Genomic DNA, 113411 nt, shown 5'->3' with positions numbered 1-113411 from the left:
CTCTCGTGCACGACGGCCAGCGCCTGCGGCACGCCGAGGTCGTCGTCCATCGCCTCGACGAAGGCGTCGGGCAGGCTCCGCGCGTCCTCGGCACCGATCTCCTCGCCGGCCGCGCGGAATGCGCGATCGAGGAAGGAGCGGATACGGCCGAGCGCCGCGTCCGCCTCCGCCCAGGACGATTCCGAGAGGTCGAGGCTCGACCGGTAGTGCGCAGCGGCGAGGGCGTAGCGCACGACCAGCGGGTCCCGCTCCGCGAGCACGTCCCGTGCGAGGGTGAAGTTGCCGAGGGATTTCGACATTTTCTGGCCGTCGACGGTCACGAGACCGTTGTGCACCCAGTAGCGGGCGAAGCCGTCACCCGCGGCCGTCGACTGCGCGAGCTCGTTCTCGTGATGGGGGAACCGCAGGTCGAGGCCGCCGCCGTGGATGTCGAACTCCGCACCGAGGTACCGCTTCGCCATGGCCGAGCACTCGATGTGCCAGCCCGGACGCCCCGGCCCCCACGGCGACGCCCAGGTCGCGTCGGCGGGCTCGTCGGGCTTGGCCCCCTTCCACAGGGCGAAGTCCTGGGGGTTGCGCTTGCCCCGCGGGTCGGCGTCCTGCGCCGCCTCCATCGCGTCCACCGACTGATGGGTGAGATCGCCGTAGGACGGCCAGGAGCGCACATCGAAGTACACGTCGCCCGACCCGTCGGGAGCGGGGTACGCGTGGCCCCGGTCGATGAGCAGCGCGATGAGTTCCTGCATCTGCGGGACGGAGGCCGTCGCCCGCGGCTCGTACGTGGGCGGCAGGATGCCGATGCCGGCGTAGGCCGCGGCGAACTCCTGCTCCATCCGGTAGGCGAGCGCCCACCACGGCTCGGCGTCCGTGGCGTTGGCGAGCACCTTGTCGTCGATGTCGGTGACGTTGCGCACGAAGGTCACGCGGCCGTAGCGGTGCGTCAGCCAGCGGCGCAGGAGATCGAAGCTCAGGGCCGCCCGGACGTGGCCGATGTGCGGGCCGGACTGCACGGTGGGTCCGCACACGTACATCGTGATGTTCTCGGGATCGAGAGGCACGAAGTCGCGCAGCAGCTGTGCGCGGGTGTCGTAGAGGCGGAGAGTCACCGCTCAAGCCTACTCGGCGGGCGCTGAGAGACTCCGCTCGGGTCGCGGGATGACGACCGCGACGGCCGTGACCGCGATCCCCTCGCCCCGTCCGGGGAAGCCGAGGCCGTCGGTCGTCGTGGCCGTCACGGCCACCGGAGCGCCCCCAAGCGCCGCCGACAGCGCCGCCTCGGCCTCCCCGCGTCGTCCGCTGAACCGCGGGCGATTGCCCTGGAACTGCACGGACACGTTGCCGATCATGAACCCGGCCTCCGCCAGGAGCTCCGCGGTGCGGGAGAGGAAGACATCGGCGTGCGCCCCCGCGTACTCCGGATGGGCGGTGCCGAAGTGCTCGCCGATGTCGCCGAGCCCGGCGGCGCCGAGCAGGGCGTCGACGATCGCGTGGGCGACCGCGTCTCCGTCCGAATGCCCGGAGAGCGCGGGCTCCCCCGGCCATTCCAGCCCGGCCAGCCACAGCGGCCCGTCGCCGCCGAAGGCGTGCACGTCCGTGCCGATGCCCACGCGGGGTGCGCTCACGGCGACAGCCGACGTGCGAGGCACGGAAGACGAGATGGGCGCGGACGCGACGAGGAGACGGGCGCGCTCGAGGTCGGCAGGAGTCGTGATCTTGAACGAACGCTCGGAGCCCGGCACCAGCCGTACCGCGTGTCCCGCTGCGGCGAAGAGCGCCGCGTCATCCGTGTACTCGATGCCCTGGGCGGTCGCCTCCGCGTAGGCCGCTTCCAGCGGGCCACGTGGGAATCCCTGCGGCGTCTGCGCGGCCGCGAGTTCCGCACGATCCACGGTGCCCACAACGAGGCCGTCCGCGACCCGCTTGAGCGTGTCCACGACCGGCAGGCTCGGTACGGCACCGGCGTCGGCGATTACGGCCGCCGCCACGGCGTCGATCACCTCGGGCGGGGTCAGCGCGCGCGCGGCGTCGTGCACGAGCACCGTGCTCACGTCCCCCCACAGCGCCGCGAGTCCGGCCGCGACGGATTCCTGCCGCGTCGCCCCACCGGTGACCACGCGGCCCAGGTCGGCACGATCGCCGGCAGCCGCGAGCAGCTCGGTCTGCGCGTCGCCCTCGTATCCCGCGGGGGCAACGACGACCACCTGCAGGGGCGCCGCCGCGAACACGCCATCGAGGGCGTGCCGCAGGATGGTACGGCCGTCGATGCCGACGAACGCCTTGGGCGCTCCGGCCTCGAGACGGGTGCCGGAGCCGGCGGCGACGACGATGATCGCGGTGTGCGGGACGGGGAGGATGCTCACAGCTTCACGTTACCGGCGGAGACGACGGAAGGCGGGTGCCGCAGCACCCGCCTTCCGTGAAGGACGTCTCAGGACGCGAGGACCTCGTCGAGCAGGGCGCCCGCCTTGTCCTCGTCGATCTTCTCGGCCAGCGCCAGCTCCGAGATGAGGATCTGCCGGGCCTTGGCCAGCATCCGCTTCTCACCCGCGGACAGGCCGCGGTCCTGGTCGCGGCGCCAGAGGTCGCGCACGACCTCGCTCACCTTGATGACATCGCCGGACGCGAGCTTCTCCAGGTTCGCCTTGTACCGGCGCGACCAGTTGGTGGGCTCCTCGGTGAACGGCGCGCGCAGCACCTCGAACACGTGGTCGAGGCCCTCCTTGCCGATCACGTCGCGGACGCCGACGAGGTCGACGTTCTCGGCCGGGACCTCGATGATGAGATCACCCTGCGTGACGTTGAGCTTCAGGTATTTCTTCGTCTCGCCCTTGATGACGCGTTCCTTGACCTCGATGATGGTCGCAGCGCCATGGTGCGGATAGACGACGGTCTCGCCAACCTCAAAAAGCATAAAAACATGTCCTTTCGGCAACCTCAAGGATACCACAGGGGATATGCGCTAAGGTTCGCGCTTCCTGTTCCCAGCGGCTCCTCGACTTACCCATAGAATGGGGAGGGATATCCCGTCGGACCTCAGGAGGACCCGTGAAATCGCGCCTTGTCGCGTCTGCCGCCATCAGCGCCCTCGTTCTGCTCGGCGCGACCGGGTGCACGTTCATCACGCCGCAGGCGACGAAGACCGAGTACGCCGCCTCGGACGGCGTGAACGTGTCGGACGAGGACGGCCCCATCGCCGTCCGGAATGCCCTCATCATCGCGAACGACGACGGCACGGCCGGGAACTTCGTGGGCGCGATCGTCAACCCGACGCAGGACCGCGCCACCCTGACGGTCTCCCTCGAGGGTGGCGAGCCGTTCGAGATCACGGTGCCCGCCGGCGGATCGATCAGCCTCGGCGCCGACCAGGAGCCGGTGGAGATCGTCGACCTCGACACCATGCCCGGCGCCACCGTCGCGATGCACTTCCAGTCCGGCGACTCGGCCGGTGTGACCACGCAGGTGCCCGTCCTCGACGGCACCCTGCCGTACTACTCGGACCTCGCTCCGAAGGACTGAGTCCGCAGACAGACACGAGAGGCCGGCACCCACGGGTGCCGGCCTCTCCTGTCTGTGGTCAGCCCTCGAAGCGATACCCCAGGCCGCGGACGGTCACGAGCATCACCGGTTCACTGGGGTTCTCCTCGATCCGCGAGCGGATGCGCTTGATGTGCACGTCGAGCGTCTTGGTATCGCCGAAGTAGTCGCTCCCCCACACGCGGTCGATGAGCTGGCCGCGCGTGAGCACCCGGCCGGAGTTGCGCATCAGCACCTCCAGCAGCTCGAACTCCTTCAGCGGCATGTTGATCTGCTCACCGGCCACCGCCACCGTGTGCCGATCGATGTCGAGCGAGACGCGCCCGCCCTCGAGCACCCGCTCGTCGAGCTCGGCCTCGGCCTGCACCACCCGCCGCAACACGGCACGCATCCGGGCGAGCAGCTCCCGCGACGAGTACGGCTTGGTGATGTAGTCGTCCGCGCCGAGCTCGAGCCCCACCACGATGTCGACCTCGGAGTCCTTCGCCGTCAGCATGATGATCGGCACGGCGGACGTGGAGCGTATCTGTCGGCACACCTCCGTGCCCGGCATCCCCGGGAGCATGAGGTCGAGCAACACGATGTCCGCGCCGCGCTCCCGGAACGCCGTCAGCGCACCAGGGCCGTCTTCGGCGATCTCCACCTCGTAGCCCTCGCGGCGCAGCAGATAGGCGAGCGGGTCGGCGAGGTCGGGCTCGTCTTCGACGAGAAGGATGCGGGTCATGCGGTCTCTCCGTTTCGGACGCGCGTCGCCCCGGTGGCGGGGACGGCCTTGCGCGCGCGCTTCTTCTTGCTCTTCTTGCCCTGCCCGGCGTTCGCCGGGGCGTCGATCCGGGGCAGGCGGATGGTGAACGTGGACCCGCGGCCCGGGCGCGACCAGAGCCGCACCTCTCCTCCGTGGCGCTGGGTGGCGTGCTTGACGATGGACAGCCCGAGGCCGGTGCCGCCGGTGCGCCGGGAGCGGGCCTCGTCCGCGCGGTAGAACCGCTCGAAGATGCGCTCGCGGTCGGCCTCGGCGATCCCGATGCCCTGGTCGGAGACGGCGATCTCCACGACGTCGTCGTCGGCCTTCACCCCGACGCCCACCCGGGAGCCGCGCGGCGAGTAGACGATGGCGTTGGCGATCAGGTTGCCGACCGCCTCGATGAGGATCTGCGCGTCGCCGCGCACCCAGACGCCGCGGTCTCCACCGCGGGCGAGCTCCACACCCGCGGAGTCGGCCTGCACGACGTGGGCTTCGATCGAGGAGGCGATGACCTCGTCGATCGAGACCGGGGCGACCTCGGTCAGCCCGTCCTCCGCCTGCAGCCGGGACAGACTCATGATGCGTCCGGTGAGCTGACCGAGACGGCCGGCCTCCGCCGAGATCCGGGACGCGAACGCCCGCACCTGGGCGGGGTCGTCGGCGGCGGACTCGATGGCCTCGGCGAGCAGGCTCACGGCCCCGACGGGCGTCTTGAGCTCGTGGCTCGTGTTGGCGACGAAGTCGCGACGCATCTGGTCGAGGCGTTCCTGCTCGGTCACGTCACGGATGATGAGGAGCACGAGGCGCGCCCCGATCGCACTCGCCCTGGCCGACACGAGACGCGGGTCGAGGCTGAGACCGCCGCGGGTGATCCGCATCGAGGCGGTCGCCGTCTCCCCCGTCGAGCGGACGCCCCGCACGAGCTGACGGAGCTCCGGATTGTCGAGCGTCGATCCGACCTCGATCCCGAACCGTGCGGCGGCCTTCGACGTGGCGAGCACGAGACCGGAGACGTCGACCACGCACGCGGCGTCGTCCATGCTGCGCAGCACGTCGGTGATCCCGGGCGGGATCGTCATCGACGTCTCCTCCTCCGCCCGCGCCCGCGCCCGATAGGCCCAGACGACGAGGAGCGAGAGGCCCACGCCGATCGCCAACCCGATGGCGAGGGAGGACAGCGCGAGCTGCGGCAGGGTCATGACTCCAGCGTAGAGCGCGTTCACCGTCGATCCGGCGGGTTTCCGCGTCATCCCGGGGAGCGGAGACGTACTATTCACTCGCTGGGCACCGTTCGTTAACCTTCGGAGCAGACAATCGCTTCAGGCCTGCGCGCGCGCAGTCCTCTCCCTGCGGACGCCCCGCCGCCCCGCGCTGGACCGTCAGCCGGGATCCGAATGAAAGGTTGCGCCCACCATGCGCGAAGTCTTCCACCAGTCCCTCGAGGACCTGCAGTCCCGCCTTGTCGAGATCGCCGAGCTCGTCACGGTGTCCATCGACAAGGCGACCCGCGCGTTCGCCACGAGCGACGTCGCGCTGGCCGAGGAGGTCATCGCCGACGACGCGAAGATCGACGAGCTCGCGGTCGCGCTGGACGAGCAGGCCATCGAGATCCTCGCCCGACAGCAGCCGGTCGCGCGCGACCTCCGGATCGTCGTCACGGCGCTCCGCGTCAGCGCGTCCCTGGAGCGGATGGGCGACATGTCCGAGCACATCGCCCAGCTCGCCCGCCTGCGCTTCCCGGAGCGCGCGATCCCGAAGGGCCTGAAGGGCACGTTCGTGAAGATGGGCGAGCTGGACGTGGAGATCTCCCGCACGCTCACGGAACTCCTCCGCACCCAGGATCTGAAGTTCGCCGACGCGATCCGCAACGCCGATGACGACGTCGACGAACTGCACGCCAGCGTCTTCGAGAAGGTGCTGAGCGACAACTGGAAGGGCGAGGCCGTCGCCACGGTCGACGCGACGCTCGCGAGCCGCTACCACGAGCGGTTCGCGGACCACGCGGTCGCCGTCGCCAAGAAGGTCGTCTACCTCGCGACGGGCGACTGGCACGTCGAGGAGGAGGACATCGCCCTCGCGGTGGAGCAGCAGGAGCAGCTCGGCCACGCCTGACGAGACCCCGCCTTATCGCCGAGACCCCCTGCTGCAGTCGCCTGCAGCAGGGGGTCTCGACGTGAAACCGGGGGCTCGGTTACTTCTTGCCTTGGGCGGCCACGGCCGCGGCACCGGCGGCGGCGGCCTCCGGGTCGAGGTACCGGCCGGGACCGGTCGGTGCGTTGTTCTCGTCGAGCTCGTACACCAGCGGAATGCCGGTCGGGATGTTCAGGCCGGCGATGTCGTCGTCGCTGATGCCCTCGAGGTGCTTGACGAGGCCGCGCAGCGAGTTGCCGTGCGCGGTCACGAGGACGGTCTTGCCGGCTTCCAGGTCGGGGACGATCTCCGCGTCCCAGTACGGCAGGAGGCGGTCGATGACGAGCTTGAGCGACTCCGTGCGCGGCACCTCGCCGTCGATGCCCTCGTAGCGGGCGTCGCCCACCTGGCTGAACTCGCTCGCGTCGTCCAGCGGGGGCGGCGGCACGTCGAACGAGCGGCGCCACAGCTGGAACTGCTCCGGACCGAACTCCTCGAGCGTCTGCGCCTTGTCCTTGCCCTGCAGCGCGCCGTAGTGACGCTCGTTGAGGCGCCACGACCGCTTCACCGGGATCCACAGCCGGTCGGCCGCGTCCAGCGCGATGTCGGCGGTCTGGATCGCGCGGCTCAGCAGCGACGTGTGCAGCACGTCGGGCAGGATCCCGGACTCGGCGAGCAGCTCACCGCCGCGACGGGCCTCGCCCTTGCCCTGCTCGGTGAGGCGGACGTCCACCCAGCCGGTGAAGAGGTTCAGTTCGTTCCACTCGCTCTGGCCGTGGCGGAGCAGGATCAGGGTGCGCTTCGCAGTCATGTCGCCAGTTTATCCGGGGGCGCGGAGCGGGCACAGCGGCGGAGGAGGGAGGATGGACGCATGGCGTCATCTCCCCTCGGTCGGCCGACCCGCGGCACGACAGGGACGAACCGGCTGCGTCGGAACGACCGGTGGATCGCCGCCTCCCCCGCCTTCCGACGCGCGCCCGACCCCCTCGTCGTCGACCTCGGTTTCGGGGCGAGCGGGGTGACCGCGTTCGAGCTGGCCGCCCGACTGCGACGCGTGCGGCCGGACGCGGAGGTGCGCGGTCTGGAGCTCGATCCGGACCGGGTGGCCACCGCGGAGCAGCAGCTCGCCGAGGTCCGGGCCGGCCGGACCCCCTTCCCCGCCGACCTCCGCGTCTCCTTCGCCCGCGGCGGGTTCGAGGTACCGCTCCCCGGCGGTCGGCGCCCCGCCGTCATCCGGGCGATGAATGTCCTGCGGCAGTATGACGAGACCGAGGTCGCCGCCGCCTGGCGGACGATGGCGCACCGCCTCGCGCCGGACGGGCTCCTGGTGGAGGGCACCTGCGACGAGATCGGGCGCGTGGCGAGCTGGGTCGATGTCGATCCCGGCGGCACGCCGCTCCGCTTCACCGTCTCCCTCCGCCTCCGCGGGCTCGAGGCCCCGAGCATCGTGGCGGAGCGGCTGCCCAAGGCCCTCATCCACCGCAACGTCCCCGGCGAGCGCATCCATGCGCTGCTCGTCGATCTGGACCGGGAGTGGGAGCGCGCTGCTCCCCTGTCGACCTTCGGGGCCACGCAGCGCTTCCTCGCCGCGGTGACCGCGCTGCGCGCCCAGGGCTGGCCTGTGCAGGGCGGGCGGAGCCGCTGGCGACTCGGCGAGCTCAGCCTGCCGTGGGACGCCGTCGCACCGGCCTGACGCACCCCGCGAGGACACAATCCTGCTGTATACCGGTGCGCACCTCACCCCGGGCCTGCGCACCGCTAGCGTCGTACGCGGCGGGCCGTACCGACGCGTGCGCCGACTCGATCGCCATGCGTTCCCAGGGCAGGAGAGGCGATGACGACCGACAGCGCGAAGGCGGAAGGATCCGCGGAGGCACAGGAGAACGACCGCGAGCGACTCGGCGACGTCCTGACGTCGGCGCAGGACTTCGCGCATGAGCAGTCCGGCTACCGGACGGCGTTGAAGGCACGGCACCTGCAGATGATCGCTCTCGGCGGCGCGATCGGCACCGGGCTGTTCATGGGGGCGGGCGGACGCCTGAACGCCGCGGGTCCCCTGTTGGCCGTCTCCTACCTGGTGTGCGGGGTGTTCGCCTTCTTCATCCTCCGCGCCCTCGGAGAGCTCGTCATCCACCGCCCCTCCTCCGGATCGTTCATCTCGTACGCGCGGGAGTTCTTCGGTGAGCGACTAGCCTTCGCCGCCGGCTGGCTGTATCTGCTGAACTGGGGCATGACGGCGATCGTCGACTCCACGGCCGTGGCGCTCTACGTCCACTACTGGTCGGCGTTCCGCGTCGTGCCCCAATGGCTGCTCGCGCTGATCGCCCTGATCGTGGTCGTCGGCCTCAACCTCGTCTCGGTCCGGCTGTTCGGCGAGATGGAGTTCTGGTTCTCGCTCGTGAAGGTCGCCGCGCTCGCCCTCTTCCTCGTGATCGGCGTGGTGTTCCTCGCGGCCGGCTGGCAGACCGATCAGGGACCGACGGGGATCCCCATGCTCGCGGCGCACGGAGGCTTCGCGCCGGAAGGCGTGCTCCCCGCCGTGATCGTGATGCAGGGGGTCGTCTTCGCCTACGCCTCCATCGAGCTGGTCGGCACCGCCGCGGGTGAGACCGCGGACCCGGAGAAGGTGATGCCCCGGGCCGTGAACTCGGTGATCCTGCGCATCGCCGTGTTCTAAGTCGGATCGGTGCTGCTCCTCGCCCTGCTGCTCCCGTACACGGTGTACCGCGCCGGGGAGAGCCCGTTCGTGACGTTCTTCTCGCACGTGGGAGGACCGGACGTGGGGACGGTGGCCGGCAGCGCCATGAACTTCATCGTGATCACCGCCGCGGTCTCCGGGCTGAACGCCGGGCTCTACTCGACGGGCCGGGTCTTCCGTTCGCTCGCGAGTTCGGGCGCCGCACCCCGCGCGACCGGTCGGATGAGCCGTCGCGGCGTGCCCGTCGTCGGCATCCTCGTCACGGCCGTGTTCGCCCTCGCCGGGGTGCTCCTGAACGCCGTGGTGCCGGGACAGGCCTTCGAGATCGTGCTCAACATGTCCGCGCTGGGGATCATCGCGGCCTGGGCGACCATCATCCTCTGCCAGCTCCGGCTGTACCGGCTGTCGCGACGCGGCCTCGTCGCGCGACCGTCGTTCCGTCTCTTCGGCGCACCGTACACCTCGTATCTGACGCTGGCGTTCCTCGCGTCCGTCGTCGTGCTCATGGCCTTCGACTATCCGACGGGCACGTGGACGGTCGCCAGCCTCGGCGTGCTGATCCCTGCCCTCATCGGCGGCTGGTTCCTCGCCCGGGGACGGATCGCGGAGATCGCCGCGCAGCGCTCGACGGCCGGTCCGGACGGCGAGGGCTGACCGGCGCCCGTCGGCTCAGACCCCGGCGTCGCGGGGATCGGGCGCCGTGGGCCGGCGGGACAGCCGCGTCAGGCGCGGGATGTCCGCGGTGGCGCCGGCGTCGGCCGGGACGATGATCTGCTGGGACGCGGCGATGTCGATCCCCTCGGCCCGGACGACGAGGTCGCCGACGGGAGCGCGGCGAGACAGGAGGGCGAGGGCGATCGGTCCGTCCTCGTGATGCCGCGCGGAGGAGGTGATGTGCCCGACCTCGTCATCACCCGCGAACACGGGGGCTCCGGGTTCCGGAAGCACGGCGTCGCTGCCGTCGAGCTGGAGCAGTGCGAGCCGCCGCGGCGGATGACCGAGGTTGTGCACCTTCGCGACGGTCTCCTGCCCGCGATAGCAGCCCTTGTTCAGGTGCACGGCGCTGCGGAGCCAGTCCGACTCGTGCGGCAGCGATCGCTCGTCCACCTCGGCCGCCCACCGCGGGCGCCAGGCGGCGATGCGCAGAGCGTCGGCGGCGAGGAGACCGGCGGCATCCTCCCGATCGAGCTCCGCGGCGAGCGCCCGCGCCGCCGTCTCGGGCACGATGCCGACCCGCCAGGCGAGGTCGGCTCCGGGGTGCGCGGCCACATCCGCGTACTGATGACCGCCGACGGCGACCTGCTGCCACGGGTCGGCCCAGATCCGCGCGTCGTCGAGGCCGCGCACGCGCTCGGCCGCGGGACCACCGTCGACGAAGCCGAGCAGCGCCAGGTCGGGGCGCAGCTCGACCGTGGCCTGGGTGCGGAACTTCATCCGCGTCAGCCAGGTCGCGAGCCCCTCGGCATCGCCGGCGTCCGCCAGGAGCCAGGTCGAGGTGCCGTCGTCGAGGACGCCGGCCGCGTGCTCCACCCGTCCCTGCGGATCGAGGACGAGGAGCTCGGTGCTCTCCCCCGCTCGCAGACGACCCACCGCCTGCGACGTGATGGAGTCGAGCCAGGGGAGGCGTTCGGGGCCGGACACCTCGATGACCGTCCGGTCGTCGAGGGGCGCGATCGCCGTTCCGGCCGCGAGGCGGCGCTGCTCCCGGAACGGATCGCCGAAGTGGGCGATCCCGCGCTCCCCCGCTGTCGCGGCGGGGACGCCGTCGAAGACGCTGGTGCTCACGGTGTGCTCCGTTCAGACGCGGGCGAGACGCGCCGAGGCGTGCGCCCGCAGAGGTGTGCCGAGGGCGGCGATGTCCCACGCCCACAGCAGGTGCCCGTCGACGAGTCCGTACATCCGCGAGGCGGAGCCGTAGTCCTTGGCACCGGCGCCGCGCACGATCGCGTCCGACGCGAGGTCGACCCGCGGTCCGTTGATCTCGCCGAGGTAGTACTCGAGCATGCCGTCCGAGCGCGCCAGCGACACCTCGAGCGGGAACGCGCCGTTGTCCGACCGCAGGGCCTCCACGTCGTCGACCGTGCGGGTGACGGGGGTCGCCGTCGGCGGCAGCAGCGCCGGTCCCGCGTCGGTCGCCGCGGCCGGACGCGCCAGACGCCAGAAACCGGACTCGGCGGTCAGCGGGACGGCGGGTGCACCCTCGTCACCGACGAAGGTCGCCGTGGCCGCGTAGTTGAGGAACGGTCCCCCGTCGTGGCTGAAGCTGACGCGATGCGTGAACTCGCCCTGCAGACGCTCCTCGCCGACCGGGTAGTCGATCACCCCGGAACCCTCCCACACGCCGATCAGCCACGCCAGGGGGGCGAGGTCGGCGGGAAGGTCGGTGGGGAGTTCGATCATGTCGTCAGCGCTGGCCGCGGAAGAGGTTGCGCAGCACCACGGCCGACACGAAAACGATCGCGAGGCTCGCCAGGCCGAGCAGGCCGATGAAGAAGATTTCGAGCGCCATGATGTCCATGACTTCCACCTTACCCCCGGCGATCCGGGTCAGGAGGGGATGAGGGCGGCCAGGCCGAAGCCGACCGAGATGATCCCCATCAGCAGCAGCGCACCGGTCACGCTGCTCGCGACGCGGAAGATGAAGCCCTGCGTGCGGCCGTACCAGAGCTGCACGGCGAAGGACAGCAGCACCACCGCCCCGAAGCCGACCAGCATCCAGGGGATGCGCCACTCCTCCGGAGCGAAGATCCCGATGACGATGCTGCCGACGAACGCGGTCGCCCAGACCGCGATGACGCCGGTGAAGGCGTTGCGGGGCGCGAGTGCCGGTTCTGACATGTCTCCATTCTTGCGCATCGGTGGCCGCTATCATGGCGGCACGGCGTCGATCCCCCCGCCGGTGAGGAGTGCGCGTGGCCCTGGTGCTGGTTCTGACCAATGCTCCGCTCTCGGAGCAGGTGCTGCCCGCCCTCGAGCTGCTGAGCCATCGCACGCGGCAGATCCCGGCGGAGCCGGCGCAGCTGATCAATGCCCCGGAGTACGACATCGTGATCGTCGACGGCCGTCACGACCTCGTCGGGGCGAAGTCGCTGTGCCGACTGCTGCGGGCCACCGGACAAGACGCGCCGCTCCTGCTCGTGGTGACCGAGGGCGGCATGAGCGCGCTGTCGGGCGAGTGGGGCATCGACGACGTCCTGCTGGCGACGGCCGGTCCGGCGGAGATCGACGCGCGCGTGCGTCTGGCGCTCGCGCGACGGGACGAGGTCGCCGAACCGGCGCGGGTGCAGGCCTCCGGGGTCACGATCGACGAGCAGTCCTACTCGGCCAAGCTCCACGGGCGGCCGCTGGACCTCACCTACAAGGAGTTCCAGCTCCTGCACTTCCTCGCCACCCACCCGTCCCGGGTGTTCACCCGCGAGCAGCTGCTCAGCGAGGTGTGGGGGTACGACTACTTCGGCGGCACCAGGACCGTCGACGTGCACGTGCGACGGCTCCGCGCCAAGCTCGGCGATCAGGAGCAGATCATCGGCACCGTGCGCAACGTCGGGTACCGCTTCAACGTCTACGAGGACGACAGCCTGGTCGGCTCGCGCTGACCCCCGTTCACACGCCCGACACCTGCCGGTGCTTAGATGTACCCCATGATCGATCCCGCACTCGCCGACGCCGGACTCGGTGACGCCGAAGACGACGACTTCGACGACGCCGTCGAGGCGCCGGACTCGCAGCTCCCCGACCATCGCTACCTGGACCGTGAGCTGAGCTGGCTCGCTTTCAACCAGCGGGTGCTCGAACTCGCGGAGGACCCGTCGCTGCCGGAGCTGGAGCGGGCGAACTTCCTGGCGATCTTCGCCAGCAACCTCGACGAGTTCTTCATGGTGCGCGTGGCCGGTCTCAAGCGGCGCATCATGACCGGTCTCGCCGTGCCGACCAACATCGGGCGCTCCCCCGTCGACGCCCTCGCCGACATCTCGCGGGAGGCGCACGCCCTCCAGCTCCGCCACGCGGACGCCTGGACGAAGCTCGTCCGCCCCGCCCTCGCCGACTCCGGCATCGAGATCACCGAGTGGTCGGATCTCACCGACGACGAGCGCAGCGCGCTGTCCGACTACTTCGGCGCGCAGGTCTTCCCGGTGCTGATGCCGCTGGCGGTCGACCCGGCGCACCCGTTCCCCTACATCTCCGGACTCTCCCTGAACCTCGCCATCCGCATCCGCAACGCGCGGACCGGCCGCCAGGAGTTCGCCCGCCTCAAGGTGCCGCCCATGCTGCCGCGCTTCGTCGAGGTGCCGTCCACCGGCGAGATCAAGCGCTTCCTCCGCCTCGAGGAGCTCATCGCCAACCACCTCGGCGACCTGTTCCCCGGCATGGAGGTGCTCGACCACCACGCGTTCCGCCTCACCCGCAACGAGGACGTGGAGATCGAGGAGGACGAGAGCGAGAACCTCATCCAGGCGCTGGAGGCCGAGCTGCTGCGCCGCCGGTTCGGGCCGCCGATCCGGCTCGAGATCACCGACGACATGGACGAGGTCACGATGGACCTCCTCGTGCGCGAGCTCGACATCACCGACCAGGAGGTCTACCGCCTCCCCGGGCCGCTCGATCTGCGCGGCCTCTTCGACCTGTCGCGCATCGATCGCCCGGATCTGCGGTACCCGCCGCACCTCCCCACCACCGCGCTGGCCTTCCAGCCGACGGGCTCCAACACCCGTGCGGACATCTTCAAGGCGATCCGGAAGTCCGACGTGCTCGTGCACCACCCGTACGAGTCCTTCACCACGAGCGTCCAGGCGTTCCTGGAGCAGGCCGCCCGCGACCCGCACGTGCTCGCCATCAAGCAGACCCTGTACCGGACGTCCGGCGACAGCCCCGTCGTGCAGGCCCTCATCGACGCCGCCGAGGCCGGCAAGCAGGTGCTCGCGCTCGTCGAGGTGAAGGCCCGCTTCGACGAGGCCAACAACATCGTGTGGGCGCGCAAGCTCGAGAAGGCCGGCGTGCACGTGGTGTACGGCCTCGTCGGGCTCAAGACCCACTGCAAGCTCGCCCTCGTGATCCGCGAGGAGGAGGGCAAGCTCCAGCACTACTCGCACGTCGGCACCGGCAACTACAACCCGAAGACGAGCCGCATCTACGAGGACTTCGGTCTGTTCACCGCCGATGCCCAGGTCGGCAAGGACCTCACCCGGCTGTTCAACGAGCTCAGCGGCTACGCGATCGAGAAGAAGTTCAAGCGTCTGCTCGTCGCCCCGCTCCACCTCCGCAAGGGCCTCGTGCGGCTGATCGACGCCGAGCGCCGGATCGCCGAGTCGGGCAAGCCCGCGCACATCCGCATCAAGGTCAACTCGATGGTCGACGAGGAGATCATCGACGCCCTCTACCGCGCCAGCGCCGCAGGGGTGAAGGTCGACGTGTGGGTGCGCGGAATCTGCAGCCTGCGGCCCGACCTCGACGGGATCAGCGACAACATCACCGTCCGCAGCATCCTCGGCCGCTACCTCGAGCACTCGCGCATCTTCACGTTCGAGAACGACGGCGACCCGCAGGTGTACATCGGCAGCGCCGACATGATGCACCGCAACCTCGACCGGCGCGTCGAGGCTCTGGTGCGGGTGACCGACCCGGCGCACCTCAAGGAGCTCACCGCCTTCTTCGACCTGGCGATGGACGACCGGACCTCGTCGTGGCACCTTGGCCGCGACGGCGTGTGGGAGCGCCACGCCGTGGATGCCGACGGCAAGCCGCTCACCGACCTGCAGGATAAGACCATGGGGATGATCCAGCGACGTCGTCGGGCGCGGGCGGTTCGATGACGGCGCGGCAGGTCCAGCTCCCGCCGTCCGCGGCCGACGCGAAGTGGGCGGACAAGGCCGTGTACGCGGCCGGCGCCGTCGTGTGGCGTCTGGTCGACGGCAAGCTGCGGATCCTGCTCATCCACCGCACGAAGTACCGCGACGTCACCCTGCCGAAGGGCAAGGTCGACCCGGGCGAGATGCTCGCGGAGACCGCTGTCCGCGAGGTGCACGAGGAGACCGGCATCCGCGTGGCCCTCGGCGTGCCGGTCGGGATCAGCCGCTACCACCTCGCGTCCCGCAAGCAGAAGGTCGTGCACTACTGGGCCGCCGAGGCGACGGACGCCGCGATCCGCGCCTCGACCTTCGTGCCCAACCGCGAGATCGCCGCGCTCGAGTGGGTCAGCGTGAAGAAGGCCCGTGCCGCGCTGAGCTACCCCGTCGACCTCGAGATCCTCGATGCGTTCGCGGCCCTCGTCGACGACGGCGTGCTGCGGACCTTCCCGGTGATCGCCCTCCGGCACGCGAAGGCCCTGCCCCGCTCGGAGTGGGACAAGGCCGACGCCGCGCGTCCCCTCACCGACCGGGGGAAGCGGCAGGCGAAGGCCATCGTCGGTCCGCTCCGCGCGTTCGGCGTGCGCAAGATCGTCACCAGCGACGCGGTGCGCTGCGTGCAGACCGTCACGCCGCTCGCGAAGGCCCTGGACCGCCAACCGGTACTCACCGAGAAGATCAGCCAGGACGCCTGGGAGGACGGCGTCGCCGATCTCCGCTCCGTCGTCGGCCGCCGCATCCGCGCCGGCAAGCCCGCCGTGCTCTGCAGCCACGGCCCGGTGCTGCCTGCGCTCCTCTCGGAGATCGCCCTCGCGACCGGCACCGTGCACGGCTCGTACGTCGGCAGCGCCGCCGACCTGGAGACCGGCGCGTTCTCCGTGGTGCACGTCTCGGCGACCAATCCCGGCTCCGGCATCATCTCGATCGAGACCCACGCGCCGAAGGTCTGACCCCCCTCGTTCGAATCGCGCACTTCGCTGCATCTCGGCCGGAAATGGCGCAAAGTGGGCGATTCGAAACGGAGGGGGCCGCGCGGTGACGGGGATCGGCTCCAGAGAGTCGCCGGTCGTTCACCTGCCGTTCACCTGCGCGGGAGAGTCTCGTTAACCGTCGCCCCTAGCGTCACTGTGTGCCCTGCACCGGGCCCCACCCCTCCAAGATCGAAGGATCCACAGTGAAGATCTCCCGAATCGCACGAATCGGCGCCATCGGCGCCGTCGCCGCTCTCGCCCTCGCCGGCTGTGCCGCGAACGAAGGCGGAGCCGGCGGCTCCAGCGAAGAGCCCTCGGAGTCCACGCTCTCCGGCACGATCGACGCGACCGGCGCGTCCTCGCAGACCGCAGCCCAGGAGGCCTGGGTCGCCGCCTTCCAGACCGCCAACCCCGACGTGACGGTCAACTACGAGCCCACCGGCTCCGGCACCGGCCGCGAGAACTTCCTCGAGGGCGGCAGCAACTTCATCGGCTCGGACCGCGCGTTCAACGACGAGGAGATCGCCGCAGGTGGCTTCGGCGCCTGCACCACCGACGACATCGTCGAGGTCCCCCTCTACATCTCCCCCGTCGCCGTCGCCTTCAACCTCGAGGGCATCGACACGCTGAACCTCGACGCCGCCACGATCGCGGGCATCTTCGCCGGCACGATCACCAACTGGAACGACGAGGCCATCGCCGCCCTGAACGACGGCGTCGAGCTCCCCGACCTGGCGATCTCGCCGGTGCACCGCTCCGACCCCTCGGGCACGCAGGAGACCTTCGCCAAGTACCTCAGCGCGACGGCCCCCGACGTCTGGACCTACGAGGTCTCCGACGAGTGGCCGATCCAGGGTGGCGAGGCCGCTCAGGGCACCTCGGGCGTGAAGCAGGCCCTCACCGCCGGCAACGGTGCGATCGGCTTCCTCGACGCCTCGCAGGCGGACGGCCTCGGCCAGGTCGCCGTGGGCGTCGGCGAGGACTTCGTCTCGTACTCGGCCGAGGCCGCCGCGAAGCTCGTCGAGGGCTCGCCCCTCGCCGAGGGTCGCGGCGAGGGCGACCTCGTCTTCGACGTCGACCCGGCCGCCGCCGCGGACGGCGCCTACCCGATCGCCCTGGTCAGCTACCTCATCGGCTGCGAGCAGTACGAGGACAGCAACGTCGCGGAGCTCGTGAAGGAGTACTTCACGTACATCGCGAGCGCCGAGGGCCAGGACGCCGCCGCCGAGAACGCCGGCAGCGCCCCGATCTCGGACGGCCTGCGCGAGCAGGTCCAGGCCGCGATCGACCTCATCCAGGTCGGCTGATCCTGCCGATCCACTGACGACGGTGCCCCCGCGTCCCCGAGCGGGCGCGGGGGCTCCGCCAGGTCAGCACCCGATCCATCTCCACCCGGCCCGAAACAGGGAGATCATGAGCACGACCGCGCAGGAGCCGACAACGGCACCGGCACCGACACCGGCGCCGCCCACACCGATCAAGGCCAAGCAGCGCCTCGGCGACCGGGTCTTCTCCGGCACCGCGCTGGCCGCCGGCATCATCATCCTGATCGTGCTGGCGCTCGTCGCCGCCTTCCTCATCATCCAGAGCCTGCCGGCGTTCCAGCTCGACACCACCGACAACCACATCCTCCGGGGCGAGTCGTTCTGGGTGTACGTCTGGCCGCTCGTCTTCGGCACCCTCTGGGCCTCGTTCATCGCCCTGCTGATCGCCGCCCCGATCGCCATCGGCATCGCGCTCTTCATCTCGCACTACGCCCACCGGCGGCTCGCGTCGTTCCTCGGCTACATCATCGACCTGCTCGCCGCCGTGCCCTCCGTGGTGTTCGGCCTCTGGGGCGGCCTCGTGCTCGCCCCCATGCTGCAGCCGATCTACGTGTGGCTCAACGAGAACGCCTCGTGGGTGCCGTTCTTCGGCGGCCAGGTCTCCGCGACGGGCAAGACGATCCTCACCGCCGCGCTCGTCCTCGCCGTGATGTGCATCCCGATCATGACCGCCATCTGCCGCGAGGTCTTCCTGCAGACCCCCAAGCTCCACGAGGAGGCGGCCCTCGCCCTCGGCTCCACGCGCTGGGAGATGGTCCGCATGGCCGTCCTCCCCTTCGCCCGCGGCGGCATGGTGTCGGCGGCGATGCTGGCCCTCGGCCGCGCGCTCGGCGAGACGATGGCCGTGACGATGGTGCTCTCCCCCTCGGCGGTCGTCAGCTTCCTCGTGCTCACCGCCACGAACCCCACGCCGATCCCCGCGAACATCGCCCTCGCCTTCCCGGAGGCGCACGGCACCGGCGTGAACACGCTGATCGCGACCGGCCTCATCCTCTTCGTCGTGACCTTCGCGGTCAACGCGCTGGCGCGCTGGATCGTCGCCCGCCGCGCCGAGTTCTCGGGAGCGAACTGACATGACCGCCCTCACCAGCGCTCCGCCCGCCGCGAGCACCACCGCCCTCACCTCCGGCCGCCTGCCGAAGTGGGCTCCGTGGGCCCTCCTCGGCGTCTCGTTCGTCGTGTCCGCCGCGGTGTTCGGTGTCGCCGCCGCCGGCTCGGACACCCCGCTCGCCGACTTCAACATCGCGGGCACCGTCGTCGTCGGCATCCTGCTCTACATGGTGATCATCACGGTGATCTCCTCCATCGCGGAGAGCCGTCGCAAGGCCGTCGACCGCCTGATGACGGCTCTCGTCGCCACGGCCTTCCTCATCGCCCTGCTGCCGCTGATCTCCCTGCTGTGGACCGTGGTGGCGAACGGCCTCGAGCGCTTCGATGCCGAGTTCTTCACCTACTCGATGCGCAACGTCGTCGGTGACGGCGGCGGTATCGTGCACGCCATCTGGGGCACGATCCTCATCACGCTGACGGCCACGATCATCTCCGTGCCGGTCGGTCTGATGACCTCGATCTACCTCGTCGAGTACGGCCGCGGCAAGATCGCCAAGGCCATCACGTTCTTCGTCGACGTGATGACGGGCATCCCCTCGATCGTCGCCGGTCTGTTCATCTACGCGGTGTTCGCCCTCCTGATCCGTCCCGGCATCTCGATGGGCTTCATGGGCGCTCTCGCCCTCGCCGTGCTGATGACGCCTGTCGTGGTGCGCGGCAGCGAGGAGCTGCTCCGGATCGTCCCGAACGAGCTGCGCGAGGCCTCCTACGCTCTGGGCGTGCCGAAGTGGCTCACGATCCTCAAGGTCGTCCTGCCCACCTCGATCGCCGGCATCATGACCTCGGTCATGCTCGCCATCTCCCGCGTGATCGGCGAGACCGCCCCGCTGCTGCTCACCGCCGGCTTCACGCAGAGCCTCAACACGAACATCTTCGACGGCCAGATGATGACCCTCCCGGTGTTCGCCTACAACCAGTACATGAACCAGGGCACGAGCCCGGACGCCGCCGTCGCGCGCGCCTGGGCCGCCGCCCTCACCCTCATCCTCATCGTCATGGTGCTGAACCTGCTCGCCCGCCTGATCGCGAAGCTGTTCGCCCCGAAGGTCAACGGCCGCTGAGCGCCCGACCACTCAGAATAGGAATCCACGTGTCCAAGAGCATCGAAGTCAACGACCTCAACGTCTACTACGGCAACTTCCTCGCGGTCGAAGGCGTCTCCCTCGACATCCAGCCGCGCAGCGTCACGGCCTTCATCGGCCCGTCGGGCTGCGGCAAGTCCACCTTCCTCCGCACTCTCAACCGCATGCACGAGGTGATCCCCGGCGCCCGCGTCGAGGGCGAGGTGCTGCTCGACGGCAAGGACCTCTACGGCGCCGGCGTCGACCCGGTGCTCGTGCGTCGCCAGGTCGGCATGGTGTTCCAGCGGCCGAACCCGTTCCCCACGATGTCGATCAAGGAGAACGTGCTCGCCGGGGTGAAGCTCAACAACAAGCGCATGTCGAAGAGCGAGCAGGACGACCTCGTCGAGAAGTCCCTCACCGGCGCGAACCTGTGGAACGAGGTCAAGGACCGCCTCGACCGTCCGGGCTCCGGCCTCTCGGGCGGCCAGCAGCAGCGTCTCTGCATCGCCCGCGCGATCGCCGTCTCCCCGGAGGTGCTGTTGATGGACGAGCCGTGCTCGGCCCTCGACCCCATCTCGACCTACGCGATCGAGGAGCTGATCGGCGAGCTCAAGAACGAGTTCACGATCGTCATCGTGACGCACAACATGCAGCAGGCGAGCCGGGTCTCCGACAAGACCGCGTTCTTCAACATCGCCGGCACCGGCAAGCCCGGCAAGCTCATCGAGTACGACGACACGACGAACATCTTCACGACCCCGTCCGTCCAGGCCACCGAGGACTACGTCTCCGGCCGTTTCGGCTGACCCGTCCCCATCCCCCGGCCCAGTCCCTCCTGCCCCCGGGCACAACTTCGGAGATGTTCGGCGACACGCCGTCGCCTGGCCTCCCGCCTCGGCGTGTCTCCTTCGATCTCCGAAGCTGCGCACGGGTCGTGACTCCTGCACGGATCGCGAGTGGCGAAGATCGTCCACAGACGGCGGGCTACCGAGTCGTGGCGCGGCCAGTGAGGGCGAGGCGGCGCGACCTCATCGCCTTCTCGCGGGCCGATGCCGACAGCGGCCTGGAATCCTTGGTGCGGCTGAGGATCCGACGCTACGGGTGGCGCGTGCGGACGCAGGTCGGCGTGGTCGGGACGGGCCGGGTCGACCTCCTCATCGAGGACTGGCTCATCATCGAGACGGACGGACGCGCCAACCACGAGGAGAGCTCTCTCCGGCACCGCGATCTGGTCCGCGATGCGACCGCCGCCGGCTGGGGCCACGCCACTCTCCGCTTCGACTACGCGATGGTCCTCCAGGACTGGCCCCTCGTCGAGCGCGCCATCGTCGAGACCATGCGTCGCCGCCCCTGATCCCGCCCCGTGCCGGCACAGCTTCGGAGATCGTCGACGACACGCCGGTGTCGGGGCGCGGCCCACGGCGTGTCGTCCGGCATCTCCGAAGTCGTGCCCGGGGACCCGGAGGACTCAGTCGCGCGGGGAGAGGAGGTAGGCGTTGAGGTCGTCCGTGAGGGCGGCGTCCACAGCGACCGGCGTACCGTCGACCGCAGTGATGGCGGTCGCGAGACGCACGCTCGACACGAGCCATGCGGCGTCGGCCCGCGTCAGATCGGCGGCGGGGATGCGGTCGTACCCGACCTCGAAGCCCCGCGCGAGAAGGTGGTCGTAGACGCTGAGCTGCGTGGTGCCGTGCAGGATCCCGCCGTTCGGGGCCGGGGTCGTGAAGCGGTCGCCGAAGCGCAGGATGAGGGAGGCCGTCGGAGCCTCCAGCACGAAGCCGTCGCTCGACAGGAAGATCGCGTCGTCGGCTCCGCGGCGCTTGGCCTCGCGCAGGGCCGCCATGTTCACGGCGTAGGACAGCGTCTTCGCTCCGAGCAGCAGCCAGGGCGCCCGTTCCGCGGCGCCGAGGTCGTATCCGCGGTCGAGGGTGACGACCTTGACGCCGTTCCGCCGTACCGCCGCGAAGTCCGCCGCCGGAGCCGCCGTGACCCAGGCCGTCGGCGTCGGCCCGTGCTCGACGCCGCGACTGAGGATCAGCTTGATGACCGACTCCCCCGCGCCGAGCTGTGCGGCGGCCTGCTGGATCGCCTGCCGCCACTGCTCCTGGTTCGGCACCGGGAGGTCGCAGAGTCGCGCCGAGTGCGCAAGGCGTTCCAGATGCGGGACGACCTCCTGCGCATGTCCGTCGATCACGCCGATGGACTCGAACACGCCGTCGCCCCGTTGCGTGCTCAGCTCGCCGACACTGAGGGCGGGGGCCGCGGCGTCCACCTGCGTGAACGTGTCGGCGTAGTCGGCACGCTGCTCGACGGCGGCGACGGGATCGATCATGAGGGCGAAGCGACGGGTCATGTCACCGAGCCTAGGCCGCCGGGAATACCCACCGCGTCCTCGCGTTACACTGGAGTGGCCGGGCCGCATAACCCCGGGCTCCAATTTTCGCCGCTGCGAGCGGCCTTCCGCCGAGAGGCGTTCTTGCGGCCCGGTCTTTCTCTGTCCGGACGCCGGCCCGCCCGCTCGGACTCAGGCCAGGGCGCCGGTGCGCCACAGGGCCGCCGAGGCCGCGAGGTCCTGGGCATAGCTGCTCAGCCGCAGCGCCCGCGTGGTGAGCTCGCTCGCCCGGGCGGGCTCCGTGGACTCGTAGTCGTCGGCGGTGTGCGTCGCGCCCGAGGCCTGGACGCGGCAGAACGCCGCGGCGCGCTCCAGTGCCACGGCGAAGTCGCCGCGGAAGGCGCCGCGCAGGATCGTGTCGATGAGAGCCACGAGCTCGTCCGGGCTCGCCGGCACGGGCGCCCCGGCGACCACGGCGTCGGCCGACGGCAGCTCGACCCGTCCCCGGTCGTAGAGCAGGGCCGCAGTGCGCGGATCGCCGTGGATCGCGAGCTGGAGCACGTACAGCCGCCATAGCGATCCGGGGAGGGTGCGCGACGGCGCTTTCGACCACAGCTCCGCGATCTCGTCGATCCCGTGCTCGCTCGTGAAGGCGATCAGCCGCTCGACGCTCGCCCCGCTCTCGTCCTCGCGCACGCGGGTCAGCAACGCGGAGGCGGTGGCGTGCGCGACGCGTGTCTCCTCGGCGGGATCATGGGCGCCGACGATGTTGTCGAAGGCGCTCGTCGGACGACGCACGGGGCGATGGTGCTGCTCGGGCATCCCTCCAGGGTACGCCCCGCCTCGGACGGTCAGGCCGTCGGGATGACGATCACCGGGTCGGTCGTGGGGAGCCCGGACGGCGATCCGCCCTCCTGCTCGACCGTCACCGCGATGGCGTCGCCGGCCTGCATCTCGCCCTCGAGGAGCGCGGTGGCCTCCCCGCCGTCGACGTCGAACACACCCGCGGCGATGGGATCCTCTCCGCGCACGAACCACAGCTCATAGGTCTTGCCGTCGGCCGCCTCGGGCAGCCCGTCCGTGACGAGCACGGCCTTGCCGACCGAGCCCGACCAGTGCGCCGTCGCCGTCGCGCCGTCGTCGAGCTCGACCGTCGCCTTCTGTGCGTCGCCCGCGGATTCGATCTCCTGCAGCGCGACGACACTCGCCGGGCGGTTCAGCTGCTCGTTCAGAGCGACTGCACCGATCCCGACGCCCACGAGGAGCGCGAGGCACGCGGCGAGCGCGAACGCGAGCCGGGTCCAGCGGCGAGCCGGGCCGGGAGAGGCGGCGCCGGAGGCAGGGCTCTCGTCCGCGGGTCCGTCGGGCTCACCCGAGTCGGACGCGGAGTCCGCGGCGGCGCCCTGCGGAGTCTGGGCGATCTGCGCGAGCAGAGCCGCACGGATGCCGGCGGGTGGGGCGACCGGAGTCGCGCCGTCCGCGAGGAGAGCGGCCGTCTCGGTGTCGGTGTCGTCCTGCGCCGCCCACTCCGGGTGCTCGGCGAGGGCACGGCGGTACCGGCGCTCGTCGTCCGCCGAGAGCGTGTGGAGCGCGGCACCTGCCGCGAGTTCCGCGAAGTCCTTCTCGTTCATGCCGTCACCCCCATCGCCGTGCGGAGCCGGGTCAGCCCGTCTCTCATCCGTGTCTTGATCGTGCCCAGCGGTGCTCCCACGAGCGCCGCGATCTCGTTCTGACTGTAACCGCCGTAGTAGGCGAGGACGAGCGCCTCCCGCTGCGCCTCCGGAAGCCCCGACAGCGCCGCGACGACCCGCTCTCCCTCGATCCCCAGCTCCACCCGTTCCGCCACGCTGTCGTGCGCGACGCCGAGGTCCTTGAAGCCCGCGCGCACGTCCCGGTCCGCACTCGACTGCGAAGCCCGCACCCGGTCCACGGCCCGGCGATGCGCGATGGTCATCACCCAGGTTCGTCCCTGTCCCTTGTTCGGAGCGAACCGGGAAGCGGATTGCCAGATCTCGAGGAACACCTCCTGCAGCACTTCCTCGCTCTGCGCGCGGTTCACGAGTACGCGGAGGATGAGGCCGAACACACGGGAGGAGAGGGAGTCGTACAGCGTGGCGAAGGCAGCCTGATCACCGGAGGCGACGCGGACGAGGAGGTCGGCGACAGCATCCTGCGGCGCCGTCCCGTCCTCGGGGACGTCCATCCCATCGATGACCATCTCCATAAGCATGCCGTATCTCCTCCCTCTTCCCGTGCAGACGTCACCCGAATGTGAACGAATACACCTCGACGCCGGTGGGAACCTCGAGCGTGAACGTGCCCTTCTCGATGTCGTCCTGCTCGAGCAGGCCGTAGGAGCGCGGCGTCCCGTCGATCCGGATCGTCTGCGCGTTCCCGTCGGCGTCGGTGACCACCACCTCGCCCGACCCCGCGACGACCATGCGCACCTCGGCCGCCCGATACTGCAGCCGGATCCGCGCGTCCTCAGCGGTCGGCGTGACGTACTGCGTGTCCACGGTCCAGTCGCCGTCCAGCGCGAAGCTGTCGTTGGGCTGGTCGTCCGGGAAGCGGAAGCTGCCGTCGCCGCGGCGGTACTCGTCGCCGCCGCCGTAGTTGACGTCCTTCGAGGAGCCGAGGAAGGTCTCCCGGGTCGTGGCTCCCACCTCGGGGGTCTCGTCCTTCACGTGCGTGGCTGCGGGGAGGTCGACGTCGGGGTCGGCGTCCTGCAGCAGCTCCCGGATCATCGCCTCCGTCGCGGCGTAGTTGCCCTCGCCGAAGGAGATGTGGCGGACGGTCCCCTCCGCGTCAATGAGGTAGTGCGCGGGCCAGTACCGGTTGCGGTAGTTGGTCCAGGTGGAGAGGGTGTTGTCGAGAGCGACCGGGTACTCGATGCCGAAGTCGCGCGCGCCCGCCGCGACGTTCCCCGGATCCTTCTCGAACGCGTACTCGGGCGAGTGGATGCCGATCACCTGCAGCCCCGCGTCCCGGTAGGCCTCGTCCCAGGCCACGACGTGCGGGATGGAGCGCTGGCAGTTGATGCAGGAGTACGCCCAGAAGTCGATGAGGACCACCTGTCCGCGCAGGTCCTTCAGGTCGATCGCCTCCCCGTCCGGGGTGTTGAGCCACTGCTGGATCCCCTTGATGGACGGCGCCGTCCCGCAGGACTCCAGCTCGGTCGCGCCGTTCGTGCACTTGTCGAGGTCCTTGTTCTCCTCGTTCACCAGGCCGCCGAGGTCGAGGGCGTCCTGCACCTGCTCAGAGTCGGCGATCTGCTCCTGCAGCGGTGCGGTGTAGTCCGGGAGCAGACGCTGCAGCGCCTGCGGCACGTTGAACACGAGCCCCACGGCGAGCGCGATCATCGCCACGCCGGCGGCGATCCGCAGCGCGCGCTCCTTCGTCCGGAAGGCCCGGATGCGCTCGATGACGCTGCGACCCGCGAGTGCGAAGACCAGCAGCGGCACCGCGACGCCGATCGCGAAGGAGACGGTGAGGAGCACGGTGCCCACGCCGATCTGCCCCGTGGAGCCGGCGACGATGATGGCCGCGAGGACCGGGCCCGCGCAGGGGACGAACACGGCCCCGAGAGCGAGGCCGACGCCGAAGCCGTTGCCGCGGTTCTTCACCTCGCGCTGTCCGAAGCGCTGGAACGGCCGCTCCAGGATGTGCTGGAACCGCGGCACGATGAGCCCCACCCCGATGACGACCAGCACGGCGATGCCGACCCAGCGGATGATGTCCTGCGGCAGGTTCAGCAGGCCCAGCAGGAGCGACCCGGCGAGCGTCACGAGCGTGAAGCTCAGCACGAGGCCGGCGATGACGAAGTAGGGGCGGCTGCGCTTCGCCGGCACCGCCTCCCCCTCGTAGGACGCCGACTGGGCACCGCCGGTGAGGAAGATCACCGGGAGCACGGGCAGGATGCACGGCGAGATGCCGGTGATGAGCCCGCCGAGCAGGCCGATGATGATCAGGTCCATGAGGTCCTCGTCTCTGTCGGGTGCTGTTCGCGCCGACCCCCCGGAGCGGATTGGATCGGATCCGATCTCGGGGAATCTCGAAATTCCTCCCATCCGATTCCGGAAGGCTTCCGAACAGCCCTCGACGCCACGGAGAGGCCGTGGCCGGAGTTTCGAAGGAGCTCGACATGTTCAGCACCAAGAAGAAGGTCACCGCAGCAGTCACCCTGGGTCTGGCGAGCGCATTCCTGCTCTCGGCATGTTCCATGGGCAGCGGAACCAGCACGGAGGAGTCGTCGGAGCCGACGACTCCGGAGACGTCGGAGTCGACGCCGATGGAGATGGACCCCGCGGCCAACCTGGTCGGCCCGGGCTGCGCGGCGTACGCGGAAGAGGTCCCGGACGGCGCCGGTTCCATCCAGGGCATGTCCCAGGACCCGGTGGCGGTCGCCGCCTCGAACAACCCCATGCTGACGACGCTCGTGTCGGCGGTGAGCGGTGAGCTGAACCCCGACGTGAACCTCGTCGACACGCTCAACGGCGACGAGTTCACCGTGTTCGCGCCGGTCGACGACGCCTTCGCGAAGATCGACCCCGCGACCATCGAGACGCTGAAGACCGACAGCGACCTGCTGACCTCAATCCTCACGTACCACGTGGTTCCGGGCCAGATCGAGCCGTCCGACATCGAGGGCATGCACACCACCGTCCAGGGTGCCGACCTCGAGGTGACCGGCAGCGGTGACGAGTGGATGGTCAACGACGCCAACGTCATCTGCGGCGGCGTGCAGACCGCGAACGCGACCGTGTACCTCATCGACTCGGTCCTGATGCCCCCGGCTGAGTAAGCCAGGGACGGTGCCGGCGACCCGACCGGCACACGGCCTCCCCTGTTGTCAGGAGGGACACGGGGCAGGTGAAGGGGCCGTCGGCGGCTGTGGCGCCGACGGCCCCTCGTCGTGCGCCCCCTAGACTGGGAGCACGGGCCTCTAGCTCAGTTGGCAGAGCATCGGACTTTTAATCCGCGGGTCGTGGGTTCGAGCCCCACGGGGCCCACCGCATCCTCAGTCGTCGCCGCCGAGGGGAGTCGCACCGTTCCCCGCACGGCGGCCCTGTATCACCGTCGTTCACGGCTGGCCACCCCCTGGTGAGGCCCGGCGACCCGCGAGAGGGTCGAGGAGTCCCCGGAACAGGGCGACTTCCCACCGAAAGGACGGACCATGACTCTCACCGGAAACCGCGTGGCATTCCTGGCGACGGACGGCTTCGAGGACAGCGAGCTCACGAGCCCCTGGGAGGCGGTGACGGCGGAGGGCGCGAGCGCCACACTCATCGCCCCGGACGGAGCGGCGATCACCGGCAAGAACGGTCACGAACAGGCCGTCGACCTGAAGGCCGCGGACGCCAGCGCCGACCAGTTCGACGCGCTCGTGCTGCCGGGCGGCGTGGTGAACGCCGACCACCTCCGCATGGATCAGGCCTCCATCGACCTGGCCCGCGCGTTCTTCGAGCAGCACAAGCCCGTGGGCGTGATCTGCCACGGCGCCTGGATCCTCATCGAGGCCGGCGTCGTCGACGGTCGGACCATCACGAGCTACCCGAGCCTGAAGACCGACCTCCGCAACGCCGGCGCGAGCTGGGTGGACGAGGAGGTCGTGGTCGACGAGGGTCTCGTGTCGAGCCGCACCCCCGATGACCTCCCGGCGTTCAACGCCAAGCTCGTCGAGGAGATCGGCGAGGGCAAGCACGCGGGGCAGACGGCCTGACCTCAGCTGACCCGCGCCCGATGGCGCCGCACGGCCGCCCGGTTCGCGCACCTCACGGAGCAGAACCGCTGGCGGCCGTTGCGCGTCACGTCCGCGACGACGTTGGTGCACGGCGGCGCGTCGCAGCGCCCAAGTCGGTTCATCCCTCGGGTCACGAGGTGCAGCGCCGTGCCGAGGTTGATGATCGCGCGCAGCACGAAGGGCAGCGAGCGCACGTCGTCCCGGTAGTGCAGGTGCCAGCCCTCGTCATCGTGATTGGTGAGCCGCGGATAGGCACCCGCGGTGGCGAGCTGATCGTTGAGCAGGGCGGCCCGCGCATCGGGGTCCGGCTCATCCACGATGGCCAGCCAGTCATCGATCACGGCGCGCACCTGCGCGTGGTCGTCCGGGGCCGGCGGAAACGTCTGCGTCATCCCGAGCGCGAGCGACCGCTCCTCGATGCCCGCGCGATCGGCCGGCCAGTCGTTCGCGAGGGAGGCCGCGAGGAGCACCGCGTACTCACCGTAAGGGTTGAGATGCATAAGACCATTACATCACGCTGGTCCCATGACCTCCTCCGACACCCTCCCGATCCCCCGGCTCGCCTCCGCCGCCGACACCCACGAGCACGCCTGGCTCGTGGAGTCGCGCCATCCCACCAGCGAGGGCGTCGTCGTCTACGTCCGGTGCGCGGGCTGCGACTCCCGCCGGGTCGACCTCGCCACGCATCCCCCGATGCCGCCGACCGCGCTGAGCCGGGCCGTGGTCACGCCGTCAGCGCGATGAGCTTCCGCACGGTGCGCAGGTTGCGCGCCGTGCCGGGTACCCCGAGCGCCCGGTCGAGCACGGCCTTCGTGAGCTTCGTCGTGTGCACCCCGCCGGGGGCGTAGTCGATCCACAGATCGTGTCCGACCAGGGCGAGACGCTCCCCCGGGACGAGGCGCTCGTGCAGCGCCTCGAGGGCGCCCGCGGCGGGAGCGCCCTCGAGAAACATCGCGTGCACGAGCTGCAGCTCCCCCTCCGGGAAAGGCTGGGCCGCTTCGGACTCGGCGAGCTCGGCGTGCGTGCGGTGGATCACCGGAGTGTCGACACCGAACTCCTCCGCGACGACTGCCCGGATCGTCGCGCAGGCCGCCGCGGGTTCCCGCGGCGTCCGGCAGAGGATGTTGCCGCTGGCGATGTAGGTGGAGACGTCCTCCAGGTCGGTGGCGGCGGCGAGAACCTCCCGCAGCCGGGCCATCGGCACGCTGTTGCGTCCGCTGAGGTTGACCGCACGGAGGAGGAGGACGCTGCGGCTCATGCCTCCGTGCTCTCGAGGAGCTCGGCACCGGCGTGCGCGAGTTCGGCGAGGGCCACGGCACTGGGCTCGGGCGCCACTCCGGCGACCAGGTCGGTGAGGACGCGGACGTGGACGCCGTGGGCGATCGCATCGAGTGCGGAGGCACGGACGCAGTGGTCTGTGGCGATGCCGACGACGTCGGCCGTCACGACGCCGGCCGCGCTCAGTACCGCGGCGACCGTCGCCCCGTCGTCGGTCACCCCCTCGAACATCGAGTAGGCCGGACGGCCCTGCCCCTTGCGCACGTGATGGGTGACGCCGTCGGTCACGAGCAGCGGGTCGTAGTCGGCTCCGGCCGTGCCGGCGACGCAGTGCACGGGCCAGGAGTCGGTGTAGTCCGGGGTCGTGGAGAAGTGGCCGCCGTTGTCGCCGTCGGGATCGTGCCAGTCCCGGGAGGCCACGACGACCTCGTAGTCGTCGGCGTGGGACGCGAGGTAGGCGGAGACGGCGGCGGCCACCGCATCACCGCCCGGAACCGCGAGGGCACCGCCCTCGGTGAAGTCGTTCTGCACGTCGACGATGAGAAGCGCTCTGCTCATGCTCCGAGCGTACGCCCCGCGGCCGGGCCCGGAGACGAGGAAACCCCCGGGACCACGAGGGTTCCGGGGGTTTTCCTGAGCCGCTTGTCAGAATCGAACTGACGACCTTTTCATTACGAGTGAAATGCTCTGCCGACTGAGCTAAAGCGGCGTGCGACGCGTGAGCGGCGCGATCACCGATATTACCCTGTCTCGCGCTCGCTCGCGAATCGAGGCTCTCTCACTCGCAACGCAGGCCGTCTTCCGGCACCACGTCGTCGAGGAGGAAGGCCTCCACCGCCTCGTCGACGCAGACGTTGCCCTTGTTGTAACCGGTGTGGCCCTCCCCCACGCGGGTGATGAGGACGCCCTCGGAGAGCTGGTCGGCGAGCGACTCCGACCACTCGTACGGGGTCGCCGGATCGTTGGTGGTACCGACGACGACGATGGGACCCGCGCCTTCCGCCGTGATCTTCTCGCGGGTGCCGGTGGGCGGATACGGCCACACCTCGCACGGGTCGGGGCCCGACCAGTACGGAGCGATGGTCGGCGCCCCCTCCGCGATCTTCTTCTCCGTGGCCGCCTCGGCCGCAGGGTCGTCCTCGACCGGGTAGTCCATACAGTTGTACGCGCGGAAGGCCTCGGTCGAGTTGTCGATGTAGGTGCCGTTCTCCCGGCCGTTGTAGAAGTCGGCGAGGCGGAAGGCCGTCGACGGGTCACCCTGCAGCGCCTCGTCCAGGGCCTGGGTGAGGATCTCCCAACTGTCCTCCGAGTACAGCGCCGCGATGATCGCCGTCATCAGGGCGTCGGCGCCCATGAACCGGCCGTCACCGTTCTTCAACGGCGTGCGGTCCGCACTCGCGAGCAGGGCGCCGAGATCGGCCATCGCCTCGTCGACCGTCCCGCTGAAGGGGCACGAGCCGGAGTCGAGGCAGTTCTGCATGTAGGCCCGCAGGGCCGACTCGAAGCCGAGCGCCTGCGTGGCACCGACCTCGAGACCGGGGACGGAGGGATCGATCGCCCCGTCGAGCACGAGCCGCCCGGCCTTCTCCGGGTAGAGCTTGGCGTAGGTCGCCCCGAGGAACGTGCCGTACGAGTACCCGAGGTAGTTGAGCTCCTTGTCGCCCAGGACGGCGCGGAGGAGATCCATGTCGCGGGCGGCGTTCACCGTCGTGATGTACGGGAGGATGCCCCCGCTATTGGCGTCGCACGCCTCTCCGAAGCCGCGCGCGGAATCGAGCAGCTCGGTCTCCCACTCCGGGGTGCCCCGCGGCGCGGAGGGGATGCCGTAGAGGTACTCGTCCATCTCCTTCGCGTCGTAGCAGGTGACGGCGGTGGAGGCGCCGACCCCGCGCGGGTCGAAGCCGATGACGTCGTAGTTCTCGATGAGCGCCGGACCCACCGCGTAGTCGAGGCTTCCCTGGATGAGGTCGACGCCGCTGGAACCGGGGCCACCGGGGTTCGTGAGCAGCGAGCCGATCGCCTCGCCCTCGGCGCGATGCCGCACGACGGCGAGCTCGATCTCTCCCGCTCCCGGGTCTTCCCAGTCGAGCGGCGCGGTGACGGTCGTGCAATCGAAGCCCGGACCGCACTCGGTCCAGTCCAGCTCCTGGGAGTAGAAGGGAAGCAGATTTTCCGCGACACCCTCGGTGTCCGGGGTCTTCTCCACGGCCGGCTTCGAGGACTGCTCCGGGATCATGGCGTAGAGGCACCCGGAGAGCACGACCGAGGCGGCGGCCAGACCGGCGATGAGCGCCGCGGAGCGACGGAGGCGGGGCAGGGATCGAGTCTTCACGGTTTCCTCCCGCTCGTGACGGTCACGAGCAAACTCTCGAGTGCGAGCAGCGGGGCGACGTTGCGCTCCAGCGCCTCTCGGGTCTCGGCCAGGTGGTCGAGCACGACGAGCGTACGCTCGACGCTCCAGGCGGCGGCGAGGGCGGCCAGCTCGGCGTGCAGCTCGCGATTGATGAGATCGTCACCGCGGCCGTACTGCAGCATCACGACATCGCGGAAGAGCGACTGCAGATCCGTGAGGACGCGGTCGATGCCGTCCCGCAGACTCCGCGTCGCCCGCTTCTTCTGTTCGTCCTCCAGCGCGGACACCTGGGCCCGCAGCGCCGGAGGCACGGCCTGCCCCTCGGCGACCCCGACGGTGCGCAGGAGCGCGGCACGTTCCGCCGCATCCCGCTCGGCCGTGAGTGCCTTGGCGTCTTCCGTCGCCGCCTGGATGATGCGCCCGGCGACCTCGACCGCGTCGTTGACCCCGCGCACGCCCATCACGGCGCGGAGCGTCTCGTCGCGGCGTCGCCGGGCGGCGTCGTCGGTGGCGAGTCGCTGGGCCATGCCGATGTGGCGCTGCGCGTGTCGGGCGGCCTGCTCGGCGACGGCCTCGTCCACCCCCGTGCGGAGGCTGATGAGGCGGGACACGTCCGCCACGTCGGGTTCGCGGAGTCGGAGCGACCGCACGCGTGACCGGATGGTCGGGAGGAGGTCGGCCTCACTCGGCGCGCAGAGGATCCAGACGGTCTGCTCCGGCGGCTCCTCCAGCGCCTTGAGCAGCACGTTCGAGGTGCGCTCCACCATCCGGTCGGCGTCTTCGACGACGATGACCCGATAGCGGCCGGCGGACGGGGCGAAGTAGGAGCGCTCGACGAGAGCGCGCGCCTCGGCGATGGTGATGATCACCTTGTCGGTGCGCAGCGCCGTCACATCGGGGTGGGCGCCGGCGAGGACCTGGCGCATCGTGGCCTCGTCGTCCGGCCCGTCTGCGATGAGCGCCGCGGCGAAGGCATAGGCGAGCGTCGAGCGTCCGGATCCCGGAGGGCCCGTGATCAACCAGGCGTGCGAGAGCGCGGCCGGATCGGCCGAGGCGGCGCGCAACGTCTCGACGGCGGCCTCCTGCCCCCAGACATCGGCCCAGGGAAACGGCGGGGCGAGGGTCGAGGGCATGCACTCAGCCTAATCGGGACCGCCGACGCTCCCACCACCCGCTGACGGACCGTGCGTCCCGTCGGACGAAGCCCTCTCTGTGGAGGATCAGTCGAAGAGCGCCGAGACGCGGGCGCGGATGCGGTCGGCGATGCGCTCGGGCGACGCCGCGGCGTCGATCACGAGGAACCGGGCAGGCTCCGCACGGGCCAGTTCGAGGTAGGCGTCGCGCACGCGGGCGTGGAAGGCCTCCTTCTCGGCCTCCAGCCGATCGAACGGCTTGTCCGCCGAGTCGAGGCGCGTGCGCGCCGTGGCCGGATCGAGATCGAGGAGCACGGTGAGATCCGGAAGAGCACCCTCCGCGGCCCACAGCGACAGGTCGCGGATCTCCGTGGCGTCGAGGACGCGTCCGGCGCCCTGATACGCCACCGAGGAGTCGAGGTAGCGGTCCTGCAGCACGATCTCGCCGCGGGCGAGCGCGGGACGCACCACCGTCGCGACGTGGTGCGCGCGGTCGGCGGCGTAGAGCAGCGCCTCCGCGCGCGGCGCGATGTCGCCGCGGTGGTGGAGCACGATGTCGCGGATGAGCTGTCCGACCTCGGAGCCGCCCGGCTCCCGGGTGCGCACGACCGTCCGACCGCTCTGCTCGAGCCACGTGGCGAGGAGGTTCGACTGGGTCGTCTTCCCGGAGCCGTCCCCGCCCTCCAGCGTGATCCAGAGGCCGGGGCCTGCGGTCACGAGTCCGCCTTCTCTGCCGCCTTCGCCGCCGCGTTCGCGGCCCGGGTCGCCGCCGCCTTCTTGGCCGCCGCCGAGCGGGCTGCCGACGTGGCCGACGTCTTCGCCGCCGTGGACTTCTTCGCCGTGGAGGCCTTCGCCGGCGTCTTCTTGGCGGGCGCCTTCTTCGCGGGAGCCTTCTTGGCCGGAGCCTTCTTCGCCGCTCCCCGCTTGGGCGCCGGACCCTTGGCGCGCTTGTCCGCGAGCATCTGCACGGCGATCTCGAACGTGATGTCGTCCGGGGTCTGTCCGCGCGGGATGGTGACGTTCGTCTCACCGTCGGTGACGTACGGTCCGAAGCGGCCATCGCGCACACGGATGGGCTTGCCGCTCACCGGGTCGGCGTCGAACTCCGCCAGCGCGCTCGACGCCCGGCGGGCGCCGTACTTGGGCTGCTGGTAGATCTCCAGCGCCTGTTCCAGCGTGACGTCGAAGATCTGCGACTCGCTCTCCAGCGACCGGGAGTCGGCACCCTTCTTCAGGTAGGGACCGAAGCGGCCGTTCTGCGCGGTGATCTCGTCGCCCGACTCCGGGTCGACGCCGACCACGCGCGGCAGGCTCAACAGCTGCAGCGCGGTGTCGAGGTCGATCGTGTCGACCGACATCGAGCGGAACAGCGAGGCGGTGCGGGGCTTGGGCGCCGCTTCCTTCTTCGCGCCGCGCTTCCCCTTCGCGCTGGGTGCCTGAGCCTGCCGAAGGTCGACGACCTCGCCGGTGGCCTCGTCGACGACGGCGTCGTCGGAGACCGGATCGTTCTCCTGCACGTAGGGGCCGAAGCGGCCGTCCTTGACGACGACGACCTTGCCGTTCTCCGGGTTCACCCCGAGGACACGATCGCCGGCGACCGGCGCGTCGATGAGCTCCTGGGCCTTCTCCGCCGTGAGCTCGTCGGGCGCGAGGTCTTCGGGGACGTTGACGATGCGCGGCTTGGCCTCCGGATCCTTCGGGTCCGTCACCTCGAGGTAGGGGCCGTACTTGCCGAAGCGCAGCGTCGCGGTGTCGGTGATCCGCGTCGAGTTCAGCGCGCGGGCATCGATCTCGCCGAGGTTGTCGACGACCTGGCGCAGACCCACGTGCGAGTCGGACCCGAAGTAGAACGACTTCAGCCATTCCACACGGTTCTGCTCGCCGCGGGCGATGGTGTCGAGGTCGTCCTCCAGCGCCGCGGTGAAGTCGTAGTCGACGAGCTCGGCGAAGTGCTCCTCGAGCAGGCGCACCACGCTGAACGCGAGCCACGTCGGCACGAGTGCCTGGCCGCGCTTGACCGCGTACCCGCGATCGAGGATGGTCTCCGGGATCGTGGCGAAGGTCGAGGGACGGCCGATGCCCTTCTCCTCGAGCACCTTCACCAGCGAGGCCTCGGTGTAGCGCGGCTTCGGCGTGGTGCGGTGACCCTTCGCCTCGGCGGCGGACACGGCCAGCTCGTCGCCGACGGAGACGGCGGGCAGGGACTGGTTCTCCGCGGCGTCGGCGTCGCTGCGCTTCTCGTCGCGACCCTCCTCGTACGCCTCGAGGAACCCCTTGAACGTGTAGACCGTACCGGAGGCGGTGAACTCCGCCGTCTGGCCGTCCGCCTCGACCGCGATGGTGACGGTCGTCGTCTCGTATTTGGCGTCCGACATCTGGCTCGCGACGGTGCGCTTCCAGATCAGGTCGTACAGCCGCTGCTCCTCGCGGTCGAGCTCGCCGGACAGCGAGGACGGCGTGCGGAAGTTCTCCCCCGAGGGGCGGATCGCCTCGTGCGCCTCCTGGGCGTTCTTGCTCTTCGACTTGTAGACGCGCGGCTTGAGCGGCACCGCGTTGTCGCCGTAGAGAGCCACGGCCTGACTCCGGGCCGCCTGCACCGCCTGGGAGCTCAGCGCCGTGGAGTCGGTACGCATATAGGTGATGTACCCCTTCTCGTAGAGGCGCTGGGCGACGCTCATCGCCTGCTTCGCGCTCATCGAGAGCTTGCGGCCCGCCTCCTGCTGCATGGTGGAGGTCGTGAAGGGTGCGTAGGGGCTGCGGGTTCCCGGCTTGGCCTCGACCTTGGTGACGGTTCCCGCCCCTGCGGCGTCGACGGCGCGCGCAAGGGCCGCCGCCTTCGCCTCGTCGAGGACCACGACCGCCTTCTTGAGCTTCCCGGTGTCGTCGAAGTCGGAGCCGCGGGCGAGCTGGCCGCCGTCCACGCGCACCAGGCGGATGCGGAAGGACGTGCCGGTCGCGGCCGCGTCGGCGTCGACGTCCCAGTACTCCGCGGAGACGAAGGCCATGCGCTCGCGCTCGCGGTCGACGATCAGACGGGTCGCGGCGGACTGCACGCGGCCGGCCGAGATCCCCGTCTTGACCTTGTACCAGAGCACCGGCGAGACGTCCCAGCCGTAGAGGCGGTCGAGGATGCGGCGGGTCTCCTGCGCATCGACGAGGGCGTGGTCGAGTTCACGGGTGTTGCCGACAGCGGCCTGGATCGCATCCTTGGTGATCTCGTGGAAGACCATGCGCTTGACCGGCACCTTGGGCTTGAGCGTCTCCAGCAGGTGCCAGGCGATGGCCTCGCCCTCGCGGTCCTCATCAGTGGCGAGCAGGACCTCGTCGGCGTGCTTGAGCGCGCGCTTGAGCTCGGCGACCGTCTTGGTCTTGCGGTCCGACACCACGTAGTAGGGGTCGAAGCCATTGTCGATGTCGATGGAGTACTTGCCGTACGCCTTCTTGTCCTCGGCCGGGATGTCCTTCTTGTCGGCGAGATCGCGGATGTGGCCGACGGAGCTGAGCACCTCGTAACCGTCGCCGAGGTATCCCTGAATAGACCGCATCTTCGTCGGGGACTCGACGATGACGAGCTTCTTGCCTTCAGCCAAGGGGCGTCCTTTCTTCGAAGCACACCATACACACCGCTATCAGGGGTCGTTCACAGCGGGCGAGGGGTAGAGCCGCCGTCATGGTTCCTCGGGTGGCCCGGCACGAGCGCGGGAGACGGCAGCGAGTCCAGCGTACGCCGCCTCCACCGACACGGTCGCCACATACCCTTCCAGCGAACAGCTCGTCAGGGCCGCCCCGCTCGCCGCGGCGACCCTGGCGGCCAACGCGCAGGGCTCGTCCGCCGTCGGCACCGCGCCGCTCGCGGCATCGGCGGCGGCGAGCGCGGCGGCGTCGGCGGCGCCCGCCGCACGCTGTGCCGTGACCGCCGCACCGCCCACGGCCGCAAGACCGACGGACAGCGTGGCGCTCACCACGAGGAGCGCGGCTGCGAGCGCCGACCCGGCCATCAGCGGCCCCCGTCCAGGGCGCAGCTCGAGGCGCGCAGCGGGACGCTGATGACCGCTCCGAGGGAGAACCGGAGCGTCGCCGTGGCGCACACGAGGTCGCCGGCAGGGGCGAAGGCGGCACCGGCGCCCGGGATCGCCTCGTGGACGACCCGGGCAGCCGCCGCCGCGTCCTCGCCACGGCCGAGCAGCCGGGCGGCGTCGGCGGCAGCATCCTGCAGCGCGACCTGCCGCGACGCCGCCAGGAGAGCTCCCGCCCCCAGCAGCAGCACCAGCACGATGGCCGGTAGTGCCAGGGCGAGCTCTGCCGCGACGGCACCGCGGTCGCCCCGCCACCACGACGGGGCCGCGGTCGCGCGAGTGTCGTGTCCGCCGTGCGTCATGACACGGTCAGGGCTCGACGGACGAGACCGGTGAGGATGCCCCGCACCTCGTCCGAGCGCATGATCGCCACGAGCAGACCGGCGAAGGCGACCGCGGCCATGGTGGTGATGGCGTATTCGGCGGTCGCTGCGCCGGTGTCGTCTCCGAAGAGGGCCCTGGCGCGGCGCCGGTCCAGGGTGGGGAGCGTGTCGTTCATCTTCGTACCTCTTTCTTTGTCGGTGATCACGGAAGGGTCAGGTCGGCAGCGGCGTGGAGGCGAGCACACTGAGCAGGAGGGGCGCCACACCGAGCAGGAGGAACGCCGGCAGCGTGCAGACGCCGAGCGGAAGCAGCAGGCGCGTGGAGAGGCGCGCAGCGCGGAGACGCCCCTGGACCCTGGCGCGATGCCGGTCCTGCGCCGCCGCCGCGCGGAGCAGCTCCACGGCGGGGACGCCGGCCGCGCGGGAGAGCTCGAGCACCTGGCCGACGCGGTCGCGCTCGGCGGGGTCGACGACGCCGGTCTCGGTGACGAGCGCGACCGCGCGGTCGATCGGTGCGCCGCCGGCGAGCGCCACCGCGACGAGTTCCGCGGCCATGCCCGGCGTGCCCGGCGCTGGGCGAGCTCGGCGCAGCAGCCACCGTGTCCAGAGCCGAGCGGCCGCGACCAGCAGCAGCCCCGCGACGACGCACCCGGCCCCGAGAGGAGTGCCGAGAGCGGCGCCCAGGGTGTCGAATCCCAGCGCGACGCCGAGCAGCAGACCCGCCAGCGGCATCCACAGCAGCAGGCGCGCCGTCCCCGCAGGCTCGGCGAGAGCCACTCGGACATCGTCGGCCGCCGACGCGGCATCGCGCAGCGCCTCGGCGATGGTGCGGAGCACGTCGGCCAGCGGCGCTCCCACCGTCGTGGCGACATCCCAGGCCGCCGCCAGCTCCGTCCACATGCCGCCCTGCGCCTCGATCGCGGAGACCAGCGGCATGCCCTCGCGCGTTCGTTCGAGCACCGCCGTCGCGGCGGGGTCTCCCGTGCCCGCGAGGTGCCGCCAAGCGACCAGGGGGATGGCCCCGGCCTGCAGGAGCACGGCGAGCGTCTGGACGGAATCGGCGACGTGCGGACCGGCATCCGGCACCGGACGCGCCGCCCGGAGCGTCACCACGGCTCGACCTCCTCGACCGTCAGACGGTCGCCCTCGAGCGCGAGACGGCCGGCCTTCGCGATGCGTCGGACGCCATCCCGAGCCCGCTCCAGGTGCAGCACGATGGTGAAGGCACTCACCGCCTGACGCGCGAGGGCCACCGCGTCCATGCCGGCAAGCGCTCCCAGAGCCTCCAACCGCGCGGGGACGTCGGCCAGGCCACTGGCGTGCAGAGTGCCGGCGCCGCCGTCGTGCCCGGTGTTGAGCGCGGTGAGCAGCTCCCGCACCTCCACTCCTCGGCATTCGCCCACCACGAGGCGGTCGGGCCGCATGCGTAGGGACTCCCGTACCAGCCGTGCCAGATCGATCTCACCGGCGCCTTCGAGGTTGGCCTGCCGGGCCTCCAGAGCGACATGGTGCGGGTGTCCGGGCCGCAGCTCCGCGACGTCTTCGATCGTGACGATGCGCTCCTCGGGCGGGACCTCCGACAGCAGGGCCGACAGCAGCGTCGTCTTGCCGGAGCCCGTGCCCCCGGTGAGGAGGAGGTTGGCCCGGTCGCGGACGAGCGCGCCGAGCCATCGCCGCTGCCGCGGATCGAACGCTCCGCGCGCTGCGAGCGCATCGAGGTCGGCGGCATGCACGCGAGGGACGCGGATCGACACGGCTGTGCCTCGCGCCGACACCGGAGCCAGCGCGGCGTGCACCCGGACCCCGGACCCGAGGCGGACGTCGACGCACGGCGTCTGATCGTCGAGGTGTCGCCCGCCGATCGCGACGAGCGCCACGGCGAGCTCCCGGACCTCCCGCTCCGTCGCCCGCCAGTCCGGCACACGTACCGCGCCCCTCCCCCTGTCCACGAACAGCGCATCCGCGCCGTTCAGGAACACGTCCGTGACCTCGTCGTCGAGGAACGGCGCGAGCGGGGCGAAAGCCGGCTCGGTCCGGAGAGCCTCCTGCGGCGAGCGTGGCGCCGCGTGCGTCTCGGACGAGCGCGGCTGGATGACGAATCGGTCAGGCATACGGCGACGGTAGGCCGCAGGACGCCGGCCTCGACCGCGCGGTGCCCGCGCTCCCGCGGCGCGTGTGCACAAGCCGGCACCGTCTTCCGCTGTGGAGGAGCCGATCGCGAGCGAGCGCGGACGGGAACGCTCCCATGAGAAAGGGCGGCATCTCACGGGGGGAATGAGATGCCGCCCACGGCGGCTCTCGATCGGGGGAATCGGGCACGCCAAGGCCGGAATGAGATTTCGGCTGCCGTCGAGTGTACGCAAGGCGACCGTCCTCACAAAACCCACCCGACTACCGACTTTCGGCAGTATTCGACGGTGGAGGGCGGGGATAGATTCACCCTGACCTGGTCGCACTCCCCCTGCGGCCATGCCTGCACGACCCGAACGCCGCAAAGGAGCGCCTGCCGATGAGCAGTCAGATCGATCACCTTCTCGACGAGACCCGGCGCTTCGCGCCGTCGGAGGAGTTCGCCGCCCGATCCGTCGCCTCGAAAGAGCTCTACGAGCGCGCCGCTGCGGATCGCGAGGGCTTCTGGGCCGATCAGTCGCGCGAGCTCGTGCACTGGCACAAGCCCTTCACCCAGGTCCTCGACTGGAGCAACCCGCCCTTCGCCAAGTGGTTCGACGACGGCGAGCTCAACGTGGCCTACAACTGCCTCGACCGCCACGTCGAGGCCGGCAACGGCGACCGCGTCGCGCTCTTCTGGGAGGGCGAGCCCGGCGACAGCCGCCGCATCACCTACGCCGAGCTGACGGACGAGGTCAAGCGCGTCGCGAACGTGCTCGAGGGGCTCGGCATCGGGCAGGGCGACCGCGTCGCGATCTATCTGCCGATGATCCCCGAGGCGATCGCCGCCATGCTCGCGGTGGCGCGCGTGGGTGCCATCCACTCGGTCGTCTTCGGCGGGTTCAGCGCGGACAGCCTGCGTTCCCGGATCGACGACGCCGGCGCCAAGCTCGTCATCACCGCGGACGGCGGCTACCGCAAGGGCCGCGTCTCCGCGCTGAAGCCCGCGGTGGACCAGGCGCTGGCCGACCGCGGCGAGGGCGAGCAGCAGACCGTCGAGCACGTGCTCGTGGTCAAGCGCGGCGAGAACGAGGTGGAGTGGACGGAGGGCCGCGACCTCTGGTGGCACGACGTCGTCCCCGCGGCCTCGGCCGACCACACGGCGCAGGCGTTCCCCGCCGAGAACCCCCTCTTCATCCTGTACACCTCGGGCACGACGGGGAAGCCGAAGGGGATCCTGCACACCTCCGGCGGCTACCTCACCCAGGCGGCGTACTCGCACAAGAACGTCTTCGACCTGAAGCCGGAGACCGACGTCTACTGGTGCACCGCCGACATCGGCTGGATCACCGGACACAGCTACGTCACCTACGGCCCGCTCGCGAACGGCGCGACCCAGGTGCTCTACGAAGGCACCCCGGACACCCCGCACCCCGGCCGCTGGTGGGAGCTCATCGAGAAGTACAAGGTCTCGATCTTCTACACGGCGCCGACCGCGATCCGCTCGTTCATGAAGATCGGTCGCAGCGTCCCGCAGAAGTTCGACCTGTCCTCGCTGCGCGTGCTCGGCTCGGTGGGCGAGCCCATCAACCCCGAGGCGTGGATGTGGTACCGCGAGGTCATCGGCGCGGGCACGACGCCTATCGTCGACACGTGGTGGCAGACCGAGACCGGCGCGATCATGGTGTCGGCACTCCCCGGCATCACCGCGACGAAGCCCGGCTCCGCCCAGGTGCCGCTGCCCGGCATCTCGATCGACGTGGTGGACGAGCAGGGCGTCGAGGTCGGCAACGGCAACGGCGGGCTCCTCGTGATCACCGAACCCTGGCCGAGCATGCTGCGCGGCATCTGGGGCGACCCGGAGCGCTTCCGCGAGACGTACTGGGAGAAGTTCGAGAAGCAGGGCTACTACTTCGCCGGCGACGGCGCGCGGCTCGACGAGGACGGCGACCTCTGGCTGCTCGGACGCGTCGACGACGTGATGAACGTCTCGGGTCACCGGTTGTCGACCGCGGAGATCGAGTCCTCCCTCGTCGCGCACGAGGCCACCGCGGAGGCCGCCGTCGTCGGCGCCTCGGACGAGACCACGGGTCAGGCGGTCGTCGCGTTCGTGATCATCAAGGAGAGCTACCTCTCCGCGCACGACCCGGCGGGACTCGCGCAGCAGCTGCGACTCTGGGTGGGCGAGCAGATCGGCGCGATCGCCCGTCCGCGTGACGTCTACATCGTCGGCGAGCTGCCGAAGACCCGCTCCGGGAAGATCATGCGGCGACTGCTCCGCGACGTGGCCGAGGGTCGCGAGGTCGGCGACACGACGACGCTCGCGGACACCGCCGTGATGAGCATCATCTCCGCCCAGGTCAAGTAACGCGAGACCCCGGGTTCACGTCGAGACCCCCTGCTGCAGACGTCTGCAGCAGGGGGTCTCGTCGTGTGCCCGGGGTCTCGGCGAGCCGGGCGCGGGAACTACGCGAGGCGGAACGTGACCTCGACCTCGACGGGGCTGCCGAGCGGGAGCTCCGCGACGCCGACGGCGGCACGCGCGTGCCGGCCCTCCTCGCCGAAGATCTCGCCGAGCACCTCGCTCGCGCCGTTGATGACGCCGGGCTGTCCGGTGAAGCCCTCCGCCGAGCCGACGAACCCGCCGACGCGGACCACCCCGGCGATGCGGTCGACACCGCCCGCGACGTCGGCGGCAGCGGCCAGCGCGTTCAGAGCGCACGTCCGCGCGTAGGCCTTCGCGTCTTCGGCGGACACCTCCGCGCCGACCTTGCCCGTCGCGGGGAGGGCGCCGTCGACGAACGGGAGCTGGCCCGACGTGTAGACGAGGCCGCCGTGCACGACGGCCGGCACGTAGGCGGCGACCGGAGCGGCGACGGCGGGCAGCTCGATGCCGAGCTCGGAGAGGCGGGCGGCGATGCTCATGCCTGGCCTCCCTCGAACTGGCGCGAGGCCTCGGCGGCGGCGGCGAGACCGGCGTTGGTCGAGCCGTCCGTGGTCACGGGGCGCTTGAAGTAGGCGACCAGACCGCCTTCGGGGCCCTGCACCACCTGGACGAGCTCCCAGCCCTGCTTGCCCCAGTTGTTGAGGATGGCCGCGGTGTTGTGGATCAGCAGCGGCGTGGTGAGGTACTCCCACGTGGTCATGGCACTCCTGTCGATCAGGGCGCGTCCAGGGCAGACCGGGCCGCGCTCGTCAAAGCCGGTATTCAGGGAACTCCCCTACGATCAAGCGTATGCCCCAAAAGAACCGCACGGTGAAGGGCGTGCTCGGCGGTCTCGTCGGGCTCGTCGGACTGAGCGCCATCGCCGGTCTGCTGGTCACCGCCAGCGTCACCCCCGTCCTCGCGATGACCGGCGTCGCCGGCACCACGGCGCTGACGATCTTCGATGAGCTGCCCGAGGTGCTGAAGGTCGACACTCCCATGGAGCAGTCGACGATCTACGCCACGAACCCGGAGGGCCAGCCGGTCGTGCTGGCATCGTTCTACGAGCAGAACCGCGTCCCGGTGAAGTACGAGGAAGTCTCGCCGATCCTCTACGACGCGATCCTCTCCAGCGAGGACAAGAACTTCTACACACACGGCGGGGTCAACCTCGGTGCGACCGTCAAGGCGCTCGTCGACAACGTGCGCGGCACGTCCAGCCGCGGGGCGTCGACCATCAGCCAGCAGTTCGTGAAGAACGTCCGCATCCAGCAGTGCGAGCAGGACGTCGACACGGCCTCCGACACGTACTCGGACGAGCTGCAGCAGTGCTGGCAGGACGCGACGAACGCGTCCGGGGTGGATGGCATCGAGCGCAAGCTCCAGGAGATGCGCTACGCCATCCAGATCGAGAAGGACTACTCGAAGAACGACATCCTGCTCGGCTACCTGAACATCGCGAACTTCGGCGGCACCGTCTACGGCATCGAGGCCGCCGCCCGGTACTACTTCTCCACGACGGCCGCGAACCTCACGGTCGCGCAGGCCGCGACCCTCGCCGGCATCGTGCAGAACCCCAACACCTATCGGATCGACAAGCCGGAGGGCACGTACACGCAGGACGGTGTGTCGCACAACTCCGCCGCCGACGGCTACAAGGACGCCAAGGACCGGCGCGACTACGTTCTCGGGCGCATGCTGGACGACAAGAAGATCACGCAGGCGCAGCACGACGAGGCCATGGCATCGGCGATCGAGCCGGCCATCACCGTGCCCGTCCAGGGCTGCGCGGCAGCGGGACGCAACGCGTACTTCTGCCAGTACGTGAAGTCCATCGTCGAGAACGATGAGGCCTTCGGCGCGGACATCCAGGAGCGTCGTGACCTGCTCCGCCGCGGCGGCCTGAAGATCTACACGTCGCTGGACTTCCGTGTGCAGGACCCGGCAGCCGAGGCGATGGCCGACATCGTCCCCGCGAACTTCGACAACAAGTACTTCGGTGCCGCCGGGGTCTCGATCGAAGTCGGCACCGGCCGAATCCTCTCCATCACGCAGAACACGATGTTCTCCGAGACGCCCACCACCGACCAGGCGTATTCCTCCCTCGTCTTCGCCGGCGACCAGAAGTACGGCAAGTCCGGCGGCTTCCAGGTGGGCTCTACCTACAAGCTGTTCACCCTCATCGACTGGCTCGAGAAGGGGCACTCCGTGCGGGAGAACCTGAACGGCACCGTGCAGACGAACCTGAAGATCCCGGTGTGCGGCAGCCCGCAGGTGACGAACACCGCGGAGATCGGCAACTTCGGGCGCAGCCGCGGGTACCCGGGCACTCCCATGACGTTCACGGCCCAGTCTCTCAACAGCGGCTATTTCGCCATGGCGTCCAAGCTCGACGTCTGCGACATCAACGAGGTGGCGGACAAGATGGGAGTGACGCTCGCCAGCGGCGAGAAGGTCACGGAGGAGAACGTCCCCTACGACGTGCTCGGCCCGAAGAACATCTCTCCGATCGCGATGGCCAACGCCTATGCGACCGTGGCGAGTGGCGGGACGTACTGCACGCCGCGCGCGATCGACAAGGTGATCGACGCCGAGGGCAAGGAGCGCGAGCTTCCCAAGGCCTCCTGCACCGAAGGCGTGCTCGCGGAGGAGGTCGCGGCGACCGCGGCCTATGCTCTGCAGGGCGTCATGACGTCGGGCGGCACCGGCGCGGTGGCCAACCCGTTCGACGGCACCCCGCTGATCGGCAAGACCGGAACGCACGACCTGTGGTCGACCATGATGATCGAGTCCAGCACCAAGGTCGCCACTGCGGTCTGGGCGGGTCGCTCCAACGGAAACCACGACAACGTCTTCAACGTCTGGACGGGTAACCATCGTCTGAACGAGGTCCGTTATCCGCTGGCGAAGGCGGCGCAGCGCGCCGCCAACCAGGCGTACGGTGGAGACGACTTCCCGCGGCCGGACAACAACCTCATCCGTCAGGTGCAGGTCTCGGTGCCGAGCGTGATCGGGCAGACGATCGAAGAGGCCACCGCTACCCTCGAGCGCGCCGGGTTCACGGCGTCGGTGGGTCAGCCCGTCGACAGCGACAAGCCGACGAACATCATCGCGGCGCAGGATCCGTCCGGGCAGGCCGCGGCGGGCTCCACGATCACGATCTCGCCGAGCAACGGGAACGGGGTGACGGTTCCCGATGTCACCGGACAGTCGCCGACGGCGGCGAATGCCGCACTCATCGCAGCCGGCTTCACCACGGTCGAACGCGCCGGCTCGTGCAACGCGGAGGGAGCGACCGTGACGGCCACAGACCCGGCGGCGAACTCTGCGGCCACGAAGTCCACACCGGTCAGAGTGACGTGCAACTAGACGGATATCGCGCGGCACACCCGGCCCTCATCGCGCTCGGCGCGGTGGGGGCCGTCGGTGCGGCCGCCGCGGTGTGGGGCATCGGGATCGAGCGCTACCTGTTCACCGTGCGGGAGGTGACGGCTGAGGCCCTTCCCGCCGAGGCGGCGCCGCTGCGGATCCTGCACCTCTCCGACGCGCACATGGCGCCGTGGCAGCATCGGAAGCAGGACTGGCTCGCCTCGCTCGCCGAGCTTCAGCCCGACCTCATCGTCAACACCGGCGACAATCTCGGTCATGAGGACGGGCTGCAGGGAATCCGGCGCGCCTTCGCTCCCCTGGCGGGCATCCCCGGTGTGTTCGTGCACGGGTCCAACGACGTCAACGTGCCCACGCCGCGCAATCCGCTGCGCTACTTCGCGGGCCCGTCTCGGAAGATCCGACAGCCGGCGCTGCTCGACACCGCCGCGATGGACGACTACTTCATGGACGAGCTCGGCTGGACCGATCTGAACAACACCGCGGCGCGGCTGACCGTCCGCGGAGCGTCCGTCGATCTGTTCGGCGTGAACGACGCGCATCGCGACTGGGATCGCCTGGATCTGCTCCCCGACGCCCTGGCCGCCCTCGGCCCTCGCCCGGACGGTGCTCCCGTGCTGGGGGTGACGCACGCCCCCTATCAGCGGGTGCTCAACGGCTTCGTCGACCTCGGCGCGGACGCGATCCTCGGCGGACACACGCACGGGGGCCAGGTATGCCTGCCGGGGTACGGCGCGCTGGTCGCCAACTGCGACATCCCCCTCAAGCAGGCCAAAGGGCTGAGTACCTGGACGCACGACGGGCGTTCGGCGCCGCTGAACGTGAGCGCCGGCTGCGGACACTCGATCTACGCCCCCGTGCGCTTCGCGTGCCGCCCCGAGGCGACGTTGCTCACCCTGACACCGCGCGCCTGAGCAGGCCGAAGATACGGGTACGGATCCCCGTGCCGACGGCTCCCGCACGGCGCGCCACGCGGATGTGCGTGCTCGATTCGGTGCTGGAGGCATTTCGCTGTAGACTCGGAGGGTTGCAAAACGGGGTGTGGCGCAGCTTGGTAGCGCGCTTCGTTCGGGACGAAGAGGTCGCAGGTTCAAATCCTGTCACCCCGACCAGTGACACGAGAAGGCCGCCCGCAGGGGCGGCCTTCTCTGTATCGGGATGTCGTGCGAGAGGGGAACGCATGGGGAGGCTCCTGCCGCCGCCGCGCCGTTCGACACGCGTCTGGGCGCTCGCTCTCGGGCTTCCGTTCCTCGCCGTCATCGCCTTCCTGACGCTCACGCCCGCGCGAGTGGAGCAGACGATGCCCTCCGTGATTGACCTCGTCCTCAGCGCGCTCCACCGCATCGGCTGGACGGGCCTCGACTTCACGCGCCTCGAGATCCTCGCGAACGTCGTCGTCTTCGTGCCCGTCGGCATCCTCGCGTTCCTGCTGCTGCCCCGTCGGCTCTGGCCGCTGTCGCTGCTCGTGGGCCCGACCCTCTCGCTTGCGATCGAGACGGCGCAGTACCTGGCCCTCCCCCACCGCGCCGCGACCGTGAGCGACGTACTGGCCAACTCCACCGGGGCGACGATCGGCATCGTCCTCGCGGTGTTCTGCACGCTGCTCGCCACCACACCCTCCTCCCGGCCGCGAACACCTACAGTGGAGGCATCATGACATCGCCCTCTCTCGTCGCCTTCGACCTCGATGACACGCTCGCGCCGTCCAAGGGCACGATCGACCCGCGGATCGCCGCGCTCCTGACCGAGCTGCTCCGGTCCGTCGACGTCGCCATCATCTCCGGGGGCAACGAGGCGCAGTTCCGCACGCAGGTCGTCGCGCAGCTCGCGGACGCCGACCCGGAGGCGCTCGCCCGCCTGCACCTGCTCCCGACGTGCGGCACGCGATACCTGCGGCATGACGGCAGCGATTTCGTGGCCGTGTATGCCCATGACCTGAGCGACGAGGAGAAGACCGCCGCCCTGACCGCGCTTCGCGAGGAGGCGGAGCGCCTCGGGCTCTGGGAGACCGAGCCCTGGGGCGAGATCCTCGAGGACCGCGGCTCGCAGATCACGTTCTCGGCCCTCGGTCAGCAGGCACCGCGTGACGCGAAGCACGCCTGGGATCCGACCGGCGCGAAGCGCGGCGCCCTGCGCGATGCCGTCGCCGCGCGGCTGCCGGGCCTCGAGGTGCGCTCCGGCGGCTCGACCTCCATCGACATCACCCGCGCCGGCATCGACAAGGCGTTCGGCATGCAGCAGCTCGCCACCCACACCGGGATCGAGCTCACGGCGATGCTGTTCTACGGCGACCGTCTCGACGAGGGCGGCAACGACTACCCCGTCCTCGCGCTGGGCGTGCCGTCGGTCGCCGTCGAGGGCTGGGAGGACACGGCGGCTCGCCTCGAGGCGCTCCTGCCGACCCTCTCCACCCGGGTCTGACGCGCACGTTCGCACGACCTCGACCCGCCTGCACGACCGGAGGATCGAATCCGTCGTGCAGGCGTGGTCTGGTCGTGCAGAGGGGTCAGCGCACCTCGACGCCGGCCGCGCGGGAGACGGGCACCAGACGCGTGAGCTGGGTCACGTGTCCGGGCTCGAGCTCCGCGAGCGAGGCCACGCCCAGCAGCCGCATCGTGCGCTCGATCTCACCGCGGAGGATGGCGATGGTACGGTCGACGCCCTGACGACCTCCCGCCATGAGGCCGTAGAGGTACGCGCGGCCGATCAGCGTGAAGTCGGCGCCGAGCGCGACGGATGCCACGATGTCGGCGCCGTTCATGATGCCGGTGTCGATCATGACCGTGAAGTCGTCGCCGACCGCACGCCGGACCTCGGGCAGGAGGTGGAACGGGATCGGGGCGCGGTCGAGCTGGCGCCCGCCGTGGTTCGACAGCACGATGCCGTCGACGCCCGCGTCCCGCAGGCGCACGGAGTCCTCGATGTTCTGCACGCCCTTGATGACGATCTTGCCGGGCCAGATGTCGCGGATGACGGCGAGGTCGTCGTAGCTGATCGTCGGGTCCATCGCCGCGTCGAGGAGCTCGCCCACGGTTCCGCCGGTCGTGCTCAGCGACGCGAACTCCAGCTTCGGCGTGGTCAGGAAGTCGAACCACCACCAGGGCCGCGGGATGGCGTTGATGATCGTGCCGAGGGTGAGCTGCGGCGGGATGCTGAAGCCGTTGCGCTTGTCGCGGAGACGGGCACCGGCGACCGGGGTGTCGACGGTGAACTGCAGGGTGTCGAAGCCCGCGGCGGCGGCGCGGCGGGCGAGCTCGTACGAGATCTCGCGGTCGCGCATGACGTAGAGCTGGAACCAGTTCCGACCGGGCACGGGGCCCTGCGGCTCCCGGACTGTCGCCGCCTTGACGTCCTCGATCGAGGTGGTCCCGAGGGTGGACAGCGTGAACGGGATGCCCGCAGCGGCCGCGGCTCCGGCACCCGCGACCTCGCCCTCGGTCTGCATGAGCCGGGTGAAGCCGGTCGGCGCGATGCCGAACGGGAGCGCGGACGGACCGCCGAGGATGTCGACGGCCGTGTCGACGTCCGGCGCCGGCTTGAGGATACCGGGGTGGAACTCCACGTCCTGGAACGCCTGGCGGGCCCGGCTCAGCGACAGCTCGCCCTCGGCGGCGCCGTCGGTGTAGTCGAAGGCAGCCTTGGGCGTGCGGCGCTTGGCGATCGTGCGCAGATCGTCGATGGTGAGCGCGGCGTCGAGGCGGCGCTTGCGCCCGTCGAGCTCGGGCTTCTTGAACTTCATGAGCTCCAACAGCTCGGCGGGGTTGGGGAGCTGGCGCTGGACCATGTTCTGCCTCTCAGTTCTGCGGGGGGACGGTGCGGGTGAGGCCCGCGGCGGTGTAGTAGCCGGTGATGTGGGCGCGGACCAGGCGTCGGGCGGTGTCGACCTCGCCCGCGTCGATCGCCGCGACCAGTGCACGGTGCTCGGACCGGAGGCGGTCGGCCATGCGATCCCAGTCGTCGACGGTCGCCGCGCCCGCGAGCACGTACGACTCGATGGCGGAGCGGAGGCCCGCCATCATCGCCGCGATGACGGTGTTGCCGCTGCCCTCCGCGAGGGAGAGGTGCAGCTGCGCGTCGAGGGCCAGGAACTCGGCCGGAGTGAGGGCGCCGTCGTCCATGGCGGTGAGCAGCTCGTGCGCCCGGACGGTGTCGCGCTGGGTGGCGCCTGCCATCGCCTCCACGACCGCGTCCTCGAGCACGAGTCGCGTGCGGACGACGTCATCGAGCGGGAAGCCTTGCGCGGCCACCTGGAGCCGCAGGAGCGCGGACATCCCGCCGGTGGGGGTGGCGATCACGATGGCGCCCGCCTGCGGCCCGGAGCCGGTTGCGGTACGGATGAGGCCGAGCACCTCGAGCACGCGGAACGCCTCTCGCACACTCGACCGCCCGACGCCGAGGTCGCTCGCGAGGTCCCGTTCGGACGGCAGCCGGTCCCCCGGGCCGAGACGACCGTCGAGCAGGTCACGCTCGATGTGCTCGAGCACGAGTCGCCATGCACGAACCGGCTGCTCCGTCATCTCGCCTCCTGTGGTCAGACCACAGGTTAGCGCGTGTGGTCAGACCACGCAACGCGGCGATGCGGCGCGCGCGAGCCACCCCTCTTCGTGCGTCCCGGCCCGGTGCGTACGCACGCAGAGGGGTGGGGCGACCGGAAGGGGGTGGGTCGGCGGGTCAGCCCAGACGGCCGCCGGACTCCTCCAGGTAGCAGGTGCCGCACAGCGACTCATAGGTCGTGAGCTCGGGCGAGGCGGAACCGTCGGCGCCCTCGTCGATCGCGACCTGGTCGCCGTCGAACACGAAGCGGCCGCCGACCACGCGGCCGTTGAACACCGCCTTACGCCCGCAGCGGCAGATCGTCTTGAGCTCCTCCAGGGAGTGCGCGATGGCCAGGAGCCGGGCGGAGCCGGGGAACGCGTGCGTGCGGAAGTCGTTGCGGATGCCGTAGGCCATCACCGGAATGCCGTCCTCCACCGCGATGCGGAACAGGTCGTCGATCTGTGTCGGCGTGAGGAACTGCGCCTCGTCGATGAGGAGACAGGCGACGTCGATCGGGCCGGTCGGGAGGAGCTCCTCCTCCGTGGACCGCTGCATCCGCTCGCGGTGGACCCCGAAGAGCGCGCGCACGTCATCGTCCGGACCGACGAGGAAGTCGACCGGCCGCGTGACGCCGAGGCGACTCTCGATCTGCCCCGCACCCTTGGTGTCGATCGCGGGCTTGGCGAGGAGCACGTGCTGGCCGCGCTCCTCGTAGTTGTAGGCGACCTGCAGCAGAGCGGTCGACTTGCCCGAGTTCATCGCGCCGTAGCGGAAGTAGAGCTTCGCCACGGGCCCAGGTCAGACGTTGATGCCGAGGACGGCGGCCGTCGCGGCGGTCGACTCCTCCGCGAGCTCCGCGTCTCCGTTGAGCTTCCTGCCGAAGGTGGGGATGAGCTCGCGCAGCTGCGACTCCCAGCCCGGGTACTCGCCGGGGAAGCACTTCTTCAGCAGGTCGAGCATGATCGGCACGGCGGTCGAAGCCCCGGGCGATGCACCGAGGAGACCGGCGATCGAGCCGTCGCCCGAGGCGACCACCTCGGTGCCGAACTGCAGCACGCCGCCCTTCTTCGGGTCCTTCTTCATGACCTGGGCGCGCTGACCGGCGTCGATGAGCGTCCAGTCCTCGTCCTTGGCCGTCGGCATGAACGTGCGGAGGCTGTCGACCTTCTTGCGGTGGTTCTTCATCAGCTCACTGATGAGGTAGGTGATGAGGTCGGGGTTGGCGAAGGCGACCCGCAGCATCGGCCAGAGGTTGTGCGGCCGGACCTGCGTGACGATGTCGAGCATCGAACCGTTCTTGAGGAACTTCGGGCTGAACGTCGCGAACGGCCCGAACATCAGCGAGGCCTCACCGTCGACGACACGCGTGTCGAGGTGCGGGACCGACATCGGCGGCGCGCCCACCGAGGCCTGCGAATAGACCTTGGCCTTGTGCTGCGCGACGATCTTCGGGTTCGTCGTCTTGAGGAACTGGCCGCCGATCGGGAAGACGCCGTAGCCCTTGATCTCAGGGATGCCGGAATTCTGCAGGAGCTTCAGCGCCCAGCCCCCGGCCCCCACGAACACGAACTTCGCCTTGATCTCGTTCGGGGTGCGGCCGACCGTCGTGCGGTACTTGATGAGCCAGGTGCCGTCCTTCTGACGCTTGAGCGACTTGACCTCGTGGTTCGTGCGCACGGCGACGCCCGAGTCACGCAGGTGATCGAAGAGCTGATGCGTGAGCGCGCCGAAGTCGACGTCGGTGCCGGCGGGCACCCGGGTGGCCGCGAACGGCTCGCCCTTCCGCCGCTTCTGCATGAGCAGCGGCGCCCACTGGTTGATGACGCGGGAGTCTTCGCTGTACTCGATGCCGGCGAACAGCGGCTGCTCCTTGAGCACCTCAAAGCGCTTCTTGAGGTAGGCCACGTCCTTCTCACCCCGCACGAACGTCATGTGCGGCGTCGCGTTGATGAAGGTCGACGGCTCGTCCAGCACGCCCTTCTCGACGAGGGAGGACCAGAACTGGCGGCTCTGCTGGAACTGCTCGTTGATCGAGATCGCCTTGGCGGGGTCGAGCGGAGCGTCGCCCTGCTGCGGCATGTAGTTCAGCTCGCACAGGGCGGCATGCCCGGTCCCGGCGTTGTTCCAGGGATTCGAGCTCTCCTGCGCCACGTCCGACAGCCGCTCGAAGGCGACGATCTTCCAATCCGGCTGCAGCTCGTGCAGCAGGGTACCCAGGGTGGCGCTCATGATGCCACCGCCGATCAGGACGACATCGACGTTTTCAGTCACCCGAACAGTCTAGTTCGCGGGCAGGACCCCGCCGACCACCGGGCGGTCAGGACACCGGGGCGAGGCGCTCGGCGAGCACTTCGGCGATCTGCACCGCGTTCAACGCCGCCCCCTTGCGGAGGTTGTCGTTGCTGATGAAGAGCACGAGACCCTTGCCCTCCGGAGCCGACTGGTCGGCGCGGATGCGACCCACGAAGCTCGGGTCCTTGCCCGCGGCCTGCAGCGGGGTCGGCACCTCGTCGAGCACGACGCCGGGCGCCGCGCTCAGCACCTCCCTGGCGCGCTCGGGCGTCAGGTCGCGGGAGAACTCGGCGTGGATCGAGAGCGAGTGGCCCGTGAACACCGGCACGCGGACGCAGGTACCGGCGACGCGGAGGTCGGGAAGTTCGAGGATCTTCCGGCTCTCGTTGCGGAGCTTCTTCTCCTCGTCGGTCTCGTTGTCCCCGTCGTCCACGAGGTTCCCCGCGAACGGGATCACGTCGAAGGCGATCGGCGCGACGTACTTCTCGGGCTCGGGGAAGTCGACCGCGGAGCCGTCGTGCACGAGGCGGAGGGTGTCGCCCTGCGCGAGCACGCCCTCGACCTGGCCGAGCAGCTCCTGTGCGCCAGCGAGTCCGGAGCCGGACACCGCCTGGTAGGTCGACACGATCAGGCGCTCCAGGCCGGCCTCGGCGTCGAGGACCTTCAGCACCGGCATCGCCGCCATCGTGGTGCAGTTCGGGTTCGCGATGATTCCCTTGGGGCGGTCGTCGATCGCGTGCGGGTTGACCTCGCTGACGACGAGGGGGACCTCGGGGTCCATGCGCCAGGCGCTGGAGTTGTCGACGACCACGGCGCCGGCCTCGGCGAAGCGGGGGGCGTAGGCGCGGCTGGCAGTGGCACCGGCGGAGAACAGAGCGATGTCGATCCCGGACGGGTCCGCGGCCTCGACGTCCTCGACGATGACCGTCTGTCCGCCGAACTCGATCGCCGTGCCCGCGGAACGCGCCGACGAGAACAGCCGCAGCTCGCGGATCGGGAACGAACGCTCCGCGAGAATCTCGCGCATCACGGTGCCCACCTGGCCGGTGGCGCCGACGATGGCGACGGAGAGTCCTGATTCGGAGATGCGGGTCATGATGTTCCTTGGCTTCGTGCGGTACGGCGTACGAGGCTTCGGGCGCGGCGTCGGGATGCTGATGCTGCGCCTGGCGCCGGTGTCAGGGTTTCCGCGAGTCTATCGCGCTGCGACCACCCCGAAGCCCGTCCGTTTCACGAAGGCAGGCGCGCCCGGTACATCAGGCGAACGCGGGACAACAGGCACGCGTGGCCAGCACAGCCTGAACCCGCGCGAACGCCTGAGCTGACGCGGGCCCCGGGAGAACAGACAGACCCGCGAGAACAGGCGAACGCGAGACAACAGGCACGCGTGGACAGCACAGCCTGAACCCGCGCGAACGCCTGAACCCGCGCGAACGCCTGCGGCGGTGTGGGGTCAGCGGCCGGTGCCGGCGTGGACCGTGGCCTCCGCGTCGCCGTCGAGACCGTAGGCGGTGTGCACGGTGCGGGCGGCCTCGGTGAGGTCGGTGTCGCGGAGCACGACCGAGATGCGGATCTCCGAGGTGGAGATCATCTCGATGTTGATGCCGCCGGCGGACAGGGCCTCGAAGAGGGTCGCCGAGACACCGGAGTGCGTGCGCATCCCCGCGCCGACCACGGACAGCTTGCCGATCTGGTCGTCGTGGATGAGGTTCTGGAAGCCGACCTCGGTCTGCTCGCCGGCGAGGGCCTTGAGCGCAGCAGCGGCGTCGGCCTTGGGGACCGTGAAGGAGATGTCCGTGCGCCCGGTGGCGGAGACGTTCTGCACGATCATGTCGACGTTGGCGCCGGACTTCGCGACGATCTTGAAGATCTCGGCGGCCTTGCCCGGGACGTCGGGCACTCCGGCGACGGTGATCTTGGCCTGGCTGAAGTCGGTGGCGACGCCGGCGACGATCGGTTCTTCCATGACTGCTCCCTCGGCTTCGCGAGGGTTCTTCATGCCCTCGCCCAGAACGTATGTGCCCTCGGCCGACGAGAACGTCGACCGGGCGTGGATGAGGACGCCGTGCCGGCGGGCGTACTCCACGGCACGGATGTAGAGGACCTTGGCGCCGTTGGCGGCGAGCTCCAGCATCTCCTCGCTGGAGACGTGGTCGAGCTTCTGCGCCTTCGGGATCACGCGCGGGTCGGCGGTGAAGATGCCGTCCACATCGCTGTAGATCTCGCAGACGTCGGCCGACAGCGCGGCCGCCAGTGCGACGGCCGTCGTGTCCGACCCGCCCCGGCCGAGCGTGGTGATGTCGCGGGTGTCGCGGTTGAACCCCTGGAAGCCGGCGACGATGACGATGGCGCCCTCGTCGAGCGCCTCGCGGAGTCGCACGGGCGTGACGTCGACGATGCGCGCCGCGCCGTGCTGCGAGTCGGTGATCATGCCGGCCTGGCTTCCGGTGAATGACCGCGCTTCGAAGCCCATCGAGTGGATCGCCATCGCCAGCAGCGCCATCGAGATCCGCTCGCCGCTGGAGAGGAGCATGTCGAGCTCGCGCGGCGCCGGGATCGGCGCGACCTCGTTCGCGAGGTCAAGCAGCTCATCGGTCGTGTCGCCCATGGCGCTCACGGCGACGACGACGTCGTGACCGGCGCGACGGGTGTCGACGATGCGCTTGGCGACGCGCTTGATGCTCTCTGCGTCGGCGACGGACGAGCCGCCGTACTTCTGCACGATGAGGGCCACGTTCACTCCCTGGGATGTCGGGCGGATCCGCCCACGGTCATTCTACGATCGGCGCGCATGCCGCCCCGCGCATGTGACGGCTTAGGCGGGGGCGGGCGGGACGGGCGTCACCGGGCGCAGGCGCCCTCCGGTGGCGGCGAACCAGCACCCGACGATGATCAGCGGGAATCCGAGGAGGAGCCCAGGAGTGAGGGGCTCGGCGAGCACGACGGCCCCGAGCACGATCGCCACGACGGGGTTCACGTAGGTGAACAGCGGCGCCCTGACCGGTCCGACCTCGCGGATCAGCGCGAAGAAGGCCAGGAACGCCAGCGCCGTGCAGATGACGGCGAGAGCGAGGAGGGCGCCGATCGACGGGAGCGTCGGCACCTCGTGCTGCGTGAGCAGACCGATCGGGAGATAGAAGATGCCGATCATGAGCAGGGACAGCGTGATCGTGCCGAGCGAGGGCACGTCGTTCAGCTTGCGCGCCACGATGAACGGTGCGATCGCGTACAGCACCGCGACGAGCAGCACCTCCCCGGCCGCGAGCAGACTCACCTCTCCCCCGAAGAGCCCGGGCCCCGCCACGACGATGGCGACGCCGATGAAGCCGACGAGCAGGCCGATGCCACGGGCGGGACGCAGCACGCCGCGGTCGCCACCGCCCAGCGCGATGAGGGCGGCGAACAGCGGCACGGTCGCGACGAGGAGTCCGGTCATTCCGGAGGGCAGCGTCATCTCGGCATGCCCGAGGAGGAGGAACGGTCCGGCCATCTCCACGGCCCCGAAGGCCAGCACCCACGGCCAGTGCCGCAGTGCCGCGCGGAGGGCCCCGCTGCGCAGGGCGAACGGCAGCAGGAGGAGAGCCGCGATCAGCGTCCGTCCCGCCACGATCGCGGGCGGGGAGATCGAATCCACCGCCACGCTGATGAAGAGGTAGGGAACGCCCCAGAGCAGGGCCATGACCCCGAAGAGCAGCCAGCCCCGGCGGGAGAAGCCGGACTGCGGGGTCACAGCACGCGCCGGCCCTCGAAGGCCCGGCCGAGCGTCACCTCGTCCGCGTACTCGAGGTCGCCGCCGACCGGGAGGCCCGAGGCGAGCCGCGAGACCGTGATCTGCATCGTCATCAGGAGCCGGCTCAGGTAGCTCGCCGTCGCCTCGCCCTCCAGATTGGGGTTCGTGGCGATGATGACCTCCTGCACGGTGCCGTCGGCAAGCCGCGTCATGAGCTGGGCGATCCGGAGGTCGTCCGGACCGATGCCCGCGATGGGGCTGATCGCGCCGCCGAGCACGTGGTACAGGCCGCGGAACTCCCGCGTGCGCTCGATCGCCGCGACGTCCTTCGCGTCCTCGACCACACAGATCAGTGCCTGGTTGCGGCGGGGGTCGCGACAGATCGCGCAGCGTTCCTGCTCCGCGACGTTGCCGCAGATCTCGCAGAAGCGGACCCGGATGCGGATCTCGGTCAGCAGCTCGGCGAGACGGGCGACGTCGAACGTCGGCGTCTGCAGGATGTGGAACGCGATGCGCTGCGCCGACTTCGGGCCGATGCCGGGAAGGCGGCCGAACTCGTCGATCAGCTCTTGGACGATGCCGTCGTACATCAGGAGAACCTCGTGGGGGGCTCGTAGGGCTCTTCGCGAAGGAACGTAGCGCCGAGCACCTGGCGGATCACGGCCTCTCCGTAGCGCTGCACGCCGCCGGCGGCGGGGGTGCGCTCGACGACGACCGGTGGAGCGGCCGCGGGGGCCGTACGGGCGGCCGCCTGCGGGGCCGCCGCCGGAGTCGCACGTGGGGAGGGAGGGCGGTCGTACGGAGCCGGGGGCTCGTAGGCCGGATCGTACGGCGGCTCCTCGTCGAACGCGGGAGCGTCGTCGTCGCCGGGCAGCGGCGGCTCATCGCGATCGATCCTGCCGTCGGCCGGTGGGGTCGGGGCGGCGGAGGCGGCCTCGACCTCCTCCGGCTCCTCGTCGACGGCGAGGGGCGCTGCGGGCGCGGCGGCCGCTGTCGTCGGGATGGGTGCGACGGCCCACTCCGTCACGGGGGCCGCGGCGGCGCGGGTCTGCGGGCGGGAGGGACGCGCTGACGCAGGCTCCGATGCGGGAGCGGTGTCGGCCGGGGCGGCGGATCCCGAGGAGGCGGGCTGCCGCGGCGCACCGCCGGGCGGCATCGGGGCCGGCAGGTACTTGACCCGCACCCCGACCTCCTGCTCGATGGCCGTGCGGAGGTGGTCTGACGGTCCGGAGCCGGGCGTGGTCCCCTTGAACTTCGCGACGTCGTGCTGACTCGTGAATCCGAGGGTCAGCACCTCGGACTCGCCGTCGTAGGCCAGCGGCTGCACGGCGGTGGCGAGGAGCCAGGACGTGCGGCTGATGCCTTCGAGGCGCTTCAGCACGGCCGGCCAGGCGTCGCGGACGCGGTCGAACGTGACGGGAGCGGACGGCGCGGACGACTCCGGGGCCGGAGCGGGCGTGGGGTCGGGCTCCGCGGGACGGGCGGGTTCCGGCGCCGGCTCGGGCTCCGGGGAGCGCTCGGGCTCAGCGGCGGCCACAGGGGCGGAGACGGCCGGCGCGGAGGGAGCCGGTGCCGCGGGCGGCGCGGGCACTGCCGGCGCGGTCTCCGTGTCGGGCGCAGCCGTGCGAGATGGCGCCGCGGCCGCCGGCGGGATCACCGGCGGATGCGTGGTGGCCGGCGGGTGCAGCGCGCCCGACGCGGCCGCCCCGGACGAGGTCGACCCCCCGGATGCGGCGAGGACGCGGGCCACCATGAGCTCGAGGTGGAGGCGGGGGGACGTGGCTCCGGACATGTCGTCGAGAGCCGCGCTGACCACGTCGGCCGTACGGGAGAGCCGCGCGGCGCCGAACGACTCGGCCTGGCGGCGCATGCGGTCGAGCTCGTCTTCGGCGATCCCGCGGAGCACGGCGGAGGCACCGGAGCCCACGGCGGCGATCACGATGAGGTCGCGCAGGCGCTCCAGGAGGTCGTCGACGAAGCGGCGCGGGTCTTGTCCGGTCTGCACGACGCGGTCGATGGCCGGGAAGGCGGTCGCGGCGTCGCCCGCCGCCAGCGCATCGACGATCTCGTCGAGGAGAGCCCCGTGGGTGTACCCGAGCAGAGCGACCGCCCGCGCGTAGCCGACGGTGACGGTCTCCGAGCCGGCCGGGGCATCCGATCCCGCGATCAGTTGGTCCAGCAGCGACAGGGTGTCGCGGGGAGAGCCTCCCCCGGCGCGGACGACGAGCGGCAGCACACCCTGTTCGACGATGACGCCCTCTTCGGCGCACAGCTTCTCGACGTACTCGAGCATCGCGGCGGGCGGCACCAGCCGGAACGGGTAGTGATGCGTGCGCGAGCGGATCGTGCCGAGCACCTTCTCGGGCTCCGTCGTCGCGAAGATGAACTTGACGTGCGGCGGGGGCTCCTCGACCAGCTTCAGCAGCGCGTTGAAGCCCTGCGGGGTGACCATGTGCGCCTCATCGAGGATGAAGATCTTGAAGCGGTCGCGACTCGGGGCGAAGGTCGCCCGCTCGCGCAGGTCGCGCGCGTCGTCGACGCCGTTGTGGCTCGCCGCGTCGATCTCGACGACGTCGAGCGATCCGCCGCCCGCCCTGGACAGCTCGACACAGCTCGGGCAGGTCCCGCACGGGGTGTCGGTCGGCCCCTCCGCGCAGTTCAGGCACCGGGCGAGGATGCGCGCCGAGGTGGTCTTGCCGCAGCCGCGCGGGCCGGAGAACAGGTAGGCGTGGCCGACGCGGTCGCCACGCAGCGCGGTCATGAGCGGATCGGTCACCTGCGACTGCCCGATCATCTCGCCGAACGTCTCGGGTCGGTAGCGGCGGTAGAGGGCTGTGGTCACCCCTCCAGCCTACGGCGTGCCACCGACGTTGCTCCCCTCCCGGTCGACCCGGCCCCTTTCACGCGAGCCACCCCTCTGCGTGCGTCCGCAACGGGGTGGGACGCACGCAGAGGGGTGGGTCGGCGGTCAGTCGAGGTTCTCGATGACGGGGATCGCGCTCGTGATCACGGGGACCGAAGCCGAAAGACGCGTGCCGTCGTCGCGGCGGGCGTCGGCGAACTCCTGCAGGGTCGGGCGTCCCGGGATCACGGGTCCCTGGTTCGCGAGCGGGACGATGACCTCGTCCTCCAGCGTCGCGATGTACGCGTTGTCCCGCACGCTGAACGGCACCGGAGGTCCGCTGCGCACCTCGACGCGCAGCTCGTGCCGCGTGAGGGTCACCTGCATCGCGGTCCCCTGCCACTGCAGCGAGAACGACAGCGACGGCCAGGACTCCGGGAGCCGCGGGTCGAAGCTGAGGTCGCCGCCGTAGTCGCGCATGCCGCCGAAGCCGCACACGAGGGCCGTCCACACGCCACCGGCCGAGGCGACGTGCACGCCGTCCGCCGCGTTGTGGTGCAGGTCGTGCAGATCGACGAACAGCGACTGCTCGAAGTACTTCTGCGCGAGGTCCTGATAGCCCACCTCGGCCGCAAGGATCGACTGCACGACCGCCGAGAGGGTCGAGTCGCCCGTCGTCAGCGGGTCGTAGTAGTCGAAGTCGGCCTTCTTCTCCTCGGGCGAGAAGTGGTTGCCCTGGAGGAACAGCGCCAGCACGACGTCGGCCTGCTTGAGCACCTGGAAGCGGTAGATCACGAGCGGGTGGAAGTGCAGCAGCAGCGGGCGCTGGTCGGCCGGGGTGTTCGCGAGGTCCCAGACCTCCCGCTCCAGGAACAGCGAGTCCTGCGGGTGGATGCCGAGGCTCTCGCTGTACGGGATGTACATCGCCTCGGCGGCCCGCTCCCAGGACTCCGCCTCACCGGAGCCGAGGCCCGTGCGCTCGACGAGGGCCGCGTAGTCCTCGGGGTAGCTGTCGCGGATCTCCCGCACGACCTTGGCCGCGTACCGGAGGTTGTACCGCGCCATGACGTTCGTGTACAGGTTGTCGTTCACGACGGTCGTGTACTCGTCCGGGCCGGTGACGCCGTGGATGTGGAACGTCTGGAGGCCGTCGCCGGCACCGGACTGCTCCACGAGCCGCGACCCCCGCCAGAAGCCGAGGGTGGCCCAGAGCCGCGCGGTCTCGATCGCGACGTCGGCGCCCTCGCGCCGCAGGAAGGCCTCGTCCCCGGTCGCCCGCACGTACTTGCCGAGAGCGAAGCTGATGTCGGCGTTGATGTGGTACTGCGCGGTGCCGGCGGCGTAGTACGCCGAGGCCTCCTCGCCGTTGATCGTGCGCCACGGGAAGAGCGCTCCGGCCTCGTTGAGCTGAGCGGCCCGGCGGCGCGCCGCGGGGAGCATCTTCACCCGGGCCCGGAGAGCGTTGTAGGCCCAGCGCGGCGTCGTGTAGGTGAGGAACGGGAGCACGTAGATCTCGGTGTCCCAGAAGTAATGGCCGCTGTAGCCCGAACCGGTGAGTCCCTTCGCGGGGACGCCGGCGCCGTCCGCCCTGGCCGAGGCCTGAGCGAGCTGGAACAGGCACCAGCGGGTGGCCTGCTGCAGGTCGTCGCGCCCGCCGATCTGCACGTCGCTGCGCTCCCAGAACGCGTCGAGCCACTCGCGCTGACGACGGAAGACCGTCTCGACGCCCTCGTCCGCTGCCCGGTCGAGAGAGCGACGGCAGCGGTCGACGAGCTCCCGCGGGGGCACCCCGCGGGACGAGTGGTAGCTGACGAGCTTGGTGATCGTGATGGGGACGCCGGCCTTCGCCTGGACGCGGAAGACGTTCTTGGCGATGTCCGGCTCGATGAGCGTGCGGACGTTGTAGTCGTTCTCCGTCTCGATGATGTGATCGGCGACGACGGCGACGGTCATCCCGGATGCGGCGACCCGGTACGACAGCGCGGAGCGCAGCCCGTCCTGCCAGTGCTCGGCCGGCTCCAGCACGCGGTCCGCGATGCGCTCGGCCTTGCGCGGGTCGAAGGCGGCGCCCTTGGTCGTCATCGGGGAGCCGGCGTAGACGCCCGCCCCGTCCTGACGGTTGAGCAGCTGGCAGCTGATCGTGACCGGGGCGTTGGCGTTCTCGACAACGACCTCGAGCCGCAGCACGGCGAGGTGGCGCTCCTCGAAGCTCACGAGACGCTGATCCCGCATGCGCACCCGCTTGCCGGACGGGGTCTCCCAGACCACGCGCCGTTCCAGCACACCCGTGCGCATGTCGAGCGTGCGGGCGTACTCGCGCACGTCCGCGTCGTCGAGGGAGATCGGCTCGTCGTCGACGTAGAGCCGCATCACCTTCGCGTCGGGGGCGTTGACGATCGTCTGGCCGACCTCGGCGAAGCCGTAGGCCTGCTCGGCGTGCCGGATCGGCCACGTTTCGTGCAGGCCGTTGATGAAGGTGCCGTGCTCCTGCGCGCCGCGCCCCTCGATGTGGTTGCCCCGGAGCCCGAGGTAGCCGTTGCCGACCGAGAACAGCGTCTCGCCGACGCCCTCCTCCGAGTAGCGCGTCTCGATGAGACGCCACGGGTCGACGGGGAAGCGGTCGCGGTCGATCATGCGGTCTCCGAGGTGTCGGTGCGGGCGGCGGGAAGCAGGACGCCGAGGTCGTCGACGACGTGGGTCGCGCCGGCGGCGCGGAGTGCGTCGGCGCCGGCGCCGCGGTCGACGCCGATGACGACGGCGTAGCCGGCGGCGGCGGCCGAAGCGGCGCCGGAGGTGGCGTCCTCGACGGCGATGCTGCGGGCCGGGTCGACGCCGAGGGCCGTGGCGCCGGCGGCGAACATGTCGGCCGCGGGCTTGGAGGCGAGGTGCTCACGCTCCGCGACGACGCCGTCGATCACGACGCGGAAGAAGGACCGGATGCCGGCGGCCGCCAGCACCTCCTCGGCGTTCTTGGAGCTGGAGACGACGCCGAGCGGGATCCCCGCGGCGTGCAGCGCCTCGACCACGGCGAGGGAGCCGGGGAACGGAGCGATGCCCTGGCTGCGGAGCGACGCCGCGAACGCGGCGTTCTTGCGGTTGCCGATCCCGCAGATGGTCTCGGCGGACGGGTCGTCGTCCACCGAGCCCCAGGGCACCTCGACGTTGCGGCTGCGCAGCAGGCTCGCGACGCCGTCGTAGCGCTTCTTGCCGTCGACGTAGGCGAAGTAGTCCTCGTCGGTGTACGGCGGCGTGATGTCCCAGCGGGCGAAGACATCATCGAAGACCGCCTTCCAGGCGCGCATGTGCACCTCGGCGGTCGGCGTGAGGACGCCGTCGAGGTCGAACAGCACACCGTCGGCGTGGAACAGGTCGGGCAGCGCGTCTGGCACAGAGCCTCCAGGAGAAGGACGAGGGTCGGGTCGGCACCTCTCCGTGCCACTGTGCAAGCGTAATGGCGGTGGCGCGCGCGGGGTAACCCCGGACCGCGATCAGAGCAACTCGGCGGTCTGCCTGGCGATCTGGAGCTCCTCGTCGGTGGGGACGACGAGGACCGTCACGGCCGAGGCATCCGTCGAGATGACGCGGACGCCGCGCTCCTTCGCCTCGTTGCGGGCGGGGTCGATCTCGATCCCCGCGAAGCCGAGCGTCGCCATCGCCGCCGCCCGCACGGGCGCCGCATTCTCCCCGACGCCGGCGGTGAAGGACACGACGTCGACCCCGCCGAGCTGGGCGATGTAGGCACCGGCGTAGGCCCGCAGACGGTGGACGTAGACGTCGAAGGCCAGCGTCGCGGCCTCCTCCCCCGCGGCGACGCCCGCGAGGATGTCGCGCATGTCGCTGCGTCCGGCGAGTCCCGCCAGTCCGCTGCGGGTGTTCAGCAGCGCGTCGAGGTCGTCGATGGTGTAGCCGGCGCGGCGGGACAGGTGCACGAGAGCGGCCGGGTCGATGTCGCCCGACCGCGTGCCCATGACGAGGCCCTCGAGCGGCGTGAGGCCCATCGAGGTCTCGACCGAGCGACCGCCGTCGATCGCGGTGACCGACGCACCGTTGCCGAGGTGGAACACGAGCTGCCGGAGGGTCCCGAGGTCGCGACCGAGGAAGCGCGCGGCGGTCTCGCTGACGTACTGGTGGCTCGTGCCGTGGAATCCGTACCGGCGGACCCGGTGCTCGGCGGCGAGCGCCGCATCGATCGCGTAGGTGTAGGCCGCCGGCGGCAGCGTCTGGTGGAACGCGGTGTCGAACACCGCCACGTGCGGGACGCTGTCGAACACGGCGCGGGCCGCCCGGATGCCGGCGAGGTTCGCCGGATTGTGCAGCGGCGCGAGCACGGCGAGCTCGTCGATCTGCCGCTCGACGTCGGCGTCGATCAGGGTCGGCGCGTAGAAGCGCGCACCACCGTGCACGACCCGATGCCCGACCGCGACCGGGGGATGCGCCTCGAGGGAGGGGCCGTGCGCGGCGAACTGCGCGCGCATGACCTCGAAGGCGGCGGCGTGGTCGGGGATGGACTGTTCGTCGCGGTAGGTGGCGTCGAGCATCGTCGCCGACGGTCCGTCACCCGGCTCCGGGCGCACGGTGTGGGCGACGGGGCTGGAGTCCTGCCCGATGCGCTCGATGAGCCCGCTGGCGAGCTCGTCCTCGTGCGCCGTGTCGATGAGGCTGTACTTCAGCGAGGACGACCCGCTGTTGATGACGAGGATCGCGCTCATGCCTCCTCCCCCGCTCGCTCGTCGCCCTGGGCCTGGATCGCCGTGATGGCCACCGTGTTCACGATGTCGTCGACGAGCGCGCCGCGGGACAGGTCGTTGATCGGTTTGTTGAGCCCCTGCAGCACCGGACCGATGGCCACGGCGCCGGCGGAGCGCTGCACCGCCTTGTAGGTGTTGTTGCCGGTGTTGAGGTCGGGGAAGACGAACACCGTCGCCCGCCCCGCCACGGCCGAGTCCGGCAGCTTCGCCTTGGCGACCGCCGCATCGGCGGCGGCGTCGTACTGGATGGGACCCTCCACGAGGAGTTCGGGAGCGCGCTCGCGCACGAGCGCCGTCGCCGCCCTGACCTTGTCGACGTCGGCCCCCGACCCGGACTCGCCGGTGGAGTACGACAGCATCGCCACGCGGGGGTCGATGCCGAACTGCCGGGCGGTGGTGGCGGACGAGATCGCGATGTCGGCGAGCTGCTCGGCCGTGGGATCGGGGATGACCGCGCAGTCGCCGTACACGAGCACGCGGTCGGCGAGGGCCATGAGGAACACGCTGGAGACGACGTTCACCCCCGGCTTCGTCTTGATGATCTCGAAGGACGGACGAATCGTGTGCGCCGTGGTGTGCGCGGCGCCGGAGACCATGCCGTCGGCGAGCCCGAGGTGCACCATCATCGTCCCGAAGTAGGAGACGTCGGTGACGGTGTCGGCGGCCTGCGCGAGCGTGATCCCCTTGTGAGCGCGCAGCCGGGCGTACTCGGCGGCGAAGCGCTCCACGAGCTCTGGGTCGGTGGGACTCAGCACCTGCGCGCCGGCGATGTCGAGGCCGAGTTCCGCCGCCCGCGCGCGGATGGCGCCGTCGTCGCCGAGGATCGTCAGCTCCGCCACCTCGCGGGACAGCAGCGCCGCCGCCGCCCGGAGGATGCGGTCGTCGTCGCCCTCGGGGAGGACGATGTGGCGGCGGTCGGCCCGCGCACGCTCCATCAGGCCGTACTGGAACATGAGCGGCGTGACGACGTGCGACTCGGCGAGCCCGAGCTGCTCGGTGAGCTCGACCACGTCGACATGCGCCTGGAAGAGTCCGAGCGCCCGGTCGTAGCGACCGCGCGAGTCGGCGGAGATGCGGCCGCGGGTGCCCATCACCCGCACCGCCGTGTCGTAGGTGCCGAGGTCGGTGGTGATGATCGGCACCGAGGAGGCGAAGCCGTCGAGCAGCTGGAGGATCGGGTCCGGCAGCGGGAACGGCCCGTTGAGGATGATCCCGGCGATCCGCGGGAACGTGCCGGAGGAGTCGGCGAGAAGGGCGGCGAGCAGCACCTCGGTGCGGTCTGCGGGGATCACGACCACGGCCTCGTCGGTGAGGCGCGGCAGGACGTTCACCATCGACATGCCGGCAACGACGATCGACAGCGCGACCGCGGTCAGACGATCCTCGTCGCCCTTGAGCAGCGTGCCGTCGACGGCCGACACGATGCCGCGGATGGACGGGGCGACGAGCGCACGGTCCTCGGGCAGCGCCCAGACCGGGGTGCCGGCGGGGACGACGGCCCGCACCGCGTCGACGATGGCATCGAGCCCGTCGGGGTCGGCCCTGTTCACGGCCACCGCGAACAGCTCCGCGCGCTCCTCGGCCAGTTCCGGCAGCGCCAGGGCGGCGATCTGGCCGACGGCGGCGGCCTCCCTCGCCGTGGTCGTGCCGAGCTGCTCGGCCTGCCGCTGCTGGTCGCGTCCGCTCAGCACGAGCAGGACGGGGGCGCCGAGGTTGGCCGCGATCCGGGCGTTGAAGCCGAGCTCGGCGGGGCTCGCGACGTCGGTGTAGTCGCTGCCGACGATGACGACGGCGTCGCACTGCGCCTCGACGGCCTTGAAGCGCGCGACGATGGTCGACAGCGCACCCTCGGGATCGGCGCGCACGTCGTCGTAGGTGACGCCGATGCAGTCCTCGTAGTCGAGCTGGACGCCGTCGTGGGCGAGCAGCAGCTCGAGGATCTCGTCTCGCTCGGCGACCGCGCGGGCGATCGGGCGGAACACCCCCACGCGCGGCGAGACGCGCATCAGCGCATCGAGCACCCCGAGGGCGATCGTCGACTTCCCGGTGTGGCCTTCGGCCGAGGTGATGTAGATGCTCCGCGACACGGCTCCAGCTTAGGCGGGCACCCGGACACCGCGCCCCGCCGCTACCGTGACAAACGCACGCGTCACTCGCACGGACCGGACAGCACGTCGACGACGGCCGTCGCATCCTCCTGGTACCGCGTGTAGTAGTCCCGGTCCGTGTTCACCTGCACCCGGTGGATGGCGTGCGAGGGCGTCATCGACGGCCAGTCGGGGACCCGCGCGAGGCGCTCGAAGAACAGGCGGGCCGCGGTGGCGGGATCCATCCGCTGCTCCGCGCTCCCCCACCAGTCCTGCTGCTGGAAGAGGCCGATGCTCGTCGTGCGCGAGCCGTCCGGATTGGTCCAGCCGCGCGTCTCCCAGTCCCCGTAGTCGATGTTGCGCAGGCTGCTCTCGCCCATGGCGGTCATGACGCCGAGGATCTGGCCGTCCCGCGCGAACCCGAGCTCGTCGGCGGTGCGGATGATGGTCGCGGCGTTCTCGAGCTGTTCGCCGCTCCACCCGGCGACGCCCGCCTGGGGAAAGGTGGACGGGCGGTCGAGGCAGACCGGCGCCGGATCCCTCGCCAGCCCCAACGGGATGAGCACGAGCAACGCCGCCCCCGCGGCCACCACGGCGGCCGACACGGCGACGCGCCGCAGGATCCGCTTCCGCTGTGCGCGCCGCGCGGCGCGACGGCGGGCCTCGCGGCGTCGGCGGTTGGCGGCCTCGCGCGAGGCGGCGGGCCGCCGGGTCGACGTGGTCCGCGTCCCCGTCGTCCTCCTCGTGCGCGGAGCCGTCATCGTCCGACGGCGCGGCGCTGGTCGGGACGCCGTCCGGCGAGCGCGGCCGCACCGCCCCCGATGCCGCCGAACAGATGGCCCTGCCAGGACACGCCGTCCGCGACGCCGAACACCCCGGCCAGCATGGTGCCGCCGTACAGGCCGACCACGACGACCGCGATCACCGCGTAGAGGATGCGGTGCGACACGCGCCCGGGGGCGAACACCCGCATCACCACGTAGCCGAAGTACCCGAACACGAGCCCGGAGGCGCCCACGGTCAGCGTGCCGGGGGCGTTCACGAGCCAGGTCCCGAGCCCGCCGACGACCGCGACGGTCACGGTGACGGCCCAGAACCGGCGCGTGCCCTCGACCGCGACCAGGCAGCCGAGCACGAGGAACGGCACGGAGTTCGCGATCAGATGCGCCCAGCTCGCGTGCAGCAGCGGGGCGAAGACGATCCCCAGGAGTCCCGCAGGGTCCCACGAGCGGATGCCGAGGCCGCTGAAGGAGCCCGGCAGCACGGCGTCCGCGAACTGCACCGCCCACATCGCCGCGAGCAGGAGCACGGGCGACGCGAATCGCCGCAGTGGATGCTCGGGCCTGGCCGACGGAGGAACGGTCACCGCTCGATTCTCCCAGGAGCACCCGGGGGCCGGCTGGACGCGGGCAAAAGAAAAGACCCTCCGCGCACCCAGCAGAGCCCGGTTACCCTTGCTGCGTTTCCGCCCTGGGGGAATTGGCCTGGATGCCGCCACGCGGAGAGCCGTCGTCCACTCTACCCGACGCCGACCGGTGCGATGACACACCCCGCTCTTTGAGAGACTGTGCAGGTCATGGATCCGCTCGCCCTCCCGCTCTCGTCCTGGCGGTTCCGCGGACCGCTGCGCACGTACCAGGCCGAAGTGCTGGAGCGCATCGAGGGCGGCGCCGACGAGAAGATGCACATCGTCGCGCCGCCGGGGTCCGGCAAGACCCTGCTCGGGCTGCTGCTGGCCGCGCGGGAGGGCAGCCGCACGCTCGTTCTGACTCCCACGCTCACCATCCGCCAGCAATGGCTCCGAGAGGCGCGGAGGCTCGCCCCCGAGGACGACGCCGTCTCGGACGATCCGCGGCGACTCGGCGACCTCACGGTGCTGACCTATCAGCTGCTCAGCGTCACCGGCGATGGCTCTCCGTTCGAGGAGCTCGCGCGTCACCGGTGGATCGCCGAGCTCGCCGAGACCGAGCGGTCCGAGGCCGAGGCGGCGACCTGGCTCGCCACGCTCGAGGTCGACAACCCCGATCGCTACCGCGCAGGACTCCGCCGACGGATACGCCGGGTCCGCCGCTCGTTCTCGCAGCAGCGTCCGGAGGAGCTGGCCCGGGTGCTGCACCCCAACGCCGTGGCGCTCATCGACGCGATCGTCGGGTCCGGTGTGCGCACGATCGTCCTCGACGAGTGCCATCACCTGCTCGATCACTGGGCGCTGGTCGTCGCCTATCTGGCAGCGCGCATCCGGGCCGCGGGATCGCCTCCGGTCCTGATCGGCCTGACGGCGACGCTGCCTTCGCCCGACGACGGGGTCGAGTACGAGAACTACACGCGCCTGCTCGGAGACGTGGACTACGAGGTGCCGGCTCCTGCCGTCGTCAAGGAGGGCCACCTCGCGCCCTATCGGGACTCGATCTGGTTCACCCAGCCGGATCCGGCCGAGGCCGCCTTCATCCGACGGCACGAAGCCCTGCTGGCGGACCTCGTCGGGCAGGTGCTGTCGTCGCCGGACGGCGTGGCCTATCTCGAGGCGACGCTGCAACCGGAGCCCGGAGCCGCCGCTGACCCCTCCGACGACACGAGCGCGCCCGACGTCGCTCGGCGCGCACGGCTGGAGCAGGCGCTCTCGACAGACTTCCCGCTCACCAGGGCCGCCGGAGTCGTCCTCCGCGCCGTGGCGCCGGGGCATCCGCTGGGCGCGCTCCTGCCGCCGGTGCTGTTCGGCCGCTGCACGACCGACGACCTGCTGACCGTCCTCACCCGCTTCGCACAGACGCGCCTGCTCACCGACCCCGCCGCCCGCGGCCAGTGGGAGCACGTGCGCGGAGCCCTCGCGGACTTCGGCCTGCACCTCACCGACCGGGGGCTGCGACGCGGCCGGGACCCGGTGGAGACCACGCTGACGTCCTCGGTGGCGAAGGACCGCGCGGCCGTGGACATCCTGCACCGCGAGGTGAGCGGAGACGCCGGCGCCCAGGTGCGCGCGGTGGTCGTGACCGACTTCGTGGAGCATGGCAGCCGCCGCGGGCTCACCGGGCAGCCCGCCGGAGCGCTCCGCGTGTTCGATCTGCTGGCCGCCGACGAGGTGACGGGGGCGCTGCGGCCGGTGCTGCTGACCGCCCATCACCTGCGGGTGCGGGCGGCCGACGCCGCCGATCTCGCGGAGCAGCTGTCCGCGGTGCTCGGAGACGAGGTGACGGTCGCCGACGGAGCGGGAGCCACCCGGGATCTGCGCGTCGCCGAGGCCGGACGAGGCCAGGTCGTCGCGGCCGTCTCGGAGCTGATCCGACGCGGCACCGTGCGGGTGCTCGTCGGCACTCGCGGGCTCCTCGGCGAAGGGTGGGACTGTCCGTCGGTGAACACCCTGATCGATCTCACCGCCGTGGCGACCAGCACCGGGACCCCGCAGCTCCGAGGGCGCACGTTGCGTCTCGACCCGGCGTGGCCGGAGAAGGTGGCGCACAACTGGTCGGTGGCGTGCCTCATCCCCGCGTCCGTCGACCTGGACAGCACCGCCGAGACGCAACGCCTGCGGCGACGGCACGGTCATCTCTGGGGGCTCAGCGCCGACGACGGCACCCGGGTTGTCTCGGGGCTGGATCACGCGCTCCCCTCCGCCGCGATCGCCGCCCTCGACGACGTCCTCGACAAGGTCCCCGGCGCCACGATCGAGAGGATCAACGAGGAGACGCTCTCCCGGCTCCCGACCCGCGCGCAGACCAGAGCGGACTGGCGGATCGGCGAGCCGCACGACTCCCGGGAGCGCGACGTGGTGTCCGTCCGCCCGACCCCGGGGACCCGACTGCTGCGGACGGGACCGACCCTCGCCGCCGCCGTGCCCCTGACATTCGGATTCAGCGCGACCGGCGTCGCCCTCGGGACCGGTGCGCTGGGCGCGGTCGGCGCGCTCTCCCTCCCGCTGGAGGCGGGCATCACCGCCGCGGCGCTCGGCGGCGTGCTGGCGACCGCCGTCGTGTGCGGCTCCAGCGTGCTGCGCGCCCTGCGCCGCCTCCGTGACCCCGCCGCCCTGTATGCGGGCGCCGCGCTGGCCATCGCCCGCTCCCTCCACGACGCCGGGCGGGCGGGTCCCTTCGATCTCTCGACGGTCCGGGTGCGCGGCGGCTCCGACGGGGAGTTCTGGATCGAGATCGCCGGCACGCGGAGAGACCGCGCCCTGGTCGCCGACGCCCTGCAGGAGCTGTTCGCCGTGGCCGAGAGCCCGCGCTTCCTCCTGCGGGTCGACCAGGGCGTCTTCGGACGCCCCGGTCCTGTGCTCGACCGCGTCCGCTCGCTCGTCGACCGGGCCCTCCCCGACCGCCGTCTGCTGCCGGTGCCCACAGCACTCTCCCGTCGCCGGGCCGACGCCGAGGCTTTCGCGGCGCGGTGGCGGGAGAGCGTCGGGCAATGTGAACTCCACGAGCTCCGCGGGACCGCCGGTCTCGCGCTGCTGCAGGTCGCCCGGCTCACCCCCGCCCTGCTCGACCCCGCGGAGCCGCGGTACCGGATCTGGGGCTGACCGTCGGCCCGCTGTCTCCGGGATACCGGGCAGCCCGGCATGGTCCCGCGGGCCGTGCGGAGCGTACGATCGATGCACGCGCATCGTTGCGCCGGACGAGAGGGAACGCATGCCAGAGAACGCCCCCCTGAGCCCGGTCGCGATCGACGCCGACGGATTCGCCGCCCAGACCGCGGCCATCCTCGGCTCGATCAGCCAGGTGATCGACGGGAAGCCCGAGGCCGTGCGCAGCGCCCTCGTCTGCCTGCTCGCCGAAGGCCATCTGCTCATCGAGGACGTGCCCGGCGTCGGGAAGACGATGCTGGCCCGCGCGCTCGCCGCGACCGTCGACGCCACCGTCCGGCGCATCCAGTTCACCCCTGACCTCCTGCCCGGCGACGTCACGGGGGTCTCGGTCTACAACCCCGTCGATCGCGAGTTCGAGTTCAAGCGCGGCGCCGTCTTCGCCCACATCGTCATCGCCGACGAGATCAACCGTTCCTCCCCCAAGACCCAGTCCGCACTCCTGGAGGCCATGGAGGAGGGGCAGGTCACGGTCGACGGCTCCACGCATCGGCTGCCCGACCCGTTCCTCGTCGTCGCCACGCAGAACCCGCTGGAGATGGAGGGCACCTACGCGCTCCCCGAGGCGCAGCGCGACCGGTTCATGATGCGCATCTCGATGGGCTACCCCGACCCCGCGGCCGAGGCCCTCATGCTGCGGCAGCGTGACGTCGTGAACCCGCTGGCGACCGTGACCCCGGTCGCGGACGCCTCCGCGATCTCGCAGCTCATCGCCTGGGCCCGGGCCGTGCACGTGGCGCCCGCGCTCGAGGAGTATGCGGTCGCCCTCGCCCAGGCCACCCGCACCGACCCGAGCCTGCACCTCGGCGCCAGCCCGCGGGCCACGCTGCAGCTCGTCCGCGCGGCGAAGGTCTGGGCCGCGCTGGACGGACGCGACTACGTCATCCCGGATGACATCACGGACCTACTGATCCCCGTGTTCGCCCATCGGCTGCTCCCCGCCCGCGGCGCACATCGGGCAGGGGCCCAGCCGGTCGAGGCGGCGCTCACCCAGATCGCGGAACGCGTGCGCGTGCCCGTCGCGACCCGCTCCTGAGGAGACCGCCATGCGCCGACGTCGACTGCTCACGCCGCGCGGCACCGGTGCGCTCATCGCCGCGCTCGGATGCGTGATCGCGGCCAACATCCTCGGCGCGCGGATCCTGCTGTACCTCGGGGTCCTGCTGGCCGCCCTCACGCTGTTCGCGGCTCTCGCCGTCCGCCTCCCCCGCCGCTCCGGAACGGTCACCCGGCAGATCTCGACCGACCTCCTCACGGTCTCGGAGACCTCGCGCGTGACGGTCCGCTTCACGCTCCGGGCCCTCCGGGTGCCGCACGGACTGTGGCACGATGTCCTCCCCTCCGCCGTCACCGGCGACTCGGGAGGCGAGTACCCGGCCGACACCCCGCAGCTCAGCTACCTCGTCACCGGCGTCCGTCGCGGCGTCTGGCCCCTGGGGCCGCTCCTGCTGCGCACCGTCGATCCGTTCGGCCTGGCGCAGCGGGAGCAGGCGTTCGGCGACACGCGGACGATCACGGTGGTCCCGGAGGTCTTCGCGCTGACCCCGCTCACCGTCCGCATCGGCGCGGCGGGCGGCACGGCGCACACCTCCTCCACCCGACTCGGCCAGGGCAGCGACAACCTCTCGCCCCGCGGCTACGCGCCCGGCGACTCGATGCGCCGCATCCACTGGAGGGCGACCGCGCACCGCGGAGAGCTCATGGTCCGGCAGGAGGAGGAGGAGTCGAGCCCGGACGCCGTCGTCGTGCTCGACCGCTCGGGCAGCGGATGGACCGCGAGCGCCGACGAGATCGATCCGACGTTCGAGGCCGCGGTCTCCCTCTGTGCCTCCGCCGCCCTCCATCTCGCCGCCGAGGGATACAGCGTCGACGTCCTGGACAGCGCGGGCACGCTCCTCGGTGCCCTCCGCGGACACGAGGACGACCGGGACGGCCTGCTCGTCGCGCTGGCGATGGTCACGCCGCGCGGCGAGCGCCGCGACCTCGTCGCCCTGGTCGGCGGGACACCGCCCGGACCGCTCGTCTACGTGACCGGGCGACTGGACGAGGAGGACGCCGCGCTGCTCCGCCCCGCCGGCGCCGCCGCACCGCTCCTCTTCAGCACCGACCCGCTGCCGGGCGCCGAGGAGACCGCCCGACAGCACGGCTGGACCGTGGCGCGACTGGGTACCGACGTCGCTGAGGCTTGGGATGACGCGCTCTCTGCGCGGACGGGAGCCGTCGATGTTCCGGGCTGAGCGGCCGCGGCCCGCCGCCGTGCCCGCCGACACGCGCCCGCGCTGGCACCGCGATCGGGAGGAGCCGGCCGGGATCCTCCCCCTCGGTGCCCTCGCGGCCCTCGCCGCGCTCACCGCGCTGTGGCCCTTCACGTCTGTCATCGAGCCGGGTGCCTGGTCGTTCGTCGTGGCCCTCGTCGTCGTCGCGGTGATCGGTGTCGGCATGCTCGTGCGGCATCTGCTGCGCGAGCGTCCTGCGACCGTCGTCGGGCTGGTCGCGCTTCTCGCGCAGCTCCTCGTGGCCGTCGGCCTCCTCACGCTGCTCCTCGCCGGTGAGACCGCCGTCGCGGGAGTGGTGCCGACGTCCGACACGCTCACACTGTTCCAGGCTCTCGGCGCCGCCGCAGTCCAGGAGATCGTGTTCGGCTCGGCCCCGCTGGAGGCCTCCCCCGGGCTCGCGGCCGCCCTGGGTGCGGGCTTCGCCATCGTCGCGATCCTGCTCGACCACCTCCTCGCCCACCGGGCCGCCGTCCTCGCCACCGTCCTGCTGGGTGCCGTGGGCGCAGTGCCCATGATCGTCACGCTGGGGCCGCCGAACGTCGCCTGGTTCGCCGTCGCGGCGGTCGTCGCCCTCCTCCTGTTCCGGGTCACGGCGCGACGGCACCCCGGGTCCCCGCGCCGCGCCTCGGCGGGTGTCGCCGTCTCCGTCGGCGCGGCCGCCATCGCGACCACGCTCCTCGTGGCCCCGCTGCTCCCGGTCGCGTCCAGCATCGCCGGGACCGGGGTCGGCGTCACGGTCGACGCCTCCCTGCGTCTGGGCGATGACCTGCGGCAGCCGAGTCCGGTCGAGGTGCTGACGGTGGCCACCGAGGCGGATGCCGCTCCCTACCTCCGCCTCACGACGCTCTCCCGGTTCGACGGCCGCGTCTGGCAGCCCGACCGCGGCGACCTGCAGTCCCAGGTGGACGGGTTCGGTGACCCGGAGTGGAGCGCGGACGTCACCGCCGCCGAGCAGACGACCTCCATCCGGGTGCTGCGGATGTCGAGCTCCTGGCTCCCCCTGCCGTATCCGGCCACCGACGTGCAGGGGCTCAGCGCCGCGTGGCGCGTCTCGCCCGAGAACCGCACGCTGTTCTCCCGCCGCGCCGACGCGGTCGGCAATGACTACACGGTGACCTCCGTCCGCGTGACGCCGACACTGGAGCAGATCCGTGCGACGGAGGCGGCCCCACCCCGGGAGACCGACGAGGACGAGGAGGTGGAGCTCCCCGCCATCATCCCCGAGCTCGCGGCCGAGGTGACCGCGGACGAGGAGACCGACTACGACCGTCTCGTCGCACTGCAGAACTGGTTCCGGTCGCAGTTCGAGTACTCGCTGGAGACGCCGGTCGACGAGGGCTTCGACGGCACCGGCGCCGACGCGGTGGCGCGATTCCTCGAAGAGCGATCAGGGTACTGCGTGCATTTCGCCGGCTCCTTCGCGCTCATGGCCGAGAGCCTGGGTATGCAGGTGCGGATCGTCGTCGGGTACCTCCCCGGCTCCCGCACCGACGAGAAGCGTGGTGACGAGTCGATCTTCTCGGTGTCGAGCGATCAGCTGCACTCCTGGCCCGAGGTGCTGTTCCCCGGTATCGGCTGGGTGCCGTTCGAGCCGACGGCCTCGCTCGGCGTCCCCACGGCCTTCCGCGCCGGCGCCACCGGGGGCGGAAGCAGCAGCGGCCCGGCGGCCCCCGCGCCCACGACGGCTCCGCAGACCGAGGAGACCTCCGGCCCGGAGGTCGACCGGAGGGATGCGGATGCCGGCTCGACGGACTCCGGGGAGCTGCGCCGGCTCGACCCCACGCCGGTCCTCCTCACGACGCTCGGTGTCGTGATCGTGCTCCTCCTGCCCGCTGTCGTCCGGCTCCTCGAGCGGCGCCTCCGGATGCGCCGTGCGGCACGGGGAGACGCCGCCGCAGCATGGGCGGAGCTGCGCGACACCCTGATCGACCTCCGGATCCCCGTCTCGGACGCGGAGAGCCCGCGGATGCGTGCCGCCGGACTCGTCAGGGAGGCCGGTGCCGACAAGACCGCGTTGGGCCGGTTGGTCATGGCGGTGGAGCGCGCGAACTACGCGCGCGCGTCCGCCGCTGCCGACGACCTCGCCGTCCCCCTTCGGGCCGTGCTCGTCAGCCTCCGCGCGCACGTCGCCGGAGGGACTCGGGCCGAGGCGCTGCTGTTGCCGCGGTCGCTCTATGCGCCGCGGGGTTCCGACTCCCGGCTCCTGGTCTGACGGGCGGCAGGCGCCGCGGTCAAGGTTGCGCGGCGGACGCTGCGGCGTGCGTCGGGCAGGCGACCGCATCGCAGTCCGCGCAGACGACGAACTGTGCCCGGCAGGAGGGGTCGGGGCAGTTCGCGGTGCGCTTCGTCGCCGCCCCGCATCCCGCGCAGACGCCGATCACCCGCGCGTGGTCCGAGAAGTCGACGGATCCGCGCCCGTCGAAGACGTAGAGGGATCCGTCCCAGAGGCCGTCGTCGCCATAGGTCTCGCCATAGCGGACGATCCCGCCCTCGAGCTGGTAGACCTCGCCGAAGCCACGGGACACCATGAGGCTCGACAGCACCTCGCAGCGGATGCCCCCGGTGCAGTAGGTGACGACGGGCTTGCCCTTCAGATCGTCGTACACGCCGGAGTCGAGCAGACGCACGAAGTCCCTGGTGGTCTCGGTATCCGGCACGACGGCGCCGCGGAAGCGTCCGATCTCCGCCTCGAGCGCGTTCCGGCCGTCGAAGAACACGACCTCGTCCCCGCGCTCGGCGACCAGGGCGTGCAGCCCGTCGGGGGTGAGCCGCGCCCCTCCGCCGACGACGCCGTGCGCGTCGACCCGCAGCTCATCCGGGGCGCCGAACGACACGATCTCGTCGCGCACCTTCACGCTCAGCTTCGGGAAATCGAGGCTGCGGCCCGCCTCGTCCAGTCCGGTGCCCTCGCTCCATTTGATGTCCGTGTCCCGGAAAGGGGCGTAGGAGCGGAACGAGCGCGCCCACTTCTTCAGAGCCGGCAGGTCCCCGCCCAGAGTGCCGTTGACGCCGTGCGACGAGATCAGCAGCCGTCCGCGCAGCCCCAGCGCCTCGCCGAGGTCACGCTGCCAGACGCGGATGGCCTCCGGATCGGCGAGCGGGGTGAACGCGTAGAAGAGGACGATCTTGGGGGTGGCCACCCAGGAATCCTACGTCGCCTCCCGTCGCGCTAGCTCACGTCCCGCCGCAGGAACACCGCCGCTCCCGCCCCGACCGCGAGCAGGATCCAGCCCGCCGCGATCGGCACCGCCGCCGGCCCGAGCCCCTCTCCCGCGGGAATGCCCAAGCCGGCCACGTCGAACCGGAAGGCGTCGAGCAGGGCGGGGAGCGGCAGATAGACGGCGCCGGCGCTCCAGAACATCGCCACGAGGAGGCCCACCCCCATCGAGAGGACGGCGGCGAAGAGCGCCGCGAGATGCGCCTGCACGACGATCCCGATCCCCAGACCCCACAGCGCCGCGGCCGCACCGAGGGCGACAGCCGACGCGACGGCCGACGCGTGCACGGGGACGCCACCCAGGGTGACGAGAAGCGCCATGTGTCCGCCGACCACGGCGGCGACCGCCACGACCGCGCCGCCCAGCGCCGCGGCGGGCACGCGGACGACGAGCATCGCCCACCGGGACTCCAGCATCAGCCGCTGCGCGACGACGCCGTCCCGCCGGTCGATCGTGTAGCGGAAGGAGCCGTAGACGGCCGCGAAGATGCCGGCGTAGGTCGCGAGCACGGCGTCGAACGGGGCGACGAGCTCCTCCCGGGCCGCCGACGGGGCCTCGGCGAGCTCCGCCGGAATGCTCGTCGCCAGGGAGAGGGACAGCAGGAAGGCCGCCAGCGCGACCCCGAGGAGGACGACGTCCCCGGCCGCGCCCCGCGCCTGCGCCCGCAACGCTCGACCGATCACGCGACGCTCCGGCGTCCCCGGACGGCGGCGAGCGCGACCAGGCCGACCGCCCACGCCGTCCCGATGGCGAGGGCGGGCGCGAAGGCGAGCAGTCGGCCCTGGTACTCCGGCACGCTCAGCGCCGCGATGGCCATGCCGGGAGAGAAGCGCGCGATCTCCGGCGCCGTCCGGAGCATGGCGAACTCCAGCGCCATCGGGAAGACGAGCACGATGATCGCCGTCGCGTAGTAGTTCCGGGTGATCCAGCCGATCGCTCCGCCGATGAGGGCGCCGAGGACCACGCCGCCCAGAGCCCCCGCGACGATGCGCCCTGCCTCCGCCGTGAACACGAGGCTGAGCCCGTGCCGGGCGAGGAAGACGGAGATGCCGAGCGTCCACAGCAGGATGACGATCACGGCCAGCCCGAGGGCGATGACGACGCCGGCGACCAGCTTCCCCGGGAAGGCGCGACGGAACCCGACCGCCGTGAGCGTCCGGTCCATGGAGCCGTAGTAGTACTCCCGCGTCACCGGGTACGCGCCGACGAACGCCGCCGAGATGACCGACCACGCGAGCGGCTCCAGCAGCCGGGCCGTCGCCGCGCCCGCGTCGAGGCCGTCGACCGCGAGACGGGAGCCGTCGGAGAAGAGCACGAAGGCCGGCATGAGGACCGCGACGAGGTACACGGCCAGGATCGACAGCCCGCTCACCGCGCGCAGCAGTTCGCCGCGGATCACGCCGCTCACGCGGGGGCTCCTTCGACGAGGTCGAAGTACCGGCTCTCGAGCGAGTCGGCCCTGCCCGTGACGAGGTCGTCCAGCCTCCCGGCGAAGAGCGCGCGCCGTTTGATGACGACCACCTCGTCCACGACCTGCTCGAGCTCGGAGAGCTGATGACTGGAGACGAGCACCGTGCCGCCGCGTTCGGCGAAGCCGCGGAGGAACCGGCGCAGCCAGCGGATGCCGTCGGGGTCGAGACCGTTGGCCGGCTCGTCGAGGATGAGCGTCCGCGGCGCACCGATCAATGCCGCGGCCAGGCCCAGCCGCTGCGCCATGCCCGTCGAGTAGGTCTTCACACGACGGCGCGCATCGGCGGCGAGGCCCACCTCGTCCAGCACCTCGTCGACGCGGCCGCGGGGCGCACCGGCTGCGAGTCGGCAGATCTCCAGGTGCCGTCGCCCGGAGATGCCGGGCTCGAAGCCGAACCCGTCCATGTGGACGCCGACGTGCGCGGCCGGGTTGTCCAGCGCCCCGAACGGCGCCCCGTCGATCACGGCCTCTCCGGCGGTCGGCCGCACGAGACCGACGATCGCGCGCAGCGTCGTCGACTTTCCCGCGCCGTTCGGGCCGAGAAGCCCGACGATCGCCCCGCGGGGCACCGCGAACGACAGATCCTCGACAGCGGTGCGGCGTCCGAACCTCTTCGTGAGGCCGCGTACCTCGATGGCGTGCTGATTCATGGTCATCCTCTCTCCTCCTCGCTCGTGAGAGCTGCCAGCGGCGACGCGACCGCCGCCCAGAGCGCCTGCCAGAGCGGCGCCGTGCCGAGCTCCACGCGCGCCTGTCCCGCTGCCGGGAGGGCGCTGCGCTCCCCTGACACCTCCACCTCCGCCACGGCCGTCGCCGGGACCGATGCCCCGGGTGCCCTGACCGGGAAGAGCGCCGCGATCGGCACCTCGATCTCCGTCGCAGGGCGGGTCCTGATCGTCCCCTCGCCGCGGTACTCGTTGGCGAGGATGCCCCGCGTCGACAGGATGACCGGAGCGCCGTCCGGGATGCGGGTACCGGGATCCCGTCCGCCCTGCACCAGGACCACCCGGTCGTCGTCCACGGAGAACCCCAGCACCGCGGCCGTCGGGACCGGGATGAGCATGCCGGCGGCCACGATTCCGCCCGCGAGCGCGGCGGTCACGCCGACGAGGCGGAACCGCGAGGCACCGGCGCGCCACACCCGGAGCAGAGCGCGCACCAGGAGGACGATGCCCGCCACGACCACGACGGCCTCCAGAGCGAGCACGAAGAGGCTCGCCGCCGGGCCGCCGCCGGCGAGCAGCTGCGCCGTCCGGACGACCGCGAACAGCACCATGACGACCGGGGCCGCCAGGCAGCAGAGACCGAACGGCACGCTCCACCACCGCTTCAGCGCCCGCGGCTGCCGCGGCGCCCCGAACACGAAGCGGGCGAGGAAGCCCGCGCCGTCGCGGATCGACCTCCTCCGGAGATTCGGCTCGTCCAGGGCGCTCATCAGGGCGAGGTACCCGTCGAAGCGCACGAAGGGGATCAGGTTCACGAACACGACGACCGTGCAGGAGATCGCGAGGAGCAGCAGTGTCTCGCGGGCCGCCGACGACGGCAGGGCGAGAGCGGCGAGCATCGCCACCGCCGCCACCGTGGCGTGGACGGCGGGGCCGGCCAGGGCGATCGCCACACGATGCCGGCGGTCGGGGAGCCGCCAGCCGTCCGTGACATCGACGAAGAAGGCGGGCGCGAGGTACAGGAGCATGAACCCGGCGCGCCGCGGCCGGCCTCCCAGCCGGGTGAGGGTGAGCCCGTGCGCGGTCTCGTGGACCAGGGTCGCGAGCCCGAGCGCCACGACGACGAGCGCGAAGCCGGCGAGCGGCACGGGACGAGCGAGCACGGCACCCAGCTCGCCGAGGTGCAGGGCCGCGCCGACGGTCCCGGCCGCGACCACCGCGGCGACGAGCGCGAGGACTGCACGACGCGGTACGGGCACGACCAGACGGTCGAGCCGTGCGAAGAGCGCGGACGCGCGGAGGGTCGCGAACTGCACGGTGAACGGCGGCCGATACGTGACACGGCCGGGCAGCCGGGACGCACCCCCGTCCAGGAGCCCGTTGTCGCGGAAGCGCTCCATCAGTCGCAGCACGCTCTCGTCGGTCTCCCCCGCCGCGAAACGGGCGCGCAGCGCGGAGACCGCGGTGCGGCCGTCCATCGCCGTCAGCAGGTCGACGACCGGTCGGGACAGCCGCGCCGACGGCACGCCCTGGACGGTGGCGAGCCACCCGGAGCCCTCCGCCGTCGGCTCGAACGCGACGCCGGCGGCCAGGGTCGGGCACGAGTCGGCGGTGAGGGCGTCCCGCCCTCGTCCGCGACGTCGCCGCACGGCTCGTGGCTCTGCCGTCGTCATCACCCCGCCCTCCCATCCTCGGCGCGGGTGGTGGTGAGGAGGAGGATCTCCACGCCGACGGGCGTCCGCACCGGAGACGTCTCGGGCACCGCGAAACCGGCTTCGATGAGCTCGTCGGCGAGGAGTCGGGGGTTCAGCACGTGCAGGCGACTCGTGAGGACCGGAACCTCCGCGCGCGGGGCGATGTCCGCGAGGCGGACCCAGTTGACCAGCCGCACGGCACCGTCGTCCTCGATCTGCTGCGCGAAGAGGTAGGGCTCGTCTCCGGCGCTGCCGGGGACCGTGATCTCGCGGTCGGTCGGGAGTGCGAGAGTGTCCGCCGACGCCCCGTCCGCGATGGTGAGGGCGAAGACGCCGGCGGAGGCCAGATGACGTCGAACGCCCGCGTAGAGACGCGCCCGGTCTTCGCGGTCGAGCAGCGTGATGGAGGTCGCCCCGAGGACGACGAGGCCGAAGTGCTCGCCGAGCGCGAGGTCGCGCATGTCCGCCACGACGCACTCGACGGTCGCCCCGTGCGGCACGGCGCCGCGGAGACGCGCGAGCATGTCCGCGGAGAGATCCACCGCCGTGACGTGATGCCCGGAGCGTGCGAGCGGGATCGTCAGCCGTCCGCTTCCCGCGGCGAGGTCGAGGACGGGTCCGGGGGCCGTGCGCGCGAGCGCCAGGACCTCGCGGATCTCCGCCCGGTCCGGGCCGACGAGCCGGTCGTAGAACTCGGTGCCGGCTCCGGCGTACAGGTCCTGTGCCCTGGCGGTCGCGCCGACGAGGTCGAGCCGTGCCGCCACGGTCTCGGTGATCAGGGACGTCATCCGTGCATCGCCTCTCCTCGGCTGGATGGTCGGGGGTGCGGGCGGACGATTCCGCCCGCACCCGCTGTCAGGTCGCGATGGCGGCGGCTCCGCCGATGATCGCGATGATGTAGCTCGCGTGCTCCCACCACTCGAGCGGGGTGTCGATCTGTTCGAGTTCCAGGAACTCCAGCGACGTGGACTGCACAGTGCACCTCCTAGGTCAGAGCAAGAATTCCGATGATCACGCCCACGGCGAAGCCGCGGATGTAGTCATCGGCATCGCCCGGCGCGTCCATGGCCTCGAGTTCGGTGAACTCGAGCGCCGGCAGTGCTGCGGTCATGCGTCCCTCCTTCCTTTCTCCGATCGGGTGCTGCCGGACGGCATCACGTGGCGGCTGCCGCACCGATTCCGATGAGCACCAGCGCGCCGATCACACCCTGGTAGAAGCTGTCCCAGCTGGGCGCCTCCATCGGGTCGAGCTCCTGGAACCGGATGCTCGTCTCCGTGCTTTCGTTCATTCCCGTCACCTCCTCTCCGCTGCTCGGGCCGGCGAGCGCCGACCGAGGACGGGCTCCACCGGGACTCGTGGAGCACAGCGCGGACGTCCGCGGCGTGGATTCCGCGCAGCATGGGGCGGTGATCTCCCCACGCCGTCTCCACGGCGGCGGCGATCCGATCGATCTCCCGTGCGCTCGGGCGCGGCGGTGACGGGAGCCCTCCTTGATCGACGACGGCGGCGATGCCGGCGGCCGGGTCACGAGGCAGCGCAGTCCCCGCCGCGACACCGGCCCAGAAGGCGTCGAGGCTGGCGCGGTCGCCCCAGCGCGGATCGCCCGCACCGATCCGCCGCCAGACGGCGGCGATGACCGCTGCCGTGGCCGGCATCTTGCGGACGCCGAGATGGAAGGCGACCTCGTTCGCGAGGTACCAGTGGCGGGCGCTGTACGGATCGGGGCCGCGGAGGGCGGCCGTGCGCTGGGTCGCGGCGCTGAGCCGCGCGAGGCGCAGTCGTCCCGTCGTCGACATCACGTCGGCCGAAGCCGCTTCGAGCAGCGCCCGGCCGAGGAGCCGCGCGTCGCGGTCGGCCCGCGCCGTCCGCGGGCTCGTCGAGGCGCCGGCCACCCGGAGGAACGCCTCCAGCGCTCCCTCCTGGACGGCCGCGGGGGTGAGCGTGGCGAGCTGGTCGGCATCGAGGACGGCGTGGCGCGGACGCAGTGAGCGACCGACGAGGAGCCGGGCTCCGCGGCGACTCCGGAGGATGGCGACGCTGTTCGTCTCCGACGACGTGCCGAGCGTCGTCGGCATCGCGACGATGTCGACCGGCGGCGGCGCGTCGGGCAGGATCGTGAGCGCCGAGGTCGCCGCGTGCCGCAGGGCGAAGTCCAGAAGGCGTCCGGGGCTGAGCGCGAGTGCCGCGATCTTGCTCGCATCGAGGACGCTACCGCCGCCGACGGCCACGATGACCTCGGGCGGTCGTCGGACGAGCTCCTCGGCGATCAGGACGACGCCGAGCTCGTCCACTCCCGAGGCGTCCACCGTCATCGTCCGGCCCGGCTGCGCGGCGGGAAGGGTGTGTGCGACGGCGGCGTCGGCGATCACCAGCGTGTCGCGTCCGGCCGTCAGACCCGCCATCGTCTCTCGTGCGCGCGGCCCATGCCACAGCGTGGGGACGCGTGCGGTGAACGGCACGGTCATGCCGCCGCCTCCCGCACCCGTGCCAGGCCGCCTCGCACGGCTCGGTCGGTCTCGGCCACCTCCGCCGGAGTGAATCCGTAGCCGGGGATGAGCTGGAAGGAGCTCGGACCGGGGTGCACCACGACGCCGCTGTCCGCGATGGCGGACACCACGTCCAGGACGTCGGTCCCGGAGAGCGCGGACCCGTCCGGGCGACGGAGCCCCACCCCGACGAAGCAGCCGCTGCCGGTGACGTCGGTGACGATCCCGTCCTCCTGCCAGGTCCGCGCGAGGCGGTGCAGCGTCGACGCCAGGGCCTGCGTGGTCGCCTCGACGTCGATGCGGCGGAGCTCGTCGATCACGGCGAGGACCGCGGCCGCGCAGGCCGGCGTGCCCGCCTGCGTCTCCCCGTGCACGAACGTCCATCCGCCGCGGGCGAACGCCGTCGAGATGCGGTCGCCGACGAGGAGCGCCGCCGCTCCCATCGCCCCGTTCGTCAGCGCCTTCGACACGAGGAGGACGTCCGGTGCGGCCGCCCAGCGGTCGGTCGCGAACATCGCGCCCGTGCGACCGAAGCCGGTCGCCACCTCGTCTGCCACCAGCAGGAACCCGTGCCGCTCCCTCAGCTCCAGGAGACGACGGACGAAGGCGGCGGACAGCGCGTGGGCGCCGCTGCCGAGGACGGGCTCCACGACGACGGAGGCGACGCGGGAGCCTTCACGCTCCAGCAGCGCTTCGAGCTCCGCCCCGTCGTCGGCGTGCGACACGTGCCGCACCGTGCGCCTGTCGACGCCGTAGACCGACTGCAGCAGGTCGTCGCCGCTCAGCACGTGGCTGCCGTACATCGTGCCGTGATAGCTGCCGCGCAGGCCCACGACGAGCGACCGCGAGCCGGCGCCCTGCTGCGCCCAGTACTGCCGGGCGAGCTTCATGGCGGCGTCGTTGGCCGCCCCGCCGGAGGTGGAGAAGATCACCCGCCGGTAGCGGTCGGAACCCGCGAGGGCGACGAGGGCATCGGCGGCGTCCTCGGCGTACCGGTGCGGGGCGCGGAACAGCGAGAGGTAGGAGGCGTCGCGCGTCGCCCTGCTCACGGCCTCGGTCACCGCCGGGTTGCCGAAGCCGAGGGGCACGTTCCACAGGCCGCTGGTCGCGCAGAGGCGGTCGGAGCCGTCGGCGTAGAAGATCCGATGCCCGGAGGCGCCGACCGCCACCCGATCCGGAGGGAAGGCGGTGTCGGCGGGGAGCATCGACGTCCACAGCGCGTGCGGTGCGCTCATCGCGCTCCTCCCCCCGCGGCGTCCTCGGTCCGCGCACCGAGGTGGACGCCGAGCGCGGCGAGCGCCTCCAGACACAGCTGCCGCGCGTGGGCATCGGGCACTCCGCAGGCGCGGGCCACGCGCGCCGCCGCCCGCCCGCGTGTGCTCGAGGTCTGGATCGCGTCGACCACCGCAGCGGTCAGCGGGGACAGGAGGTGCCGGCGGAGCGTCCGGACATCGGCGAGCAGGAACCCCTCGGCGGTGTCGAGCAGGAACGGGTCGTCGGTCGGGGGCTCCGCATCCGCGAGGTCGTCGTCGAGGAGCGCCCACCCGAAGCCCGCGATCCGAGCGGCGCCGTTCGGCAGGCGGAGCATGGTCCGGAGATCGGCCGCGTCGAGGTACCGGCGGAGCCACGGCCGGCGGTCGAGCTCGACGATGAGGTCTGCCGAGCCGGGCACGCCCCCCAGCGCCGACGCCAGGGGCAGGGCCTTCCCGAGGGCGGCGGGGAGGTCGTCCACGTGGCCGATCGCCTCCCCCTGCAGTCCGAGATGCACCACGCCGTCCGCGTCGATGCGGAGGGCGCGCGGACCCTCCACCTCATCCGGTCGTGCGAGAGCGGAGCGGTCCGCGAGCAGCACTCGGGGGTCGAGCATCGCGGCGGCGAAGACCCCGGTCCCGCGAGCGAGGTCGGCGTCGTCGAGGAAGGCACGCCAGCTCGCCTCGTCGAAGAAGCGCATGGCCGTCGGTCCGACGATCTGGACGAAGGAGGCCGCGATGTAGTCCTGGAGCTCGACGCCGCGCTCCCCCAGGAAGAGCTCGTCGCCGAGGTCGGCGAGCCGTCCTCCGTAGCCGACGACCCGCGCCGCCCCCGGCCGAGGCAGCGATCCTGCGGGCTCGAGGATCACGTCCTCGGGGTCGGCCGCAGCCGCAAGGGCCTCAGCGCCGGTCTCCGCCTCGCGCAGGAACACGCGACCGCGTGCCGCATGCCCGCCCGTGACCCACGCCCGCAGGGCGTGCGGCCCGAGGAGCGGGTCCGCGCCCGTCGACCCGTCGTCCTGCCGTGCCGTCGTCGCACTCGTCCCCATGATCCCCCCAGAGAACCGGATCCGTCTGACGCGGTTGCGTCTTCATATGAAGATATCTAGCCCTCTGACGAGGTGCAATATAACAGCTTTCGCGACCGCAGGCTTGGATCGCCGGTATGTCACGAGGCCCCCGGGACATCGGATAGGATGGACAGGTTGTTCCCTGGTGACGTGTCCGAGCGGCCGAAGGAGCACGCTTGGAAAGCGTGTGTTGTGCAAGCAACCGCGGGTTCGAATCCCGCCGTCACCGCCACAGACGAAGAAGACCTCCGCATCGCGGAGGTCTTCTCTCGTTTCGGGCGGCGTCAGCCGTCGAAGCGCACCCCGTACGTCAGACCACCGGGCGCGGACGGGAGCACGATCATGCCGAGCCGCTCGTAGAACGCGGCCGCGCCGCCGTTCGCCGGATCCATACCGAGGTGCAGCGCGGGCACACCGCGCCGGCGCAGCTCGGCGAAGAGCGTCTCCATGAGACCGCGACCGAGTCCCTGCCCCTGGGTCTCCGGCAGCAGGTCGATGTGCAGATGCGCCGGGTACTCGGCGGCATGCGGCTCGACACCCGGCTCTCTGGTGTAGCCGTACTCGATCAGCTTCTCCTCGCGCGTCTGCGGGTCCGCCGATCGCGGATAGCGCGCGTGCAGGCCCGGCCACCACTCGTCGCGGAACCAGGCGTAGAAGGCGTCGGTGTCGTCGGTGGCGACGATGTAGCCGATGGTGCGCCCGTCCTCCGCCTCCACGACCCAGGCGAGGTCCGGGTGCCGCTCGACGTACGGCACCGCGAAGAGGTTCCCCCACAGCTCGTCATCGGACAGCACCCCGGTGGCGTCTCCCCCGGCGTCGGCCGTCCGCAGGCAGATCTCGAACATCGCCGCGCGATCGGTCGGACGGTAGGGACGGATGCGCGACACGGGGGCTCCTCGGACGGGTCAGGTTCCGCTCAGCCTATCGGCGCGGGCGGTCGCCTCGACGTCGCGTCGCACCCACGGCACCAGCCAGGCGGCGAGCACGAGGACGACGCCGGCGCCGACGAACGCCCCGCCGAGCGTGTCCGTGGCCCAGTGCACCGACAGGAAGGTGCGCGACAGGGCCATGAGCACGATCCAGGCCGCCCCCACGATCGCCACCCAGACCCGCGGGAAGAGCACCCAGAGCACCAGGGCGATGGTCGCCGCATTCGCGGTGTGACCGGACGGGAAGGAACCGTAATCGCTGACGACGAGCATGTCGTGCGGGCGGGCACGGCCGAAGATGTTCTTCAGGAGCTGGACGGCACCGGCGCTGACGAGGAAGCACAACGCGGCGAACAGCGCCCCCCGCCATCGGCGCAGGAGCAGCAGGACGGCGATGGTCGCCAGCGGCACGGCGAGGATGGCGACCCAGCCACCGCCGATCCAGTTCAGCGCGAGGGCGAAGCTCAGCATCCAGTCCGCGCGGACCGCGGCGATGGTGTCGTTCCACCACTGGTCGAAACCCGGCGTCTGCGGATACACGAAGACGACGAGAGCGCCGAGGGCAGTGGCCAGGAGGAGGCAGGCGACGCCCCACCACAGCAGCATCCGTCGATTCATCGTCCTATTGTGACGGACACCCCCGCGATCGCGGGTCGCCGTGCCGGTCATCGGGCGATGCGGGCGAGACCCTCCTCGAGATCCGCGATGAGGTCGGCCACGTCCTCGATGCCGACCGAGAGACGCACGACGTTCTCCGGCACCGCGAGCTCCGTACCGCGGACCGACGCGTGGGTCATCTCCGGCGGGTAGCCGATGAGCGACTCCACACCGCCGAGCGACTCGGCGAGCTGGAACACACGCGTGCTCTCGGCGAAGGCCCGGGCGGCGTCCGCACCCGCGGCGAGACCGAGCGACAGCATGCCACCGAAGCCGCTCATCTGCCGCGCGGCGATCTCGTGACCGGGGTGCGACGGAAGGCCGGGATAGAACACCTGCGCGAACTCCGGCCGCGCCTGGGCCCATTCGGCGATGGCCTGCGCGTTCTCGGAGTGCTGGCGCACCCGCACCGCGAGGGTCTTGATACCGCGGGTCGTCAGCCAGGCGTCCAGAGGCGCGGAGACCGCCCCCACCGCGAACTGCTGGAACTTCACGGCCTCGACGAAACGGTCGTCACCGAAGACGACGGCGCCGCCCAGCACGTCGGAGTGCCCGCCCAGGTACTTCGTCGTCGAGTGCACGACGAGATCGGCGCCGAGCGCGAGCGGCTGCTGCAGAGCCGGCGAGGCGAACGTGTTGTCCACCACGACGAGGGCACCGGCCGCGTGCGCCACCTCGACGATGAGCGCGATGTCGACGACCTTCAGCAGCGGGTTGCTCGGCGTCTCCAGCCACACGATGCGCGTCTCGGGACGGATCGCCGCGCGGATCACGTCGACGTCGGAGAGCTCGACCGTGGTCGTGTCGATCCCCCAGGGCGCGAGGACCTTCGTGAGCAGGCGGTAGGTGCCGCCGTAGACGTCGTTTCCGAGGAGCACGTGGTCGCCGGGCGTGAGGATGCCGCGCAGCAGCGCGTCCTCGGCCGCGAGACCGGACGCGAACGACAGCGCCCCTACTCCGCCCTCGAGAGCGGCGAGCTGCGTCTCCAGCGAGGAGCGCGTCGGGTTGCCCGCACGGTTGTACTCGTAGCCGTCCCGGAAGCCGCCGATGCCGTCCTGCACGTGCGTCGACGACTGATAGATCGGCGGGATGATCGCCCCGGTGATCGGGTCGGGCGCCTGTCCGGCGTGGATGGCTCGGGTGGCGAAGGCGTGGTCGTGGTCGGACATGCCCTCAGCCTACGTCCGGGCCCTCCGACGGGTGCCGGCCTGTTACGTCCCGCGTCACCGGGAGAGGTAGCCGAGCAGGTCCTGTCGCGTCAGCACGGTGTGCGGCTTGCCGTCCTCGGTGACGAGGAGGGCGTCGGCGTCAGCGAGCGCGGCCCGTGCCTGCGCGACCGGCGCGTGGATGCCGATGAGCGGCAGCCGCTCGCCCACGTGTGCGCCGACGGCGTCGCTCGGTTCGGCGTCGCCGCGGAAGAGCAGGTCGAGAAGGCCCTTCTCGTCGACGGTGCCCACGACCTCGCCCATCATCACCGGCGGCTCCGCGCTGAGGACGACGAGCTGCGAGACCTCGTACTCCGTCATCATGCCGATCGCCTCGAGCACTGTGTCGGTGGGATGCGCGTGCACGAGGTCGGGGAGGCCGTGGCGGGAGGCTCGGGCGGCGAGCACGTCGGCGACCGTCTCCCCCTCCTCCACCTCGCTGAACCCGTAGGAGCGCATCCAGCCGTCGTTGAAGATCTTGCCCAGGTAGCCGCGTCCGCCATCCGGCAGGAGCACGACCATGACCGCATCCGCCGGCAGGTCCTTCGCCACCCGCAGCGCCCCGACGACGGCCATGCCGCTGGAGCCGCCGACGAGAATGCCCTCCTCGCGGGCCAGGCGCCGCGTCATCGCGAACGACTCCGCATCGCCGACCGCGACGATCTCGTGCGGGACGGCGGGATCGTAGGCACCGGGCCAGATGTCCTCGCCCACGCCCTCGACGAGGTAGGGCCGACCGGTGCCGCCGCTGTAGACGCTGCCCTCGGGGTCCACGCCGATGATGCGCACCGCGTCGTCGGACACCTCGCGCAGGTAGCGTCCCGTGCCGGTGATCGTGCCGCCCGTCCCCACCCCGGCGACGAAGTGCGTGACGCGCCCGTCGGTGTCGCGCCAGATCTCCGGCCCCGTCGTCTCGTAGTGGCTGCGCGGCCCGTTCGGGTTCTCGTACTGGTTCGGCTTGAACGCCCCGGGGATCTCGCGTGCCAGCCGGTCGCTCACGCTGTAGTACGACTCCGGGCTGTCCGCCGGGACGGAGGTCGGGGTCACGACGACCTCGGCACCGTACGCGCGGAGCACGTCGATCTTGTCCTCGCCCACCTTGTCCGGGAGCACGAAGACGCACCGGTAGCCGCGCTGCTGCGCCACGAGAGCGAGCCCGACGCCCGTGTTGCCGCTCGTGGGCTCGACGATCGTGCCCCCCGGCCGCAGATCGCCCGCGGCCTCGGCGGCGTCGACGATGCGGGCCGCGATCCGATCCTTCGCCGACCCGCCCGGGTTCAGGTACTCGAGCTTCACGAGCACCGTGCACGCGATGCCCTCGGTGACGTGCTGGAGCTTCACCAGGGGCGTGTCGCCGACGAGGTCGACGATCGAGTCTGCGTACTTCATCTGTTCAGGGTACGGCGCAGGCCCTCGCCCCCGGGGCTGTGTTTCACCCGCGCTTCGACAGGCTCAGCGACCCAGAACGCGGGTCCCTGAGCCCGTCGAAGGGCCTGGTCCCTGAGCCTGTCGAAGGGCCTGGGTCCCTGAGCCTGTCGAAGGGCCTGGGTCCCTGAGCCTGTCGAAGGGCCTGAGCCCGACGAAGGGTCAGCCCTTCGTCGCGCCGGCCAGCAGGCCGCGCACGAAGAAGCGCTGCAGGGCGAAGAACACGATCAGCGGGACGATGATCGAGATGAACGTTCCCGCGGACTGCAGGAACCACTTGTTCCCCCAGGTCCCGGAGAGCGAGTTCAGCGCCTGCGTGATCGGCAGGGCGCCGGGCGAGGCGAAGATCGTCGCGACCAGCAGGTCGTTCCACACCCAGAGGAACTGGAAGATCGCGAAGGACGCGATCGCCGGAGCCGCCAGCGGCAGGATGATCCGGAAGAACACCTGGCCGTGTCCGGCGCCGTCCACGCGGGCCGCCTCGATGATCTCGCCGGGGATCTCGGAGATGAAGTTGTGGAGCATGAACGTCGCCAGCGGCAGCGCGAAGATCGCGTGCGCGATCCAGACGCGGGCGAAGCTGTACTGCACCTCGTTCAGCCCGAACCCGGGGAAGATCGGCACGTCGTTGATCGTCAGCCCGTCCGAGAACAGGCTCAGCAGCGGCACGAGGGCCATCTGCAGCGGCACGATCTGCAGCGCGAACACGAAGATGAAAAGCATGTTCCGACCCTTGAAGTCGATCCATGCGAACGCGTACGCGGCGAGCGACGCCATCACGATCGGGAACACGGTCGCAGGGATCGTGATCGCCAGCGAGTTGATGAACGCCGTCGCGAGGGTCGTCGAGGTGCCGCCCGAGTTCCACGCCTGCACGTAGTTGTCGAACGTGAACTCCGGGTTGGAAAAGACCGTCCACCAGCCGCTGTTCTGCGTGTCGGCGCCCGGGCGGAACGACGTCACGAAGAGACCGAAGGTCGGGATCGTCCAGAAGAGCGCGATGACCGCGGCCGCGATCGTCGCCCCCTTCGAGGTCAGCTTCTTGTGGGCGGTCGCCTCGTTGCGGCGCGTGTCCCGCGCCACCTGGCGCTTGGTGCGGTTGTCCACGACGGTGGCCTGCGTTGCACTCATCAGCGGATCTCCCTCTGCTTGGCCATCGATCGGGCGTTGTAGACGATCAGCGGCAACACGAACAGGAACAGCACGACGGCGAGCGCCGACGAGTGCCCGTAGCTCTGGAACCGCTGCTGCTGGTTGACCATCTCGAAGCCGAGGACGCTGGTCTCGTCCCGTCCGCCGGTCATCACGGCGACGATGTCGTACACCTTCAGAGAGGCGATCGTGATGGTCGTCAGCACGACGATCAGCGACGACCGGATGCCGGGAACGGTCACGTTGCGGAAGCGCTGCCAGGCATTCGTGCCGTCGAGTTCGGCCGCCTCCATCTGCTCGACCGGCACGGCCTTGATCGCGGCGGAGAGGATGACCATGGCGAAGCCGGTCTGGGTCCAGATGAACACGATGAGCAGCATGAGCGTGTTGAGGATCGGCTTGATCGCCAGCCACTGCACGGGGTCGCCGCCGAAAGCGGTCACGATCGCGTTGAGGAGACCGATCTGGTCACCCTGCCGGGCGTCGTACATGAACTTCCAGATGATGCCGGCGCCGACGAACGAGATCGCCACCGGCATGAAGACCAGCACCTTGAGGAACTTCTCGCCGCGAGCCCTGTCGATGAAGACGGCGTAGGCGAGGCCGATGACCACGGAGATCACCGGAGCGAGCAGCGCCCAGATGATCGTGTTGATCACCGACGACGTGCCGACCGGGTTGGTGAAGACCCAGATGTAGTTCTCGAGCCCGACGAACTCATCGCCGGTCTTGTCGAAGAAGGACTTGAAGATCGTCGAGATCGCCGGGTAGATGAGGCCGAGCAGCAGCATGATGGCCGCCGGGGCCATGAACAGCACGAGCTGGAAGAGATAGCCCGCTCCCTGCCGCGCGCGGAAGTCCGCGAAGAAGAGGAGCGCCCCGACGAGGAGCGCGATCGCGACGACGTACACGACGGCGTTCGCGTAAGGACGGAGCAGCAGCAGCGCGAGCACCGGGATGACGAGGCACGCGACCAGCCGCATGATGAAGTAGCCGCGACCAGGGCGGGGCGCGAACTCGATCAGCACGAGGATGATCGCCACGACCACGCCGAACACGAGCAGCACGGCCGGGATCTGCACCAGCGGGTTCAGTCCGCCCAGCCACAGGAAGAAGCTGTTGAGCGAGAACCCGATCGTGATCCGCGAGGACTCCTCGGTCGGAGCGGTGAAGACGAGGAGGAGAGCCAGCGCGACGACGACCACGAAGCCGATCGCGAGGATCGTGCGTGTGGTCTTCCTCCCCTTCTCGCCGGTGCCGTGCGTCGTCGGCGGCGCGTCAGCCTCGACGGGTTTCTCGATGGTCGCGTGCGACATGAACGTCCCCTTCTGGATCGTGCTGGGTTCCCGCGCAGTATGGATGGGTGGAGCGGGGCCGGGCTTGTGCAGCCCGGCCCCGCTCACTCTGAGAAGATCGCGTCGAGGCGATCAGTTCTCGTAACCGGCCTGGATGTCGGAGAGCACCGTCTCGGTGTCCTTGCCGTCGATCCAGTCGACCATCCCCTTCCAGAACGACCCCGAGCCGACGGTCGACGGCATCAGGTCGGAAGCGTCGAACCGGAAGGTCGTCGCGTCGTCCTGCATGATGGTCATCGCCTCCTGGAGGAACTCGCTCGAGGCGAGGCTCGGGTCGGCCTTCTTGTTGGCGGAGATGACGCCGCCGAGCTCGACGCGGGCGTCGGCGAACTCCGGCGATGCCATGAACTCGAGCACCTGCTGCGTGGCCTCGTCGTCAGAGAACGCCGCGACGAACTCGCCGCCACCCTCGACCTGGAGCTCACCGGCGGTCTCGCCCGGCATGATGAACGCGTAGACATCGCCGTCCGGCGCCACCTCGGGGACGTTGCCGTCCGCGGTCTCCGTGTCGAGGAAGTTCGCCGACAGGAACGAGGCCTGGTGGGTCAGCGCGCAGTCGCCCTTGGCCACCGCGCTGGCGACGTCGCCGAAGGCGGTCGAGTTGATGCTCTTGACGTCGCCGTACCCGGCGTTGACGTACTCCGGGTTGAGCAGGATCTCACCGACGGCGTCGAAGGCCTGCTTGATCTCGGGGTCGGTGAACTTCACGTCGCCAGCCACCCAGTCGTCGTAGACGTCGGGGCCGGACTGCCGCAGCACGAGGTCCTCGATCCAGTCCGTTCCCGGCCACCCCGACGCGGCCTCGGCAGCGAAGCCGGCACACCAGGCGGGACCGCCGGTCTTCTCGACGATCGTGTCCGTGAGCGCGATCATGTCGTCCCACGTCTCCGGGACCTCGACGCCCCACTCGGCGAACTGCTTCGGCGAGTACCAGACGTAGCCCTTGAGGTTCGCGAGCATCGGCGCCGCGTAGAAGGTGTCATCGAAGGTGCCGTACTTCTTCCAGTCCTCGGACCAGTTCTCGTCGACGGCGGTCTCCACGGCCTCGGGGGCCGGCATGACCTTCCCGGTGTCGACGAGGGTCTTGAGCAGACCGGGCTGGGGGACGATCGCGATGTCGGGGGCGTCTCCACCGGTCACCTTGGTGACGATGTTGCCCTCGAAGCCCTTGTCACCGGTGTATTCGACCTTGATGCCGGTGTCCTTCGTGAACTGCTCGAAAGACGCGTTCAGGTCGTCGGCCTCGACGCCGGTGATGCCGCCGGAGATCCGGACGGTGTCCTTGGTCTCCCCACTTCCGCCCTCGCCGCTTCCGCCCTCGGCGCAGCCCGCGAGCGCGAGAGACGCGACGCCGACGAGTGCGATGGGGGCGAGCAGGCGGTATCGCTGTGACAAAGCCATGTACTTCTCCTCTTCCGGTGGATCTTCAGTCCGCCCAAGGAGAGCAATCGCCGCAACCATTGGGGAACCGATTCCAGGCCAACCTACTCGGGTTCCTTCCCGCCGTACAACTGGGGAAGGTTACAAGATCACAACCCTTTGAGGTCAGTGCCGCTCGTGGGGTGGGAGCGCTCCCAGTTCCAGCCGTCTGGAACCGGTTCCTCCTCGCGTGTGGAACGGCTACGATGGCTCCCGGCGAGCGCCCGATGGCTCGCCGTCGTGGAACCGGGTCGAGGAGGACACGATGAGCACGATCGCCGACGTCGCGACGCGCGCCGGTGTGTCCAAGGCGACCGCGAGCCGCGCCCTGAGCGGCCGCGGCTACGTCTCGGAGGAGACGAGACAGCGCGTCGAGGAGGCGGCGCACGACCTCGCGTACGTCGCGCACTCCTCCGCCACCAGCCTGGCGACGGGGCGCACCGGCACCATCGGCCTGGTGATGCCTCCGGTCGACCGGTGGTTCTTCTCCGAGCTGCTGGCGGGTGTGCAGGAGGCGCTGCTCGTGCGCGACCACGACCTGTCGCTCTACGGCGTCCCCGAGCGCTCGGAGACCAGGGAGCGGCTGTTCGAGAGTGTGCTGCCCGGCCGGAGGTTCGACGGCATCATCGCCGTCGGCATCCAGCCCAGCGCCCGCGAGCTGGAGCGCCTGCACCGCACCGGACGCCCGCTCGTCAGCGTGGGCCCCTACAGCGCCGGATCGAGCGCCGTGTCGATCGACGACGCGGCCGCCGCGCGGATCGCCACCGAGCACCTGATCGAGCTCGGCCACACCGACATCGCCTTCGTGGGCGGCGCCACCGACGACACCGACCTCAGCTACGGCGACGCCCGACGCCTGGCCGGCTACCGGGAGGCGCTGCACGCGGCGGGACTGACTCCGCGGGCGCGGGTCGCGGGAGCGGCCCCCACGATGCCCGGCGGCTATGCCGCGGCGGCGGGACTCCTCGGTGACCGCCGCCACCGACCGACCGCCATCATCGGCGTGTGCGACGAGGCCGCCATCGGCGCCGTGATCGCCGCCCGCCGCCTGGGCATCGCGGTGCCGACCGAACTCAGCGTCGTCGGCATCGACGACCACGAGCATGCGGAGATGTTCGCCCTCACGACCATCGGCCAGTCGCCGCGGGACCAGGGGCGGGAGGCCGTACGCCTGCTCATGCGGCGGATGAGCGAGCCGGACGCTCCCGTCGAGCGCGTCGAGGCCGCTTCGGCTCTCGTCGTCCGCAGCTCGACCGCCGCGCCGCGCTGACCCCGCAGACGCACGAAGGCCCCGGGCGGAACCCGGGGCCTTCGCAGAAGCGCTGGTGCGCTGGATTACTTGAGGGTGACGGTCGCGCCGGCCTCTTCCAGAGCAGCCTTGGCCTTCTCGGCCGTCTCCTTGTTGGCGCCCTCGAGGACGGCCTTCGGAGCACCGTCGACGACGGCCTTGGCCTCGCCGAGGCCGAGCGAGGTGAGCTCGCGGACAGCCTTGATGACCTGGATCTTCTTGTCGCCAGCGGCCTCGAGGATGACGTCGAAGGAGTCCTTCTCCTCCTCGGCCGCGGCCTCGCCTGCGCCACCAGCGGCACCGGCGACGGCGACGGGAGCAGCAGCGGTGACCTCGAACTTCTCCTCGAACGCCTTCACGAACTCGTTGAGCTCGATGAGGGTCAGGCCGGCGAACTGCTCGAGCAGCTCCTCGGTGGAAAGCTTCGCCATGATGTATCTCCTAGATAGATGGGGTTTGTAGACGAGATCGCCGGTCGCTTACGCGGCCTCGGCGGTCTCCAGCTTTTCGCGAAGCGCGTCGATGGTGGCCGCAGCCTTGCCCATCGTCGCCTTCATCATGCCCGCGGCCTTCGCCAGCAGAACCTCGCGGCTCTCGAGCGAGGCGTACGTGTTGACCTCGTCGGCGGTGAGGGCCTTGCCCTCGAAGATGCCCGACTTGATCACGAGAAGCGGGTTGGCCTTGGCGAAGTCACGCAGAGCCTTGGCGGTGGCGACGAAGTCACCGTGCACGAACGCGACAGCCGACGGCCCCTTGAGGTCGTCGTCCAGCGCGGAGATGCCGGCCTTGTTGGCGGCGATCTTGGTCAGCGTGTTCTTCACCACGGCGTACTCAGCGTCCTGACGGATGCTGTTGCGCAGCTGCTTGAGCTGGGCAACCGTCAGACCGCGGTACTCGGTCAGCAGGACGGCGTTCGAGTTCTCGAATGACTTCGCGAGCTCGTTGACCGATGCATCCTTCTGCGCCATGGTCACTCCTTGGTGTGTACGAGGCGCCGCACGGTGGTGGGGCGCCGGCCTCCGACCCCCTGCAAAAGAGAAGAGCTCCGGCGCAAGCGCACGGAGCTCGGAAGTTCGTGACACCTGCGCGGGCCCCTGCGATGCAGAGCTTCGATCCTGTGCACTCACGCGCACACGATGACCAGCGGTCTTCGGTTATGACCACTGTACCCCACCCCCACCTCTCCCCCCAAATCCCCGTCGACCCACCCCTTTGCGTGCGCCCCGGCCCCTTACGCCTGCATGCAAGGGGCCGGAGGGCACGGAAGGGGGTGGGTCAAAGGTTCACCGGGCGAAGAGGCGGAAGGCACGGAAGTGCGTGTTGGCCGCGGCGAGGGAGGCGACGTGCTCGCTCGACACCCGGATCACCCGCCAGCCGGTCGTCCCGCGCACCCAGTCCTCGCGGATCTTCTCGTCGAGCACGATGCTCTCCGCGGTGCGGCCCCCGCGGAACTCGTCATCCAGGTACTTGTCCCGGCCGTCGCACTCCACGAAGGTGCGGGACTGGTCGACGGCGATGTCCATCCAGAACCGACCGCCGCGCGGTCCGTCCACCGGCACCTGCAGCCGCGGTCTGCCGAAGCCGAGCTGATGGAGCCGATACCGCGTCACGCTCTCCAGAGGCAGCTGGGCGCGACCGTCGGCCAAGCCCACGATCCGACGAGCCTGCACGATGCCGCGGAGCCGTGGACGGCGCACCCGATCCGCGAGGTCCGCCAGGAGAGCCTGCTCCGCAGTGTCGTCGAACTGCCACGGGTCACCACTGACCAGAGCGAGAGCGGCATCGGCTGCCGCGAGAGCCGCCTCCGGAGAGACCGTGCGGGCGAGGTCGACGATCGTCCGGGCGAGGGAGGTGCAGCGGATGCCGTCCCGCTCCACGATGTCGCCGGGGGAAACAGTGCCCTCGTGCCGCAGGATCCCGGACGTGCTGTGCCGGCGGTCCGGTGGCGCCGTCACATGGACCCTCGCCGGACGCACCCGATACAGCGGCAGCCCCCACAGCACCGCGGCCGAGGTGTGCGAGAACACCGGCCGCGTCCCCGAGGCTGCGAGGTCGGCGGCCACCACCTCCGCACGATGCCGGGACTCCGGGGCGAGCTCGCTCCAGGTCCGCAACCCGAGGTACCACCCACGGCGCACATGATGCAGCTGCCGCCCTTCCACCGCCGACCGGAGCGTCCGGGACCCCCACCCCTCCTCCTCCAGTCGTCGACGGCCAAGGAGCATCCCCCTGATTTCGTCCACGCTCACCTGTCTCATCCCCCCGACTCTTCCCTCTCCTCTCGCCACTCCCTCGCCTTCCCCCACTTCTCCACACCCCTCTCTCCCGTCCCGCTCCCTGTGCAGGAGTCGTCCTCCCCCGCCGACCCACCCCCTTGCGTTCGACCCACCCCCTTACGCGCGTGCGCAGGGGGCCGGGATGCACGCAAGGGGGTGGGTCGACGGGAGGGGGCGGCGTGTACGACGGGAACGGGGGGTGGGGGAGAGTTAGAGTCTTCTGGTGACCCCGGAACTCCAAGCTCGCATCGTCGCGGACTCGCGCGACCGCGTGGCATGGATGAGGGCACGCTCTCGCGGCATCACGGCCACCGACGTCGCCGGGCTCACCAGCGAGCGCTCGATCGCCCGTGCTGCCGACGCCAAGCTCGGCGGCGGGCCGCGGTTCGGCGGCAACGCCTACACCGACCACGGCCGGCGCCGCGAGCCGGAGATCGCCGCCTGGGTCGCCGCGACGCACGGCATCTTCCCCTCCTCCGCGCTGTTCCGCGCCGAGATCGAGCACCGCCACCTGGCGACGCCCGATGGCATCTCGGTGGACGCGGACGGTCGCGTCAGCCTCGCGGAGATCAAGACCACCAACAAGGCCTTCCGGGGGATCCCCCGCACCTACCTGCGCCAGGTGTGGTGGCAGCAGCACGTGCTGGGCGCCGAGCGCACCCTGTTCGTGTGGGAGGAGCACGTCGACTTCTCCCCCGTCCACGACGAGCCCCGCTGCGTCTGGATCGACCGCGACGAGCGCGAGATCGCGAAACTCGTGGGGCTCGCCACCGACCTCATCGACGAGCTGTACCGCCGCACGACCGGACGCACGGTCCCGGCCCGCTCCGCGTCCCCGGTGGACAGCCGTCGCGAGCAGCTCCGCGAGCGTGACGCCTTCCGCGCCCTCGCTCTCGCCGACTGACCACCCGGCGACGCCGTCCCGGCCGTGTCAGGGTTCGCGAGCGAGCACCCGACGCGCCTCCCCCGCGACCTCGGACGCGATCGTGTCGAGGAGCGCGGAGCGCAGGGTCCACTGCTGCCAGTACAGCGCCACGCGCAGGATCGGACCGCCCAGCGCCACGAGTCCCGGCACCTCCTGCAGCCGCGGCACCATCCCCCAGCCGAGACCGAGGCCGACAGCCAGCGCATAGTCGTGCGACGCCGGGACGTAGTGCCGGGGAACGCCGGCCGCCGGCACTCCGCGCGCGGCCAGCCACTCGTGCTGCAGGGTGTCCCGGCGGTCGAAGTCGACGAACGGCGCGTGCGCCAGAGCATCGGGGGTCACGCCGTCCGGGAACCATCGGCGGGCGTAGGCGGGTTCGGCCATGGCGCGGTACTCGAGCACGCCGAGGGGCGCGACCGTGCACCCCGCGACCGCCGTGGCTTCGCTGGTGACCGCCGCCATGACGGTCCCGGATTCGAGCAGGCGGGCGGTGAAGTTCTGATCGTCGCGGTGCAGGTCGACATCGATGTCGTGCGCGGCGGAGAGCCGGGCCATCGGTGCCAAGAACCAGGTCGCCATCGAATCCGCGTTGACGGCGAGTGGCACGCTGATCCGCCGCCCCTCGGTGCTCCCCTCGATCCCGACTCCCGCGAGAGCATCCTCTTCCAGCAGAGCGATCTGCCGCGCGAGCCGCACGACGGACTCCCCCGCCTCGGTGAGGCGGACCGGCTTGCTGCGCACGAGGAGGATCCGCCCGAGCTGCTGCTCCAGCGCCTTGAGTCGCTGACTGACCGCGGACGGGGTGACCTGCAGCCGACGCGATGCGGCATCGAGGGTGCCCTCGTCGGCGACGGCGGCGAGCGTGGCGGCGAGCTCCGGGTCGATCCTCACATCAGTGATGCTAATGGTGCGGAAGGAATCTTCGCTGCACCTGATGCTCCGCCCTCCTAGGCTCGACACATGCTCACGGTCCTCGCCGGTCTCGGCCTCGGTCTCTCCCTCATCGTCGCGATCGGCGCACAGAACGTGTTCGTGCTGCGTCAGGGCATCCGACGCGAGCACGTCCTCGCCGTCGTGATCGTCTGCGCGCTCTCCGACGCCGTGCTGATCATCGCCGGTGTCGCGGGGCTCGGGTTCGTGCTGTCCGCCGCACCCTGGCTCGTCGTCGTGGCCCGCTGGGCAGGGGCGCTGTTCCTGCTCGGATACGGACTGCTTGCGGCGCGGCGGGCCTGGCGGGGCGGCGAGGAGCTGGTCGTCGACGGGGGCGACGCCCCGGTCCTGGAGGCGTCCGGGGGCACTGGCACGCTCACCCGCACCCGCCTCGCCCAGGTGATCCTCACGACCCTGGCGTTGACGTGGCTGAACCCGCATGTGTACCTCGACACGGTGCTGATGCTCGGGTCGATCGCGGCGACGCACGGGGAGGAGCGGTGGCTGTTCGCGGCCGGGGCGGTCGCGGCGAGCATCCTCTGGTTCACCGCCCTCGGCTTCGGCGCCCGCTACCTCGGACGATGGCTGCGCACCCCGCGCTCCTGGCGCATCCTCGACGCGGTGATCGCGGTCGTGATGATCACGCTGGCGGTGAGCCTCGTGCTCCCGGTGCTCGGCGGCTAGGCGTTCACCCGGCGTCGATCTGCGACATCCGCGCCCGGATGAGCGCGCGGACCGCCTCCCCCGGCAGGGGGTGCTCCGGCTGGAACCGGATCGTCCCCTTGTCGAGGCTGACCCCGGGGTGACCGGCGAGGAGGTCCGCCACGGCAGCGACCGCCTCGGGGCTGAACGGGTAGACGCCGATGTGCTTCTTCGCGCGCATCACCGAGAGCAGCGGCTTGCCGTCGTACACGAGCGCCGGCATGCCGTAGCCAGTGCCCTGCTCGGCATCCGGTACCTCTTCACCGGCGATCGCGTAGAGACGATCGATCACCGCACGATCCGCGGCGTCGAGGTCGGTCAGGTAGTCGTCGATGGTGCCCACGCACCGCATCCTGCCATCGAATCCCCTCGGGGTCGAGGGCTCACGCGCCGTCGAGGGGCCGGAGGATGCGGGTGAGGAACCGCTGCGTGCGCTCGTGCTGCGGAGCGCTGAACAGCTGAGCGGGCGGCCCCTGCTCCACGACGACGCCGCCGTCCAGGAAGAGCACATGATCGGCTGCCTCCCGCGCGAAGCTCAGCTCATGCGTGACGACGGCCATCGTCCATCCCTCATCGGCGAGCTCCTTGATGACGAGCAGCACCTCTCCCACGAGCTCCGGATCGAGCGCGCTCGTCGGCTCATCGAACAGCAGCAGGTCCGGCTGCAGAGCCAGGGCGCGCACGATGCCGACGCGCTGCTGCTGGCCGCCGGAGAGCTGGTGTGGTCGCGCGTCTGCCTTGTCGGCGAGGCCCACCCGGGCGAGCAGCACCTGCGCTTCGGCGACGACCTCGGCCTTCGGACGCCCCTGCACCCGCCACGGCCCCTCGATCACGTTCTCCAGCACCGTCAGATGCGGGAAGAGGTTATGGTGCTGGAACACCATCGCCGACCGATCGCGGAGCGCGAGCCGCTGCTGCTTCGCGACGCGCGGCTTCGGGCGGACCTCCGGTGCGAAGTCGATCTCCGGGCCTCCGGACATCGCGATCGTGCCGGCGTCCGGCGTCTCCAGGCCGTTCAGGGCTCGCAGGACGGTCGTCTTTCCGGAGCCGCTCGGCCCGATGAGCACCACCACCTCGCCGCGGTGCAGGGTGAGGTCGAAGCCGCGGAGCACCTCGGTGGCGCCGAAGCTCTTGTGCAGGCCGCGGGCGGTGAGCAGCGGTCCGGTCGTGGGGTCAGTGCGCGACACGACTGTCGAGCCTCCTCTCCAGGGCGCTCTGCCCGAAGGAGAGCACCAGGCAGATCAGCCAGTAGACCAGCGCCGCAGCCAGATACAGCACCATGAACTCGAGCGTGGTGGAGGCGATCTGCTGCGCCACCTTGAACAGCTCCGTCACGAGGATCAGCGACGTGAGGGAGGTGTCCTTCACGAGCGAGATGAACGTGTTGGACAGCGGCGGCACAGACACCCGGGCGGCCTGCGGCAGGATGATGCGGGTCAGCGTGCGGGTGCGGTTCATGCCGACCGTGTACGCGGCCTCCCACTGCCCCTTCGGCACCGAGAGGATCGCCGCCCGCACGACCTCGGCGCCGTAGCCGCCGACGTTGAGCGAGAGCGCGATGATGGCGCTCGGCCACGGATCGAGGGTCACCCCGACGGACGGCAGGCCGTAGAAGATCACGAAGAGCTGCACGAGCATCGGCGTGCCGCGGATCACCGAGATGTAGAACCGCGCGATGCCGGACACCACCGGATGCACCGAGATCCGCATCAGCGCCATGCCGATCGCGATCACGAGCCCCAGCGCGAACGACACCAGGGCGAGCGGGATCGTCGCCGTCAGCCCCGCCCAGGCGATCGGCCCGAGCGAGGAGAAGAAGAGCTCCCAGGGATTCTGCATCGCCTACTGCGAGACGTCTTCGCCGAAGTACTTCTCGCTGATCTCGGCCAGGGTGCCGTCGGCACGGAGCGTGTCGAGCGCTTCGTCGACCGCATCGACGAGCGCCTCCTTGTCCTTCGTGAAGACGAAGGCCTGCTCACCGGCATCGTCGGTCTCCGCCGCGATCTTCAGGCCCGTCGGGCTGTTGGTCGTCTCGTAGTCGAGGAACGTCAGCTTGTCGTTGACGGTCGCGTCCACCCGGCCCTGTCGGAGGAGCTCCACGGCCTGCGCCCACCCCTCGACGCCCTCGACCTCGGCGCCGGACTCGGTGGCCAGCTCGTACCAGTTGCTCGTGAGGGACTGCGCCGTCGTCTTGCCCTCGAGGTCGTCGAAGGACGAGATGGAGTCGTCGTCCTCCTTCACCACGATCACGCCGGGCGACACCGTGTACGGGGTGCTGAAGAGGTACTTCGCCTCGCGCTCCTCGTTGATCGACACCTGGTTCGCGATCACGTCGAAGCGGCCGGCGTCGAGACCCGCGAAGATCGCGTCCCACTGCGTCTCCTGGAACTCGACCTTCAGGCCGAGCTCGTCGGCGACGGCCTGGATGATCTCGACGTCGTAGCCGGTGAGCTCGCCGGAGCCGCCGTCGCCGTGGAAGCTGAACGGGCGGTAGGTGCCCTCGGTCGCGACCGTCAGCGTGCCATCCTTCACCAGGCCGAAGTCGGAGCCCGCGGCGCCCTCGCCGTCCGTGCTCGCGGGCGTGCTGGACCCGCTGCAGGCGGTCAGCGCGGCGGCGGCGACGACGAGTGCGGTGACGGCAATGAGACGACGGGACATGGACCCTCCTGGGGTGAGAAAGCGCGGGTGCGAGTTTACGCGACGACCGCGGGAACTCCCCCACAGTACGCGGCGCCTCCGACGTCCGCGCATCGGATGACGCCGGATGTCGCGCGCCGAACCGCCCCGGGAACGCAGAACGCCCCCGGGCGGACCCGGGGGCGTTCGGTGCGACAGGTGCGAGACCCGTCGACGCGTCAGATGGCGTTGACGTCCAGCGGGATGCCGGGGCCGAACGTGGTCGACACCGCACCCTTCTGGATGTAACGGCCCTTGGCGCTGGACGGCTTGAGGCGGACGATCTCCTCGAGCGCGGCGTCGATGTTCTCGTTCAGCTGCTCGGCCGAGAACGAGGCCTTGCCGATGACGAAGTGCACGTTGGCGTGCTTGTCGACGCGGAACTCGATCTTTCCGCCCTTGATCTCTTCGACGGCCTTGGCCGGGTTCGGAGTCACGGTGCCGGTCTTCGGGTTCGGCATCAGGCCACGGGGACCGAGCACCTTGCCGAGACGGCCGACCTGGCCCATGAGCTCCGGGGTCGAGACCGCGGAGTCGAAGTTGGTCCAGCCGTCGGCGACCTTCTGGATGAGCTCGGCGCCGCCGACCTCATCGGCGCCGGCCGCGATCGCCGCCTCGGCCGCGGGGCCGGTGGCGAACACGATGACGCGGGCGGTCTTACCGGTGCCGTGGGGCAGGATGACGGTGCCGCGCACCATCTGGTCCGCCTTGCGGGGGTCGACAGCGAGCTTCAGCGCGACCTCGACGGTCGAGTCGAACTTCGCCGAACCGGTCTCCTTCGCGAGCGCGACGGCCTCGGACGGCGTGTAGAAACGGTCTGCCTCGATCTTCTCGGCGGCAGCCTTGTAAGCCTTGGACTTGGTAGCCATGATTATTCTCCTCAGCCCTCGACCGTGATGCCCATGGAACGGGCGGTGCCGGCGATGATCTTCGAGGCGGCCTCGATGTCGTTCGCGTTCAGGTCGGCCTGCTTCTGCTCGGCGATCTGACGGACCTGGTCCTTGGTGATCTTGCCGACCTTGACGGTGTGCGGGGTGGCCGAAGCCTTCTGCACGCCGGCGGCCTTCTTGATGAGCTCCGCCGCGGGCGGGGTCTTCAGGACGAAGGTGAAGCTGCGGTCCTCGTAGACGGTGATCTCGACGGGGATGACGTTGCCGCGCTGCGACTCGGTCGCGGCGTTGTACGCCTTGCAGAACTCCATGATGTTGACGCCATGCTGACCGAGCGCGGGGCCGATCGGCGGCGCCGGGTTGGCGGCACCGGCGTTGATCTGAAGCTTGATCAGGCCGGTCACCTTCTTCTTCGGTGCCATTCTCTTTCCTTTCCTCGAGGCGGATGCGAGCATCCGCTTCTCCCACGGCTCCGGCCTCTCCGGCCCGTGGTCGCCTGCGCGCCCTTCGACAAGCTCAGGGACCCATGCGGGCTATCGCACAAACCACGTAAGTCTACCTGATTACTCCCCCACTCGCGAGCCGGCCTCTTGCGTTCGAGCCGGCCCGGTGCGTGCGTCCGCAACGGGCCGGGAGACACGAAAGGGGGTGGGTCGGGGAAGAGAAAACGGCCGCCCCGGAAGGGACGGCCGTTCTCGTGCACGTCGGCAGGCTCAGTGACCCACGGTCAGATCATCTTGGTGACCTGGTCGAACGACAGCTCGACCGGGGTCTCGCGCTCGAAGAGCGAGACGAGGACCGTGAGCTTGCCGCTCTCCGGCTTGATCTCGCTGATCGAACCGGGAAGACCGGCGAACGAGCCCTCCTTGATCGTGATGGTCTCGCCGACCTCGAAGTCGACCTCGGCGGGAAGCGGACGGGCGACGGCGACGCCGCCCTTGGCCGCGATGTTCTTGGCGGTCGGGACGTCCTTGACCTCGACGAGGGACTTCAGCATGTTGAAGGCCTCTTCGAAGCGCAGCGGCGTCGGGTTGTGGGCGTTGCCCACGAAGCCGGTGACGCCGGGGGTGTGCCGCACGACCGACCAGGTGTCTTCCGTCAGCTCCATGCGCACCAGCACGTAACCCGGGATGCGCACGCGGGTGACCATCTTGCGCTGGCCGTTCTTGATCTCGACGACGTCCTCCATCGGGACCTCGACCTGGTAGATCTCGTCCTCGACCTCGAGCGTCGACTTGCGCTGCTCGATGTTCGCCTTGACCTTGCGCTCGAAGCCGGCGTACGAGTGGATGACATACCACTTGCCGGGGAGCATGCGCAGGTCCATGCGGAAGGCCTCGTACGGGTCTTCCTCGGACGCCGACTCGTCCTCGTCGGACTCGGCGGCGGGACGGTCGTCCTCGCCGTTCACGTCGGGCCCCTCGTACGGGGTCACCTCGTCGGCCGCCTCGGCCTCCTGCTCCGCGACCTCTTCGGCCACGGAGTCGTTGAGGACCTCGGCGGCGGCTTCGGACTCCGCGGCCTCGTCCAGGTTCAGAGCGTCGTTCACGATGGCGTCCGCCTCCGGGTCGTCGATGTCGATGTCGATGTCTTCCGTCTCCTGCTCGCCGTCCTCGTCCTCGACGTGGACCGCGACGTGCTCGGCAGAGGTGACCGAGAGCTCCTCCGCGGCGAGCACGTTGCCCTCCTGGGCCTCGTCCTCCTCGCTGGACTGCTCTGCGGCGGTCGCCCAGTCGGCGTCGTCGGAATATCGTTCAGACACGTTGCTTCTTCTCCATAGCTGCGGCGGTCGCCGCGGGGGTCATCAGCCAGGGATTCCGAACACGTAGTGCGTCAGGAGCCCGAAGACGTAGTCGAGACCGTAGACGATGCCCATGACGATCAGGACGAAGACGAGCACCACACCCGTGAACTTGAAAAGCTCCTTGCGGGTCGGGGTGACGACCTTGCGCAGTTCGGCGATGACCTGGCGGATGAACAGGGCGATGCCCCCGAAGAACCGGGAGAAGGGGTTGCCCTTCTTCTGGCGCGTGGCGCCGGCCGCGACGACGTCGCCGCGCGGTTCGTCCTGATCCATCCTGAATGTACCTTTCGTGTGTCAGCGTGCGCTGACGCGCAGGGCGGACAGGAATCGAACCTGCAACCTGCGGTTTTGGAGACCGCTGCTCTGCCAATTGAGCTACCGCCCTAGAGACCCGGGGGTCTCGGGGATGCCCTCCCCACCCTGCCACCGGCCGATGTCGTAGACGCCAGGCACGGCGAAAGAATGCAGAGAACAACTGCTCACCAAGCATACGGCATCGATCCGGTGGTGCCGAACAGGAAGCGGAACCGGCGTTGTTGCTAGGCTCGGCGGGCGGACGAAGCAGGAAGGGACGCATGTGAGTGGGGATGTGCAGCAGTTCCAGGTGGACCTGCGCGGAGTCGTCGATCTGCTCAGCCGGCACATCTACTCCAGTCCCCGGGTCTATCTGCGGGAACTGCTCCAGAACGCGAGGGACGCGATCGCCGCGCGCCGTGAGGTCGACGGCGGCGGCAGCCGCATCCGGATCACGCCGCTGACCGCGCAGTCGGGCGAGTTCGTGCTCCGCGACGACGGCGTGGGATTGACCGCCGCCGAGGTCGCCGATCTGCTCGCGACCGTCGGGCGCAGCTCCAAGCGGGACATCTTCGACCTCCCCCGGAGCGACTTCCTCGGCCAGTTCGGCATCGGTCTGCTGAGCTGTTTCATGGTCGCCGACACCATCGTCATCCGCTCCCGCAGCGCCAGAGGCGGCTCCGCGGTGGAGTGGACGGGCAGCGCGGACGGTACCTTCCGCGTCACGGAGATCGGTGACGACCTTCCGATCGGCACCAGCGTGCACCTCGTGCCGCGCTTCGATACCGACGAGCTGCTGCGGCCGGCGGCCGTACACGAGCTCGCGACCACCTTCGGGGAGTTCCTGCCGGTGCGGGTGACCATCGACGCGCCCGGTGGGGACATCGATGTGACGCGCGAGCCTCCCTTCCTCGACCCCGCCGCCGACGTCGAGGCGGCCGTGCAGTACGGTCGCGACCTGCTCGGGGCCGCCCCGCTGGACGTGATCCCGCTGAGCGAGCCGGCGACCGGGACGCAGGGCCTGGCCTACGTGCTGCCCTTCGCTCCTCCGCCCGGCGCCCGGCAGGCGACCCGCATGTACCTCGGGCGCATGCTGCTGTCCGAACGCGTCGACGACGTGCTGCCCGACTGGGCCTTCTTCGTGCGCGCCGTCGTCGACTCCACCGGCCTGGCGCCGACCGCCAGCCGCGAGTCCCTCGTCGAGGACACGTCCCTGGAGCACGTCCGGGAGCAGCTGGGCGCCGGGATCCGCCGCTGGGTGCTCGAGCTCGGGCTGCGCGAACCGCATCGCCTCGCCCAGTTCGTGGCCGTGCACGAGGTCGGACTCAAATCCCTGGTGCGCCACGACGAGGAGCTCGCGCGCTTCATCACGCGCTGGCTCACCGTAGAGACCACGCACGGCACGCTGCGGATCGGCGAGCTCGTGGAACGGTATCCGCAGGTGCGCTACGCCCAGACGGTCGACGAGTTCCGCCAGGTGGCGGGCATCTCGCCCTCGGACGAGGTGCTCGTCAACGGCGGCTACCTCTACGACGCCGACCTGATCCGCCTGCTCCCCGACCTCTACCCGCAGGTCACGGTGGAGAAGGTCGACGTGACCGGGGAGCTCGATCGCCTCGACCCGCCGCCGCTCGACGACCGGGACATCGCGATGGCGCTGGAGTCCCGCGCCGGCTCCGTGCTCGCCGCCTCCGACTGCGCCGTCGTCGTCAGGGCGATCGATCGCCCCGAGCTGACCGGACTCTACGTCGCGGATCCCGAGGTGCTGCGCACGATCGACCGCGGGCGCACCAAGGGCATCGCGAGCACGCTCTGGGGCGGGGTGCTCGACCGGATCGATCAGACGCTCTCCGCCGCGCGGGACGACGACCTCACGGCGCGACTGTGCCTGAACTGGTCGAACCGCGTCGTCCGCGCCCTCGTCCGCGTCGAGGACGACGCCGTGTTCGCGCGCACGGTCCAGCTGCTCTACATCCAGGCGCTCCTCGCGGGACACCACCCGCTCTCGGACGCCGACCGGGCCCTCATGACCAGCGCCCTGTCCGACCTCGTCTCGCTCTCCGCCGGCATCGAGGGGGACACGCTCCCCTTCGACGCGCGCTGACACCCCCGACTACCCGAAAGGGCCTTCCATGGCACGTCCGAAGAAGCGCTTCCAGCAGCTCATCGAGGAGATCGACCGCACCCCGTGGGGTCCGGCGGAGCAGGCCCTCGTGGCGGAGGCCGTCGCGCTGGCCATCGAGATCGGCGACGAACGGCTGGAGTACGAGGCCCGCATGCGCCAGACCGCCTCGGCGAACATGGTCGGGGCCACCGACGTCATGCTCAACTCGTTCGCCTGGTGCCTCGCGCATCACGACGCCGACCCGCAGCGGTTCCCCGCCGACCTCGACAACGGCGGGGCCGACCTCATGTGGCAGTTCAAGTGGATGGCGTCGTCCCTGCGCTCCTCCCCCGCCTTCTCGCAGGAGCAGATCGCCGCGGTGCTCGACGACATGGAGGCGCACTACCGCGCCGCGGGACTCGGCCTCAGCGGCGTGCTGACCGCCCGCTTCGAGGACGCCTGGGACGCCGGTCGGTTCGACGCCGCCGAGGCCCTGCGCGTGCAGCTCGAGGCCACGCCGCGGGACGAGCACAGCCACTGCGACGCCTGCAGCCGCAGCCAGTTCGCGGGCTTCTTCGCGGAGACCGACCGCGACGCCGACGCCATCCGCCTCGTCGAGGAGATGCTCGAGGGCGGCTTCTCGTGCGGCGAGGAGCCCGAGCACGCTCTGTCCCGCGTGCTGCTCCCGTATCTGCGCGCCGGTCGCACGGAGGACGCGAAGACCGCGCACCTGCGCAGCTACCGCCTGGCGAAGGACAACCCGGACAACCTGCGCATCGTGGCCAACAACATCGTGTTCGCCGCGATCACCGGCAACGAGGCGCGGGCGCTGGCCCTGATCGAGAAGCACATCGCGTGGCTGGCCCACGACGGCCTCAACGTCGACGCGCACTTCGCCGCCCTCACGGCCTTCGCGGTCGCTCTCGACCGCGTCACCGCTGCCGGACACGGCGACACCCCGGTCCGCGGTGCCGACGCCCCGGCGCTCGTGCCGCTGCTGGGCGCGCACGACGGCCCGTGGAGCGCCGCCGAGCTCGCCGCGACCGCCTGGTCGACGGCCGAGCGCATCGGCGCACAGTTCGATGAGCGGGACGGCACCGACGGGCACGCCCGCAGCCTCGCCCGGATGCGCGCTCTCGCCGACGAGAGCTACGACGTCCCGATCCGCTCCGACGCGTTCGTCGCCCCCGCGCCCGCCACGGCCCCGACCGACCCGGACGGCTGGTTCGAGCGGGCCATGCAGCTCGCGCAGTTCGGCGCCGAGCAGGAGACTCTCGCCGCGCTCCCGCACGCCATGGAAGTCGACGACGCCGCCAAGCGCGCGCAGCTCCTGTCGATGCACCTCGGCATCCTCGTCGCACTCGATCGCGGGGACGAGGCCGTGCGCCTCCTCCCCGAGCGGATCGCCGCGCTTCGGGCCGCCGGGAACGACGCGCAGGCCGACCTCGAGGAACGGCTCGGCCTGGCGACCTTCGGCCTGCACACCGACGAGACCATGGCGGCGCTCGAAGAGGAACTGGCCGAGGCCGACCGTCTTCCTGCGTGGTCGCGCGGCGACCTGGCGATCAGCCGCGCATCGCTGCACCTGCGGGCGGAGGAGCCGGATGCGGCGCTGGACCTCGCGGAGCTCGCCGCCCGCTCGTTCGCGGAGGCCGGGGACACCCGGCTGTCCAACACCACGACCCTCGTCGCGATCAGCGCCGTGCTGAGCACGGGCGACCTCGACGCCGGGCGCACGCTCCTCGACCGCTTCCTCGCCCAGGAGGACCTGTCCGCCGGCCACCGAGCCCGCGCACTGCAGACCCGGGCGCGCGTGCGCGGCGGCTCGGGCGCGTACCAGGACGGCGCGGTCGACGCCGACGAGGCGTGCCGGCTGCTCGCCGAGCTCGGCGCCACCCGGGCTCTCGCCGAGGCCCATGTGCTCGCGGGCGCGCTCTGGGAGGACGCCGAAGAGCCCGAGAAGGCCGTCGCCCGCTACCGTCTGGCCGCTCGGCTGCAGGACGAGGGCGATCGCACCGGCGTCGACTTCCGGCTAGCCAGGGCGATGCTCCGCGCGGGAGACGCCGAGGAGGCAGCCGAGCTCTTCGGGGACGTGCTCCGGCGCGAGGAGAACGCCGAGACTCCTGCGGGTTCGCGCGCCATGACCGCCTCCCTCCTGGCCCGGTCGCTCGCCGAGTCCGGCGAGTTCGGTCAGGCGGTCGGCGCACACGGCTACGCCGCCGAGCTGTTCGGACAGGCGGAGGCCCACGCCGACCAGGCCATGGCCATGACGGAGCAGGCGAAGATCCTCGCCCGCTTCGAGGAGCACGACGACGCCGTGCGGCTGCTGGAGGGCGCTGCGGACATCGTGCGGCGTGCCCCCGAGGCCGTCGGCGCGCTGTCCGAGGTGCTGCACAGCCTCGGCCAGGCCTATGCAGGCCGGGGTGACGAGCGCGCCTTCCCCCTCTTCGACGAGGTCGCCGCGCTCGCCCAGGAGCACGAAGCCGGCTGGCTGCTCGCCGACGTGACCGACTCCCGCGGCCGCGCGCTGGCCCAGCTGGGCCGGATCGATGAGGCCGTCGCCGCTGCTCTCACCGCCGCCGACGGCTTCGCGGCGCTCGGCGACCAGGGCGCCGCAGGAAGCTCTGAGCTGTTCGCGGGCCGGGTGCTCGCGGGAAACGACCGCCCGGCCGATGCCGTGCCGGTGTACCGGAGCGCCCTGGAGCATGCCGAGGGCTTCCCGCCCCTGCGCCAGGTCGCGGCGCTGGAGCTCGGCGACGTGCTGGAGGCACTGGGGCGGCACGCCGAGGCCGCCGAGGTCAGGGCACTCGTCGAGAGCTGACGCGACATCGGCGCGGGATCCGGAGGGGATCCCGCGCCGATGGGGATGCGGCGGAGGGCCGCGTCAGAAGAGCTGACGCCAGTTCGCCCGTGCGAGGTCGAGCAGCTCGTCTCCGCGACCCGACATGACCGTGCGGATGGCGTAGAGAGCGAAGCCCTTGACCTGCGCGGCCTCGATCGCCGGCGGCATGGACAGCTCCTGCCGCTCGGTCACGACGTCGAGCAGCGCGGGACCGTCGTGCGCGAGGACCTCGCGGACCGCCTCCGGCAGATCCTCGCTGCGCTCCACCCGACGGGCGAAGATCCCCATGGCCTCGGCGATCGCGGCGAAGCTGGGGTTGTCCAGCCCGGTGCCGTAGGTGACGAAGCCGGCGGCCTTCATCTCCAGCTCCACGAAGTTCAGCGACGAGTTGTTCACCACGATCGTCTTGACCGGGAGTCCGTTCTGGGTGAGCGTGAGCAGCTCGCCGAGCATCATCGCGAGACCGCCGTCGCCGGCGAGCGCCACGACCTGACGATCCGGATGCGCGACCTGCGCGCCGATCCCGTGCATCAGGGCGTTCGCCATCGAGCCGTGCGTGAACGATCCGATCAGCCGGCGCCCCTCGGTCATGGACAGGTACCGCGCGGCCCAGACGGTCGGCGACCCCACGTCGGCGGTGAAGATCGCATCGTCGGCGGCGTACTCGTCGAGCAGCCGGGCGAGGTACTGCGGGTGGATGGGGCGCGTGCCCTTGGCCGGCACCGCGAGCTCGTCGAGCTTCTTCCGCGTCTTCCGGTAGTGGGCCACGGCGTCGTCGAGGTGGCCGCGGTCGTCCTTCCGCGCGATGCGGGGCAGCAGGGCTTCGGCGGTGGCCTTCACATCACCGACGAGACCGAGGTCGAGCGGGTGGCGCTTGCCGAGCTGGGATCCGCGGATGTCGACCTGGATGGTGGTCGCGTGCTCCGGGTAGAACTGCTCGTACGGGAAGTCGCTGCCGAGGACGAGGAGCGTGTCGGCCGCCTCCATGGCGCGGTAGCCGGACGCGAAGCCGAGCAGTCCCGTCATGCCGACGTCGAAGGGGTTGTCGTACTCGATGAACTCCTTGCCGCGCAGCGCGTGGACGATGGGGGCACCGAGCGCGTCGGCCAGCGCGATCACCTCGTCGTGCGCCCCCTCGACGCCGGCCCCGGCGAGGATGGTGACCTTCTTGGCCGCGTTCAGCATGGTCGCGGCCTTCTCCAGCTCCGGGCCGCTGGGCTGGATCAGCGGGCGGGTGCGCTCGATCACCACGGCGCGGTCGTCCGCGATCTCGGACAGCGCCACGTCGCCGGGGATCACGAGGACGGCGACGCCGCGCTGCTCGATGGCCGCGCGCATCGCGATCTCCATCAGCCGCGGCATCTGCGACGGGTCAGCGACGTACTCGACGTACACGCTGCACTCGCGGAACAGTTCCTGCGGGTGCGTCTCCTGGAAGTAACCAGTGCCGATCTCGACGGTCGGGATGTGCGCGGCGATGGCCAGCACCGGCACGCGAGAGCGCTGCGCGTCGTACAGGCCGTTGATGAGGTGCAGGTTGCCGGGGCCGCACGAGCCCGCCACGACGGCGAGGTCTCCGGTGGTGCCGGCGTCGGCCGCGGCGGCGAAGGCGGCGGACTCCTCGTGGCGCACGTGCACCCAGCGGATCCGGCCGTCCTTGCGGAGGGCGTCCGTGAGACCGTTCAGGGAGTCGCCCGGGATGCCGTAGACCCGGTCGACTCCGTTGGCGTTCAGAGTCTTGACGATGTTCTCAGCGACGTTGGCCATACCCCGACCCTACGCCCGCCGAGGCCTCCCCGGGCCGGACTCAGTACTCCTGCGGGCCGTCCCGGTCGGGCTCGGGATCGCGCTGGAACGCGCGGCCGGACACGGATGCCGGGGCGATGCGCACGTACACCCGCTTGTCGGTCGGGATCCACGGGCGCAGACCCGCCGCCTCCGCCCGCTCGATGTCGGCGTCGGTCTACAGCGCCTCGGCACGCCCGCGGACGATGACGCTCCAGGCGGCGGTGTCGGTGTGGTCGTCGACCTCGAAGAGCACGTCGGCGTTGACCGTCAGCTCGAACAGCTTGCTCCCGGGGGCTGTGCGGAACAGGAGTCCTTCGCCGTCGACGGCGTAGTTCACGGGGAAGATGTCGATCGTCTCGCCGACCCTGGTGACGAGCCGCCCGAGCTCCTGGCTGCGCAGGTGCTCCCAGCTCTGCTCCGCGGTGAGGGTCTGGACCGGATCCGTGTGCGCACTCATGCCGCCATTGTGCCTCGTCCGTCCTCGACGCGCACCCCGTCGACCCGGCCCCTCTCGTGCGAGCGGCCCCCTTGCGTGCGCACGCAAGGGGGCCGCTCGGCCGCAAGGGGGTGGGTCGACGGTCAGCCGATGCGGATCAGCTTCTTGTTGACGAACTCGTCGGCGGCCAGGTGGCCGAGCTCGCGGGCCGTGCCGCTGCGCTTGATGCCGCCGAACGGGAGCTCGGGGCTGTCGGCGAGCACGAGGTTCACGTAGACCATGCCGGCCTCGATCCTGTCGGCCACCCGCTCCGCCTGCGCCTCGTCCGTCGTGAAGACGTAGGAGCCGAGACCGAACGTGGTGTCATTGGCCAGCGCGACCGCCGCATCCTCGTCCGCGACGCGGTAGACGACGGCCGCGGGGCCGAACAGCTCCTCGCGGTAGACGTCCATCTCCGGGGTCACGTCGGCGAGCACGGTCGGCGCGAAGAACGCCCCGTCGCGCGTGCCGCCCGTGAGCAGGGTCGCCCCCTGGGCCACGGCGGTGTCGATCTGCTTCTGCAGGTTCTCCGCCGCCGCCTCCGACGAGACCGGACCGAGGACCGTGTCGTCGAGCGTGGGATCGGTCGCCTCGACGGCCGCCATCGCCGCCGTGAACTTCTCCACGAACGCGTCGTAGAGCTCGTCGACGATGATGAAGCGCTTGGCGCCGTTGCAGGCCTGGCCGTTGTTGTCGAGGCGCGCGTCCACACCCGCCTGCACGGTGGCATCGAGGTCGTCGGTGGAGAGCACGATGAACGGGTCGGACCCGCCGAGCTCCAACGCGACCTTCTTGAGGTTGCGCCCCGCGACCTCGGCGACCGCGGCGCCGGCACGCTCGGAGCCGGTCAGCGACACGCCCTGCACGCGCGGGTCTGCGATCATCGCCGCGATTTGGTCGTTCGTGGCGAGCACGTTCTGGTACGCGCCCTTCGGGAAGCCCGCGTCGTGGTAGATCGCCTCGATCGCGCTCGACGACTCCGGGCACTGCGGCGCAGGCTTGAGGAGGATCGTGTTGCCGACGATCAGGTTCGGCGCGGCGAAGCGCACGATCTGGTACGCCGGGAAGTTCCACGGCATGATCCCCACGAGCGGCCCCAGCGAGGAGCGGCGGATGATCGCCGAGCCCTCACCGAGGATCTTGATGGGCTGGTCGGCCATGATGTCCTCGGCCTGGTCCGCGTAGTACTCCGCGATGTCGGCGGCGAAGTCGACCTCGCCGAGTGCGGCCTCCCGCGGCTTGCCCATCTCGCGCACGAAGATGTCGGCCAGCTCCTCGCGGCGCTCCCGGTGGAGCTCGGCCGCGCGACGCAGCAGCGCGGCACGGTCGGCGACCGTGGTGGAGCGCGACCACTCGCGGTGCGCCTCGTCGGCGGCAGCGACGGCCTCCTCGATCTGGGCGTCGGTGAACGTGTCGTACGACGCCAGGGTCTCGCCGGTGGCGGGGTTGACGACGGCGTAGTCGGTCATGGGTTGTCCTCTCGTGTGCTGGGGCCCTTCGACAGGCTCAGGGACCCAGGCCGTTCGTGTGCTGGGGCCCTTCGACAGGCTCAGGGACCCAGGCCGTTCGGGGGGGGTGGGGCCCTTCGACGAGCTCAGGGACCCACCCGGAAGGTCAGGAGACCGGGATCAGCGTGTACTTGGTGGACAGGTACTCGTGAATGCCCTCGAAGCCGCCCTCGCGACCGACGCCGGACTGCTTGACGCCGCCGAAAGGAGCCGCCGCGTTGGAGACGACACCCACGTTCAGACCCATCATGCCGGTCTCCAGCGCGTCGATCATCCGCTGACCGCGCTGCAGGTTCTCGGTGAAGACGTAGGAGACGAGGCCGTACTCGGTGTCGTTGGCGAGGCGCACGGCCTCGTCCTCGGTCTCGAAGGTCGCGATCGCGAGCACCGGGCCGAAGATCTCCTCGCGGAGGATCGCGGACCCGGGGACGACGTCGGTGAGGACCGTGGGCTCGTAGAACGTGCCGGTGCCCTCGAGCGCCTTGCCGCCCGCGAGCAGGGTCGCGCCGCGCTCGACGGCGTCGTCCACGAGCTCGCCGGCCTTGGCCACCGCGTCCTCGTCGATGAGCGGGCCGATCGCCACGCCCTCCTCCGTGCCGCGGCCGATCTTCATGCCGTTGACACGCTCGGTGACGCGCTTGGCGAACTCGCCCGCGACGTCCCTGTGCACGATGAAGCGGTTCGCCGCCGTGCAGGCCTGACCGATGTTGCGGAACTTCGCGGCGAGAGCGCCGTCCACGGCCTTGTCGAGGTCCGCGTCGTCGAACACGACGAACGGCGCGTTGCCGCCGAGCTCCATCGAGACCCGCAGCACGCCCTCCGCCGCCTGGGCGATGAGCTTGCGGCCGACCTCGGTCGACCCGGTGAAGGACAGCTTGCGCAGGCGCGGGTCGGCGATGATCGGCGCGGACAGGGCGCTCGACTTCGAGGTCTGCACGACGTTGACGACGCCCTTCGGCAGACCGGCCTCCTCGAGCAGCGTCGTGAAGAAGATGGTCGTGAGCGGCGTGAGTGCCGGGGGCTTGATCACGACGGTGCAGCCGGCGGCGAGGGCCGGCGCGATCTTGCGCGTGGCCATCGCGAACGGGAAGTTCCACGGCGTCACGAAGAACGACGGGCCGACGGGGCGCTGCGACACGATCATGTGACCGGTGCCCTCGGGGTTGAGGCCGTAGCGGCCGCTGATGCGCACGGCCTCCTCGCTGAACCAGCGGAGGAACTCGCCGCCGTACGCGACCTCGCCGCGGGCCTC

General features: G+C 70.8%; 105 protein-coding genes, 5 tRNA genes, 1 other RNA gene and 2 pseudogenes (2 of these 113 running past the window's edge). 32 read left to right on the top strand and 81 right to left on the bottom strand.

Going from position 1 to position 113411, the window contains the following annotated elements; all coding sequences use genetic code 11:
* From cysS to CJ226_RS08895, 3 genes are all read right to left on the bottom strand, one after another.
* Positions 1 to 1106 carry the 5' portion of a cysteine--tRNA ligase gene (gene cysS / locus CJ226_RS08905; RefSeq protein WP_102208935.1) on the bottom strand. 301 nt of this gene lie to the left of the window's left edge, so only the first 1106 of its 1407 coding nucleotides appear in the window; its start codon is at positions 1104 to 1106; its stop codon lies off the left edge, out of view.
* A 9-nt stretch (positions 1107 to 1115) separates the two neighbouring features.
* On the bottom strand, positions 1116 to 2360 hold the full coding sequence (ispD, locus tag CJ226_RS08900) for a 2-C-methyl-D-erythritol 4-phosphate cytidylyltransferase (protein WP_102208934.1): 1245 nt from the start codon (positions 2358 to 2360) through the stop codon (positions 1116 to 1118).
* A 68-nt stretch (positions 2361 to 2428) separates the two neighbouring features.
* The gene (locus tag CJ226_RS08895; RefSeq protein ID WP_025104308.1) at positions 2429 to 2911 is read right to left on the bottom strand and encodes a CarD family transcriptional regulator; all 483 of its coding nucleotides are present in this window, start codon (positions 2909 to 2911) and stop codon (positions 2429 to 2431) included.
* Between the two features lie 134 nt (positions 2912 to 3045).
* Between CJ226_RS08895 and CJ226_RS08890 the strand changes: the two genes are divergently transcribed.
* Entirely contained in the window at positions 3046 to 3516 is a 471-nt protein-coding gene (locus CJ226_RS08890) for a DNA modification methylase (RefSeq protein ID WP_102208933.1), read from the top strand.
* A 58-nt stretch (positions 3517 to 3574) separates the two neighbouring features.
* Here CJ226_RS08890 and CJ226_RS08885 read toward each other — a convergent pair whose 3' ends face one another.
* Together CJ226_RS08885 and CJ226_RS08880 are read right to left on the bottom strand one after the other, a co-directional pair.
* Positions 3575 to 4258 (bottom strand): response regulator transcription factor, encoded by a 684-nt coding sequence (locus CJ226_RS08885; RefSeq protein ID WP_025104306.1) that lies wholly within the window; start codon positions 4256 to 4258, stop codon positions 3575 to 3577.
* Entirely contained in the window at positions 4255 to 5478 is a 1224-nt protein-coding gene (locus CJ226_RS08880) for a cell wall metabolism sensor histidine kinase WalK (RefSeq protein ID WP_062636295.1), read from the bottom strand. Before CJ226_RS08880 ends, CJ226_RS08885 begins: the two co-directional genes overlap by 4 nt.
* Positions 5479 to 5692: 214 nt before the next feature.
* Here CJ226_RS08880 and phoU point away from each other — a divergent pair, with 214 nt between their 5' ends.
* Positions 5693 to 6391 (top strand): phosphate signaling complex protein PhoU, encoded by a 699-nt coding sequence (gene phoU / locus CJ226_RS08875; protein WP_025104304.1) that lies wholly within the window; start codon positions 5693 to 5695, stop codon positions 6389 to 6391.
* Between the two features lie 79 nt (positions 6392 to 6470).
* Here phoU and CJ226_RS08870 read toward each other — a convergent pair whose 3' ends face one another.
* On the bottom strand, positions 6471 to 7220 hold the full coding sequence (locus CJ226_RS08870; protein WP_101848551.1) for a phosphoglyceromutase: 750 nt from the start codon (positions 7218 to 7220) through the stop codon (positions 6471 to 6473).
* A 60-nt stretch (positions 7221 to 7280) separates the two neighbouring features.
* Here CJ226_RS08870 and CJ226_RS08865 point away from each other — a divergent pair, with 60 nt between their 5' ends.
* Together CJ226_RS08865 and CJ226_RS08860 are read left to right on the top strand one after the other, a co-directional pair.
* The gene (locus CJ226_RS08865) at positions 7281 to 8102 is read left to right on the top strand and encodes a class I SAM-dependent methyltransferase (RefSeq protein WP_102208932.1); all 822 of its coding nucleotides are present in this window, start codon (positions 7281 to 7283) and stop codon (positions 8100 to 8102) included.
* 141 nt (positions 8103 to 8243) lie between these two features.
* Positions 8244 to 9761: pseudogene (locus CJ226_RS08860) on the top strand (amino acid permease).
* 15 nt (positions 9762 to 9776) lie between these two features.
* Here CJ226_RS08860 and CJ226_RS08855 read toward each other — a convergent pair.
* From CJ226_RS08855 to CJ226_RS08845, 3 genes are all read right to left on the bottom strand, one after another.
* Positions 9777 to 10892: a folate-binding protein YgfZ gene (locus tag CJ226_RS08855; protein ID WP_102208931.1), complete on the bottom strand. Its 1116-nt coding sequence runs from the start codon at positions 10890 to 10892 to the stop codon at positions 9777 to 9779.
* A gap of 12 nt (positions 10893 to 10904) precedes the next feature.
* Positions 10905 to 11507: an FABP family protein gene (locus CJ226_RS08850; protein ID WP_025104300.1), complete on the bottom strand. Its 603-nt coding sequence runs from the start codon at positions 11505 to 11507 to the stop codon at positions 10905 to 10907.
* Between the two features lie 147 nt (positions 11508 to 11654).
* Positions 11655 to 11945 carry a hypothetical protein gene (locus CJ226_RS08845; protein WP_062636289.1) on the bottom strand — a complete coding sequence of 97 codons (291 nt, stop codon included), beginning with the start codon at positions 11943 to 11945 and terminating at the stop codon, positions 11655 to 11657.
* 74 nt (positions 11946 to 12019) lie between these two features.
* Between CJ226_RS08845 and CJ226_RS08840 the strand changes: the two genes are divergently transcribed.
* The 8 genes from CJ226_RS08840 (at position 12020) to CJ226_RS18455 (ending at position 20774) form a co-directional block, all read left to right on the top strand.
* Positions 12020 to 12703 (top strand): response regulator transcription factor, encoded by a 684-nt coding sequence (locus tag CJ226_RS08840; protein WP_025104297.1) that lies wholly within the window; start codon positions 12020 to 12022, stop codon positions 12701 to 12703.
* 45 nt (positions 12704 to 12748) lie between these two features.
* Positions 12749 to 14917, top strand: coding sequence for an RNA degradosome polyphosphate kinase (locus CJ226_RS08835; RefSeq protein WP_062636867.1), 2169 nt, complete (start codon positions 12749 to 12751; stop codon positions 14915 to 14917).
* On the top strand, positions 14914 to 15900 hold the full coding sequence (locus CJ226_RS08830; protein WP_102208930.1) for an NUDIX hydrolase: 987 nt from the start codon (positions 14914 to 14916) through the stop codon (positions 15898 to 15900). Before CJ226_RS08835 ends, CJ226_RS08830 begins: the two co-directional genes overlap by 4 nt.
* Positions 15901 to 16124: 224 nt before the next feature.
* A complete protein-coding gene (locus CJ226_RS08825) occupies positions 16125 to 17228 on the top strand; it encodes a phosphate ABC transporter substrate-binding protein PstS (protein WP_062636284.1) in 1104 nt (367 codons plus the stop codon).
* A gap of 106 nt (positions 17229 to 17334) precedes the next feature.
* Entirely contained in the window at positions 17335 to 18318 is a 984-nt protein-coding gene (pstC, locus tag CJ226_RS08820; protein ID WP_060923075.1) for a phosphate ABC transporter permease subunit PstC, read from the top strand.
* A gap of 1 nt (position 18319) precedes the next feature.
* Positions 18320 to 19417: a phosphate ABC transporter permease PstA gene (pstA, locus tag CJ226_RS08815; RefSeq protein ID WP_062636282.1), complete on the top strand. Its 1098-nt coding sequence runs from the start codon at positions 18320 to 18322 to the stop codon at positions 19415 to 19417.
* A 29-nt stretch (positions 19418 to 19446) separates the two neighbouring features.
* A complete protein-coding gene (gene pstB, locus CJ226_RS08810; protein WP_062636281.1) occupies positions 19447 to 20226 on the top strand; it encodes a phosphate ABC transporter ATP-binding protein PstB in 780 nt (259 codons plus the stop codon).
* Positions 20227 to 20528: 302 nt separating this feature from the next.
* On the top strand, positions 20529 to 20774 hold the full coding sequence (locus tag CJ226_RS18455; RefSeq protein ID WP_257996599.1) for an endonuclease domain-containing protein: 246 nt from the start codon (positions 20529 to 20531) through the stop codon (positions 20772 to 20774).
* Positions 20775 to 20888: 114 nt separating this feature from the next.
* On the opposite strand, the gene CJ226_RS08800 is transcribed toward CJ226_RS18455, so the two are convergent.
* The 5 genes from CJ226_RS08800 to CJ226_RS08780 all read right to left on the bottom strand — a co-directional run bounded on the left by CJ226_RS08800 (position 20889) and on the right by CJ226_RS08780 (position 25726).
* Positions 20889 to 21773 carry an aminodeoxychorismate lyase gene (locus tag CJ226_RS08800; protein WP_102208928.1) on the bottom strand — a complete coding sequence of 295 codons (885 nt, stop codon included), beginning with the start codon at positions 21771 to 21773 and terminating at the stop codon, positions 20889 to 20891.
* A 171-nt stretch (positions 21774 to 21944) separates the two neighbouring features.
* Positions 21945 to 22574: a hypothetical protein gene (locus CJ226_RS08795; RefSeq protein ID WP_062636275.1), complete on the bottom strand. Its 630-nt coding sequence runs from the start codon at positions 22572 to 22574 to the stop codon at positions 21945 to 21947.
* A gap of 29 nt (positions 22575 to 22603) precedes the next feature.
* A complete protein-coding gene (locus tag CJ226_RS08790; protein WP_102208927.1) occupies positions 22604 to 23383 on the bottom strand; it encodes an anti-sigma factor domain-containing protein in 780 nt (259 codons plus the stop codon).
* Positions 23380 to 23982: an ECF RNA polymerase sigma factor SigK gene (sigK, locus tag CJ226_RS08785; RefSeq protein ID WP_025104287.1), complete on the bottom strand. Its 603-nt coding sequence runs from the start codon at positions 23980 to 23982 to the stop codon at positions 23380 to 23382. Before sigK ends, CJ226_RS08790 begins: the two co-directional genes overlap by 4 nt.
* A 31-nt stretch (positions 23983 to 24013) precedes the next feature.
* Positions 24014 to 25726: a cytochrome c biogenesis protein DipZ gene (locus CJ226_RS08780; RefSeq protein WP_102208926.1), complete on the bottom strand. Its 1713-nt coding sequence runs from the start codon at positions 25724 to 25726 to the stop codon at positions 24014 to 24016.
* A 167-nt stretch (positions 25727 to 25893) separates the two neighbouring features.
* Between CJ226_RS08780 and CJ226_RS08775 the strand changes: the two genes are divergently transcribed.
* The 3 genes from CJ226_RS08775 to CJ226_RS08765 all read left to right on the top strand — a co-directional run bounded on the left by CJ226_RS08775 (position 25894) and on the right by CJ226_RS08765 (position 27471).
* Positions 25894 to 26553 (top strand): fasciclin domain-containing protein, encoded by a 660-nt coding sequence (locus CJ226_RS08775; protein ID WP_062636269.1) that lies wholly within the window; start codon positions 25894 to 25896, stop codon positions 26551 to 26553.
* Positions 26554 to 26688: 135 nt separating this feature from the next.
* Positions 26689 to 26761, top strand: a tRNA-Lys gene (locus CJ226_RS08770).
* 164 nt (positions 26762 to 26925) lie between these two features.
* Entirely contained in the window at positions 26926 to 27471 is a 546-nt protein-coding gene (locus tag CJ226_RS08765) for a type 1 glutamine amidotransferase domain-containing protein (RefSeq protein WP_102208925.1), read from the top strand.
* 2 nt (positions 27472 to 27473) lie between these two features.
* Here the strand turns inward: CJ226_RS08765 and CJ226_RS08760 are convergent, their stop codons facing one another.
* Positions 27474 to 27992, bottom strand: coding sequence for a CGNR zinc finger domain-containing protein (locus tag CJ226_RS08760; protein WP_062636267.1), 519 nt, complete (start codon positions 27990 to 27992; stop codon positions 27474 to 27476).
* Positions 27993 to 28017: 25 nt separating this feature from the next.
* Between CJ226_RS08760 and CJ226_RS08755 the strand changes: the two genes are divergently transcribed.
* Entirely contained in the window at positions 28018 to 28236 is a 219-nt protein-coding gene (locus tag CJ226_RS08755; protein WP_062636265.1) for a hypothetical protein, read from the top strand.
* Here the strand turns inward: CJ226_RS08755 and CJ226_RS08750 are convergent.
* The 12 genes from CJ226_RS08750 to CJ226_RS08695 all read right to left on the bottom strand — a co-directional run bounded on the left by CJ226_RS08750 (position 28217) and on the right by CJ226_RS08695 (position 38766).
* Positions 28217 to 28750: a DUF1697 domain-containing protein gene (locus CJ226_RS08750; RefSeq protein WP_102208924.1), complete on the bottom strand. Its 534-nt coding sequence runs from the start codon at positions 28748 to 28750 to the stop codon at positions 28217 to 28219. The two genes, CJ226_RS08755 and CJ226_RS08750, sit on opposite strands and share 20 nt — an antisense overlap.
* The gene (locus CJ226_RS08745) at positions 28747 to 29328 is read right to left on the bottom strand and encodes an isochorismatase family protein (RefSeq protein ID WP_102208923.1); all 582 of its coding nucleotides are present in this window, start codon (positions 29326 to 29328) and stop codon (positions 28747 to 28749) included. The genes CJ226_RS08750 and CJ226_RS08745 overlap by 4 nt, the downstream gene beginning before the upstream one ends.
* A 78-nt stretch (positions 29329 to 29406) precedes the next feature.
* Positions 29407 to 29479, bottom strand: a tRNA-Thr gene (locus CJ226_RS08740).
* 69 nt (positions 29480 to 29548) lie between these two features.
* On the bottom strand, positions 29549 to 31102 hold the full coding sequence (locus tag CJ226_RS08735) for an alpha/beta hydrolase (RefSeq protein ID WP_102208922.1): 1554 nt from the start codon (positions 31100 to 31102) through the stop codon (positions 29549 to 29551).
* Positions 31099 to 32256, bottom strand: coding sequence for a DNA polymerase III subunit delta' (locus CJ226_RS08730; protein WP_102208921.1), 1158 nt, complete (start codon positions 32254 to 32256; stop codon positions 31099 to 31101). Before CJ226_RS08730 ends, CJ226_RS08735 begins: the two co-directional genes overlap by 4 nt.
* A gap of 87 nt (positions 32257 to 32343) precedes the next feature.
* A complete protein-coding gene (tmk, locus tag CJ226_RS08725; protein ID WP_025104276.1) occupies positions 32344 to 32973 on the bottom strand; it encodes a dTMP kinase in 630 nt (209 codons plus the stop codon).
* Positions 32970 to 35846, bottom strand: a complete 2877-nt coding sequence (gene topA, locus CJ226_RS08720) for a type I DNA topoisomerase (protein WP_102208920.1) — start codon at positions 35844 to 35846, stop codon at positions 32970 to 32972. The genes tmk and topA overlap by 4 nt, the downstream gene beginning before the upstream one ends.
* A 78-nt stretch (positions 35847 to 35924) precedes the next feature.
* A complete protein-coding gene (locus CJ226_RS08715; protein WP_025104274.1) occupies positions 35925 to 36254 on the bottom strand; it encodes an Rv3654c family TadE-like protein in 330 nt (109 codons plus the stop codon).
* Positions 36254 to 36634 (bottom strand): TadE family type IV pilus minor pilin, encoded by a 381-nt coding sequence (locus CJ226_RS08710; protein WP_062636257.1) that lies wholly within the window; start codon positions 36632 to 36634, stop codon positions 36254 to 36256. Before CJ226_RS08710 ends, CJ226_RS08715 begins: the two co-directional genes overlap by 1 nt.
* A complete protein-coding gene (locus CJ226_RS08705) occupies positions 36631 to 36831 on the bottom strand; it encodes a DUF4244 domain-containing protein (RefSeq protein ID WP_025104272.1) in 201 nt (66 codons plus the stop codon). The genes CJ226_RS08710 and CJ226_RS08705 overlap by 4 nt, the downstream gene beginning before the upstream one ends.
* 37 nt (positions 36832 to 36868) lie before the next feature.
* A complete protein-coding gene (locus CJ226_RS08700) occupies positions 36869 to 37768 on the bottom strand; it encodes a type II secretion system F family protein (RefSeq protein WP_102208919.1) in 900 nt (299 codons plus the stop codon).
* Complete coding sequence (locus tag CJ226_RS08695; protein ID WP_102208918.1) at positions 37762 to 38766, bottom strand: TadA family conjugal transfer-associated ATPase; 1005 nt, start codon at positions 38764 to 38766, stop codon at positions 37762 to 37764. The genes CJ226_RS08700 and CJ226_RS08695 overlap by 7 nt, the downstream gene beginning before the upstream one ends.
* Before the next feature lie 398 nt (positions 38767 to 39164).
* Between CJ226_RS08695 and acs the strand changes: the two genes are divergently transcribed.
* On the top strand, positions 39165 to 41132 hold the full coding sequence (gene acs, locus CJ226_RS08690; RefSeq protein WP_062636222.1) for an acetate--CoA ligase: 1968 nt from the start codon (positions 39165 to 39167) through the stop codon (positions 41130 to 41132).
* Positions 41133 to 41230: 98 nt separating this feature from the next.
* On the opposite strand, the gene CJ226_RS08685 is transcribed toward acs, so the two are convergent.
* On the bottom strand, positions 41231 to 41689 hold the full coding sequence (locus CJ226_RS08685; RefSeq protein WP_025104268.1) for a RidA family protein: 459 nt from the start codon (positions 41687 to 41689) through the stop codon (positions 41231 to 41233).
* Positions 41686 to 41910: a hypothetical protein gene (locus CJ226_RS08680; protein ID WP_025104267.1), complete on the bottom strand. Its 225-nt coding sequence runs from the start codon at positions 41908 to 41910 to the stop codon at positions 41686 to 41688. The genes CJ226_RS08685 and CJ226_RS08680 overlap by 4 nt, the downstream gene beginning before the upstream one ends.
* A gap of 89 nt (positions 41911 to 41999) precedes the next feature.
* On the opposite strand from CJ226_RS08680, the gene CJ226_RS08675 reads away from it, so the two are divergent.
* The 5 genes from CJ226_RS08675 to CJ226_RS08655 all read left to right on the top strand — a co-directional run bounded on the left by CJ226_RS08675 (position 42000) and on the right by CJ226_RS08655 (position 46997).
* Positions 42000 to 44558 (top strand): transglycosylase domain-containing protein, encoded by a 2559-nt coding sequence (locus CJ226_RS08675; protein ID WP_062636219.1) that lies wholly within the window; start codon positions 42000 to 42002, stop codon positions 44556 to 44558.
* Positions 44549 to 45490 (top strand): metallophosphoesterase, encoded by a 942-nt coding sequence (locus tag CJ226_RS08670; protein WP_102208917.1) that lies wholly within the window; start codon positions 44549 to 44551, stop codon positions 45488 to 45490. Before CJ226_RS08675 ends, CJ226_RS08670 begins: the two co-directional genes overlap by 10 nt.
* A 121-nt stretch (positions 45491 to 45611) precedes the next feature.
* Positions 45612 to 45688, top strand: a tRNA-Pro gene (locus CJ226_RS08665).
* Positions 45689 to 45756: 68 nt separating this feature from the next.
* The gene (locus CJ226_RS08660; RefSeq protein ID WP_062636215.1) at positions 45757 to 46233 is read left to right on the top strand and encodes a VanZ family protein; all 477 of its coding nucleotides are present in this window, start codon (positions 45757 to 45759) and stop codon (positions 46231 to 46233) included.
* Entirely contained in the window at positions 46230 to 46997 is a 768-nt protein-coding gene (locus tag CJ226_RS08655) for an HAD-IIB family hydrolase (protein WP_102208916.1), read from the top strand. The genes CJ226_RS08660 and CJ226_RS08655 overlap by 4 nt, the downstream gene beginning before the upstream one ends.
* Before the next feature lie 85 nt (positions 46998 to 47082).
* Here CJ226_RS08655 and CJ226_RS08650 read toward each other — a convergent pair whose 3' ends face one another.
* From CJ226_RS08650 to ffs, 16 genes are all read right to left on the bottom strand, one after another.
* Complete coding sequence (locus CJ226_RS08650) at positions 47083 to 48360, bottom strand: alpha-hydroxy acid oxidase (RefSeq protein WP_102208915.1); 1278 nt, start codon at positions 48358 to 48360, stop codon at positions 47083 to 47085.
* A gap of 10 nt (positions 48361 to 48370) precedes the next feature.
* A complete protein-coding gene (locus CJ226_RS08645) occupies positions 48371 to 49093 on the bottom strand; it encodes a FadR/GntR family transcriptional regulator (RefSeq protein WP_102208914.1) in 723 nt (240 codons plus the stop codon).
* A 154-nt stretch (positions 49094 to 49247) separates the two neighbouring features.
* Complete coding sequence (locus CJ226_RS08640) at positions 49248 to 49901, bottom strand: thymidine kinase (RefSeq protein ID WP_025104260.1); 654 nt, start codon at positions 49899 to 49901, stop codon at positions 49248 to 49250.
* Positions 49902 to 49910: 9 nt separating this feature from the next.
* Complete coding sequence (locus tag CJ226_RS08635; RefSeq protein ID WP_102208913.1) at positions 49911 to 51383, bottom strand: malate:quinone oxidoreductase; 1473 nt, start codon at positions 51381 to 51383, stop codon at positions 49911 to 49913.
* A gap of 46 nt (positions 51384 to 51429) precedes the next feature.
* A complete protein-coding gene (locus CJ226_RS08630; RefSeq protein ID WP_062636204.1) occupies positions 51430 to 52500 on the bottom strand; it encodes an aspartate-semialdehyde dehydrogenase in 1071 nt (356 codons plus the stop codon).
* A 357-nt stretch (positions 52501 to 52857) separates the two neighbouring features.
* The gene (locus CJ226_RS08625; RefSeq protein ID WP_025104257.1) at positions 52858 to 54138 is read right to left on the bottom strand and encodes an aspartate kinase; all 1281 of its coding nucleotides are present in this window, start codon (positions 54136 to 54138) and stop codon (positions 52858 to 52860) included.
* Positions 54139 to 54219: 81 nt separating this feature from the next.
* Positions 54220 to 55134, bottom strand: a complete 915-nt coding sequence (locus CJ226_RS08620) for a DMT family transporter (protein ID WP_102208912.1) — start codon at positions 55132 to 55134, stop codon at positions 54220 to 54222.
* A complete protein-coding gene (gene recR / locus CJ226_RS08615; protein WP_102208911.1) occupies positions 55131 to 55724 on the bottom strand; it encodes a recombination mediator RecR in 594 nt (197 codons plus the stop codon). Before recR ends, CJ226_RS08620 begins: the two co-directional genes overlap by 4 nt.
* Entirely contained in the window at positions 55724 to 57976 is a 2253-nt protein-coding gene (locus tag CJ226_RS08610; protein ID WP_102208910.1) for a DNA polymerase III subunit gamma and tau, read from the bottom strand. Before CJ226_RS08610 ends, recR begins: the two co-directional genes overlap by 1 nt.
* Positions 57977 to 58102: 126 nt before the next feature.
* Positions 58103 to 60610 (bottom strand): glycoside hydrolase family 65 protein, encoded by a 2508-nt coding sequence (locus tag CJ226_RS08605; protein ID WP_102208909.1) that lies wholly within the window; start codon positions 60608 to 60610, stop codon positions 58103 to 58105.
* Positions 60607 to 61365, bottom strand: coding sequence for a beta-phosphoglucomutase family hydrolase (locus CJ226_RS08600; RefSeq protein WP_102208908.1), 759 nt, complete (start codon positions 61363 to 61365; stop codon positions 60607 to 60609). Before CJ226_RS08600 ends, CJ226_RS08605 begins: the two co-directional genes overlap by 4 nt.
* A 99-nt stretch (positions 61366 to 61464) precedes the next feature.
* Positions 61465 to 62685 (bottom strand): acetate/propionate family kinase, encoded by a 1221-nt coding sequence (locus tag CJ226_RS08595; RefSeq protein ID WP_085606274.1) that lies wholly within the window; start codon positions 62683 to 62685, stop codon positions 61465 to 61467.
* Complete coding sequence (gene pta / locus CJ226_RS08590; protein ID WP_062636193.1) at positions 62682 to 64811, bottom strand: phosphate acetyltransferase; 2130 nt, start codon at positions 64809 to 64811, stop codon at positions 62682 to 62684. Before pta ends, CJ226_RS08595 begins: the two co-directional genes overlap by 4 nt.
* 62 nt (positions 64812 to 64873) lie before the next feature.
* Positions 64874 to 65572: a hypothetical protein gene (locus CJ226_RS08585; protein WP_062636191.1), complete on the bottom strand. Its 699-nt coding sequence runs from the start codon at positions 65570 to 65572 to the stop codon at positions 64874 to 64876.
* Complete coding sequence (locus CJ226_RS08580; protein ID WP_102208907.1) at positions 65569 to 66177, bottom strand: rhomboid family intramembrane serine protease; 609 nt, start codon at positions 66175 to 66177, stop codon at positions 65569 to 65571. Before CJ226_RS08580 ends, CJ226_RS08585 begins: the two co-directional genes overlap by 4 nt.
* Positions 66178 to 66225: 48 nt before the next feature.
* Positions 66226 to 66322: signal recognition particle sRNA small type (ffs, locus tag CJ226_RS08575), an RNA gene on the bottom strand.
* Between the two features lie 65 nt (positions 66323 to 66387).
* Here ffs and CJ226_RS08570 point away from each other — a divergent pair.
* The 4 genes from CJ226_RS08570 (at position 66388) to CJ226_RS08555 (ending at position 73872) form a co-directional block, all read left to right on the top strand.
* Positions 66388 to 69321, top strand: a complete 2934-nt coding sequence (locus CJ226_RS08570; RefSeq protein ID WP_146008223.1) for a DEAD/DEAH box helicase family protein — start codon at positions 66388 to 66390, stop codon at positions 69319 to 69321.
* A 109-nt stretch (positions 69322 to 69430) separates the two neighbouring features.
* Entirely contained in the window at positions 69431 to 70420 is a 990-nt protein-coding gene (locus CJ226_RS08565) for a MoxR family ATPase (RefSeq protein ID WP_062636185.1), read from the top strand.
* 10 nt (positions 70421 to 70430) lie between these two features.
* Complete coding sequence (locus tag CJ226_RS08560; protein ID WP_062636183.1) at positions 70431 to 71621, top strand: DUF58 domain-containing protein; 1191 nt, start codon at positions 70431 to 70433, stop codon at positions 71619 to 71621.
* Entirely contained in the window at positions 71575 to 73872 is a 2298-nt protein-coding gene (locus tag CJ226_RS08555) for a DUF3488 and transglutaminase-like domain-containing protein (protein ID WP_257996597.1), read from the top strand. The genes CJ226_RS08560 and CJ226_RS08555 overlap by 47 nt, the downstream gene beginning before the upstream one ends.
* Before the next feature lie 19 nt (positions 73873 to 73891).
* Here CJ226_RS08555 and CJ226_RS08550 read toward each other — a convergent pair whose 3' ends face one another.
* The 12 genes and pseudogenes from CJ226_RS08550 to mpaB all read right to left on the bottom strand — a co-directional run bounded on the left by CJ226_RS08550 (position 73892) and on the right by mpaB (position 83494).
* The gene (locus CJ226_RS08550; RefSeq protein WP_102208905.1) at positions 73892 to 74800 is read right to left on the bottom strand and encodes a rhodanese-related sulfurtransferase; all 909 of its coding nucleotides are present in this window, start codon (positions 74798 to 74800) and stop codon (positions 73892 to 73894) included.
* 29 nt (positions 74801 to 74829) lie between these two features.
* Positions 74830 to 75561 (bottom strand): hypothetical protein, encoded by a 732-nt coding sequence (locus CJ226_RS08545; protein ID WP_102208904.1) that lies wholly within the window; start codon positions 75559 to 75561, stop codon positions 74830 to 74832.
* Entirely contained in the window at positions 75558 to 76286 is a 729-nt protein-coding gene (locus CJ226_RS08540) for an ABC transporter permease (protein WP_102208903.1), read from the bottom strand. Before CJ226_RS08540 ends, CJ226_RS08545 begins: the two co-directional genes overlap by 4 nt.
* Positions 76283 to 77005, bottom strand: a complete 723-nt coding sequence (locus tag CJ226_RS08535) for an ATP-binding cassette domain-containing protein (RefSeq protein ID WP_102208902.1) — start codon at positions 77003 to 77005, stop codon at positions 76283 to 76285. The genes CJ226_RS08540 and CJ226_RS08535 overlap by 4 nt, the downstream gene beginning before the upstream one ends.
* Positions 77002 to 78687, bottom strand: coding sequence for a daptide biosynthesis intramembrane metalloprotease (gene mpaP, locus CJ226_RS08530; RefSeq protein WP_102208901.1), 1686 nt, complete (start codon positions 78685 to 78687; stop codon positions 77002 to 77004). The genes CJ226_RS08535 and mpaP overlap by 4 nt, the downstream gene beginning before the upstream one ends.
* On the bottom strand, positions 78687 to 79496 hold the full coding sequence (gene mpaM, locus CJ226_RS08525) for a daptide-type RiPP biosynthesis methyltransferase (protein ID WP_180964575.1): 810 nt from the start codon (positions 79494 to 79496) through the stop codon (positions 78687 to 78689). Before mpaM ends, mpaP begins: the two co-directional genes overlap by 1 nt.
* Positions 79497 to 79563: 67 nt before the next feature.
* On the bottom strand, positions 79564 to 79683 hold the full coding sequence (gene mpaA3 / locus CJ226_RS18595; RefSeq protein WP_301178377.1) for an MpaA3 family daptide-type RiPP: 120 nt from the start codon (positions 79681 to 79683) through the stop codon (positions 79564 to 79566).
* A gap of 10 nt (positions 79684 to 79693) precedes the next feature.
* Positions 79694 to 79819, bottom strand: coding sequence for an MpaA2 family daptide-type RiPP (gene mpaA2, locus CJ226_RS18450; protein ID WP_257721411.1), 126 nt, complete (start codon positions 79817 to 79819; stop codon positions 79694 to 79696).
* Positions 79820 to 79862: 43 nt separating this feature from the next.
* Positions 79863 to 79949, bottom strand: a complete 87-nt coding sequence (gene mpaA1, locus CJ226_RS18650) for an MpaA1 family daptide-type RiPP (RefSeq protein WP_374209022.1) — start codon at positions 79947 to 79949, stop codon at positions 79863 to 79865.
* A gap of 121 nt (positions 79950 to 80070) precedes the next feature.
* Positions 80071 to 81111: pseudogene (gene mpaC, locus CJ226_RS08520) on the bottom strand (daptide-type RiPP biosynthesis dehydogenase); the annotation flags it as partial.
* A 59-nt stretch (positions 81112 to 81170) separates the two neighbouring features.
* On the bottom strand, positions 81171 to 82430 hold the full coding sequence (gene mpaD / locus CJ226_RS08515) for a daptide-type RiPP biosynthesis aminotransferase (protein WP_062636169.1): 1260 nt from the start codon (positions 82428 to 82430) through the stop codon (positions 81171 to 81173).
* Entirely contained in the window at positions 82427 to 83494 is a 1068-nt protein-coding gene (gene mpaB, locus CJ226_RS08510) for a daptide biosynthesis RiPP recognition protein (RefSeq protein WP_102208900.1), read from the bottom strand. Before mpaB ends, mpaD begins: the two co-directional genes overlap by 4 nt.
* A 165-nt stretch (positions 83495 to 83659) precedes the next feature.
* Here mpaB and CJ226_RS08505 point away from each other — a divergent pair.
* Positions 83660 to 83747 (top strand) — tRNA-Ser (locus CJ226_RS08505).
* A gap of 52 nt (positions 83748 to 83799) precedes the next feature.
* Here the strand turns inward: CJ226_RS08505 and CJ226_RS08500 are convergent.
* The 7 genes from CJ226_RS08500 to CJ226_RS08470 form a co-directional block, all read right to left on the bottom strand.
* A complete protein-coding gene (locus CJ226_RS08500; RefSeq protein ID WP_180964574.1) occupies positions 83800 to 84402 on the bottom strand; it encodes a GNAT family N-acetyltransferase in 603 nt (200 codons plus the stop codon).
* Positions 84403 to 84420: 18 nt separating this feature from the next.
* Positions 84421 to 85062 (bottom strand): phosphatase PAP2 family protein, encoded by a 642-nt coding sequence (locus CJ226_RS08495; protein ID WP_257996595.1) that lies wholly within the window; start codon positions 85060 to 85062, stop codon positions 84421 to 84423.
* A 47-nt stretch (positions 85063 to 85109) separates the two neighbouring features.
* Complete coding sequence (locus tag CJ226_RS08490) at positions 85110 to 86270, bottom strand: cystathionine gamma-synthase (protein ID WP_102208898.1); 1161 nt, start codon at positions 86268 to 86270, stop codon at positions 85110 to 85112.
* Between the two features lie 54 nt (positions 86271 to 86324).
* Positions 86325 to 87695, bottom strand: coding sequence for a cystathionine beta-synthase (locus tag CJ226_RS08485; RefSeq protein WP_102208897.1), 1371 nt, complete (start codon positions 87693 to 87695; stop codon positions 86325 to 86327).
* Positions 87696 to 87893: 198 nt separating this feature from the next.
* Positions 87894 to 88862 (bottom strand): carbohydrate ABC transporter permease, encoded by a 969-nt coding sequence (locus tag CJ226_RS08480; protein WP_025104231.1) that lies wholly within the window; start codon positions 88860 to 88862, stop codon positions 87894 to 87896.
* Positions 88862 to 90199, bottom strand: coding sequence for a carbohydrate ABC transporter permease (locus CJ226_RS08475; RefSeq protein ID WP_062636150.1), 1338 nt, complete (start codon positions 90197 to 90199; stop codon positions 88862 to 88864). The genes CJ226_RS08480 and CJ226_RS08475 overlap by 1 nt, the downstream gene beginning before the upstream one ends.
* A gap of 111 nt (positions 90200 to 90310) precedes the next feature.
* Entirely contained in the window at positions 90311 to 91639 is a 1329-nt protein-coding gene (locus CJ226_RS08470) for an ABC transporter substrate-binding protein (RefSeq protein ID WP_102208896.1), read from the bottom strand.
* A 283-nt stretch (positions 91640 to 91922) separates the two neighbouring features.
* Between CJ226_RS08470 and CJ226_RS08465 the strand changes: the two genes are divergently transcribed.
* Positions 91923 to 92927, top strand: a complete 1005-nt coding sequence (locus tag CJ226_RS08465; RefSeq protein ID WP_102208895.1) for a LacI family DNA-binding transcriptional regulator — start codon at positions 91923 to 91925, stop codon at positions 92925 to 92927.
* A 65-nt stretch (positions 92928 to 92992) separates the two neighbouring features.
* Here the strand turns inward: CJ226_RS08465 and rplL are convergent, their stop codons facing one another.
* The 3 genes from rplL to CJ226_RS08450 form a co-directional block, all read right to left on the bottom strand.
* Positions 92993 to 93376, bottom strand: a complete 384-nt coding sequence (rplL, locus tag CJ226_RS08460; RefSeq protein ID WP_025104227.1) for a 50S ribosomal protein L7/L12 — start codon at positions 93374 to 93376, stop codon at positions 92993 to 92995.
* 48 nt (positions 93377 to 93424) lie between these two features.
* A complete protein-coding gene (rplJ, locus tag CJ226_RS08455) occupies positions 93425 to 93913 on the bottom strand; it encodes a 50S ribosomal protein L10 (RefSeq protein ID WP_102208894.1) in 489 nt (162 codons plus the stop codon).
* Between the two features lie 315 nt (positions 93914 to 94228).
* Entirely contained in the window at positions 94229 to 95194 is a 966-nt protein-coding gene (locus CJ226_RS08450) for a hypothetical protein (RefSeq protein ID WP_146008222.1), read from the bottom strand.
* Between the two features lie 250 nt (positions 95195 to 95444).
* Here CJ226_RS08450 and CJ226_RS08445 point away from each other — a divergent pair, with 250 nt between their 5' ends.
* Positions 95445 to 96125: a YqaJ viral recombinase family protein gene (locus tag CJ226_RS08445; protein WP_062632769.1), complete on the top strand. Its 681-nt coding sequence runs from the start codon at positions 95445 to 95447 to the stop codon at positions 96123 to 96125.
* Positions 96126 to 96152: 27 nt separating this feature from the next.
* On the opposite strand, the gene CJ226_RS08440 is transcribed toward CJ226_RS08445, so the two are convergent.
* Positions 96153 to 97037 carry a LysR family transcriptional regulator ArgP gene (locus CJ226_RS08440; RefSeq protein ID WP_062632771.1) on the bottom strand — a complete coding sequence of 295 codons (885 nt, stop codon included), beginning with the start codon at positions 97035 to 97037 and terminating at the stop codon, positions 96153 to 96155.
* Between the two features lie 69 nt (positions 97038 to 97106).
* Here CJ226_RS08440 and lysE point away from each other — a divergent pair, with 69 nt between their 5' ends.
* A complete protein-coding gene (gene lysE / locus CJ226_RS08435; RefSeq protein WP_102208892.1) occupies positions 97107 to 97760 on the top strand; it encodes an L-lysine exporter in 654 nt (217 codons plus the stop codon).
* A gap of 4 nt (positions 97761 to 97764) precedes the next feature.
* On the opposite strand, the gene CJ226_RS08430 is transcribed toward lysE, so the two are convergent.
* The 9 genes from CJ226_RS08430 to CJ226_RS08390 all read right to left on the bottom strand — a co-directional run bounded on the left by CJ226_RS08430 (position 97765) and on the right by CJ226_RS08390 (position 103533).
* Positions 97765 to 98121 (bottom strand): iron chaperone, encoded by a 357-nt coding sequence (locus CJ226_RS08430; RefSeq protein WP_102208891.1) that lies wholly within the window; start codon positions 98119 to 98121, stop codon positions 97765 to 97767.
* 40 nt (positions 98122 to 98161) lie between these two features.
* Positions 98162 to 98965: an amino acid ABC transporter ATP-binding protein gene (locus tag CJ226_RS08425; RefSeq protein ID WP_102208890.1), complete on the bottom strand. Its 804-nt coding sequence runs from the start codon at positions 98963 to 98965 to the stop codon at positions 98162 to 98164.
* On the bottom strand, positions 98952 to 99617 hold the full coding sequence (locus CJ226_RS08420; RefSeq protein ID WP_102208889.1) for an amino acid ABC transporter permease: 666 nt from the start codon (positions 99615 to 99617) through the stop codon (positions 98952 to 98954). Before CJ226_RS08420 ends, CJ226_RS08425 begins: the two co-directional genes overlap by 14 nt.
* 3 nt (positions 99618 to 99620) lie before the next feature.
* Complete coding sequence (locus CJ226_RS08415) at positions 99621 to 100436, bottom strand: amino acid ABC transporter substrate-binding protein (protein ID WP_102208888.1); 816 nt, start codon at positions 100434 to 100436, stop codon at positions 99621 to 99623.
* A gap of 197 nt (positions 100437 to 100633) precedes the next feature.
* Positions 100634 to 101323: a 50S ribosomal protein L1 gene (gene rplA, locus CJ226_RS08410; RefSeq protein WP_025102336.1), complete on the bottom strand. Its 690-nt coding sequence runs from the start codon at positions 101321 to 101323 to the stop codon at positions 100634 to 100636.
* Positions 101324 to 101334: 11 nt separating this feature from the next.
* Positions 101335 to 101766 carry a 50S ribosomal protein L11 gene (gene rplK / locus CJ226_RS08405; protein ID WP_025102337.1) on the bottom strand — a complete coding sequence of 144 codons (432 nt, stop codon included), beginning with the start codon at positions 101764 to 101766 and terminating at the stop codon, positions 101335 to 101337.
* Positions 101767 to 102071: 305 nt separating this feature from the next.
* The gene (gene nusG / locus CJ226_RS08400) at positions 102072 to 103106 is read right to left on the bottom strand and encodes a transcription termination/antitermination protein NusG (protein ID WP_025102338.1); all 1035 of its coding nucleotides are present in this window, start codon (positions 103104 to 103106) and stop codon (positions 102072 to 102074) included.
* 42 nt (positions 103107 to 103148) lie between these two features.
* Entirely contained in the window at positions 103149 to 103421 is a 273-nt protein-coding gene (gene secE, locus CJ226_RS08395; protein ID WP_025102339.1) for a preprotein translocase subunit SecE, read from the bottom strand.
* A gap of 39 nt (positions 103422 to 103460) precedes the next feature.
* A tRNA-Trp gene (locus CJ226_RS08390) sits at positions 103461 to 103533 on the bottom strand.
* A gap of 192 nt (positions 103534 to 103725) precedes the next feature.
* Between CJ226_RS08390 and CJ226_RS08385 the strand changes: the two genes are divergently transcribed.
* Positions 103726 to 105546: an HSP90 family protein gene (locus CJ226_RS08385; RefSeq protein ID WP_102208887.1), complete on the top strand. Its 1821-nt coding sequence runs from the start codon at positions 103726 to 103728 to the stop codon at positions 105544 to 105546.
* Between the two features lie 28 nt (positions 105547 to 105574).
* Positions 105575 to 108367 (top strand): hypothetical protein, encoded by a 2793-nt coding sequence (locus CJ226_RS08380; RefSeq protein ID WP_102208886.1) that lies wholly within the window; start codon positions 105575 to 105577, stop codon positions 108365 to 108367.
* Positions 108368 to 108430: 63 nt separating this feature from the next.
* Here CJ226_RS08380 and poxB read toward each other — a convergent pair whose 3' ends face one another.
* From poxB to CJ226_RS08360, 4 genes are all read right to left on the bottom strand, one after another.
* On the bottom strand, positions 108431 to 110155 hold the full coding sequence (poxB, locus tag CJ226_RS08375; protein ID WP_102208885.1) for a ubiquinone-dependent pyruvate dehydrogenase: 1725 nt from the start codon (positions 110153 to 110155) through the stop codon (positions 108431 to 108433).
* Positions 110156 to 110351: 196 nt separating this feature from the next.
* On the bottom strand, positions 110352 to 110633 hold the full coding sequence (locus tag CJ226_RS18445; RefSeq protein WP_257996593.1) for a pyridoxamine 5'-phosphate oxidase family protein: 282 nt from the start codon (positions 110631 to 110633) through the stop codon (positions 110352 to 110354).
* 122 nt (positions 110634 to 110755) lie between these two features.
* Entirely contained in the window at positions 110756 to 112120 is a 1365-nt protein-coding gene (locus CJ226_RS08365; protein WP_102208884.1) for an NAD-dependent succinate-semialdehyde dehydrogenase, read from the bottom strand.
* Positions 112121 to 112265: 145 nt separating this feature from the next.
* Positions 112266 to 113411, bottom strand: partial view of an NAD-dependent succinate-semialdehyde dehydrogenase gene (locus CJ226_RS08360; RefSeq protein ID WP_062632793.1) — the 3' portion only. The gene runs 321 nt beyond the window's last position; 1146 of the gene's 1467 nt are visible here — the last part of the coding sequence; its start codon lies beyond the right edge, outside the window — the gene reads right to left on this strand; the stop codon is at positions 112266 to 112268.

Source organism: Microbacterium sp. UMB0228 (assembly GCF_002871415.1).
In the GTDB taxonomy this organism is placed as follows: domain Bacteria; phylum Actinomycetota; class Actinomycetes; order Actinomycetales; family Microbacteriaceae; genus Microbacterium.
This window is presented reverse-complemented; position numbering and strand designations above follow the sequence as displayed.

Bases quoted from the DNA above. Each gene is read 5' to 3' on its own strand.
- CJ226_RS08895 (WP_025104308.1), bottom strand. From the start codon at position 2,911: ATGCTTTTTGAGGTTGGCGAGACCGTCGTCTATCCGCACCATGGCGCT.
- CJ226_RS08885 (WP_025104306.1), bottom strand. From the start codon at position 4,258: ATGACCCGCATCCTTCTCGTCGAAGACGAGCCCGACCTCGCCGACCCG.
- CJ226_RS08880 (WP_062636295.1), bottom strand. From the start codon at position 5,478: ATGACCCTGCCGCAGCTCGCGCTGTCCTCCCTCGCCATCGGGTTGGCG.
- phoU (WP_025104304.1), top strand. From the start codon at position 5,693: ATGCGCGAAGTCTTCCACCAGTCCCTCGAGGACCTGCAGTCCCGCCTT.
- CJ226_RS08870 (WP_101848551.1), bottom strand. From the start codon at position 7,220: ATGACTGCGAAGCGCACCCTGATCCTGCTCCGCCACGGCCAGAGCGAG.
- CJ226_RS08865 (WP_102208932.1), top strand. From the start codon at position 7,281: ATGGCGTCATCTCCCCTCGGTCGGCCGACCCGCGGCACGACAGGGACG.
- CJ226_RS08850 (WP_025104300.1), bottom strand. From the start codon at position 11,507: ATGATCGAACTCCCCACCGACCTTCCCGCCGACCTCGCCCCCCTGGCG.
- CJ226_RS08845 (WP_062636289.1), bottom strand. From the start codon at position 11,945: ATGTCAGAACCGGCACTCGCGCCCCGCAACGCCTTCACCGGCGTCATC.
- CJ226_RS08835 (WP_062636867.1), top strand. From the start codon at position 12,749: ATGATCGATCCCGCACTCGCCGACGCCGGACTCGGTGACGCCGAAGAC.
- CJ226_RS08830 (WP_102208930.1), top strand. From the start codon at position 14,914: ATGACGGCGCGGCAGGTCCAGCTCCCGCCGTCCGCGGCCGACGCGAAG.
- pstC (WP_060923075.1), top strand. From the start codon at position 17,335: ATGAGCACGACCGCGCAGGAGCCGACAACGGCACCGGCACCGACACCG.
- pstA (WP_062636282.1), top strand. From the start codon at position 18,320: ATGACCGCCCTCACCAGCGCTCCGCCCGCCGCGAGCACCACCGCCCTC.
- CJ226_RS08800 (WP_102208928.1), bottom strand. From the start codon at position 21,773: ATGACCCGTCGCTTCGCCCTCATGATCGATCCCGTCGCCGCCGTCGAG.
- CJ226_RS08795 (WP_062636275.1), bottom strand. From the start codon at position 22,574: ATGCCCGAGCAGCACCATCGCCCCGTGCGTCGTCCGACGAGCGCCTTC.
- CJ226_RS08790 (WP_102208927.1), bottom strand. From the start codon at position 23,383: ATGAACGAGAAGGACTTCGCGGAACTCGCGGCAGGTGCCGCGCTCCAC.
- sigK (WP_025104287.1), bottom strand. From the start codon at position 23,982: ATGCTTATGGAGATGGTCATCGATGGGATGGACGTCCCCGAGGACGGG.
- CJ226_RS08780 (WP_102208926.1), bottom strand. From the start codon at position 25,726: ATGGACCTGATCATCATCGGCCTGCTCGGCGGGCTCATCACCGGCATC.
- CJ226_RS08775 (WP_062636269.1), top strand. From the start codon at position 25,894: ATGTTCAGCACCAAGAAGAAGGTCACCGCAGCAGTCACCCTGGGTCTG.
- CJ226_RS08765 (WP_102208925.1), top strand. From the start codon at position 26,926: ATGACTCTCACCGGAAACCGCGTGGCATTCCTGGCGACGGACGGCTTC.
- CJ226_RS08760 (WP_062636267.1), bottom strand. From the start codon at position 27,992: ATGCATCTCAACCCTTACGGTGAGTACGCGGTGCTCCTCGCGGCCTCC.
- CJ226_RS08755 (WP_062636265.1), top strand. From the start codon at position 28,018: ATGACCTCCTCCGACACCCTCCCGATCCCCCGGCTCGCCTCCGCCGCC.
- CJ226_RS08750 (WP_102208924.1), bottom strand. From the start codon at position 28,750: ATGAGCCGCAGCGTCCTCCTCCTCCGTGCGGTCAACCTCAGCGGACGC.
- CJ226_RS08745 (WP_102208923.1), bottom strand. From the start codon at position 29,328: ATGAGCAGAGCGCTTCTCATCGTCGACGTGCAGAACGACTTCACCGAG.
- CJ226_RS08730 (WP_102208921.1), bottom strand. From the start codon at position 32,256: ATGCCCTCGACCCTCGCCCCGCCGTTTCCCTGGGCCGATGTCTGGGGG.
- CJ226_RS08715 (WP_025104274.1), bottom strand. From the start codon at position 36,254: ATGGCCGGGTCGGCGCTCGCAGCCGCGCTCCTCGTGGTGAGCGCCACG.
- CJ226_RS08710 (WP_062636257.1), bottom strand. From the start codon at position 36,634: ATGACGCACGGCGGACACGACACTCGCGCGACCGCGGCCCCGTCGTGG.
- CJ226_RS08705 (WP_025104272.1), bottom strand. From the start codon at position 36,831: ATGAACGACACGCTCCCCACCCTGGACCGGCGCCGCGCCAGGGCCCTC.
- CJ226_RS08695 (WP_102208918.1), bottom strand. From the start codon at position 38,766: ATGCCTGACCGATTCGTCATCCAGCCGCGCTCGTCCGAGACGCACGCG.
- acs (WP_062636222.1), top strand. From the start codon at position 39,165: ATGAGCAGTCAGATCGATCACCTTCTCGACGAGACCCGGCGCTTCGCG.
- CJ226_RS08685 (WP_025104268.1), bottom strand. From the start codon at position 41,689: ATGAGCATCGCCGCCCGCCTCTCCGAGCTCGGCATCGAGCTGCCCGCC.
- CJ226_RS08680 (WP_025104267.1), bottom strand. From the start codon at position 41,910: ATGACCACGTGGGAGTACCTCACCACGCCGCTGCTGATCCACAACACC.
- CJ226_RS08675 (WP_062636219.1), top strand. From the start codon at position 42,000: ATGCCCCAAAAGAACCGCACGGTGAAGGGCGTGCTCGGCGGTCTCGTC.
- CJ226_RS08660 (WP_062636215.1), top strand. From the start codon at position 45,757: ATGGGGAGGCTCCTGCCGCCGCCGCGCCGTTCGACACGCGTCTGGGCG.
- CJ226_RS08655 (WP_102208916.1), top strand. From the start codon at position 46,230: ATGACATCGCCCTCTCTCGTCGCCTTCGACCTCGATGACACGCTCGCG.
- CJ226_RS08650 (WP_102208915.1), bottom strand. From the start codon at position 48,360: ATGGTCCAGCGCCAGCTCCCCAACCCCGCCGAGCTGTTGGAGCTCATG.
- CJ226_RS08645 (WP_102208914.1), bottom strand. From the start codon at position 49,093: ATGACGGAGCAGCCGGTTCGTGCATGGCGACTCGTGCTCGAGCACATC.
- CJ226_RS08630 (WP_062636204.1), bottom strand. From the start codon at position 52,500: ATGACCCGCATCTCCGAATCAGGACTCTCCGTCGCCATCGTCGGCGCC.
- recR (WP_102208911.1), bottom strand. From the start codon at position 55,724: ATGTACGACGGCATCGTCCAAGAGCTGATCGACGAGTTCGGCCGCCTT.
- CJ226_RS08605 (WP_102208909.1), bottom strand. From the start codon at position 60,610: ATGATCGACCGCGACCGCTTCCCCGTCGACCCGTGGCGTCTCATCGAG.
- CJ226_RS08595 (WP_085606274.1), bottom strand. From the start codon at position 62,685: ATGAGCGCGATCCTCGTCATCAACAGCGGGTCGTCCTCGCTGAAGTAC.
- CJ226_RS08585 (WP_062636191.1), bottom strand. From the start codon at position 65,572: ATGACGGCTCCGCGCACGAGGAGGACGACGGGGACGCGGACCACGTCG.
- CJ226_RS08570 (WP_146008223.1), top strand. From the start codon at position 66,388: ATGGATCCGCTCGCCCTCCCGCTCTCGTCCTGGCGGTTCCGCGGACCG.
- CJ226_RS08565 (WP_062636185.1), top strand. From the start codon at position 69,431: ATGCCAGAGAACGCCCCCCTGAGCCCGGTCGCGATCGACGCCGACGGA.
- CJ226_RS08560 (WP_062636183.1), top strand. From the start codon at position 70,431: ATGCGCCGACGTCGACTGCTCACGCCGCGCGGCACCGGTGCGCTCATC.
- CJ226_RS08555 (WP_257996597.1), top strand. From the start codon at position 71,575: ATGACGCGCTCTCTGCGCGGACGGGAGCCGTCGATGTTCCGGGCTGAG.
- CJ226_RS08535 (WP_102208902.1), bottom strand. From the start codon at position 77,005: ATGACCATGAATCAGCACGCCATCGAGGTACGCGGCCTCACGAAGAGG.
- mpaP (WP_102208901.1), bottom strand. From the start codon at position 78,687: ATGACGACGGCAGAGCCACGAGCCGTGCGGCGACGTCGCGGACGAGGG.
- mpaM (WP_180964575.1), bottom strand. From the start codon at position 79,496: ATGACGTCCCTGATCACCGAGACCGTGGCGGCACGGCTCGACCTCGTC.
- mpaA2 (WP_257721411.1), bottom strand. From the start codon at position 79,819: ATGACCGCAGCACTGCCGGCGCTCGAGTTCACCGAACTCGAGGCCATG.
- mpaA1 (WP_374209022.1), bottom strand. From the start codon at position 79,949: ATGGAGGCGCCCAGCTGGGACAGCTTCTACCAGGGTGTGATCGGCGCG.
- mpaD (WP_062636169.1), bottom strand. From the start codon at position 82,430: ATGAGCGCACCGCACGCGCTGTGGACGTCGATGCTCCCCGCCGACACC.
- mpaB (WP_102208900.1), bottom strand. From the start codon at position 83,494: ATGGGGACGAGTGCGACGACGGCACGGCAGGACGACGGGTCGACGGGC.
- CJ226_RS08495 (WP_257996595.1), bottom strand. From the start codon at position 85,062: ATGAATCGACGGATGCTGCTGTGGTGGGGCGTCGCCTGCCTCCTCCTG.
- CJ226_RS08490 (WP_102208898.1), bottom strand. From the start codon at position 86,270: ATGTCCGACCACGACCACGCCTTCGCCACCCGAGCCATCCACGCCGGA.
- CJ226_RS08485 (WP_102208897.1), bottom strand. From the start codon at position 87,695: ATGAAGTACGCAGACTCGATCGTCGACCTCGTCGGCGACACGCCCCTG.
- CJ226_RS08480 (WP_025104231.1), bottom strand. From the start codon at position 88,862: ATGAGTGCAACGCAGGCCACCGTCGTGGACAACCGCACCAAGCGCCAG.
- CJ226_RS08475 (WP_062636150.1), bottom strand. From the start codon at position 90,199: ATGTCGCACGCGACCATCGAGAAACCCGTCGAGGCTGACGCGCCGCCG.
- CJ226_RS08470 (WP_102208896.1), bottom strand. From the start codon at position 91,639: ATGGCTTTGTCACAGCGATACCGCCTGCTCGCCCCCATCGCACTCGTC.
- CJ226_RS08465 (WP_102208895.1), top strand. From the start codon at position 91,923: ATGAGCACGATCGCCGACGTCGCGACGCGCGCCGGTGTGTCCAAGGCG.
- rplL (WP_025104227.1), bottom strand. From the start codon at position 93,376: ATGGCGAAGCTTTCCACCGAGGAGCTGCTCGAGCAGTTCGCCGGCCTG.
- rplJ (WP_102208894.1), bottom strand. From the start codon at position 93,913: ATGGCGCAGAAGGATGCATCGGTCAACGAGCTCGCGAAGTCATTCGAG.
- lysE (WP_102208892.1), top strand. From the start codon at position 97,107: ATGCTCACGGTCCTCGCCGGTCTCGGCCTCGGTCTCTCCCTCATCGTC.
- CJ226_RS08420 (WP_102208889.1), bottom strand. From the start codon at position 99,617: ATGCAGAATCCCTGGGAGCTCTTCTTCTCCTCGCTCGGGCCGATCGCC.
- CJ226_RS08415 (WP_102208888.1), bottom strand. From the start codon at position 100,436: ATGTCCCGTCGTCTCATTGCCGTCACCGCACTCGTCGTCGCCGCCGCC.
- rplA (WP_025102336.1), bottom strand. From the start codon at position 101,323: ATGGCTACCAAGTCCAAGGCTTACAAGGCTGCCGCCGAGAAGATCGAG.
- rplK (WP_025102337.1), bottom strand. From the start codon at position 101,766: ATGGCACCGAAGAAGAAGGTGACCGGCCTGATCAAGCTTCAGATCAAC.
- secE (WP_025102339.1), bottom strand. From the start codon at position 103,421: ATGGATCAGGACGAACCGCGCGGCGACGTCGTCGCGGCCGGCGCCACG.
- CJ226_RS08380 (WP_102208886.1), top strand. From the start codon at position 105,575: ATGGCACGTCCGAAGAAGCGCTTCCAGCAGCTCATCGAGGAGATCGAC.
- poxB (WP_102208885.1), bottom strand. From the start codon at position 110,155: ATGGCCAACGTCGCTGAGAACATCGTCAAGACTCTGAACGCCAACGGA.
- CJ226_RS18445 (WP_257996593.1), bottom strand. From the start codon at position 110,633: ATGAGTGCGCACACGGATCCGGTCCAGACCCTCACCGCGGAGCAGAGC.
- CJ226_RS08365 (WP_102208884.1), bottom strand. From the start codon at position 112,120: ATGACCGACTACGCCGTCGTCAACCCCGCCACCGGCGAGACCCTGGCG.